The organism is Pseudonocardia sp. Ae331_Ps2, assembly GCF_001932405.1.
GTDB lineage: Bacteria > Actinomycetota > Actinomycetes > Mycobacteriales > Pseudonocardiaceae > Pseudonocardia.
The window spans coordinates 2,486,243-2,599,656 of the sequence record NZ_MCIM01000001.1 but is presented as its reverse complement, the minus strand read 5'-3'; the positions used below and the strand labels follow the sequence as shown (position 1 = coordinate 2,599,656).

The 113,414-nt window shown below is 73.7% G+C and carries 103 protein-coding genes, 1 tRNA gene and 3 pseudogenes (1 of these 107 cut by a window edge); 45 read left to right on the top strand and 62 right to left on the bottom strand.

The features are described from left to right. Positions 1–462: the 3' portion of an NUDIX domain-containing protein gene (locus Ae331Ps2_RS12440; RefSeq protein ID WP_075308758.1), read on the top strand. It extends 279 nt beyond the left edge of the window; the window shows 462 of its 741 coding nt (coding positions 280–741); its start codon lies off the left edge, out of view; its stop codon occupies positions 460–462. A 269-nt stretch (positions 463–731) separates the two neighbouring features. On the opposite strand, the gene purM is transcribed toward Ae331Ps2_RS12440, so the two are convergent. The 6 genes from purM to purS all read right to left on the bottom strand — a co-directional run bounded on the left by purM (position 732) and on the right by purS (position 7,294). After that, the gene (purM, locus tag Ae331Ps2_RS12435) at positions 732–1,829 is read right to left on the bottom strand and encodes a phosphoribosylformylglycinamidine cyclo-ligase (protein ID WP_020626716.1); all 1,098 of its coding nucleotides are present in this window, start codon (positions 1,827–1,829) and stop codon (positions 732–734) included. A gap of 43 nt (positions 1,830–1,872) precedes the next feature. After that, a complete protein-coding gene (purF, locus tag Ae331Ps2_RS12430; protein WP_075308760.1) occupies positions 1,873–3,459 on the bottom strand; it encodes an amidophosphoribosyltransferase in 1,587 nt (528 codons plus the stop codon). Positions 3,460–3,578: 119 nt separating this feature from the next. Beyond that, complete coding sequence (locus tag Ae331Ps2_RS12425; protein ID WP_075308762.1) at positions 3,579–3,917, bottom strand: sterol carrier family protein; 339 nt, start codon at positions 3,915–3,917, stop codon at positions 3,579–3,581. After that, on the bottom strand, positions 3,917–6,223 hold the full coding sequence (purL, locus tag Ae331Ps2_RS12420; RefSeq protein WP_075308764.1) for a phosphoribosylformylglycinamidine synthase subunit PurL: 2,307 nt from the start codon (positions 6,221–6,223) through the stop codon (positions 3,917–3,919). Before purL ends, Ae331Ps2_RS12425 begins: the two co-directional genes overlap by 1 nt. Positions 6,224–6,389: 166 nt before the next feature. After that, positions 6,390–7,064 carry a phosphoribosylformylglycinamidine synthase subunit PurQ gene (gene purQ, locus Ae331Ps2_RS12415; RefSeq protein ID WP_075308766.1) on the bottom strand — a complete coding sequence of 225 codons (675 nt, stop codon included), beginning with the start codon at positions 7,062–7,064 and terminating at the stop codon, positions 6,390–6,392. Then, positions 7,061–7,294 (bottom strand): phosphoribosylformylglycinamidine synthase subunit PurS, encoded by a 234-nt coding sequence (gene purS, locus Ae331Ps2_RS12410; protein ID WP_043278022.1) that lies wholly within the window; start codon positions 7,292–7,294, stop codon positions 7,061–7,063. The genes purQ and purS overlap by 4 nt, the downstream gene beginning before the upstream one ends. Before the next feature lie 60 nt (positions 7,295–7,354). On the opposite strand from purS, the gene Ae331Ps2_RS12405 reads away from it, so the two are divergent. From Ae331Ps2_RS12405 to Ae331Ps2_RS12395, 3 genes are read left to right on the top strand one after another with little or no spacing between them, the layout of a single operon-like run. Further along, complete coding sequence (locus Ae331Ps2_RS12405) at positions 7,355–8,359, top strand: NAD-dependent epimerase/dehydratase family protein (protein ID WP_075308768.1); 1,005 nt, start codon at positions 7,355–7,357, stop codon at positions 8,357–8,359. A gap of 45 nt (positions 8,360–8,404) precedes the next feature. Then, entirely contained in the window at positions 8,405–9,037 is a 633-nt protein-coding gene (locus tag Ae331Ps2_RS12400) for an MBL fold metallo-hydrolase (RefSeq protein ID WP_075308773.1), read from the top strand. Continuing rightward, a complete protein-coding gene (locus Ae331Ps2_RS12395; RefSeq protein WP_020623699.1) occupies positions 9,037–9,408 on the top strand; it encodes a VOC family protein in 372 nt (123 codons plus the stop codon). The genes Ae331Ps2_RS12400 and Ae331Ps2_RS12395 overlap by 1 nt, the downstream gene beginning before the upstream one ends. 77 nt (positions 9,409–9,485) lie before the next feature. Here Ae331Ps2_RS12395 and Ae331Ps2_RS12390 read toward each other — a convergent pair whose 3' ends face one another. The 6 genes from Ae331Ps2_RS12390 to Ae331Ps2_RS12365 form a co-directional block, all read right to left on the bottom strand. Beyond that, on the bottom strand, positions 9,486–10,244 hold the full coding sequence (locus Ae331Ps2_RS12390; RefSeq protein WP_233147396.1) for a DUF2334 domain-containing protein: 759 nt from the start codon (positions 10,242–10,244) through the stop codon (positions 9,486–9,488). 75 nt (positions 10,245–10,319) lie between these two features. Beyond that, positions 10,320–11,042 (bottom strand): GolD/DthD family dehydrogenase, encoded by a 723-nt coding sequence (locus Ae331Ps2_RS12385; protein ID WP_075308775.1) that lies wholly within the window; start codon positions 11,040–11,042, stop codon positions 10,320–10,322. Then, entirely contained in the window at positions 11,042–11,548 is a 507-nt protein-coding gene (locus Ae331Ps2_RS12380) for a ribose-5-phosphate isomerase (protein WP_060713574.1), read from the bottom strand. Before Ae331Ps2_RS12380 ends, Ae331Ps2_RS12385 begins: the two co-directional genes overlap by 1 nt. Further along, positions 11,545–13,272: a dihydroxyacetone kinase family protein gene (locus tag Ae331Ps2_RS12375; protein ID WP_075308777.1), complete on the bottom strand. Its 1,728-nt coding sequence runs from the start codon at positions 13,270–13,272 to the stop codon at positions 11,545–11,547. The genes Ae331Ps2_RS12380 and Ae331Ps2_RS12375 overlap by 4 nt, the downstream gene beginning before the upstream one ends. Then, positions 13,269–14,588 carry an RbtT/DalT/CsbX family MFS transporter gene (locus Ae331Ps2_RS12370; protein WP_075308779.1) on the bottom strand — a complete coding sequence of 440 codons (1,320 nt, stop codon included), beginning with the start codon at positions 14,586–14,588 and terminating at the stop codon, positions 13,269–13,271. Before Ae331Ps2_RS12370 ends, Ae331Ps2_RS12375 begins: the two co-directional genes overlap by 4 nt. 8 nt (positions 14,589–14,596) lie before the next feature. Continuing rightward, on the bottom strand, positions 14,597–15,688 hold the full coding sequence (locus tag Ae331Ps2_RS12365) for an alcohol dehydrogenase catalytic domain-containing protein (RefSeq protein ID WP_075329727.1): 1,092 nt from the start codon (positions 15,686–15,688) through the stop codon (positions 14,597–14,599). A gap of 149 nt (positions 15,689–15,837) precedes the next feature. Between Ae331Ps2_RS12365 and Ae331Ps2_RS12360 the strand changes: the two genes are divergently transcribed. Beyond that, entirely contained in the window at positions 15,838–16,788 is a 951-nt protein-coding gene (locus Ae331Ps2_RS12360; protein WP_075308783.1) for a sugar-binding transcriptional regulator, read from the top strand. 80 nt (positions 16,789–16,868) lie between these two features. Here the strand turns inward: Ae331Ps2_RS12360 and Ae331Ps2_RS12355 are convergent, their stop codons facing one another. The 3 genes from Ae331Ps2_RS12355 to Ae331Ps2_RS12345 all read right to left on the bottom strand — a co-directional run bounded on the left by Ae331Ps2_RS12355 (position 16,869) and on the right by Ae331Ps2_RS12345 (position 19,793). After that, positions 16,869–17,726 carry a phosphoribosylaminoimidazolesuccinocarboxamide synthase gene (locus tag Ae331Ps2_RS12355; protein WP_075308785.1) on the bottom strand — a complete coding sequence of 286 codons (858 nt, stop codon included), beginning with the start codon at positions 17,724–17,726 and terminating at the stop codon, positions 16,869–16,871. Further along, a complete protein-coding gene (gene purB, locus Ae331Ps2_RS12350) occupies positions 17,723–19,141 on the bottom strand; it encodes an adenylosuccinate lyase (protein WP_198932113.1) in 1,419 nt (472 codons plus the stop codon). Before purB ends, Ae331Ps2_RS12355 begins: the two co-directional genes overlap by 4 nt. A 67-nt stretch (positions 19,142–19,208) precedes the next feature. Continuing rightward, complete coding sequence (locus tag Ae331Ps2_RS12345; protein ID WP_020623689.1) at positions 19,209–19,793, bottom strand: TetR/AcrR family transcriptional regulator; 585 nt, start codon at positions 19,791–19,793, stop codon at positions 19,209–19,211. 116 nt (positions 19,794–19,909) lie between these two features. On the opposite strand from Ae331Ps2_RS12345, the gene Ae331Ps2_RS12340 reads away from it, so the two are divergent. The 3 genes from Ae331Ps2_RS12340 to Ae331Ps2_RS12330 all read left to right on the top strand — a co-directional run bounded on the left by Ae331Ps2_RS12340 (position 19,910) and on the right by Ae331Ps2_RS12330 (position 24,545). Continuing rightward, positions 19,910–21,070, top strand: a complete 1,161-nt coding sequence (locus Ae331Ps2_RS12340) for a low specificity L-threonine aldolase (RefSeq protein WP_051050150.1) — start codon at positions 19,910–19,912, stop codon at positions 21,068–21,070. A 335-nt stretch (positions 21,071–21,405) separates the two neighbouring features. Continuing rightward, a complete protein-coding gene (locus Ae331Ps2_RS33965; RefSeq protein ID WP_175581809.1) occupies positions 21,406–22,398 on the top strand; it encodes an ATP-binding cassette domain-containing protein in 993 nt (330 codons plus the stop codon). Further along, on the top strand, positions 22,395–24,545 hold the full coding sequence (locus Ae331Ps2_RS12330; protein ID WP_075308787.1) for a YhgE/Pip domain-containing protein: 2,151 nt from the start codon (positions 22,395–22,397) through the stop codon (positions 24,543–24,545). The genes Ae331Ps2_RS33965 and Ae331Ps2_RS12330 overlap by 4 nt, the downstream gene beginning before the upstream one ends. A gap of 7 nt (positions 24,546–24,552) precedes the next feature. Here Ae331Ps2_RS12330 and Ae331Ps2_RS12325 read toward each other — a convergent pair whose 3' ends face one another. The 7 genes from Ae331Ps2_RS12325 to acs all read right to left on the bottom strand — a co-directional run bounded on the left by Ae331Ps2_RS12325 (position 24,553) and on the right by acs (position 31,637). Further along, a complete protein-coding gene (locus tag Ae331Ps2_RS12325; protein ID WP_198932252.1) occupies positions 24,553–25,671 on the bottom strand; it encodes a pyridoxal phosphate-dependent aminotransferase in 1,119 nt (372 codons plus the stop codon). A gap of 164 nt (positions 25,672–25,835) precedes the next feature. Then, positions 25,836–26,045 carry a hypothetical protein gene (locus Ae331Ps2_RS31190; RefSeq protein WP_075550151.1) on the bottom strand — a complete coding sequence of 70 codons (210 nt, stop codon included), beginning with the start codon at positions 26,043–26,045 and terminating at the stop codon, positions 25,836–25,838. Between the two features lie 199 nt (positions 26,046–26,244). Beyond that, entirely contained in the window at positions 26,245–27,513 is a 1,269-nt protein-coding gene (gene purD, locus Ae331Ps2_RS12320; RefSeq protein ID WP_020627151.1) for a phosphoribosylamine--glycine ligase, read from the bottom strand. A gap of 50 nt (positions 27,514–27,563) precedes the next feature. After that, positions 27,564–28,514 carry an alpha/beta fold hydrolase gene (locus tag Ae331Ps2_RS12315; protein ID WP_075308789.1) on the bottom strand — a complete coding sequence of 317 codons (951 nt, stop codon included), beginning with the start codon at positions 28,512–28,514 and terminating at the stop codon, positions 27,564–27,566. A gap of 6 nt (positions 28,515–28,520) precedes the next feature. Further along, on the bottom strand, positions 28,521–29,042 hold the full coding sequence (locus tag Ae331Ps2_RS12310; protein WP_020627149.1) for a phage holin family protein: 522 nt from the start codon (positions 29,040–29,042) through the stop codon (positions 28,521–28,523). Positions 29,043–29,174: 132 nt separating this feature from the next. Then, positions 29,175–29,618, bottom strand: a complete 444-nt coding sequence (gene arfB, locus Ae331Ps2_RS12305; protein ID WP_086002413.1) for an alternative ribosome rescue aminoacyl-tRNA hydrolase ArfB — start codon at positions 29,616–29,618, stop codon at positions 29,175–29,177. 42 nt (positions 29,619–29,660) lie between these two features. Further along, on the bottom strand, positions 29,661–31,637 hold the full coding sequence (gene acs, locus Ae331Ps2_RS12300; RefSeq protein WP_075308791.1) for an acetate--CoA ligase: 1,977 nt from the start codon (positions 31,635–31,637) through the stop codon (positions 29,661–29,663). 336 nt (positions 31,638–31,973) lie between these two features. Here acs and Ae331Ps2_RS12295 point away from each other — a divergent pair, with 336 nt between their 5' ends. After that, the gene (locus Ae331Ps2_RS12295; RefSeq protein ID WP_075308793.1) at positions 31,974–32,726 is read left to right on the top strand and encodes an oxidoreductase; all 753 of its coding nucleotides are present in this window, start codon (positions 31,974–31,976) and stop codon (positions 32,724–32,726) included. Between the two features lie 850 nt (positions 32,727–33,576). Here the strand turns inward: Ae331Ps2_RS12295 and Ae331Ps2_RS12290 are convergent. Then, a complete protein-coding gene (locus Ae331Ps2_RS12290) occupies positions 33,577–34,536 on the bottom strand; it encodes an HAD family phosphatase (protein ID WP_233147395.1) in 960 nt (319 codons plus the stop codon). 672 nt (positions 34,537–35,208) lie between these two features. On the opposite strand from Ae331Ps2_RS12290, the gene ssd reads away from it, so the two are divergent. The 8 genes from ssd (at position 35,209) to Ae331Ps2_RS12245 (ending at position 41,446) form a co-directional block, all read left to right on the top strand. Continuing rightward, entirely contained in the window at positions 35,209–36,300 is a 1,092-nt protein-coding gene (gene ssd, locus Ae331Ps2_RS12280) for a septum site-determining protein Ssd (RefSeq protein ID WP_075312481.1), read from the top strand. After that, positions 36,297–37,454, top strand: a complete 1,158-nt coding sequence (locus Ae331Ps2_RS12275; RefSeq protein ID WP_075329725.1) for a TadA family conjugal transfer-associated ATPase — start codon at positions 36,297–36,299, stop codon at positions 37,452–37,454. Before ssd ends, Ae331Ps2_RS12275 begins: the two co-directional genes overlap by 4 nt. 26 nt (positions 37,455–37,480) lie before the next feature. Further along, complete coding sequence (locus Ae331Ps2_RS12270) at positions 37,481–38,269, top strand: type II secretion system F family protein (RefSeq protein WP_075308797.1); 789 nt, start codon at positions 37,481–37,483, stop codon at positions 38,267–38,269. Beyond that, on the top strand, positions 38,266–38,979 hold the full coding sequence (locus Ae331Ps2_RS12265) for a type II secretion system F family protein (RefSeq protein ID WP_075308799.1): 714 nt from the start codon (positions 38,266–38,268) through the stop codon (positions 38,977–38,979). Before Ae331Ps2_RS12270 ends, Ae331Ps2_RS12265 begins: the two co-directional genes overlap by 4 nt. Before the next feature lie 58 nt (positions 38,980–39,037). Further along, positions 39,038–39,238, top strand: coding sequence for a DUF4244 domain-containing protein (locus Ae331Ps2_RS12260; RefSeq protein WP_075308801.1), 201 nt, complete (start codon positions 39,038–39,040; stop codon positions 39,236–39,238). Then, entirely contained in the window at positions 39,216–39,782 is a 567-nt protein-coding gene (locus tag Ae331Ps2_RS12255) for a TadE family type IV pilus minor pilin (RefSeq protein ID WP_249265611.1), read from the top strand. The genes Ae331Ps2_RS12260 and Ae331Ps2_RS12255 overlap by 23 nt, the downstream gene beginning before the upstream one ends. Further along, positions 39,779–40,213: an Rv3654c family TadE-like protein gene (locus tag Ae331Ps2_RS12250; protein WP_075308803.1), complete on the top strand. Its 435-nt coding sequence runs from the start codon at positions 39,779–39,781 to the stop codon at positions 40,211–40,213. The genes Ae331Ps2_RS12255 and Ae331Ps2_RS12250 overlap by 4 nt, the downstream gene beginning before the upstream one ends. A gap of 261 nt (positions 40,214–40,474) precedes the next feature. Continuing rightward, positions 40,475–41,446 carry an IS30 family transposase gene (locus Ae331Ps2_RS12245; protein ID WP_075308805.1) on the top strand — a complete coding sequence of 324 codons (972 nt, stop codon included), beginning with the start codon at positions 40,475–40,477 and terminating at the stop codon, positions 41,444–41,446. 191 nt (positions 41,447–41,637) lie between these two features. Here the strand turns inward: Ae331Ps2_RS12245 and Ae331Ps2_RS12240 are convergent, their stop codons facing one another. After that, positions 41,638–44,205, bottom strand: a complete 2,568-nt coding sequence (locus Ae331Ps2_RS12240; RefSeq protein WP_075308807.1) for a DEAD/DEAH box helicase — start codon at positions 44,203–44,205, stop codon at positions 41,638–41,640. 419 nt (positions 44,206–44,624) lie between these two features. Here Ae331Ps2_RS12240 and Ae331Ps2_RS12235 point away from each other — a divergent pair, with 419 nt between their 5' ends. From Ae331Ps2_RS12235 to topA, 5 genes are all read left to right on the top strand, one after another. Further along, positions 44,625–46,928, top strand: coding sequence for a sodium-translocating pyrophosphatase (locus tag Ae331Ps2_RS12235; protein WP_060713601.1), 2,304 nt, complete (start codon positions 44,625–44,627; stop codon positions 46,926–46,928). Positions 46,929–47,048: 120 nt separating this feature from the next. Beyond that, positions 47,049–47,654, top strand: coding sequence for a hypothetical protein (locus Ae331Ps2_RS12230; protein ID WP_139318852.1), 606 nt, complete (start codon positions 47,049–47,051; stop codon positions 47,652–47,654). A 74-nt stretch (positions 47,655–47,728) separates the two neighbouring features. Continuing rightward, on the top strand, positions 47,729–48,331 hold the full coding sequence (locus Ae331Ps2_RS12225) for a hypothetical protein (protein ID WP_075308811.1): 603 nt from the start codon (positions 47,729–47,731) through the stop codon (positions 48,329–48,331). Positions 48,332–48,406: 75 nt separating this feature from the next. Next, on the top strand, positions 48,407–48,997 hold the full coding sequence (locus tag Ae331Ps2_RS12220; RefSeq protein ID WP_337819625.1) for a hypothetical protein: 591 nt from the start codon (positions 48,407–48,409) through the stop codon (positions 48,995–48,997). 339 nt (positions 48,998–49,336) lie between these two features. Further along, complete coding sequence (gene topA / locus Ae331Ps2_RS12215; protein ID WP_170917024.1) at positions 49,337–52,162, top strand: type I DNA topoisomerase; 2,826 nt, start codon at positions 49,337–49,339, stop codon at positions 52,160–52,162. 61 nt (positions 52,163–52,223) lie between these two features. Here the strand turns inward: topA and Ae331Ps2_RS12210 are convergent, their stop codons facing one another. Then, positions 52,224–52,697, bottom strand: coding sequence for a GatB/YqeY domain-containing protein (locus Ae331Ps2_RS12210; protein WP_075308817.1), 474 nt, complete (start codon positions 52,695–52,697; stop codon positions 52,224–52,226). A 38-nt stretch (positions 52,698–52,735) separates the two neighbouring features. Here Ae331Ps2_RS12210 and Ae331Ps2_RS12205 point away from each other — a divergent pair, with 38 nt between their 5' ends. Then, the gene (locus tag Ae331Ps2_RS12205) at positions 52,736–53,686 is read left to right on the top strand and encodes a metallophosphoesterase (protein ID WP_020627794.1); all 951 of its coding nucleotides are present in this window, start codon (positions 52,736–52,738) and stop codon (positions 53,684–53,686) included. Positions 53,687–53,723: 37 nt separating this feature from the next. Then, positions 53,724–53,800 (top strand) — tRNA-Pro (locus tag Ae331Ps2_RS12200). A 50-nt stretch (positions 53,801–53,850) separates the two neighbouring features. On the opposite strand, the gene Ae331Ps2_RS30420 is transcribed toward Ae331Ps2_RS12200, so the two are convergent. Further along, positions 53,851–54,135, bottom strand: a complete 285-nt coding sequence (locus Ae331Ps2_RS30420) for a TetR/AcrR family transcriptional regulator C-terminal domain-containing protein (protein WP_139318853.1) — start codon at positions 54,133–54,135, stop codon at positions 53,851–53,853. Here Ae331Ps2_RS30420 and Ae331Ps2_RS12195 point away from each other — a divergent pair. The 5 genes from Ae331Ps2_RS12195 (at position 54,134) to Ae331Ps2_RS12175 (ending at position 56,899) form a co-directional block, all read left to right on the top strand. Further along, positions 54,134–54,388, top strand: coding sequence for a glyoxalase/bleomycin resistance/extradiol dioxygenase family protein (locus Ae331Ps2_RS12195; protein WP_083695499.1), 255 nt, complete (start codon positions 54,134–54,136; stop codon positions 54,386–54,388). The two genes, Ae331Ps2_RS30420 and Ae331Ps2_RS12195, sit on opposite strands and share 2 nt — an antisense overlap. Before the next feature lie 109 nt (positions 54,389–54,497). Next, a complete protein-coding gene (locus tag Ae331Ps2_RS12190; protein WP_020627797.1) occupies positions 54,498–54,830 on the top strand; it encodes a hypothetical protein in 333 nt (110 codons plus the stop codon). Positions 54,831–55,170: 340 nt separating this feature from the next. Beyond that, positions 55,171–55,374 (top strand): cold-shock protein, encoded by a 204-nt coding sequence (locus Ae331Ps2_RS12185; protein WP_020627798.1) that lies wholly within the window; start codon positions 55,171–55,173, stop codon positions 55,372–55,374. A gap of 106 nt (positions 55,375–55,480) precedes the next feature. Then, positions 55,481–56,311 carry a phosphotransferase gene (locus Ae331Ps2_RS12180; protein ID WP_075308821.1) on the top strand — a complete coding sequence of 277 codons (831 nt, stop codon included), beginning with the start codon at positions 55,481–55,483 and terminating at the stop codon, positions 56,309–56,311. A gap of 9 nt (positions 56,312–56,320) precedes the next feature. After that, the gene (locus Ae331Ps2_RS12175; RefSeq protein ID WP_075308824.1) at positions 56,321–56,899 is read left to right on the top strand and encodes a GNAT family N-acetyltransferase; all 579 of its coding nucleotides are present in this window, start codon (positions 56,321–56,323) and stop codon (positions 56,897–56,899) included. On the opposite strand, the gene lnt is transcribed toward Ae331Ps2_RS12175, so the two are convergent. From lnt to Ae331Ps2_RS31960, 7 genes are all read right to left on the bottom strand, one after another. After that, complete coding sequence (gene lnt / locus Ae331Ps2_RS12170) at positions 56,874–58,370, bottom strand: apolipoprotein N-acyltransferase (RefSeq protein ID WP_139318854.1); 1,497 nt, start codon at positions 58,368–58,370, stop codon at positions 56,874–56,876. The two genes, Ae331Ps2_RS12175 and lnt, sit on opposite strands and share 26 nt — an antisense overlap. 4 nt (positions 58,371–58,374) lie before the next feature. Then, positions 58,375–59,766, bottom strand: a complete 1,392-nt coding sequence (gene mptB / locus Ae331Ps2_RS12165; RefSeq protein ID WP_075308826.1) for a polyprenol phosphomannose-dependent alpha 1,6 mannosyltransferase MptB — start codon at positions 59,764–59,766, stop codon at positions 58,375–58,377. A gap of 88 nt (positions 59,767–59,854) precedes the next feature. After that, complete coding sequence (locus Ae331Ps2_RS12160; protein WP_233147709.1) at positions 59,855–61,849, bottom strand: hypothetical protein; 1,995 nt, start codon at positions 61,847–61,849, stop codon at positions 59,855–59,857. Positions 61,850–61,933: 84 nt separating this feature from the next. Then, positions 61,934–63,175, bottom strand: a complete 1,242-nt coding sequence (locus tag Ae331Ps2_RS12155; protein ID WP_043276708.1) for an acetyl-CoA carboxylase biotin carboxylase subunit family protein — start codon at positions 63,173–63,175, stop codon at positions 61,934–61,936. Between the two features lie 100 nt (positions 63,176–63,275). Continuing rightward, on the bottom strand, positions 63,276–64,214 hold the full coding sequence (gene whiA / locus Ae331Ps2_RS12150) for a DNA-binding protein WhiA (RefSeq protein ID WP_170917023.1): 939 nt from the start codon (positions 64,212–64,214) through the stop codon (positions 63,276–63,278). Between the two features lie 442 nt (positions 64,215–64,656). After that, entirely contained in the window at positions 64,657–65,370 is a 714-nt protein-coding gene (locus Ae331Ps2_RS12145) for a TetR/AcrR family transcriptional regulator (RefSeq protein WP_170917022.1), read from the bottom strand. Between the two features lie 85 nt (positions 65,371–65,455). Next, positions 65,456–65,596, bottom strand: a complete 141-nt coding sequence (locus tag Ae331Ps2_RS31960; protein WP_020623941.1) for a hypothetical protein — start codon at positions 65,594–65,596, stop codon at positions 65,456–65,458. 207 nt (positions 65,597–65,803) lie between these two features. Here Ae331Ps2_RS31960 and Ae331Ps2_RS12140 point away from each other — a divergent pair, with 207 nt between their 5' ends. From Ae331Ps2_RS12140 to Ae331Ps2_RS33960, 3 genes are all read left to right on the top strand, one after another. Continuing rightward, positions 65,804–66,619 carry an ergot alkaloid biosynthesis protein gene (locus tag Ae331Ps2_RS12140; protein WP_075308832.1) on the top strand — a complete coding sequence of 272 codons (816 nt, stop codon included), beginning with the start codon at positions 65,804–65,806 and terminating at the stop codon, positions 66,617–66,619. Positions 66,620–66,700: 81 nt separating this feature from the next. Beyond that, positions 66,701–67,639, top strand: a complete 939-nt coding sequence (locus Ae331Ps2_RS12135; protein WP_075312489.1) for an NADPH:quinone oxidoreductase family protein — start codon at positions 66,701–66,703, stop codon at positions 67,637–67,639. A gap of 114 nt (positions 67,640–67,753) precedes the next feature. Further along, complete coding sequence (locus Ae331Ps2_RS33960) at positions 67,754–68,689, top strand: excalibur calcium-binding domain-containing protein (RefSeq protein ID WP_175581810.1); 936 nt, start codon at positions 67,754–67,756, stop codon at positions 68,687–68,689. Between the two features lie 57 nt (positions 68,690–68,746). On the opposite strand, the gene Ae331Ps2_RS12125 is transcribed toward Ae331Ps2_RS33960, so the two are convergent. Then, positions 68,747–69,247 carry a class I SAM-dependent methyltransferase gene (locus Ae331Ps2_RS12125; RefSeq protein ID WP_075308834.1) on the bottom strand — a complete coding sequence of 167 codons (501 nt, stop codon included), beginning with the start codon at positions 69,245–69,247 and terminating at the stop codon, positions 68,747–68,749. Between the two features lie 48 nt (positions 69,248–69,295). On the opposite strand from Ae331Ps2_RS12125, the gene Ae331Ps2_RS12120 reads away from it, so the two are divergent. Then, on the top strand, positions 69,296–69,727 hold the full coding sequence (locus Ae331Ps2_RS12120) for a DUF1707 domain-containing protein (RefSeq protein WP_020623577.1): 432 nt from the start codon (positions 69,296–69,298) through the stop codon (positions 69,725–69,727). A gap of 18 nt (positions 69,728–69,745) precedes the next feature. Here Ae331Ps2_RS12120 and Ae331Ps2_RS12115 read toward each other — a convergent pair whose 3' ends face one another. Then, positions 69,746–70,912, bottom strand: a complete 1,167-nt coding sequence (locus Ae331Ps2_RS12115) for an LLM class flavin-dependent oxidoreductase (RefSeq protein WP_020623578.1) — start codon at positions 70,910–70,912, stop codon at positions 69,746–69,748. A 159-nt stretch (positions 70,913–71,071) separates the two neighbouring features. Here Ae331Ps2_RS12115 and Ae331Ps2_RS12110 point away from each other — a divergent pair, with 159 nt between their 5' ends. Continuing rightward, complete coding sequence (locus tag Ae331Ps2_RS12110; protein WP_020623579.1) at positions 71,072–71,662, top strand: TetR/AcrR family transcriptional regulator; 591 nt, start codon at positions 71,072–71,074, stop codon at positions 71,660–71,662. Between the two features lie 13 nt (positions 71,663–71,675). On the opposite strand, the gene Ae331Ps2_RS12105 is transcribed toward Ae331Ps2_RS12110, so the two are convergent. Beyond that, positions 71,676–72,086, bottom strand: a complete 411-nt coding sequence (locus tag Ae331Ps2_RS12105; protein ID WP_020623580.1) for a hypothetical protein — start codon at positions 72,084–72,086, stop codon at positions 71,676–71,678. A gap of 75 nt (positions 72,087–72,161) precedes the next feature. Between Ae331Ps2_RS12105 and Ae331Ps2_RS12100 the strand changes: the two genes are divergently transcribed. Then, on the top strand, positions 72,162–74,003 hold the full coding sequence (locus Ae331Ps2_RS12100) for an alpha/beta fold hydrolase (protein WP_249265240.1): 1,842 nt from the start codon (positions 72,162–72,164) through the stop codon (positions 74,001–74,003). Between the two features lie 369 nt (positions 74,004–74,372). Further along, a complete protein-coding gene (locus Ae331Ps2_RS12095) occupies positions 74,373–75,395 on the top strand; it encodes a Fic family protein (RefSeq protein ID WP_249265612.1) in 1,023 nt (340 codons plus the stop codon). On the opposite strand, the gene arsC is transcribed toward Ae331Ps2_RS12095, so the two are convergent. Further along, positions 75,386–75,742 (bottom strand): arsenate reductase (glutaredoxin), encoded by a 357-nt coding sequence (gene arsC / locus Ae331Ps2_RS12090; protein WP_020623583.1) that lies wholly within the window; start codon positions 75,740–75,742, stop codon positions 75,386–75,388. The two genes, Ae331Ps2_RS12095 and arsC, sit on opposite strands and share 10 nt — an antisense overlap. Positions 75,743–75,810: 68 nt before the next feature. After that, positions 75,811–77,268: a catalase gene (locus Ae331Ps2_RS12085; protein WP_075308838.1), complete on the bottom strand. Its 1,458-nt coding sequence runs from the start codon at positions 77,266–77,268 to the stop codon at positions 75,811–75,813. Between the two features lie 192 nt (positions 77,269–77,460). Between Ae331Ps2_RS12085 and Ae331Ps2_RS12080 the strand changes: the two genes are divergently transcribed. Together Ae331Ps2_RS12080 and Ae331Ps2_RS12075 are read left to right on the top strand one after the other, a co-directional pair. After that, on the top strand, positions 77,461–78,654 hold the full coding sequence (locus tag Ae331Ps2_RS12080) for an MFS transporter (RefSeq protein ID WP_020623585.1): 1,194 nt from the start codon (positions 77,461–77,463) through the stop codon (positions 78,652–78,654). A 293-nt stretch (positions 78,655–78,947) separates the two neighbouring features. Then, positions 78,948–79,892, top strand: coding sequence for an endonuclease/exonuclease/phosphatase family protein (locus Ae331Ps2_RS12075; protein WP_075308840.1), 945 nt, complete (start codon positions 78,948–78,950; stop codon positions 79,890–79,892). A gap of 68 nt (positions 79,893–79,960) precedes the next feature. On the opposite strand, the gene Ae331Ps2_RS12070 is transcribed toward Ae331Ps2_RS12075, so the two are convergent. The 3 genes from Ae331Ps2_RS12070 to Ae331Ps2_RS12060 all read right to left on the bottom strand — a co-directional run bounded on the left by Ae331Ps2_RS12070 (position 79,961) and on the right by Ae331Ps2_RS12060 (position 83,028). Next, the gene (locus tag Ae331Ps2_RS12070) at positions 79,961–81,034 is read right to left on the bottom strand and encodes an aspartate-semialdehyde dehydrogenase (protein ID WP_075312495.1); all 1,074 of its coding nucleotides are present in this window, start codon (positions 81,032–81,034) and stop codon (positions 79,961–79,963) included. Positions 81,035–81,039: 5 nt separating this feature from the next. Next, a complete protein-coding gene (locus Ae331Ps2_RS12065; protein WP_075312497.1) occupies positions 81,040–82,305 on the bottom strand; it encodes an aspartate kinase in 1,266 nt (421 codons plus the stop codon). Between the two features lie 201 nt (positions 82,306–82,506). Continuing rightward, positions 82,507–83,028, bottom strand: coding sequence for a CGNR zinc finger domain-containing protein (locus Ae331Ps2_RS12060; RefSeq protein WP_075308842.1), 522 nt, complete (start codon positions 83,026–83,028; stop codon positions 82,507–82,509). A gap of 26 nt (positions 83,029–83,054) precedes the next feature. On the opposite strand from Ae331Ps2_RS12060, the gene Ae331Ps2_RS31950 reads away from it, so the two are divergent. Continuing rightward, positions 83,055–83,222 carry a hypothetical protein gene (locus Ae331Ps2_RS31950; protein WP_158071558.1) on the top strand — a complete coding sequence of 56 codons (168 nt, stop codon included), beginning with the start codon at positions 83,055–83,057 and terminating at the stop codon, positions 83,220–83,222. Positions 83,223–83,241: 19 nt separating this feature from the next. Here Ae331Ps2_RS31950 and Ae331Ps2_RS12055 read toward each other — a convergent pair whose 3' ends face one another. From Ae331Ps2_RS12055 to Ae331Ps2_RS12000, 12 genes are all read right to left on the bottom strand, one after another. Next, positions 83,242–84,345, bottom strand: a complete 1,104-nt coding sequence (locus Ae331Ps2_RS12055) for a ring-opening amidohydrolase (protein WP_075308844.1) — start codon at positions 84,343–84,345, stop codon at positions 83,242–83,244. Between the two features lie 25 nt (positions 84,346–84,370). After that, the gene (locus Ae331Ps2_RS12050; RefSeq protein WP_075308846.1) at positions 84,371–85,306 is read right to left on the bottom strand and encodes a carbamate kinase; all 936 of its coding nucleotides are present in this window, start codon (positions 85,304–85,306) and stop codon (positions 84,371–84,373) included. A gap of 94 nt (positions 85,307–85,400) precedes the next feature. Continuing rightward, positions 85,401–86,075 (bottom strand): SDR family oxidoreductase, encoded by a 675-nt coding sequence (locus Ae331Ps2_RS12045; RefSeq protein WP_075308848.1) that lies wholly within the window; start codon positions 86,073–86,075, stop codon positions 85,401–85,403. A 7-nt stretch (positions 86,076–86,082) separates the two neighbouring features. Next, entirely contained in the window at positions 86,083–88,059 is a 1,977-nt protein-coding gene (locus Ae331Ps2_RS12040) for a hydantoinase B/oxoprolinase family protein (RefSeq protein ID WP_083695491.1), read from the bottom strand. Then, positions 88,056–90,167 (bottom strand): hydantoinase/oxoprolinase family protein, encoded by a 2,112-nt coding sequence (locus Ae331Ps2_RS12035; RefSeq protein ID WP_075308850.1) that lies wholly within the window; start codon positions 90,165–90,167, stop codon positions 88,056–88,058. Before Ae331Ps2_RS12035 ends, Ae331Ps2_RS12040 begins: the two co-directional genes overlap by 4 nt. 77 nt (positions 90,168–90,244) lie before the next feature. After that, entirely contained in the window at positions 90,245–91,660 is a 1,416-nt protein-coding gene (locus Ae331Ps2_RS12030) for an amidase (protein WP_083695489.1), read from the bottom strand. Further along, positions 91,657–92,361 (bottom strand): carbon monoxide dehydrogenase subunit G, encoded by a 705-nt coding sequence (locus Ae331Ps2_RS12025; RefSeq protein ID WP_075308852.1) that lies wholly within the window; start codon positions 92,359–92,361, stop codon positions 91,657–91,659. Before Ae331Ps2_RS12025 ends, Ae331Ps2_RS12030 begins: the two co-directional genes overlap by 4 nt. Beyond that, the gene (gene cutA, locus Ae331Ps2_RS12020) at positions 92,358–94,745 is read right to left on the bottom strand and encodes an aerobic carbon-monoxide dehydrogenase large subunit (RefSeq protein WP_075308854.1); all 2,388 of its coding nucleotides are present in this window, start codon (positions 94,743–94,745) and stop codon (positions 92,358–92,360) included. The genes Ae331Ps2_RS12025 and cutA overlap by 4 nt, the downstream gene beginning before the upstream one ends. Next, complete coding sequence (locus Ae331Ps2_RS12015; RefSeq protein ID WP_020623355.1) at positions 94,742–95,227, bottom strand: (2Fe-2S)-binding protein; 486 nt, start codon at positions 95,225–95,227, stop codon at positions 94,742–94,744. Before Ae331Ps2_RS12015 ends, cutA begins: the two co-directional genes overlap by 4 nt. After that, entirely contained in the window at positions 95,224–96,054 is an 831-nt protein-coding gene (locus Ae331Ps2_RS12010) for a xanthine dehydrogenase family protein subunit M (RefSeq protein WP_020623356.1), read from the bottom strand. The genes Ae331Ps2_RS12015 and Ae331Ps2_RS12010 overlap by 4 nt, the downstream gene beginning before the upstream one ends. Then, the gene (locus Ae331Ps2_RS12005; protein ID WP_083696258.1) at positions 96,051–97,466 is read right to left on the bottom strand and encodes a uracil-xanthine permease family protein; all 1,416 of its coding nucleotides are present in this window, start codon (positions 97,464–97,466) and stop codon (positions 96,051–96,053) included. The genes Ae331Ps2_RS12010 and Ae331Ps2_RS12005 overlap by 4 nt, the downstream gene beginning before the upstream one ends. 172 nt (positions 97,467–97,638) lie before the next feature. Then, positions 97,639–98,922, bottom strand: coding sequence for a CdaR family transcriptional regulator (locus tag Ae331Ps2_RS12000; RefSeq protein WP_075308856.1), 1,284 nt, complete (start codon positions 98,920–98,922; stop codon positions 97,639–97,641). Positions 98,923–98,998: 76 nt separating this feature from the next. On the opposite strand from Ae331Ps2_RS12000, the gene Ae331Ps2_RS11995 reads away from it, so the two are divergent. The 3 genes from Ae331Ps2_RS11995 to Ae331Ps2_RS11985 are packed head-to-tail and all read left to right on the top strand — an operon-like array spanning position 98,999 to position 102,527. Continuing rightward, positions 98,999–99,685, top strand: coding sequence for a DUF2877 domain-containing protein (locus tag Ae331Ps2_RS11995; RefSeq protein ID WP_075308858.1), 687 nt, complete (start codon positions 98,999–99,001; stop codon positions 99,683–99,685). Next, the gene (locus Ae331Ps2_RS11990; protein WP_075308860.1) at positions 99,682–101,106 is read left to right on the top strand and encodes an FdrA family protein; all 1,425 of its coding nucleotides are present in this window, start codon (positions 99,682–99,684) and stop codon (positions 101,104–101,106) included. Before Ae331Ps2_RS11995 ends, Ae331Ps2_RS11990 begins: the two co-directional genes overlap by 4 nt. Beyond that, positions 101,103–102,527 (top strand): DUF1116 domain-containing protein, encoded by a 1,425-nt coding sequence (locus tag Ae331Ps2_RS11985; protein WP_075308862.1) that lies wholly within the window; start codon positions 101,103–101,105, stop codon positions 102,525–102,527. The genes Ae331Ps2_RS11990 and Ae331Ps2_RS11985 overlap by 4 nt, the downstream gene beginning before the upstream one ends. Here Ae331Ps2_RS11985 and Ae331Ps2_RS11980 read toward each other — a convergent pair. Beyond that, the gene (locus tag Ae331Ps2_RS11980) at positions 102,505–102,810 is read right to left on the bottom strand and encodes a hypothetical protein (protein ID WP_075308864.1); all 306 of its coding nucleotides are present in this window, start codon (positions 102,808–102,810) and stop codon (positions 102,505–102,507) included. The two genes, Ae331Ps2_RS11985 and Ae331Ps2_RS11980, sit on opposite strands and share 23 nt — an antisense overlap. Positions 102,811–103,105: 295 nt before the next feature. Here Ae331Ps2_RS11980 and leuA point away from each other — a divergent pair, with 295 nt between their 5' ends. Then, complete coding sequence (leuA, locus tag Ae331Ps2_RS11975; protein ID WP_075308866.1) at positions 103,106–104,902, top strand: 2-isopropylmalate synthase; 1,797 nt, start codon at positions 103,106–103,108, stop codon at positions 104,900–104,902. Between the two features lie 83 nt (positions 104,903–104,985). Here the strand turns inward: leuA and Ae331Ps2_RS11970 are convergent, their stop codons facing one another. The 4 genes and pseudogenes from Ae331Ps2_RS11970 to Ae331Ps2_RS11955 all read right to left on the bottom strand — a co-directional run. Then, complete coding sequence (locus Ae331Ps2_RS11970; protein WP_075308868.1) at positions 104,986–106,089, bottom strand: ABC transporter ATP-binding protein; 1,104 nt, start codon at positions 106,087–106,089, stop codon at positions 104,986–104,988. Then, entirely contained in the window at positions 106,086–107,096 is a 1,011-nt protein-coding gene (locus tag Ae331Ps2_RS11965) for an ABC transporter ATP-binding protein (RefSeq protein ID WP_283160288.1), read from the bottom strand. Before Ae331Ps2_RS11965 ends, Ae331Ps2_RS11970 begins: the two co-directional genes overlap by 4 nt. Next, positions 107,078–108,019 carry an ABC transporter permease gene (locus Ae331Ps2_RS11960; RefSeq protein WP_075308872.1) on the bottom strand — a complete coding sequence of 314 codons (942 nt, stop codon included), beginning with the start codon at positions 108,017–108,019 and terminating at the stop codon, positions 107,078–107,080. The genes Ae331Ps2_RS11965 and Ae331Ps2_RS11960 overlap by 19 nt, the downstream gene beginning before the upstream one ends. Continuing rightward, positions 108,016–108,558 (bottom strand): annotated as a pseudogene (locus Ae331Ps2_RS11955) (ABC transporter permease); the annotation flags it as partial. The pseudogene Ae331Ps2_RS11955 and the gene Ae331Ps2_RS11960, both read right to left, overlap by 4 nt. Before the next feature lie 135 nt (positions 108,559–108,693). Here Ae331Ps2_RS11955 and Ae331Ps2_RS11950 point away from each other — a divergent pair. Further along, the gene (locus Ae331Ps2_RS11950) at positions 108,694–109,518 is read left to right on the top strand and encodes a transposase family protein (RefSeq protein WP_075313133.1); all 825 of its coding nucleotides are present in this window, start codon (positions 108,694–108,696) and stop codon (positions 109,516–109,518) included. Positions 109,519–109,546: 28 nt separating this feature from the next. Here Ae331Ps2_RS11950 and Ae331Ps2_RS11945 read toward each other — a convergent pair. From Ae331Ps2_RS11945 to Ae331Ps2_RS11935, 3 genes and pseudogenes are all read right to left on the bottom strand, one after another. Continuing rightward, a pseudogene (locus tag Ae331Ps2_RS11945) lies at positions 109,547–110,002 on the bottom strand (ABC transporter permease); the annotation flags it as partial. 76 nt (positions 110,003–110,078) lie between these two features. Further along, the gene (locus Ae331Ps2_RS11940) at positions 110,079–111,716 is read right to left on the bottom strand and encodes an ABC transporter substrate-binding protein (protein ID WP_075308874.1); all 1,638 of its coding nucleotides are present in this window, start codon (positions 111,714–111,716) and stop codon (positions 110,079–110,081) included. A 129-nt stretch (positions 111,717–111,845) separates the two neighbouring features. After that, a complete protein-coding gene (locus tag Ae331Ps2_RS11935; protein ID WP_075308876.1) occupies positions 111,846–112,766 on the bottom strand; it encodes a helix-turn-helix transcriptional regulator in 921 nt (306 codons plus the stop codon). Positions 112,767–113,011: 245 nt separating this feature from the next. Between Ae331Ps2_RS11935 and Ae331Ps2_RS11930 the strand changes: the two genes are divergently transcribed. Further along, positions 113,012–113,215, top strand: coding sequence for a hypothetical protein (locus Ae331Ps2_RS11930; protein WP_139318855.1), 204 nt, complete (start codon positions 113,012–113,014; stop codon positions 113,213–113,215). Between the two features lie 43 nt (positions 113,216–113,258). Here Ae331Ps2_RS11930 and Ae331Ps2_RS34240 read toward each other — a convergent pair. Further along, positions 113,259–113,402, bottom strand: a pseudogene (locus tag Ae331Ps2_RS34240) (pentapeptide repeat-containing protein); the annotation flags it as partial. Between the last annotated feature and the right edge of the window lie 12 nt (positions 113,403–113,414).

The window sequence follows — 113,414 nt, the reverse complement described above, 5'->3', positions numbered from 1 at the left end:
TCCGTCGGCTACCTCGCGCTCCTTCCGGACATGCCGGAGCCGACGCCGGGCGGCGGGGCCACCGCATCCGCGTGGTGTGCCGTCGACGACGTGCCGCAGCTGGCGTTCGACCACCAGCGCATCCTCGCCGACGGTGTGGAGCGGGCGAAGTCGAAGCTCGAGTACACGACGCTCGCCGTGTCGTTCTGTCCGGACGAGTTCACGGTGACCGACCTGCGCCGGGTCTACGAGGCCGTCTGGGAGACCTCCCTCGACCCGCGCAACTTCCAGCGCAAGGTGACCTCCACCGACGGCTTCCTCGTGCCGACGACGACGCTGGTCACCGGTGGCCGCGGGCGTCCGCCCCGGTTGTTCCGCCGGGGTCCGGCGACCGCACTGCACCCCCCGATGCTGCGCGAGTCGCACCGCGCCGGGAACCGACCGACCGCGCAGAACGCGGCGTCGCCGCCGGGACCGGCGTAGCGCACGGTCGAGGAGACCCGGACCGGGTCGCCGCCCGGCTGAGCCACGCCCGACCGAGCGCCGGCGACACCCCCTGCGCCGAATTCGCTTACCGGGTAAGCGACTCCCACGCGGAGACCGTCCCCGGCCGGCGGCCGGGACGACGCCGCGACGCTGACGGTACGAGGAGCGCGCCGGATGGCGGAGGGACGCGCCGCGGAGCCGGGCACCGAACCGGAACCGAGCGCACCGGACTGCCGGCCCCGGCGGAACCGGGCGGCACGGGCCGCTCAGAAGCGGGGGTGCTCCCCGCGCAGCTGCACCCGGGCGCCGAGCTCGCCGGAACCGGCACCGTCGACGTCGCCGATCCGGCCGACCTCGCCCAGGATCCAGGCGGGCACGTGCCGCGCGGTGAGGACGGCCAGGGCGCGGTCGACGTCCTCGGGCGGGAGCACCGCGACCATCCCGACGCCCATGTTGAACGTCTTCTCCATCTCCGCACGCTCGACGCGGCCGCGGGACTGGATCAGCTTGAAGATCGGCGCCGGCGTCCAGGAGCCGCGTTCCACGGTGGCGGCGAGACCGTCGGGCAGCACCCGCTCCAGGTTGCGGGCCAGCCCGCCGCCGGTGATGTGGGAGAACGTCCGCACGCCGGTCTCGGCGGTGATCGCCAGGCAGTCCTTGGCGTAGATCCGGGTCGGAACGAGCAGCTCCTCGCCGAGGGAGTGGTCGAACTCCTCCAGCTCACCGGCCAGCGGCAGCCGGGCGATGTCGAGCAGCACGTGACGGGCCAGAGAGTATCCGTTGGAGTGCAGCCCGGAGGAGCCGAGCGCGACCAGCACGTCGCCGGGGCGGACCCGCTCGGGTCGCAGCATCTTCTCGGCGTCGACGACACCGACACCGGTCGCGGAGAGGTCGTAGGCGCCCTCCTCCATCAGGCCGGGGTGCTCGGCGGTCTCGCCGCCGAGCAGCGCGCAGCCCGCGGTCTGGCAGCCCTCCGCGATGCCGCGCACGAGTGTCGCCACCTTGTCGGGGACGATCTTGCCGATGGCGATGTAGTCCTGCAGGAACAGCGGCTCGGCCCCGCAGACCACCAGGTCGTCGACGACCATCGCGACGAGGTCCTGACCGATGGTGTCGTGCTTGTCCATCGCCTGCGCGATCGCGACCTTGGTGCCGACGCCGTCGGTCGAGGCGGCCAGCACCGGCTCGGAGTACTTGCCGAACTTCGCCGCGAACAGGCCCGCGAACCCGCCGATGCCGCCGCGCACCTCGGGCCGGGTCGCCTTCTCGGCGAACGGACGAAAACGTTCGACCGCCTGCTCCCCCGCATCGATGTCCACCCCCGCGGAGGCGTAGCTGGCGGGGCCGGGCTCGGTCGAGGGCATGCGTGGTCTCTCCAGGTCGGGGCGGGGTCGTGATCGGGTGCCGCTACGGGCGGGTCAGCGCTTCCCCGGCACCGTATCCGACGGACAACGGCCCCGGATCGCCAGAGGCCGCACCGGACGCCGTCGGCTCCGGGACGTCCTCCAGCAGGTGCTTGCCGAGCTGGGCCTCCTCCGGCAGCGGGATCGGGTACTCCCCGTCGAAGCAGGCGCAGCACAGCCGCGAGCGTGGCTGCTCGGAGGCGGCGACCATCTGGTCGACCGAGACGTAGCCGAGGCTGTCCGAGCCGATCGAGCGTCGGACGCCCTCGGTGTCGGCGCCGTTGGCGATGAGCTCGGCCCGGCTGGCGAAGTCGATGCCGTAGAAGCAGGGCCAGCGCACCGGCGGCGAGGCGATCCGCACGTGCACCTCGAGCGCGCCGGCCTCGCGCAGCATCCGCACCAGCGCGCGCTGGGTGTTGCCGCGGACGATCGAGTCGTCGACGACGACCAGGCGCTTGCCGCGGATGACGTTGCGCAGCGGGTTCAGCTTCAGCCGGATGCCGAGCTGGCGGATGGTCTGGCTGGGCTGGATGAAGGTCCTCCCGACGTAGGCGTTCTTCACCAGGCCCTGGCCGTAGGGGATGCCGGAGCCCTGGGCGTAGCCGATCGCGGCCGGGGTGCCGGACTCCGGGACCGGGATGACCAGGTCGGCCTCGACCGGGTGCTCCTCGGCGAGCCGGCGGCCGATCTCGACCCGGGTGTCGTAGACCGAGCGGCCGGCGATGGTGGTGTCCGGGCGCGCCAGGTAGACGTACTCGAACACGCAGCCCTTCGGCTCCGGGGCGGCGAAGCGCTGGCTGCGGATGCCGTCGGAGTCGATCGCGATGAGCTCGCCCGGCTCGACCTCGCGGACGAAGGAGGCACCGACGATGTCCAGCGCCGCCGTCTCCGACGCGACGACCCAGCCCCGCTCCAGGCGGCCCAGCACCAGCGGGCGGACGCCGTGGGAGTCACGGGCGGCGTAGAGGGTGTTCTCGTCGGCGAAGGTCAGCGAGAACGCGCCGCGCAGCCGCGGCAGCAGCCGCATCGCGGCCTCGTAGACGCCGAGGTCCGCCGCGCCCGCGGCGAGCAGCTCGGTGAGCAGGTCGGAGTCGGTGGTCGCGCGCAGCCCGGACCGCTTGCGGTTCTCCAGCTTCGCGACGGCGTCGCGCAGCTCGGCGGTGTTGACGAGGTTGCCGTTGTGGCCCAGCGCGAGGCCCGAGCCCGCGGCGGTGGTCCGGAACGTCGGCTGGGCGTTCTCCCAGGTCGTCGCGCCGGTCGTCGAATAGCGGCAGTGCCCGACGGCGAGGTGCCCGCGCAGCGAGGACAGCGTCTGCTCGTCGAACACCTGGCTGACCAGGCCGAGGTCCTTGAACACCACGGTGCGACGGCCGTCGGACACGGCGATGCCGGCGGCCTCCTGGCCGCGGTGCTGCAGCGCGTAGAGGCCGTAGTAGGTCATCTTCGCGACGTCCTCGCCGGGGGCCCAGACGCCGAACACACCGCACTCCTCGCGGGGTCCTGACTCGTCGGGCTCGGGGGCGGGGGGGGCGACAGGGGTGAGGGAGAGGGTTCGTTCAGGGCTGACGTGCTCGTTCCGGACGGAACTCAACGCGGCGCTCCTCGGCTGGCGGCGTACCGGGACCAGGGCACGACTGTACGCCCCGAGATCACCCATCCCCAGGTACGGGGACAGGGGTCACGTCGGCGTCGCACACCGCTCCCGTCCGGTCACGGCGTGCGCAGCGGCAGGAACGAGGCGATCTCCCCCGCCCGCGACCCCGACGCGGACACCCGCCCGGTGGCGACGGCGTCGTCCCAGCTCAGGCGGCCGATGGCGAGCGCGATCCAGGTCCGCGGATCGGCCTCGACGACGTTCGGCGGGGTGCCGCGGGTGTGCCGCGGCCCCTCGACGCACTGCACCGCACCGAACGGCGGGACCCGCACCTCGACGCTGCGGCCGGGGGCACGCCGGGCCAGCTCGTCCAGTGACTCCCTGACCGCGGCCTTGCGCACCGCCCGCTCCGGCTCGACGTCCCGGTCGACCCAGTCCGCGAGGAGGTCGGACATCAGACCGAGACGGCGCCGAACCGCGCGGGGAGGGTGCCCTCCCAGGCGGTGCGCAGCTCGTCGAGCGGCACCGCGCCGACGGCGTCGCCCAGGTCGAGGACGTCGCCGCCGGTCTCGCCGAGCCGCAGCGCAGGAACACCGGCCTCGGCGGCGCGGACGAGGAACGCGTCGGCCCCGGCGGCGGGAACGGTGACCAGCACCCGTCCGGCGGACTCGGCGAACAGCGCGGTGAAGGAGTCCTCGTGCACCCCGGCCAGGTCGACGCGGGCGCCCCGGCCCCCGGCGAGTGCGGCCTCGACCAGACCCTGGGCCAGGCCGCCGTCGGACAGGTCGTGGCTTCCGGTCAGGGCCCGGTCCGCGGCCGCGGCCGCCAGGAGCTGCGCGAGGCGCCGTTCGTGCTCCAGGTCCACGGCGGGCGGCCGTCCGCCGAGGTGCCCGTGCACCTCGTGCGCCCACTCCGACCCGCCGAACTCGGCGGTGGTGGTGCCGAGCAGGACGACCGTGTCGCCGTCGGCACCGGCGAACCCGGACCGGACCGCGGTGGTGACGTCGTCGATCACGCCGAGCACGCCGACGACCGGGGTCGGCAGGATCGCCGTCGTCCCGGTCTGGTTGTAGAAGCTCACGTTGCCGCCGGTGACCGGGGTGCCCAGCACCGCGCAGCCGTCGGCGAGGCCGCGCACGGCCTGCTCGAACTGCCACATGACGTGCGGGTCCTCCGGCGAGCCGAAGTTCAGGCAGTCGGTGACGGCGAGCGGGACGGCGCCGGAGGTCGCGACGTTGCGGTAGGCCTCGGCCAGCGCGAGCTGCGCGCCGACGTACGGGTCGAGCGCGACGAAGCGGGAGTTGCAGTCGGTCGCGACGGCGATGCCGCGGCCGGTGGACTCGTCGACCTGCACGACCCCGGAGTCGGCGCCGTGCGCGGCGACGGTGTTGCCGCGCACGTAGCGGTCGTACTGGTCGGTGACCCAGGCCCGCGACGCGAGGTTCGGCGCGGCGGCCATCCGCAGGATCTCCGCGCGCAGCTCGGACGGGGTCTCCGGGCGGGGCAGCGCCTCCGGCGAGTCCGCGTTCAGCGCGTCCTGCTTCGCGTCGTCCCGGGCGACCGGGCGGGTGTAGACCGGGCCCTCGTGGGCGACGGTGCGCGGCGGCACGTCGACGACGGTCTCCCCCTGGGAGGTGATCACCAGGCGGTCGCCGTCGGTGACCTCGCCGATCACGGTGGCGATGGTGTCCCACTTGCGGCAGACGGCGAGGAAGGCCTCGACGTTCTCCGGGGTCACGACCGCGCACATCCGCTCCTGGGACTCCGAGGAGAGGATCTCGGCGGCGGTCATGCCGGTGGCACGCAGCGGAACGGCGTCGAGGTCGACGTGCATGCCGCCGTCGCCGGCGGAGGCGAGCTCGGAGGTCGCACACGACAGCCCGGCACCACCGAGGTCCTGGATGCCGACGACCAGCCCGGCCGCGAACAGCTCCAGGCAGCACTCGATGAGGACCTTCTCGGTGAACGGGTCGCCGACCTGGACGCTCGGGAGCTTCTTGCGCCCGGTGCCGCCGCTCTCGGCGTCGAAGGTCTCCGACGCCAGCACCGAGACACCGCCGATGCCGTCCAACCCGGTCGTCGCCCCGAACAGAATGATCTTGTTGCCGGTGCCGGAGGCGAACGCGAGGTGCAGGTCCTCGGTCTTCAACGCGCCCACGCACAGCGCGTTGACCAGCGGGTTCCCCGCGTAGGACGGGTCGAAGACGACCTCGCCCGCGACGTTCGGCAGACCGAGGCAGTTCCCGTAGCCGCCGACCCCGGCGACGATGCCGGGCAGCACCCGGCCGGTGTCGTCGGCGTCGAGCGGGCCGAAGCGCAGCGGGTCGCCGACGGCGATCGGGCGCGCGCCCATCGCCATGATGTCGCGGACGATGCCGCCGACACCGGTCGCCGCGCCCTGGTAGGGCTCGACGTAGGACGGGTGGTTGTGCGACTCGACCTTGAAGGTGACCGCCCAGCCGTCGCCGACGGACACGACACCCGCGTTCTCGCCGATCCCGGCGAGCATCGTCGAGCGCATCTGTTCGGTGGTGGTCTCACCGAAGTAGCGCAGGTGGACCTTGGAGGACTTGTAGGAGCAGTGCTCGCTCCACATCACCGAGTACATCGCGAGCTCGGCGTCGGTGGGCCGGCGGCCGAGGATCTCCCGGATGCGGGCGTACTCGTCGTCCTTGAGCCCCAGCTCCCGGAAGGGCTGCGGCTGCTCCGGAGTGGCCTCGGCGTGCTTGACGGAATCGACCGGCACCTGGGACTGCGTCACGGGGCCAGGGTAGACGGACCGCCCCGGTCCACGTCCCGGCACGGTGCCGGGGCCCACAGGCGGGGTTCCCCACAGCGGGCCCCGGGAGGGGTCGGAGACGGAGACGGCCGGTGGTCCGCGGGGACCACCGGCCGGGCCGTGCGTCGACGGTGGGTCGGGCGCCGGGTCAGGCGGTGGCCCGGGCCAGCACCGAGGTGAACAGGCCGAGGCCGTCGGCGGACGGGCCGGTCAGCCCGCTGGTCGCGTGCTCCGGGTGCGGCATGAGGCCGACGACGTTGCCCGCCGGGTTGGTGATGCCGGCGATGTCACGCGTCGAGCCGTTGGGGGCGGGCTCGCTGTAGCGGAACACCACGCGGCCCTCGCCCTCCAGCTCGTCGAGGGTCGCGGCGTCGGCGACGTAGCGCCCCTCCTGCGACTTCAGCGGGATCGTCAGCCGGTCCCCCGCGGTGTAGTCGCCGGTCCACGCGGTCTGCGCGTTCTCCACGGTCAGCTCGAGATCCCGGCACAGGAAGTGCAGCCCGGCGTTCGCGACGAGCGCGCCCGGGAGCAGGTGTGCCTCGCAGAGGATCTGGAAGCCGTTGCAGATGCCGAGCACCGGCAGACCGCGCCCGGCGCCCGCCACGACCTCGGTCATGATCGGCGCCAGGCTCGCGATCGCCCCGGCGCGCAGGTAGTCGCCGTAGGAGAACCCACCCGGCACGACGACGGCGTCCACACCCTGCAGGTCGTGGTCGCCGTGCCACAGCGGGACGGCCTCGGCGCCGGCGCGGCGGACCGCGCGGGCGGCGTCGGCGTCGTCGAGGGTCCCCGGGAAGGTGATCACACCGACGCGGGTGCTCACAGCCGGGTCACCGTCCAGTCCTCGATCACCGGGTTCGCCAGCAGCGAACCGGCGAGCCGGTGCAGGGTCTCGTCGTCGACGCCGTCGGAGACCTCCAGCTCGAAGTGCTTGCCCTGCCGCACCCCGCTCACCCCGGACACACCGATCCGAGCGAGCGCCCGGGTCACGGCCTGACCCTGCACGTCGAGGATCTCGGGCTTGGGCATCACGTCCACCACCACTCTGGCCACGGGGTCAGCCTACGGTGAACAGGGGCGACGGCTCGACGTGCGTGCCCTCACCATCGGCCCATGCGGATCCTCGTCCTGGGTGGCACGGTGTTCCTCTCCCGCGCGGTCGCCGCGGCGGCGCTCGCCGCGGGGCACGCGGTGACCTGCGTGTCCCGTGGTGTCTCCGGGGCGCCACCGGACGGCGCGGAGGCGGTGATCGCCGACCGGTCCCGGCCCGGGGCGCTGGCCGCGGCGCTGCACGGGCGCACGTTCGACGCCGTCGTGGACGTCGCGACGATGTCGGCGCCGTGGGTCCGCGACGCCCTCGACGCGCTGCACGGCCGGTTCGGGCACTGGACCTTCGTCTCCTCGGTCAACGCCTACGCCGACCTGTCGCTGCGCGGCGGGACCGTGGCGCAGCCGACCCTGGCACCGCTGCACGGCCGGCCCGACGAGGAGCTCGCGAAGCGGGACCCGGACGTCTACGGCGCCGCGAAGGTCGCGAGCGAGCAGGCCGTGCGGGAACGGGCCGGCGACCGGGCGCACGTGGTGCGCGGCGGCCTGATGTGCGGGCACGGCGACCTGTCCGACCGCTACGGCTACTGGGCGGACCGGTTCGCCCGTGGGGGCCGGGTGGTCGTCCCGGACGTGCCCGCCCAGCCGATGCAGCTCGTCGACGTCGACGACCTCGCGGCCTGGATCGTGGCCTGCGCGGCCGACGGCACCACCGGCACCCACGACGGCGCCGGCCCGCGGTCCACCCTGGACCGGGTGCTCGCCGAGACCGCCGCCGCCGTGGGCGCCGACGACCTGGAGCTCGTCCGGATCCCGGAACCGACGCTGGCGGAGCAGGGCGTGGGGATCTGGGCCGGCCCGCGGTCGTTGCCGCTCCGGCTGCCGGAAGAGCTCTGGGGCATGGTCGACCGGGACGTCACCACGACGCTCGCCGCGGGCCTGACCCCCCGCCCGCTCGCCGACACCGCCCGCGCCGCGCTGGCGTGGGACCGTGGGCTCGGCGCCGGTCGGGAGCGCCGGGCCGGGCTCACCGACGCCGAGGAACGGGCCGTGCTGCGAGCGCTCGGCTGAGCGGAGCGACGTGCCACCCACCCCCCGACCGGGCATGCTGGTCCCATGCACCTGACGCACTACGGCCACGCCTGCGTCCTGGTCGACACCGGGTCGGCCAGGCTCCTGTTCGACCCGGGCACGTTCTCCACCGGCTTCGAGGCCCTCGACGGCCTGGACGCGATCCTGGTCACCCACCAGCACTTCGACCACGTCGACGCCGACGCGCTGCGCACACTGCTGCGCGCCAACCCCGACGCCGCCCTGGTCACCGACGGCCAGACCGCCGAGCAGCTGGACGGCATCGACGCCCGCACCGCCGCCCCCGGCGACGTGCTGGCCCTCGGTGGCGCCGAGGTGACCGTCGTCGGGTCCGGGGACCATGCGCAGATCCACCCGGACATCCCGCTGGTGGCGAACAACGGCTACCTCGTCGACGGCGCGCTCCTGCACCCCGGCGACGCCTACGTCCCGCCGGGCGTCGAGGAGCTGGCGACGCTGCTGCTCCCGACCGGCGCGCCGTGGTTGAAGGTGTCCGAGGCCGTCGACTACCTGCGGGCGGTCGCGCCGCGCACGGTCGTCCCGATCCACGAGGGCACCCTCGCGAACCCGGCGCTGCACTACCGGTTCTTCGACAACCTGGGTCCCGACGCCACCACGCTCCTGGTCCCCGACCGGGAGAAGGCGATCACCGTCTGATGGCGCTGCAGTGGGAGCAGGTCGTCGTCGACGCCCGGGACCCGATCCGGCTCGGCCGCTGGTGGGCCGAGGCCCTGGACTGGACGGTGGCGAACGCCTCGGCGGCGGAGTTCGAGATCCAGCCGGCCGCGGGTGTCACCCCCGGGCTGATCTTCGTGCCGGTCGCGGAGGGCAAACGGACCAAGAACCGGCTGCACATCGATCTGCGACCGGACGGCGTGCGCGACTCCGAGGTCGCCCGGTTGCTCATGCTGGGCGCGACCCGGGTCGACGTCGGCCAACACCGCGTCCCGGCCGACGAGGTGTCCTGGACGGTGCTCGCCGACCCCGAGGGCAACGAGTTCTGCGTGCTCGGCGAGCGGCGGACCTGACACCTGTCCACAGGTGGCACCGGTTGTCCACAGGGGAACACACACTGTGGACAACCGGGCCGATCGCCGGGGAGCTCCTAGGCTGCCGGGGCCGCGGCGCGGAACAGCGTGCGGTGCACGGCGCCGACGGCGCCCGCTCCGCGCGCCGCGTCGACGGCGGCCAGCGCGGCCTCGACGCGGTGCTCGCGGCGCAGGTCCTTGGCCCGCAGCGCGAGCCGGACGAGCCCTCCGCGCTCGGCGGTACGCACGGCCTGCTGCTCCAGCGCCCGTCCGCGACGGCGTTCCCCCGCACGGCGCTCGCCCCGCCAGGGCTCGGACGAGCGGAAGGTGAGCACCCGCGAGCGCAGCACCGGACCGCCGGTCGCGCGGACGGTCGTCTCGTCGGCGCACAGGCCGAAGCCGAGGTCGGCGAGCGCGTCGAGGGTGCCCTCGGAGGCCATCCAGCCGGGCGGGGCGAAGCCGTCGGTGGACAGCCCGGTCGCGAGCAGGATGCGCCGGGCACCGGTCAGCCGCAGGCCCGCCTCGTGCCGGGGCAGCGCGCCGAACTCGGTGCGCCGCCCGATCCGCGGGACGGTGCCGTTCTGCCAGGCCCCCACCGGGTCGCTCGTGTGGTCGAAGCCGTGCAGGAGCAGGTCGTCCCCGGCTCGGACGCGGCCGGCGATCCAGCGGACCAGGTCGTCGCCGCGGCGCAGCGGTCCTTCAGGACCCTTGGGCTGCACGAGATGGGTCAGCGGCACGCCGCGCCGGTCCAGCTCCGCGGCGAACGCGGCGGCGCGGGCGCGGTCGGCGTCGTCGGAGTCGGTCAGGCCGGACAGCGAGACCAGCAGCGTGCTCATGGCCCCATCCGACCCGACCGAGATGAACCCCGGGTGGAGCCGCCGGATCGCGCGGACGACGATCGGCGGGCGTTCTCAGCGGGCCGTGAACCCGCCGTCGACCCGCAGCTCGGCCCCGTTGACCATGGCGGCCTCGGCCGAGGCCAGGTAGACGACGGCCGCGGCGACCTCCGACGGCTCGGCGAAGCGGCGCGCCGGGATCTCGGCGCGGTGCGCGTCCCCGGCCGGGTTGTCCCACGCCGCGCGGCCCAGGTCGGTGAGCACGACCGTCGGCGAGACGGCGTTCACCGTCACCCCGTGCGGCCCCCACTCGACGGCGAGGGTGCGGGTGAGCCCGTTGATCCCAGCCTTGGACGCGCAGTAGGCCGCGTGCTGCTCCAGCCCGCTGCTCGCCGCCTGCGAGGCGAGGTTCACGATCCGCCCGTACCCCTGCCCGACCATGACCCGGCCCGCGGCGCGGGCCATCAGCCAGGACCCGGTGAGGTTCACGTCCAGGGTGCGGCGCCAGTCGTCGATCCCCAGCTCCAGGGCGGGGGCGAGGCGCGCGATCCCGGCCGAGTTGACCAGCACGTCGACCCGGCCGTGCCGGGCGACGACCTCGTCGACGCAGGCCGCCGCGGCGTCGGGGTCCGCGACGTCGACGACGTGGGTCGACGCGCGGACGTCCGGGACTCCGTCGGTGCGCAGGTCCGCGGCGGCGACCACCGCGCCCTGCCCGGCGAGCGCCCGGACCACCTCGGCGCCGATCCCCGACGCGGCCCCGGTGACGAGCGCGACCGACCCGGTGAGGTCGAACATCAGCAGTCCGTCCCGACGGTCTCCGCCTCGGCGAGGCGCTCGCCGTCGCGCCGGTCGTAGGAGTCGAGCGCGGCGACCTTCTCCGCCGACGCGCTCGCCGGGTCGAACCGGTGGTCGAGCCAGCCGTCGACGAGCGTGCGCGCGAGCTCGATGCCGACCACGCGCTGGCCCATGCAGAGGACCTGCGCGTTGTTGGACTTCACCGAGCGCTCCACGGAGAACGGGTCGTGCGCGGTGACCGCACGAACCCCCGGCACCTTGTTCGCCGAGATCGCCACGCCCAGCCCGGTCCCGCAGATGAGCAGGCCACGGTCGGACTCCCCGTCCGCGATCCGGCGGGCCGCGGCGACGCCGATGTGCGGGTAGGCGGTGTGCCCGTCCGCGCCGACGCCGATGTCGACCACCTCGGCGACGCGGTCGTCGGCCTCCAGGTCGGCCTTCAGCTTCTCCTTGTAGTCGTAGCCGGCGTCGTCGGCGCCCACCACGATGCGCAGCTTCTCGCTCACGTCTGCTCCTCCTGCGACGTCAGGACGTCGGCGACGGCCGTGACGATCAGGCCGAGGCTGGTCGCCCCGGCGTCGGGTGTGCCCACGCTCTTCTCGGCCAGCGGGCGGGCCCGTCCGATCCGTGGCCTCAGGTCGGCGGTCTCGGCGGCGGCGCCGGTCGCGGTCGCGGCGGCGGCCGTCCACGCGCCGGCCAGGTCCTCGCCGGCACCGACCCGGCGCTCCAGCTCGTCGACGAAGGGCAGCAGCGCGTCGAGCAGGGTCTTGTCCCCCGCCTGCGCCCCGCCCAGCTGCTGGATCGTCGTCGCGAACTCCCGGGTCCCGGCGACGACGGTCGCGGCCGGGTAGCCGTCGGCGGTGTCGCCGAGGTGCCGCCCGAACGCCTCGAGCGCGGCGCCCCACAACACCCCCGAGGTGCCGCCGGCGCGCTCGGCCCAGGCCTGTCCCGCCTGCTGGAGCGCCCAGCCGCCGCCGACGTCGTCGCCGAGCTCGCCGACCCGGGCGGTGGCGGCGGTGATGCCCTTGAGCATGCCGCGGCCGTGGTCGCCGTCGCCCGCGACGGCGTCGATGCGGCCGAGTTCGTGCTCGTGGGAGCGGATCGTCGACTCCACCGCCGCCAGTGCGGTGCGCACGGTGCCGGCGAGCCCGCGGGCCGCCCCGCTCGCGGCGGGTGCGGTGACGACGGCGTCGGCCTCGGCGAGCTCGTCGGCGGTCGGCTCGCGCAGCGCCGCCACCGGGGCCGCGGACTTGCGGTAGGCGGGGGTGTAGGCGTCCGCCCGCCAGAGCGGCTCCAGCTCGTCGTCGAGCCACATCAGGGTGAGCGAGCAGCCGCCCATGTCGAGGCTGGTCACGAGCTCGCCGACCTCCGGGTCGACGATCGCGTACCCGGCGTCGCGCAGCCGCGGCGCGACGTGGCGCCACAGCAGGAACAGCTCCTCGTACTTGGTGGTGCCCAGCCCGTTGAGGATCGCCCCGACCCGGCCGGGCGCTCCCGCGGGCGCGTGCTTCAGCACGTCGTCGACCAGCAGCTCCGCCAGCTCGCGGGCGGGCAGCATCGGGACGTCGCGGATGCCGGGCTCACCGTGGATGCCCAGGCCGAGACCGAGGTGACCGTCCGGGACGGTAAACAGCGGCTCGTCCTCGCCGGGCATCGTGCAGCCCGAGAACGCGACGCCGAGCGTGCGGGTCGCGGCGTTCGCCCGGTTCCCGATGCGCTCGACCTCGTCGAGGTCGGCACCGCGTGCGGCGGCCGCGCCCATCGCCTTGAACACGGTGAAGTCGCCCGCGATCCCGCGGCGGCGCGACGGTTCGTCGGCGGAGGCGACGTCGTCGGTGACCACGACGACGCGGGTGTCGATCCCCTCGGCGCGCAGCCGGTCGGCGGCGATCCCGAAGTTGATCGTGTCACCGGCGTAGTTGCCGAAGCTGAAGACCACGCCGCGGCCCTGGTCGGCGGCCTTCGCGACCGAGTAGGCCTGGGCCGCCGACGGCGAGGTGAAGATGTTGCCGACGACGGCGCCGTGTGCCATCCCCGGCCCGACCGTCCCGCAGAACGCCGGGTAGTGGCCGGAGCCGCCCCCGATGACGACGGCGACCTGCGGGCCGCCGTCGCCACGGTGGGCGACCACACCGCCGTGCACCCCTCGGACACGGTCGGCGTAGAGGTCGAGGAAGCCGGCCAACTGGTCGTCGGCGAACGTGGCGGGGTCGTCGTGGATCCTGGTCACGAGGTCTCCTTCACGGGGGTCGCGACGGCGGCGCGGGGCTCGGGTGCGTCCTGCGGCACGTTCAGGAACGAGACCATCACGAAGGCCGCGGCGTAGAGGGCGACGAAGGCCCACACGACGCCGACGTTGCCGGTGCCGAGCGCCAGCATCAGGGCGACGACACCCGAACCGAGGAAGGCCGCACCACCGGCGGCGGTGGTGTACATGGCCATCGCGGCGCCCTGGTGGTCGGGTGCGAGCGCGGGCATGATCGCGCCCATCGGGACGAACCCGGCGAGCAGGCAGCCGAAGACGCAGCCCGCGGCGACCGAGACCCAGAATCCCCAGGTCGACCCGGCCGGGACCAGCTGCGGCACGTACCACCAGAGCAGCAGGCCGACCGCGGAGCCGAACACGCCGAACCACTGCACGGTGCGACGCCAGCCCCACCGGTCGCCGACGGCCCCGAACACCGCGTTGACCAGGATGTTCGTCGCGTAGACGAACACGGTCATGGTCAGCCAGCGGCTCTGACCCCAGCCGAGGTCCACCGCGATGACCGTCGGCAGGATGATGAACATGCCGTACTGCGGCGCGGTGTTGATCAGCCGCACCAGGAAACCCATGAGGATCTTCGGGTTGGCCGCGGTCAGCCGCAGCCCGGCGGTCAGCACCTGGCCGGTGGTCTCCCCCGCCGGCGCCAGCCGCTGCGTGGCGTGCGGCTCGTGCACCCCGAAGCGGGCGATCAGGTACCCGGCGACCACGAGCGCGGTCGAGCCGACCATCGCGGCGGTCTCGCCGCCGGTGCTCCCGCCGAAGGCCGGGATCATGCCGAGTGCGAAGAGCGAGCCCAGCGTGGGCAGGCCGCCGGTGAACATGACGTAGAACCAGCCGACGGCGACGCCGTTGCGCGAGTAGGGCGTGACGACGTTGATCCACACCAGGAAGGCGAACGCGAACAGCGGGTAGCCGAAGCCGCGCAGGAAGTAGGTGGCGGCGACCAGCGGGAGGCTGCCGATCTGCAGGCTCAGCAGGAACAGCACCTCGAACACGACCCAGACGGCGACACCGAGGGTCATGACGCGGCGCGGCCCCCACAGGTCGGCGAGCGCTCCGGAGAGGTAGCTGGCGACGAGCACAGCCAGGCTGTAGCCGGTGATGATCGTCGCGACGGTGGCCTCGGGCGAGCCGAGCACCGCCTCGATGTGCGGGGAGATGAAGTTGGACTCGGTCCCGTTGCCGGTCATGAAGACCAGCACGCCGAGGAAGCCCCAGCGCAGGCTGTGCGGGATGCCGATGCGGTCGAGGAAGGTCTCGTGCGGTGTCGTCGTCGACATGGCGGCCCTCACGCGTTCGGGAGGATCGAGACCTTCACCGACGCACCGGAGGTGTCGCCGACCAGGTCGAGGGCCTTCTGGAACTCCGCGAGCGGCACCTGGTGGGTGCAGATGTCGGCGATCGGGAGCTTGCCGTCCTCCAGCATCTTGATCGCGGCGGGCCAGCAGTGCGGGCCGAGGTGGGCGCCGCGGACGTCGAGCTCCTTGTCGTCGGAGATGATCGACCAGTCCACGGTGACCTCGGAGCCGAACACCGAGTACTCGACGTAGGTGCCGAGCTTGCGCAGCAGGTTCAGCCCCTGCGCGACGGCCGGGACGGCGCCCGAGCCCTCCAGGTAGACGTCGGCGCCGTAGCCGTCGGTGAGCTCCTTGACCCGGGCGACCGCGTCCTCGCGGGAGATATTGATCGTGAGATCGGCACCGGTACGGCGACCGAGCTCCAGCTTCTCGTCGTCGAGGTCGAGGGCGATCAGCAGGCGCGGGTTCTTCGCGCGGGCGCCGGCGATCAGGCCGAGGCCGATCGGACCGCACCCGGCGACGACCACCACGTCGTCGAAGGAGATCGTGGCGCGCTCGACGGCGTGCAGCGCGCAGGACAGCGGCTCGGCGAACGCGGCGTGCTGGGGCTCCAGGTCCGGCGAGACCCGGTGCACCCTGGCGCGGGTCGGGACCAGCATGTACTGGGCCATGGCGCCGTCGAAGTTGCGGAAGCCGAACATGTCGTGCGGGCCGCACATCCAGTACTGGCCGCGCAGGCAGTAGCGGCACTGCTCGCAGGGGACGATCTGCTCGCAGGCGACGCGGTCGCCGACGGACACGCCGTGCAGGGCGAGGCCCTCGTCGTCGCCGGCGACGATCCGGCCGACGAACTCGTGGCCCGGGGTCACGCCGGTCTGGGCCCAGGCGGGGCGGTTCTCGTCGCCCCAGAACTTCGCGGCGCCGTGGTAGCACTTCAGGTCGCTCGCGCACACGCCGACGGCCTCGACCTGCATGAGCAGCTCACCGGCCCCGGGCTTCGGGACGTCCACCTCCTCGATGCGGTAGTCCTCGGGGCCGTGCACGACGACCGCCTGCATCCGGGTGGGGATGTTCTCTGCCACGGCGAAACCTCCGTTGGTGCCATGCGGGCTACTGCATGCGTCTGGCCGTGAGCATGCGTTCTCTCGTGAACATCCGTCAATACATCGGTTCCGACTTGAACAAACGTGCAGTAGGGTTCGATCGGAGCGACCCACGGAGGGGGACGGTGATGGCGCCGCACGACTTCTCCCGGCGCGACCTGGGGCTGATGCACCGGGCCGCACGGCTCTACTACGTCGAGGAGCTCAACCAGGCCGCGATCGCCGACCGGCTCACGGTGTCGCGCCCGACCGTGTCCCGGCTGCTCGCCGAGGCCCGCCGGGTCGGGATCGTGCAGATCACCGTGCACGATCCGGAGACGCTGCGGACCGGCGGCGACGACGCGGCCCGGCTCGCCGCCGCGCTCGGGCTGGACCGGGTGTGGCTGGCCCCGCGGACCGCGACCGACCTCGGCGCGTCGCTCGCCGAGCCGGTCGGCGACGCGCTGCGCGAGGCCGGACTGCGCGCGGGCGAGGTCCTGCTCGTCTCCTCGGGGCGCACCGTGTGGGAGCTCAGCCACACCGCGCTGCCCGCGCTGGCCGGTTGCGAGATCGTGCCGACCGGCGGCGGGGTCGCCGAGCCCGAGGCGTGGCACCAGACCAACGAGATCGTCCGGTCGGTCGCCGAACGCGGACACGGGCGCCCGCACTTCCTGTTCACCCAGGCCATGCCGTCGCCGGCGATGAGCCGCACGCTCGCCGAGGACCCGGAGTTCCGGCGGGTCACCGGGTTCTGGACGCGCGCCCAGGCCGCCCTGGTCGGCGTCGGTGCCCCGCCCGCGGGCCGCGCGTCGATCTCGACCTCGGTCCCGCTCGACGACGAGGGCCTGCAGGACGGGGTCGGCGACGTCTGCCTGAACTTCTACCGCGCCGACGGACGCCCGATCGCCTTCCCGGGCAGCGACCGGATGGTGCGGATCTCCCCGGACCAGCTGCGCCGGGTGCCGCGGACGATCGCCGTCGCCGTCGGGGAGGAGAAGGTGCCGAGCATCGTCGGCGGGGCCAGGGCGGGCCTGTTCAACCGCTTGGTCACCGACGCCCCGACGGCCCGCGCCCTGCTCGACGCCCTGCCCCCGGCCTGACCGGCACCTCGGCGCCGCCACCACGGCGGCCGGCGGCCTCCCCGGTGCCCCGCGCGTGGGTCGCCACGTCCGTCGCGGGGTCAGGCGGTGGGTGAGGTCCAGGGGGTACCGGTGATCCGGTGGTAGACCTCGGCGTAGCGGTCGTGGACGACCTTCACGACGTCGTCGGGGACCTCGGGGCCGGGAGCGGTGCGGTCCCAGTCCAGACCGGCGGACCAGTCGCGGACGTACTGCTTGTCGAAGGAGAACTGCACGCGACCGGGCTCGTAGGAGTCGGCGGGCCAGAACCGCGACGAGTCCGGGGTGAGCACCTCGTCGCCCAGCACGATCTCGCCGGAGGCGTCCCGGCCGAACTCCAGCTTGGTGTCGGCGACGAGGATCCCGCCCTGCGCGGCGGACTCGGCGCCGCGGCGGTAGACCTCCAGGGTCAGGTCCCGCAGCCGGGCCGCGGTGTCGGCGCCGAGCAGGGCCACGACGTCGTCGAAGGTCATGAACTCGTCGTGCTCGCCGACCGGCGCCTTGGTGGTCGGGGTGAAGATCGGCTCGGGCAGCTTCGAGCCCTCGACCAGGCCGGCGGGCAGCGTGACGCCGGAGACGGCCCCGGTGCGCTGGTACTCCTTGAGCCCGAGGCCGGTGAGGTAGCCGCGGGCGATGCACTCGACCGGCAGCATCTCCAGCGGACGGCAGCGGACGGCGCGCCCGGCGAACTCGGCGGGGATGTCGTCGGTGCCGATGACGTGGTTGGGCACGAGGTCGCCGGTGCGCTCGAACCAGTACAACGACAGCGCGGTGAGGATCGCGCCCTTGTCCGGGACCGGCGTCGGGAGCACCACGTCGTAGATCGACAGCCGGTCCGAGGCGACGAGCAGCAGCTGGGCCGGGTCGCGCGACTCGTCGAGGTAGAGCTCGCGGACCTTGCCGGAGTGGACGAGCCTCACAGGATCCCTCCGGGGGTGTAGGCGGCGGCCTCGGGGTGCTTCGCGGTGATCGCGGCGATCTTCTCCGTGACGGTGGTGACCTGCGCGGACGCGGCACCGGTGAAGCGCAGCGGGTCCTCCAGCAGCCGGTCCAGCGTGCCGACGGGCAGGCCGAGCCGGTCGTCGCCGGCGAGGCGCTGGAGCAGGTCGTTGTCGGCCTGGCCCTGCTCGCGCATCGCCAGCGCGACGGCGACCGCGTGCTCCTTGATGACCTCGTGCGCGGTCTCCCGGCCGACCCCGGCCCGCACGGCCGCCATGAGCACCGCCGTGGTGGTGAGGAACGGCAGGTAGCGGTCGAGCTCACGGGCGATCACGGCCGGGTAGGCGCCGAACTCGTCGAGCACGGTCAGGGTGGTCTCGTAGAGGCCGTCGAGGGCGAAGAACGCGTCCGGCAGCGCGACGCGGCGCACCACCGAGCAGGAGACGTCGCCCTCGTTCCACTGGGACCCGGCGAGGTCGGCGGTCATGACCGACAGGCCGCGCAGGATCACCATGAGGCCGTTGATGCGCTCGGCGGAACGGGCGTTCATCTTGTGCGGCATGGCGCTCGAGCCGACCTGGCCGGGGGCGAAGCCCTCGGTGGCGAGCTCGGCGCCCGCCATCAGCCGGATCGTCGTGGCCAGCGACGACGGCGCCGCCGCCAGCTGCACCAGCGCGGTGACGACGTCGTGGTCGAGCGAGCGCGGGTAGACCTGCCCGACGCTCGTGAACGCCTCGGCGAACCCGAGGTGCGTGGCGACGCGCCGCTCCAGCTCGTCGAGCTTGGCCGCGTCGCCGTCGAGGAGGTCGAGCATGTCCTGGCTGGTGCCCATCGGGCCCTTGATCCCGCGCAGCGGGTAGCGCGAGCGCAGGTCCTCCAGCCGGGCGTGCGCGACGAGCAGCTCGTCGGCCGCAGAGGCGAACCGCTTGCCCAGGGTGGTGGTCTGCGCGGCGACGTTGTGGCTGCGCCCGGCCATGACCAGCTCGGCGTACTCCGACGCGCGACGCCCGAGCCGCGCCAGGACCGCGACGGTCCGGTCGGCGACGAGCTCCAGCGACAGCCGGATCTGCAGCTGCTCGACGTTCTCGGTGAGGTCGCGGCTGGTCATGCCCTTGTGCACGTGCTCGTGGCCGGCGAGGGCGTTGAACTCCTCGATGCGGGCCTTCACGTCGTGCCGGGTGACGCGCTCACGGGCGGCGATCGAATCCAGGTCGACCTGCTCGACGACGGCCTCGTAGTCGTCGATCACCGACGCCGGCACCTCGATGCCCAGGTCGCGCTGGGCGCGCAGCACCGCGATCCACAGCCGTCGCTCCAGCTGGATCTTGTACTCCGGAGACCAGAGGCGGACCAGCTCGGGGCTCGCGTAGCGCGCGGCCAGCACGTTGGGAATCACGTGGCGCGATGGTAATGGCTGCTCACGGCCCCGCCACGGCCGGGAGCACAGGCTCACACCCGGGGGCTCACGTCCGGGGCAGCGCGTCCAACGCCTCGCGCAGCGCGACCCGGCCGACCGCACGCGGGTCGGGGTCGGCCTCGATCAGCGCGGTGAGGACGACACCGTCGACGAGCGCGGTCAGCCTGCGGACCTCCCCCGGCCCCGGGCGACGGCCGGTCGCGCGGGTGAGGGCCTCGTCGAGCAGGGCGTCGAACTCGACGCGCTGGGCCCGCAGCAGCCCGGCCAGGAACGGGCGCCTGCCGGAACCGATCAGCCGCTCGAACCGGCACAGGACGGCGTCGAGGCCGTCGGTGCGCGAGCGCGGCCCGAGGAGCAGGTCGAGCACGATCTCGGCCGGGTCGTCGCGCCGGGCGAGGCAGTCGTGGGCGTCCGCGAGCTCGGTGCGGGCCAGCCGGTCGAGCGCGGCGGACACCAGGTCCTCCAGCGAGGAGAAGTAGTACGTGGTGGCGGCCAGCGGCACCCCGGCGCGCTCGGCGACGGCGCGGTGGCGGATCGCGTCGAACCCGCTCTCGGCCAGCAGGTCCGCTGCCGCCGCCACCAGCAGGGCGCGGCGCCGTTCACCCTTCTCGGTCTGTTTCGGGGCCGCCATCGCCACATAGTGCCAAGACCGGCCCCATCCGGACGAGTGAGATACCGGACTCGACGCCCAGGTGGGACAGGGGACCGTGACCGTTTCGTGACCCTGCCGTTCTCACCGTGACCGGTATGGAACACACTGTGGGTGTGCGCCCGTCACCCAGAAGCCGCTGGTCGTCGCGTGGTGGCACGCGCGGCGCGGCGGCCGCCCCGGCCCCCGGTGAGCCCGTCGACCTGCGGTCGGACACCGTCACGCTGCCGACCGAGGCGATGCGCCGGGCGATGGCCGAGGCCGAGGTCGGCGACGACGTGCTCGACGGCGACCCCACCATGCGCGAGCTGGAGGAACGGGTCGCCGGCCTGCTCGGCGCCGCCGACGCGCTGTGGACCCCCACCGGGTCGATGGCCAACCTGATCGCGCTGATGAGCAGGCTCGGCCGGGGCGAGGCGTTCCTCGCCCCGCAGGGCGCCCACGTGCTCGACTTCGAGCTGGGCACGGCCGCCTGGCTGGCCGGCGGGATGCCGCGGCCGCTGCCGCACGACGCGGGCCCCGGCAAGGTCACCGCCGCGGCGGTGCGCCGGGCCGCCGTCGACGACGGCTCCTACGCCGCGCTGCGCCCGGTGCTGCTGTGCCTGGAGAACACGCACAACTCCGCGGGCGGCACCGTGATCGCTCCGGAGGAGCACGCCGCCGTCGCCGCGGCGGCACGGGCCGCCCGGCTGTCGGTGCACCTCGACGGCGCCCGGTTGTGGAACGCCGCGGTCGCGCTCGGGGTCCCGCCGGGCGCGCTGACCGTCGGCGCCGACACGGTCGCGGTGTGCCTGTCCAAGGGGCTGGGCGCGCCGGTCGGGTCGGTCGTCGCGGGGTCGACGGAGTTCGTCGAGCACGCCCGGCGGCTGCGCAAGATGCTCGGCGGCGGCGTCCGGCAGGGTGGGGTGCTGGCCGCGGCCGGACTCGTCGCGCTGGAGGAGATCGACCGGCTCGCCGAGGACCACGACCTCGCGACGCGGCTCGCCGCCGGGCTGCGCGAGCGCGGCTGGCGGGTCCGCGAGCCGCAGACCAACATCGTGCTGGTGGACGTGGCCGACGTGCGCGGCACGATCGCCACGTTCGCCGAGGCCGGGGTCCGCGCAGGTGCCATCGCGGGCAAGCTGCGGCTGATGACCCACCGCGACGTCGGCGACAAGCACATCAAGGCGGCACTGGACCGGATCGGTGAGGTCGGCCCGGCCAGCACCGGCTCCCCCGGCGGCCCCGGGATGCTGCCCCGCACCGCCCTCGGCAGCTGAGGCCACCGCCCCGCTGCACCGTCCGGTCCGGTCGGGCCCGTCCCACGGCATCGGCGACGGAGCGCGTCGGACGCCCGCCGTCGCCGCCGTCACAGTGTCGCGCGGAGTCAACTCACTGTCGTCCGAAGTCAAGTCGCCCCGCACGATCGGGTCCACACTGGGCGACGGCCGGACGCCGGAGCAGGCGTCGGCCTAGGCTTCCGCCGCCGTCGCGCCCGTGCGTACGCACCGCTGCGCGCCGGTGGCCCCGACCCCCGACCGGTGCCGGTGAGCTGCGCGGACCCGCGATCGCCGGGGGTCGCGCGGCCCGTGGCGCCCAGGACAGCAGGACCGTCATGACCAGCTCCGCCCCCTCATCCGCCCCCTCCTCCGCATCCGATCCGGAGGCGGCCCTCGTCGCCGAGGGCGTCGCCGTCGACGGCGCCCACGGGGTGCTGCTCGCGCCGACCTCGCTGCGCGCCGTCCCCGGCTCGGTCCTGCTGGTCGCGGGCACCCCCGGGTCCGGGCACACCGCGCTCGCGCTGGCGCTCGCCGGGCGGATGCGGCCCGACCAGGGCACCGTCACCCTCGACGGCGACGACGACCCCCGCCGGCTGCGCCGGGCCGTCGCCGTCGTCGATACGCCCGGGGTCAGCGAGCCGGAGCCGGTGCTGCCGCTGCGGACCGTCGTCGGCGAGGAGCTGGCGATGGCCGGGCGCGGCACCACCCCGCGGGCGGTGACCGAGTGGCTGGGTGCGCGGGGCGCCGAGAGCTGGGTGCGCTCGCGGTTCGAGGACGTGCCCGCACCCGTGCGGATCGGGCTGATGACCGCACTCGCCGCGTCCCGGCCCGGGGTGCGGGTGCTCGTCCTCACCGCGCCGGACCGGCACGGCGGCACCCCGGTGACCTGGTGGCAGGTGGCCTCCGAGCACGCCCGTGCCGGGTTCACCGTGGTCGTGACCTGCACCGAGGGGTCGGCGGCGCTGCTGGGGGTGCCGGCGGTCCGGCTCGGCGGCGGCGACGCCGGCGCGTTCCCGGAGCCGCCCGGGCGGCACAGCAGGCCCGAGGACCCGACGGGGCCGCTGACCGTCGTCGCGCCGCAGGGGGCCGACGACCTGCCGCAGGGCTGGACCCGGTGGCTGCTGCGCCGCCCGTCCGGGGCCGCGCCGGCCCCCGAACCGGGCACAGCCACCGGCACCGGCACCGAGGACGCCGGCACGGCGATCCTGCCCGGCGCGGAGCCCGCCCCGGAGCCACCCGACGCCACCGAACCCCCCGGGTCCACGGCCGACAGCGGGACCAGCGGGAACGAGACCAGCGGGAACGACACCACGGAGAGGACCTCATGAGCGCGGTCAGGATGGCGATCAGCGAGCTGAGGCGGATCACCGCCGGGCGGCTGCCGGTCCTGGCCGTGCTCGCCCTGCTGCTGATCCCGATGCTCTACGCGGGCTTCTACCTCTACGCCAACGGCGACCCCTACTCCCGCCTGGACCAGGTGCCCGCCGCGCTGGTCGTCGAGGACACGGGTGGCACCGACGCCGACGGGAAGGCGCAGAACGTCGGCCAGGACGTCGCGACGGAGCTGACCGAGTCCGGCTCGTTCGACTTCCACCGGGTCTCCGCCGCCGAGGCCGACCGCGGTGTGCGCGACAACATCTACACCTTCGCCCTGACGATCCCGCACGACTTCACCGCGGCCCTGCAGTCCTCCAGTGAGTTCACACCGCGCCAGGGGATCCTCGTGCTCACCACGAACGACGCCAACAACTACCTGGCCCGCACGATCGCCGACACCCTCACCACCCGGGTCCGCGACTCGGTCGCCAAGGAGGTCGGGACGCAGGCCGCGGACCGGTTCCTCACCGGCTTCTCCACCATCCACACCAAGACCCAGGAGGCCGCGGACGGCGCCGGGAAGCTCGCCGACGGCGCGGCGACCGCCCACGACGGGGCGGGCCAGCTGGCCTCCGGGGCGGGCGAGCTCGCGTCCGGGCAGCGCCGGCTCCTCGACGGCGCGACGCAGCTCTCCGGCGGCGCCGACCGGCTCGCGACCGGGGCGGGGACCCTCGCCTCCGGTGCCGGGACCGCGGCGACCGGGGCGGACCGGCTGTCCTCGGGCGCGGGTGAGCTCGCGACCGGGCTCGGCACCCTCCGCAGCGCCACCGCGGACCTGCCCGCGCAGTCGCGCAGGCTCGCCGACGGCGCCCGCCAGGTCGCCGACGGCAACGCGCAGCTGGCCGCGGCCGGGGACCGGGTCGCGCAGGAGAGCGCCCGCCTCGCCGACCAGCTCGACGCCGCGGACGGCACCATCGCCGCGTCGCTGCGCGAACGCGGTTTCACCGACGAGCAGGTCCAGCAGGCCCTCGCCGCGCTGGCGACGGCCAAGCAGCCGCTCGTCGACGGCAACGCCCGCGTCCAGCAGGTGTCCGGGCAGCTCGACCGGCTCGGGTCCGGCGCCGGGCAGGTCGCCGACGGCGCCGAGCAGCTGGCCGCGTCCGCGCCGCAGCTCAGCCAGGGCATCGCGAGCGCCGCCGACGGGGCCGGGTCCCTGCGCGACGGCGCGAGCGAGCTGTCCGGCGGCGTGCGGAAGCTCGCCGACGGCGCCACACAACTGTCCACCGGCGCCACCGCGCTGCGGACCGGGGCGGACCAGCTCGTCGCCGGGGAGCGCACCGCCGTCGACGGCACCGACCGGCTCGCCGACGGGGCGCGCCGGCTCGACGCCGGCACCGGCGAGCTCGCCGACGGGGCGACGCAGCTGCACGACGGCCTGGCCTCGGGGCTGGGGGACATCCCGAACCCGGCGCCGGGGGTCCGGGAGGCCACCGCCGCGAACATCGGCGACCCGGTCGCCACCCGCGACGTCGCCTACTCCCAGGCCGACACCTACGGCGCCGGACTGGCCCCGTTCTTCATGGCGCTGGCCACCTGGATCGGCGGCTACGTGCTGTTCCTGCTGGTCCAGCCCCTGTCCCGACGGGCGATCGCGGCCGGGCAGAGCCCGCTGCGGATCGCGCTGGGCGGCTGGATCCCGGCCGGCCTGCTGGGGATCGTGCAGGTCACCGGCATGTACGCGGTGGTGTCGCTGCTGCTGGGGATCACACCGGTGCACCCGGTCGCGACGCTGGCCCTGCTGTGGCTGACCTCGATGACGTTCACCGCGATCGTGCACGCCCTCAACGCGCTGCTCGGCGCGGTCGGGCAGTTCCTCGGGCTGGTCCTGATGGTGCTGCAGCTCGTCTCGGCGGGCGGCACGTTCCCGTGGCAGACCATCCCCGCGCCGCTGTACCCGGTGCACCACGTGATGCCGATGGGCTACGCCGTCGACGCACTGCGGCACCTCATGTACGGCGGCGAGCTGGCCGGTGTCGTGGGCACGGCGGTGCCGGTGCTGCTGGCCTGGTTCGTCGGCGCGCTCGCACTGGCGACGTTCGCGGCGTACCGCAAGCGGGTGTGGACGGCGACGGCGGTGAAGCCCGAGCTGGTGCTCTGAGAACCGTTCAGACCCAGGCCCGCAGCCGCTCCAGCGCCTCGGTGATGGCCTCCGGCGTCCCGGCGCCGGAGAAGCGGACGTAGCCACCGCCGTCGACCGGGTCGAAGTCCTGCCCCGGTGCGACGGCGATGCCGGTCTCGTCGAGCAGCCGGTAGGTCAGGCCCATCGAGTCCTCGCCGTCGCGCAGCAGGTGCGCGATGTCGGCGTAGACGTAGAACGCGCCGTCGGCGGGGGCGAGCCGGGTGATCCCGAGTGCGCGCAGTCCGTCGAGGAGGAGGTCACGGTTGCGGCCGTAGCGCACGACGTGGGCGTCGGCCTCGGCGTAGCTCGCCTCGTCGAACGCGGCGAGCGCGGCGTGCTGGGGCAGCGCCGGAGGGCAGACGGTGAAGTTGCCGGCGAGGCCCTCGACGGTGCGCCGCAGCCGCGGTGGGCAGACCAGCCAGCCGAGCCGCCAGCCGGTCATCGAGAAGTACTTCGAGAACGAGTTGACCAGCACGGCCTCGCGGGAGGTCTCCCAGGCGCAGCTCGTCGCGGGGCTGCCCGGGAAGGTGATGCCGTGGTAGATCTCGTCGCTGACGAGCTGGATGCCGCGGTCCTCGCAGTAGGACGCGAGCGCGGCGAGCTCGGTGGGGTCGAGGACGGTGCCGGTGGGGTTCGCCGGGCTGGCCACGATCAGGCCCTTCACCGGCTCGTCGAGCGCCTCGAGCATCTCGACCGTGGGCTGGAACCGGGTGGCCGGACCGCACGGCAGCTCGACGACCTCGCAGCCCAGCGCGGCGAGGATGTTGCGGTAGCAGGGGTAGCCGGGACGGGCCATGGCCACGCGGTCGCCCGCGTCGAACGCGGCGAGGAAGGCCAGCAGGAACCCGCCGGAGGACCCCGTGGTGAGGACGACGTCACCCGGGTCGACGTCCAGGTCCCGGGTCCGCCGGTAGTGCCCGGCGACGGCCTCGCGCAGCTCGGCGATGCCAGGGGCGACGGTGTAGCCGAGCACCTGGGACCCCAGGGCGGCGACGGCGGCCGCGCGGACCGGTTCCGGCGCCGGGGTCGAGGGCTGCCCGGCCGAGAGATTGATCAGGTCGCCGTGGGTGCGGGCCCGCTCGGCGGCGGCGGCCCAGACGTCCATGACATGGAACGGGGCGACGGCGGCGCGGGCGGCGACGGTCAGGCGGGTCACGCCGCCGAGCCTAGGCGGCGGCCCCCTGGGGACCGGACCGCGCGCCCGGGCGGGAGCCCCTCCCGGGCGCGCTGTCAGTCACGAACCGGGGCGGGCACGGGGCCCGCCCGGTGTCACTCGGCCTCGAAGCCCAGGGCGTCGACGACCGCGCCGACCTGCGCGTCGGTGGCGGCGACGGTCTCGTCGAGGTACTCGGCGACCGGGGTCAGCTCGGCCGCCTGCGCGGTACCGGTGAACGCCAGGGCGGCGAGCGGCGCGGCGACGACGCCACCCACGAGGGCGAGGGCGCGACGACGACGGGCCTGCTGGGGAGCGTGGGCCATGATGATCCTCCTGAGGTTCAGGGGCACCGGCTGTGCCCCTGTGCCACAGGACGATTCCCCGCCGCACCGGTGGAGATCAAACCCTGGTGTCCGTTTTAACCGGCTCTTCATGATCATCGAACAACCGGCCTTCGAACGCCCAGGTGGGCCCATTCGGACTAATCTCGCTAGGCCATACGGGCGTTACGCGGCGGTAACATCAACCCTGCGCAACCGGAACGCTGACCTCGCCCCGCTCGGCCTTGAGACCGATGTCGGTGCGGTGGTGCGAGCCCGCGAGGCGGACCGGCGCCAGCCGCGCGTAGGCCTCGGCCCGGGCAGCGGCGAGGTCGGAGCCGGTGCCCACGACCGACAGCACGCGCCCGCCGGAGGAGACGACCGCGCCGTCGTCGCGGCGACGGGTGCCGGCGTGCAGCACGCCGTCGCCCTCGGCGCCGGTGATGACGTCACCGAGCCGCGGGGTGGCCGGGTACCCCTCCGCGGCGACGACGACGGTCACCGCAGCCCCCTCGGCCCACTCGATCGCGGGCTGCTCGGCGAGGGTGCCGGTCGCGGTGGCGAACAGCAGCTGCGACAGCGGGGTGCGCAGCAGCGCCAGCACGGCCTGGGTCTCCGGGTCCCCGAAGCGGCAGTTGAACTCGATGACCGCGGGGCCCTCCGAGGTCAGCGCGAGACCGGCGTAGAGCAGCCCGGTGAACGGGGTCCCGCGGCGCACCATCTCCTCGGCGACCGGCGCGACGACCCGGGCGACGAGCTCCTCGGCGAGGTCCTCGCCCGCCCAGGGCAGCGGGCAGTAGGCGCCCATGCCGCCGGTGTTGGGGCCGGAGTCGTCGTCGCCGACGCGCTTGAAGTCCTGCGCGGGCAGCAGCGGCACGACGGTGGCACCGTCGACGAGGCAGAACAGCGACGCCTCGGGCCCGTCGAGGAACGACTCCAGCAGCGCCGGGTGGCCGGCGTCGAGCAGCCCGAGGGCGTGCGCGCGGGCCACCTCGATGTCGTCGGACACGACGACGCCCTTGCCCGCGGCCAATCCGTCGTCCTTGACGACGTAGGGCGGGGTGAACACCGACAGCGCGGTGTCGAGGTGCGCCGGGTTGTCGACGACGACCGACGAGGCCGTCGGCACCCCCGCCGCGCTCATCACGGCCTTCGCGAACGCCTTGGACCCCTCGATCCGGGCCGCCTCGGCGCTCGGGCCGAAGCAGGGGATCCCGGCCTCCCGGACCGCGTCGGCCGCCCCGTTGACCAGCGGACCCTCCGGCCCGATGACCACGAGGTCGGCCTTCCAGGTCCGCGCCAGCTCGACGACGGCACCGTTGTCGGTGACGTCGAGTCCGAGCTGCTCGGACACCGCGGCCGTTCCCGCGTTGCCGGGGGCGACGGCGAGCGCCGTCACCTCCGGGTCCTGCGCCAGAGCCACGGCGATGGCGTGCTCACGCGCACCGCTTCCCACGATCAGGATCCGCACGGTGGCCGAGCGTATCCGTGCACGTCGGACGACGGGGAACCGGTCTCGGATCAACCGTCGCAGCGCTGCAGGTGGGCACCGATCAGGGCGGTGACGTGTGTGGGGTGCTCCTGCTGCGGGAAGTGCCCGGTGGCCGGGAGCGTGTGGTGGGTCAGCCCGGCACCGGCGAACCGCTCGTCGCCGCGCATGGTGGTGTCGAGCACGCACGTGTCGTCGGCCCCGTGCACCTGCAGCACCGGCACCCCCACCGGCCGGGAGACCTCACGGGCGAACCGGTGGCCGTCGGGGCGCAGCTGGGAGCGCATCGACCAGCGGTAGTACTCGAGGCTGCAGTGGGCCACGGTGGAGATCCGCATCGCCTCGGCGTTGCGGGCGACGACGTCGGCGAAGTCGGTGGTCGCGGCCCACTCCGGCCCCGCCCAGGCCCGCATGATCCGGCCGACCCGGGCGCCGCCGTCGGCGCGCAGCGAGCGCTCCGGCAGCCGCGGCAGCTGGAACCCCGCCATGTAGCGGCTGGCCGCCCCCTGCCCGAGGGGATCGCGCAGCAGCGCGTCCCGCATCACGATCGGGTGCGGCGCCCCGAGCCCGGTGAGCGAGACGACCAGGCGCGGGTGCAGCGTGGCGACCGTCCAGCCGATCGTGGCACCCCAGTCGTGCCCGACGACGTGGGCGCGCGACTCCCCGAGCGCCCGGATCAGCCCGGCGCAGTCCCCGGCGAGGGTCCACAGGTCGTAGCCGCGGGGTGGCTTGTCGGTGTCGCCGTAGCCGCGGAGGTCGGGCGCGACGGCCCGGTAGCCGGCGTCGCCGAGGGCGAGGAGCTGGTGGCGCCAGGTCCACCAGAATTCCGGGAAGCCGTGCAGCAGCACGACGAGCGGGCCGGTCGGTGGGCCGTACTCCGCGAGGTGCATGCGGATGCCGTTGGCCGACACCGCACGGTGCGTCCACGGACCGGGGATCCGGACGACCGAGGGGTCGGGCGGGGTGCCGGCCGTCGCGGACACGCCGGATCAGCCCGCGGCTGCGTGCCGCCCGGAGGTGCCGTCGGCGATCTCGCGGACGTTGTCGCGGTCACCGCGCTGGCCGCGCTGGGCGAGCACCTGCGCGGAGTCCTTGAGCGAGTCGATGGTGCGCTCCGGCTTGCGGATCTTGCGGACCCGCAGGTAGCCGAGGAAGCCGAACAGGCCGGCGACGAGCAGCATGAACAGGAACGTGATCCCGAAGCCCGCGGCGCGGTTGAGCCAGATCGAGAGGAACTCGGCGAGGGTGAAGAACAGGTAGAACAGGCTGAACAGCCCGATCACCGCGGCGATCACGAAGAAGACGCTGCCCTGCACGCCCTTCTTCACCTCGGCCGTGACCTCGGCCTTGGCGAGCTCCACCTCCGACCGGACCAAGGTCGAGAGATGGGTGGTGACGTCCTTCGCGAGGGCGCCGAGGGACGCGTCGCGCGGCCCCGGCTCGTTCGTCAGCGGGATCGAGGGCAGGACCGGCGGAACCTCCGCGTTGCCCGACTGGCTGTTGCTGGCCACCGTCTTCCCTCCTGCTGGTGCACTCGCCTGCCCGGGGCGCTGGGGTCCCCCGGACGGCCGTCGTTCGGTGAGCCGCCATCGTGCCACGGGGTCAGCCGGGCTGCTCGGCTGCGCCACGCCGGGGACGGGGCCTCACTCGTCCGGGCGGCCGCGCAGCTTCTTGATCTGTCCGCGCCGGTTCTTGGCGTCGAGCCTGCGGCGCTGCGACCCGCGCGTCGGGCGGGTGGGGCGACGGGTGCGCGGGCCAGCCGCGGTCGCCTCGCCGAGCAGGGTCGCGAGCCGCCCACGGGCGGCCTCGCGGTTGCGGAGCTGGCTGCGGTGCTCGGACGCGACGACGGTCAGCACGCCGTCGACGAGCCGGTTCGCCAGCCGCGACAGGGCCCGGTCGCGCAGGTCCTCGGGGACGCTCGGCGAGCCCGCGAGGTCGAAGGACAGTTCCACCCGGGAGTCGGTGGTGTTGACGCCCTGCCCCCCGGGCCCCGAGGCGCGGGAGAACCGCCAGCTCAGCTCGCGAGCGGGCACGACGAAGCCGCGCCGCACCTCGATCGGGTCGTCCACCACCCCAGTGTCGCCCATCGGGCCCGGGCCCCGCGGCACGCGCGGGGCCCGGGGACGCGGTCAGTCCTCCTTGGACTCGCTCATGCCGGACGAGATCAGGTCCATCACCGACGAGTCGGCGAGGGTCGAGACGTCGCCGACGTCCCGGTTCTCGGCAACGTCGCGCAGCAGGCGGCGCATGATCTTGCCGGAGCGGGTCTTCGGCAGCTCCTCCACGACCAGGATCTGGCGCGGCTTGGCGATCGGACCGATCTCCTTGGAGACGTGGTCGCGGAGCGCCTTGATGGCCTGCTCGCCCTTCGCCTCGTCCTTCGACGCGCTCCCGCGCAGGATCACGAACGCGACGATCCCCTGGCCGGTGGTCTCGTCGGAGGCGCCCACGACCGCGGCCTCGGCGACGGTCGGGTGGCTGACCAGCGCCGACTCCACCTCGGTGGTCGAGATGCGGTGCCCGGAGATGTTCATGACGTCGTCGACGCGGCCGAGCAGCCAGATGGCACCGTCGTCGTCGTACTTGGCGCCGTCGCCGGCGAAGTAGTAGCCCTGCTCGGCGAAGCGGGACCAGTAGGTCTCCTTGTAGCGCTCGGTGTCGCCCCAGATGCCGCGCAGCATCGACGGCCACGGCTTGTCGAGGACCAGGTAGCCGCCCTCGCCGTTGCCCACGGGGGTGCCGGTGTCGTCGACGACGGTGGCCGAGATGCCCGGCAGCGCGCGCATGGCCGAGCCCGGCTTGGTCGCGGTGACGCCCGGCAGCGGGGCGATCATCTGCGAGCCGGTCTCGGTCTGCCACCAGGTGTCGACGATCGGGCAGCGCTCCTTGCCGATCTTCTCCCGGAACCACATCCAGGCCTCGGGGTTGATCGGCTCGCCGACCGTGCCGAGCACCCTGAGCGAGGACAGGTCGTACTTCGCGGGGATGTCCTCGCCCCACTTCATGAACGTGCGGATCAGCGTCGGGGCGGTGTAGTAGATCGAGACCTTGTACTTGTCGACGATCTCCCAGTGCCGGCCCTCGTGCGGGGTGTTCGGCGTGCCCTCGTAGATCACCTGCGTGGCACCGTTCGCGAGCGGCCCGTAGACGATGTAGGTGTGCCCGGTGACCCAGCCGATGTCGGCGGTGCACCAGTAGACGCTCTCGCCCGGCTTGTGGTCGAACACCACGTTGTGGGTGTACGCGGACTGCGTGAGGTAGCCACCGGAGGTGTGCAGGATGCCCTTCGGCTTCCCGGTGGTGCCCGAGGTGTAGAGGATGAACAGCGGGTGCTCGGAGTCGAAGGACTCCGGGGTGTGCTGGTCGGACGCACCGTCGACGACGTCGTGCCACCACACGTCGCGGCCGTCGGTCCACGGCACGTCGGTCTCGGTCCGCTTGACGACGAGGACCTTCTCGATCGAGGTGCCCGCGACGGCCTCGTCGGTGTTCTCCTTCATCGGGGCCGGCTTGCCACGGCGGTACTGACCGTCGCTGGTGATCAGCACCTTGGCCTCGGCGTCCTCGATGCGCGCCTTGAGCGCGCCCGGGGAGAACCCGCCGAACACGACGCTGTGCAGCGCGCCCAGGCGGGCGCAGGCCAGCATCGAGAACACGGCCTCGGGGATCATCGGCAGCTGGATGGCGACGCGGTCGCCCTTGCCGACGCCCAGCTCGGTCAGCGCGTTCGCGGTCTTGGAGACCTCGCGCTGCAGGTCGGCGTAGGTGATCGTGCGGGAGTCGCCGGGCTCGCCCTCCCAGTGGATGGCGACGCGGTCGCCGTTGCCGGCCTCGACGTGCCGGTCGGCGCAGTTGTAGGCGACGTTCAGCTCGCCGCCGACGAACCACTTCGCGAACGGGGGCTGCCAGTCCAGGACGGTGTCCCACTTCTTCGTCCAGTGCAGACGGTCGGCCTGCTCGGCCCAGAACCCCTCGCGGTCGTCATCGGCACGGTCGTACCAGTCGGCGGTGGCGTTCGCCTGCGACGCGAACTCCTCCGACGGCGGGAACGACCTGCTCTCGCTGGAGAGCGCGCTGAGCGCGGAACTCTTCTCGGACTCGGCCATGTCCTGGTGTCCTCCTCGACGCGGCGGGTCACTTCGGGCCGACGTGGCGGCCTCGGGCGCACTCGGTGTGCGCGCACGTGTGCGGTCCGACGCTAGTGAACCGTCCTCGCCCGTGCACCGTCTGTCGGGACAGGTACCAGCCGGACACCAACGCCGCACCTGACCGTCCGCGCAGGTGGGGGGCCGTTCCCGGGCGCGGCAGGGTGTTCGCGGGCCCTCCGACGGCGGGCGGGCGGATGTCCGGCGGTCGACGGATCACCACGACCGGTCGCCGAGCGGTCCACACCGCAGGGGTACTTACCCGGCGGTAGCCCACCGGTTGGGACGATGACGTCCATGGCCCGCCCCGCAGCAGCCGATCCGCTCGCCCCGCTCGCCGCACTCCCCGGCGTCGCCGAGGCGGTCGCCCGCGCCCGCGACGCGGCCACCGAGGTGCACAACCAGCCGGTCAACCGGCGCGGCTGGCCCGCGACGGCCGCCGAGGCCGCCCTGCGCGCCGCCCGCTCCTCCGCCGCGGTCGACGGGGCCCCGCTGCGGCCGGTCACCGCCGACCACGTCTCCGACCCGGTCCTCGCAGGAGCCGTCCGGATCGCCGACGAGCGCTCCAAGCTCCTCGACACCTGGCGCCGGGCCCCGCTGCAGGGGCTCGCCCGGCTGCACGTGCTGGCCGCGGGGGACCTCGTGCCCGCCGAGGAGCACGAGCAGGTGCTGGGCAGGCCGCGCCCGGCGACGTCGGCGCGACTCACGGCACTGGCCGACCTGATCGGCGGGGGCACCTCGGTGCCGGCTCCGGTGCTGGTCGCCGTCGTGCACGGCGAGCTGCTGACCCTGGCGCCGTTCGGCACCGCCGACGGGGTCGTGGCCCGGGCGGCGGCCCGGCTGACCGCGATGTCGACCGGGCTGGACCCGCGCGGTCTGTCGGTGCCCGAGGTGGGGTTCCTGCGCCGCACCGCGGAGTACCGGGAGGCCGCGGCGGCGTTCGCCTCCGGGACGCCCGACGGGCTGGCCCGCTGGATCGTCCACACCTGCGCGGAGTGGGAGGCGGGCGGCCGGGAGGGCCTGTCGATCGCCGCCGCGCAGTCCGGCTGAGCGCATGAAGGAGCCGGGTGGTGCCCCGAGGGGCGCCACCCGGCCCGACGTGGGAACCGGCGTCCTGGCGTGCACTACGTGCCGTGTTGCGCGGCCTCGGCGCCCGGCGTCCCGGTTCGCAGGCCCACGACGACATGCCTCCCGCGGCGTGCTCGGCGTGGACGTGGTCCGGTCCCCACGTACGGAGCCCGGTCAGGGGAGACGCCTCTTCTCCTCCGAGACGCCCCTGGCCCGGCCGGGGTCCGTGGCTCCTTCGTAGACCCGGAACATGATGTGGGCAACCCCCTCACCGATGTGCACCGGTTCAGCAGCACAGGGTGACCGGCGACGACCGCCGGGTGGGTGCACGACGACGCACGGACGGCGGTCGCGGTCGGGGTTGTGGGCACGGCCCTGCTCCGCGACCTGCACACCTGACTGGGTTCGCACTCCCGCACCTCCCGCACCGCGGCACTCCGCCCAGGACCGCCCGCGTCGGCGTGACCGGCCGCGTTACACGGCGTCGGAGTTGTTGCGCGGCGTCGGCCACGCCGGGCCGCTCCGGTCGCACCGTCCGCCCGCCACGCCTGCCCGTCCGCCCACACCTGCCGGTCGACCCGGTCGCCAGCCCGCCCGGTGCGCCGTGGGGCCGTGCGACGCCGTCGATGAGTACATGAGCGTTGGTGGCCGCTGTCTGGGCAGCACTCATGCACTGATCGACAGTGGGTCGGCGCTGGGCGGCGCTGCGCGGTCCGGCTCTGCATCGCGGTTGGGCGCGACATGGTCCTGCGTCGCACGGCGCGGCACGGTCCTGTGTGGCTCAGCCCGGCGCGGCACGGTCCCGCACGGTGTCCCCAGGCCGGCCGTCGCCTCAGCGGCCGCCGCGGGCGGACCGGGTGACGGCTGCACCCGCCAGCAGCGCCGCGAGCACCCCGCCGACCGCGGCGGCGCCGAGCAGCGCCGGGTCCCGCCACGGCCCCGCCGCACCGACCCCGCCGGCGTCCGGACCCTCCGCGTCGGTGGCCGGACCGGCGGGAGCACCGACCCGGGCCCCGGCCGCGAACCGGTCCGACAGCCGGTCGCGCAACCGGAACAACCGGTCCCGCCGGGACGCCGCGCGGACGAACGCGAGCACCGGCCACCCCCGCTCCCGGGCGATCGCCCGCAGCTCGCGGTCGGGGTTCACGACGGACGGCTGGCCGACCGCCTCCAGCAGCGGCAGGTCGGTGATCGAGTCGGTGTAGGCGGCGCAGTGCGCGAGGTCGAACCCCAGCTCCTCGGCGATCTCCTGGGCCGCGACGGCCTTGCCCTCGCCGTAGCAGTAGAACTCGATCTCCCCGGCGTAGCGGTCGTCCACGACGTGCATCCGCGTCGCCCGGAACCGTTCGATCCCGACCAGCTCGGCGATCGGCTCGACGACCTCGAGCCCCGACGCCGACAGCAGCACGATCTCCGCCCCCTGCCCGCGGTGGTGCTCGATCAGCCGGAGCGCCTCCGGGTAGACGAGCGGACCGATGATCTCCTGCAGCGTCTCGGCGACGATCGTGCGGACCCGCGCCACCTCCCAGCCCTCGCAGATCAGCACCATCCGACGGCGCAGGGTGTCCATCGTGGACGCGTCCGCCCCGGCGAGCACGAGCAGCAGCTGGGCCCACGCCCCGCGCAGGACGGTCGCGCGGTCGATCAGACCGGCACGGGCGAACGGCCGCGCGAACGCCAGCGCACTCGACCCGGCGATGATCGTGTTGTCGAGGTCGAGGAACACCGCCTGGGGGACGGTGGCACCGGCGGTCCGGTCCGGTGCGGCGGGGGCTCTGGAGGTCTCGGGCACGACGTCCAGCGTGCCCGAAACGCGGAGCGCACGTCCCCGGCCCTCCACTCCGTCCACATCCCCGGCCGGCGACCCCACGGTGGGCCCCACCGTCCCTGCACCGCTCCGCCCGGCTGCGAGCAGACCGATGCCCAGCAGCGGAGAGTGATCGGCCGCATGCGACCGGTCGCCCGGACGCGCCCACCGGTCAGTGGCGCACTTCACGCCGTCGGGAGCCGGGAGTGACGTCGTCACCGGTACCGGTCGGCGCAGGCCACGGCCGGAGTATGGGCGCGACCGGCATGTTCCGGCTACAGTTGACCGAGCTCGGACCTGGTCCGAGCGGGTTCAGCTCGACCCCCCGGGGCTGAACCGCCCGACGGCCCCCGCCAATCCCCCCTGGCGGGGGTCGTCCTACGTCCGGGCCGGGACGGACACGGTCGTGTCCCCCGCCGCCGCCTCCGCGCCCTTCCTCGTGGCTCCGTGCCGCTCCTGCGTCGCCCGCCCGCGCGAGGGCCCGCCCCTCTGCTCCATCCTCCCGCGCGGGACCGACGGAACCGGGGAGTTGTCCACAGGCCGAGCCGTTTCCACGAAGTTGTCCACAGGCCCACGATCGAGGCCGGCGGAGCCCTCCCGAGGCCGCACGCTCGATACCGGGGCTCGCACCGGCGGGCCGGTGTGGAGGACGACGCGATGGACCGGCGCTGCCTGATCGTGGCCGACGATCCCGAGCTGCTCGACGCGCTGCTACGGCTCGCGGCAGCAGCCGACATGGATGCCCAACGCGCGGTCGACGCGGCCGACGCCCGCCGGGCCTGGGCCCGTGCACCGGTCGTCCTGCTCGACCGGTCCGGGGCCCGGCGCTGCGGCGAGGCCGGTTTCCCGCGCCGCGACGGCGTCGTGATCACCGTCCCCGGCGAGCCCGCCGCGGAGGACTGGCGGCTCGCCGTCGCCGTCGGCGCGGACAGGGTCGTGCAGCTCCCCCAGGGCGAGGCGGGCCTGGCCGGGATCCTCGCCGACGCCCGGGAACGCGCAGCGGGCGACGGTCGGGCGGGCCGGGTGCTGGCCGTGGTCGGCGGCTGCGGCGGGGCGGGTGCCTCGGTGCTCGCGACCGCGGTCGCGCTGACCTCCGCGCGAGCCGAGGAGTCCGCGCTGCTGGTCGACTGCGACCCGCTCGGCGGCGGCCTCGACCTGATGGTCGGGCTGGAGCAGGAGGCCGGGCTGCGCTGGCCGGAGCTGTCGGTCGGCGACGGCCGGGTGCGCGCCGCGTCGCTGCACGCCGCGCTCCCACGGGCCGGGTCCGGGCGCACCGCGTTGTCGGTGCTGTCCTGCGCGCGCTCCCCGCACGGACCCGAACCGGCCGCGGTCACCGCGGTCCTCGACGCCGGGCGCCGCGCAGGCGGCACCGTCGTGTGCGACCTGCCTCGCTACCCCACCGACGCCGCGCTCACCGCTCTCGGCAGAGCCGACCTGACCGTCCTGGTGGTGCCCGCCGGGCTGCGGTCCTGTGCCGCGGCCGCCCGGGTCGCCGACGTGCTCGCCGAGCATGCCCGGGCCGTGGAGCTCGTCGTGCGCGGGCCCTCCCCCGGCGGGATCACGCCCGACGAGGTCGTCACCTCTCTCGGGCTGCCGCTGCTCACGACCATGCGTCCCGAGCGGGACCTCGCCGGCGCTCTCGAACGGGGCCGCACGCCCGGCTCCGGGCGGGGCCCGCTGACCACCGCGGCCCGGGCCGTGCACGAGCGCCTCTCCGGTGCGGCCGGCATCCGGCGGGCGGCCTCGTGAACCCGCTGGTCGACCGGGTGCGGGCCCGGCTGGCCGACGCGGGCGGCGAGACCGGGCCGGCCGCCGTCGCCGCTGCGGTGCGGGCCGAGTCCGGTGGGGTCGCGTCCGATCTGGACGTCCTCGCCGCGCTCCGCACCCTGCGCCAGGAGTTCACCGGAGCGGGCCCGCTCGACGCGCTGCTGCGCGACCCGATGACCACCGACGTGCTGGTCACCGCGCCCGACGCCGTCTGGGTCGACCGCGGCGACGGACTGCGCCGCACCGGCATCACCTTCACCGACGAGGCCGCGGTCCGGCGACTCGCCCAGCGCCTGGCGCTCGCCGCGGGCCGCCGCCTCGACGACGCGAGCCCCTGCGTCGACGGCAGGCTCCCCGACGACGGGGTCCGGCTGCACGCCGTCCTCCCACCGGTGGCGGCGGCCGGGACCGCGATCTCGCTGCGGGTGCTGCGTCCCGCCGGGCACGACCTGGCCGCGCTCCGGCGGACCGGCACCCTCGACGCGACCGGCGAGGCACTGCTGCGCGCGATCGTCGGCGCCCGGCTGGCCGTGCTCGTGGCCAGCGGGACGGGTAGCGGCAAGACCACGCTGCTCAATGCGCTGCTGGGCGCGGTCGACCCGGGCGAGCGCCTGATCACCGTCGAGGACGCCGAGGAGCTCTCCCCACGCCACCCGCACGTCGTGCGGCTGGTCGCCCGGCCGCCGAACATCGAGGGCTCGGGCGGGGTTCCGCTGCGCGAACTGGTGCGTCAGGCGTTGCGGATGCGGCCGGACCGGCTGGTCGTAGGCGAGGTCCGCGGCGCCGAGGTGTGCGACCTGCTGGCGGCGATGAACACCGGTCACGACGGCGGCGGCTGCACCGTGCACGCGAACTCGGTCCGCGAGATCCCGGCCCGGATACGCGCACTGGCCGGGCTCGGCGGGATGTCCCCCGCCGCGCTCGACGGTCAGCTGACGGCCGCCGTCCAGGTCGTGCTGCACATGCGACGCCGCCCCGGCGCCGGCCGGACGCTCGACGAGATCGGTGTGCTGGGCCGCTCCGACGACGGCACCCCACACGTCACCGCCGCCTGGAGCCGCGGCTCCGGGGTCGGGCCGGGCCGCGACGAGCTCGCGACGCTGTTGCGCGAGCGCGGGGTCGGTGTGCCGTGCTGAGCGCACTTCCCGGGACGCCGCAGGGCGTGACGGTTCCCGTCCTGCTCGCGCTGGCGGTGCTGACACTGCCCGCGGCGCCGGGGCGGTCCCGGTGGCGGGCCCTGACCGGCACCGGAACCGCCCTCCCGACGGCCCGGCTGCTCGCTCCGCCGTTGCCGCTGCTCGCCGCCCCGCTGGGGTGGCTGCTCCTGGGCCCCGCCGGCGCGGTGTGCGCAGCGGGGGTGGCGTGGGGAGTGCGGCGCCGGATCGCCACACGTCGGGCCGCGGACCGGGCCGGGTCGACGGCTGCGGAACTCGCCGACGCACTCGCCCGGATCACCGACGAGCTGCGCACCGGCGCGCACCCCGCGGCCGCGCTGGCCGGGCACGTGCACGACGGGCCGCTCGCCCGCGCGCTGCTCGAGCCGGCCGCGGTCGCCGCGCGGATCGGTGAGCCGGTCCCCGAGGCCCTGCGTCGGACGGCGCGGGGCCCCGCCCGGCGCGACGTCGAGCGGGTCGCCTCGGCCTGGGAGCTCGCCGACACCCACGGTGCCCCGCTCGCCGACCTGCTCACCGGCCTGCTCGACGACATCCGCTGGCGGATCGCGCACGGAGCCCGGGTGCGAGCCCAGCTCGCCGGGCCTCGGGCGACGGCGTCGGTGCTGACCGCGTTGCCGTTGGCCGGAATCGGTCTCGGGCAGTTGATGGGCATCGCGCCGCTGACCGTGCTGCGCACCGGGCTGCACGGGCCCGCTCTGCTGCTGACCGGGGTCGGCCTCACGGTCGCGGGGGCGGCGTGGGCCGACCGGATCCTGCGTGCGGCGGTGCCGACGTGACCGCGGCCGCGCTCGGGCTCGCCGCGCTCGCCCTGGTCGTCGGCGGCGGGCGTCCCGGACCGGGGCGGCTGCGCGGGCTGCGTTCCGTCACCGGAGCGACGACGGCCGCGGCGCCGACCCGCACCGCGGTCCTCGCGGTGCTCGTTCCCTCCGGGGCCGCGCTCGGCGGAGCCCTCGGCGGGATGGGCGGCGCGGTCGTCGGCGCCGCGCTGGGCGGCGGGTTGCTGTGGCTCGCCCGGCGGGCAGCCCGCGGGCCGGCCGCGTCGGTGGACTCCGCGGATCTGGCCGCCGCCTGGGACCTCCTGGCGACCTGCCTCGCCGCCGGTCTCGCCGTGGCGGACGCCGTCGGAGCCGCGGCCCGGCGGCTCGACGGCCCGGCCGGTGAGGCGTTGCGCAGGGTCGCGGGCCTGCTGGCGCTGGGCGCCGACCCCGACGACGCCTGGGCCGCCGCCGGCCCGGTCCCCGAACTCGCCGGGTTCGCCCGCGCGGCGGGCCGGTCGGCCCGCACCGGTGCCGCCCTCGGACGCTCCGCCGCGGCGGAAGCCGCTCGGCTGCGCGCCGGTCTCGCGGATCTCGCCGAGGAGCGGGCGCAGCGCGCCGCGGTCCGCATCACCGCCCCGCTGGGGCTCTGCTTCCTGCCCGCCTTCCTGGTCCTCGGCATCGTGCCGGTCGTGATCGGGCTGGCCGGGGAGGCGTTCGCACGGTGGTGACCACCGCCGCGCGGCGACCGGGTCCGCACTCCGCGGGCCCCCGACGAAGGAGACACCGATGACCCCCACCCGTTCCCTGCTGCACCGCCGGCTGTGCGCACTCGCCTCGGACGACGACGGCATGTCCACCGTCGAGTACGCCGTCGGCACCGTCGCCGCCGCGGCCTTCGCCGCGCTCCTCTACGCGATCGTCAGCGGCGGAGACGTCCTCGCCGCCCTCACCGGGATCGTGCAACGTGCACTGTCCACGACGCTCTGACAACGGCCGCGACATCCCGAGCCGACCCGATCGGCCCGACCGACCCGACCGGGCGGACCGGGCGGACCGGGCGGACCGCGGACACGGTGGCCGCCGTGTCCGCGGCCGCGCCACCCGTCGTGGTGCCGCGGTCGGCCCCACTAGCGGCGCGCCGTCCTGGCTGGCGGACGACCGTGGCGCGGTCACCGTCGAGGCGGCGCTGGCGCTCGGCACCCTGGTCGCGGTCACCGCGGCGGCGGTCGGAGCCGTCGCCGCGGTGGCGGCCGGGGTCCGCTGCACCGACGCCGCTCTCGAACTGGCCCGCCAGGCCGCGCGCGGTGACACCGAGCGGGGTCGGGCCGCGGCCGCGCAGCTCGCACCGGCCGGGGCCGAGCCCGAGCTCCGCGTCGACGGCGATCTCGTCGTCGTGACGGTGCGGGTCCGGCCGGTCGGGCTGCTCCCGGTCACGATCAGCGGTGCCGCGACCGCCGCGGTCGAACCCGGCGTCACGGCAGGCGCGGTCCGTTCCGGGTCGGCGCCGGCGCAGCCCGGTGGCGCGCCATGAGCAGGCACGCCCCGGTACGTCGCGGAGGCGACGCGGGCGTCGCCTCGGTCTGGGCCGCGACGGCCGCAGCGGTGCTGCTCCTGGTCGGCACCGTCGGTGTCGACCTGGCTGCCGCGGCCCGCGCCCGGCACGTCGCCTCCGCCGCCGCAGACCTGTCCGCGCTCGCGGCCGCGGGACAGTCGGTGGACGGCACCGCTGCCGCCTGCGCCCGTGCCTCCGACCTCGCCGTCCGCAACGGCGCCGAGCTGCTGACCTGCCGCCTCGACGGCTGGGACGCCCTGGTCGAGACCCAGGTCGCCTGGTCGGGGCTGCTCCCGCTCCGGGGTCCCGCACGGGCGAGGGCACGCGCGGGTCCGGCTCCCGTCGACGCGGGCACGCCCCCGGCGAGCGGGCCCGTGGACGGTTCGGTTCCTGCGGTGGAGCCGTCGTGAACACGCCCGGACGTGATCACGATCTCGGTGAGCGGTCCGCGCCTCCAGATGAACGGACGGCGAACCCCGGAGCACGCCGTCATCACGATTGCTTACGACGAACGTCCCAACGCAACGGCATCTCGTCGTGGGGGCGTGACCGATCACCGACGTTGCGCGGCCCACATCTGGTCACTGTCGCGACACTCGGGCCGGTGAGTTCTGCCGGTCGTAGCACTTGATCTTGGCGAGTTGGGCGGGACAGGATGTTCCGTGCGTGAAATGTTGATGTTGTCGGATCGGGAGGAGATCTCGAGGGGTCTGGCGGAAGGCTTGTCCTACAAGCAGATCGCCTCGGTGGTGGGTCGTGATCCGTCGGTGATCTCTCGTGAGGTCCGTCGCCACGGCGGACGCCACGAGTACCGGGCCGCGGCAGCGCAGGAACGGGCCCAGGCGGCGCGGGCGCGCCCGAAGCAGCTCGCGGTGGACCGCTATCCGCGGTTGCGCGGGATCGTGCACGCTCTGCTGCGTCGTGGCTGGTCACCGGCCTCGATCGCGGGCCGGTTGCCGACCGAGTATCCCGACGATCAGGCTTGCCGGGTGTCTCACGAGGCGATCTACCAGTGGATCTATGCCACCCCGGTGTCCACCCTGGCCCGCGAGCTGCTCGCACTGCGCTCCGGGCGCACCACTCGACGTGGCGGACGGAAGCCACCACCGGCTCCGCGGATCAAGGACCCCGTCTACATCGACGAGCGCCCCGTCAACGCCGAGGGGCGTGTGGTGCCCGGGCACTGGGAGGGTGACCTGATCATCGGCAAGGACGGCAAGACCGCCGTCGGGACCCTGGTCGAGCGCACCTCCCGGTTCCTCGTGCTCGTTCCGCTGCACGGGCGCGACTCGCTGACCGTCGGCCGTGGGGTCATCGCCGCCACCAGTGGCCTGCCCGCCCACATGCGGGCCTCGCTGACCTGGGACTGCGGGGCGGAGATGGCCGGCCACGCCGCCGTCACCAAGGGGTCGATGCCGGTGTACTTCGCCCACCCGCACTCGCCGTGGGAACGCGGCAGCAACGAGAACCTCAACCGCATCGTGCGCGAGTACTTCCCGAAAGGCACGGAAATCACCTCGGACCCGAAGTATCTGGCGATGGTGGCTTGCGATATCAACGACCGACCCCGTAAGATCCACAACTGGAAGAAGCCCTCCGAGATATTCGCCGAACTCGTTGAGCTAGATGCTTCGACCGCCTGAATTCGCCGCCTACTAGGAGTCGCGAGGACGGGCAGGGTCCGGTCCGCCCCCGCCACGAAGACCACGCTCCCCAGACAGCGACGACGTCGGAGCGCCCCTGGCGCCCCCGTCCGATGTCGTCGCACGTGGTTGCCACCGGTCCGCCCCCGCCCCCGACGGGCGGGCCGGTGGTACCCCGTCCGGTCCCGCGGTCACCGCGAGCCGGTCGGGGTCCCGCCTTCCAGCGCGGCCAGAACCAGATCCAGCACCTGCACCGCCCCGCTCTTGTCCAGCGGGTTGTTCCCGTTGCCGCACTTCGGGGACTGCACGCACGAGGGGCATCCGGTGCGGCACTCGCAGTCCCGGACGGCGGCGCGGGTCGCCGCCAGCCATCGCCCCAGCACCTCGTGGCCGCGTTCGGCCAGCCCTGCGCCGCCGGGGTGCCCGTCGTGCACGAACACCGTCGGGAGCCCGGTGTCGGGGTGCAGCGCGGTGGACAGGCCACCGATGTCCCAGCGGTCACAGATCGCGAACAGCGGGAGCAGTCCGATCGCGGCGTGCTCGGCGGCGTGCAGGGCACCGGGGAGACGGGCCTCGTCGATGCCGGCGTCGGCGAGCGCGTCGGGGTCGATCGTGTACCAGACCGACCGGGTGTCCAGACTCTGCGGCGGCAGGTCCAGCGGCGTCTGGTCGAGCACCGTCCCGTCCGGGGTCCGTCGGCGGTACGCGACGACCTGGCTGGTCACCGTGGTCGCGCCGAAGCAGACCTGCACCGGCCCGCACCGGCGGTGCTCCAGTACCTCGAGCACGGCGACGTCGGAGACCGACTGGGCCTCGGTGCGCCAGTCCGGGGCCTCGGCGTGGACGAGCGCGACGCCGTCGTCGAGATCCAGCTCGTCGACGACGAAGCTGTCGCCACGGTGCAGGTACACCGCACCGGAGTGGATCGTGCCCGGGGCCGAGCCGCCGTCGACGGTGCCGAGCATCCGCCCGGTGGCCGCCTCGACCACGGCGACCTGTCCGAGTCCGGAGCCGCGGATGTCGACGTGCGCGGCGGGTGCGTCGCCGGTGTCGGGCCAGAACCAGCCGTGCGGTCGGCGGCGCAGCACGCCCTCCTCGACCAGGGCGTCGAGGACCTCCACCGCGGGCGCTCCTCCGAACATCTCCTCGACGTCGACCGTGGTCAGCGGCATCTCCGCGGCCGCGCATGCCAGCTGCGGAGCGAGCACGTACGGGTTGACCGGATTGAGCACGCAGCTCTCCACCGGCGCACCGACCAGCGAGCTCGGATGGTGGACGAGGTAGGTGTCGAGCGGGTCGTCGCGGGCGACGAGCACGACGAGTGCCTCGTCGGCGGCGCGCCCGGCACGCCCGGCCTGCTGCCAGAACGACGCGCGGGTTCCGGGGAAGCCGGCCTGCACCACCGCGTCGAGCCCGGAGATGTCGACGCCGAGCTCGAGGGCGTTGGTGGTCGCGACCCCGATCAGCCTGCCCGACATCAGGTCGGCCTCCAGCGCGCGGCGCTCCTCCGGCAGGTAGCCGCCGCGGTAGGCGGCGACCCGCGCGGCCAGCTCGGGAGCGATCTCGGCGACCTGGCGCTGCGCACCGAGCGCGGTGAGCTCGGCGGCCCGCCGGGACCGGACGAAGGCCAGGGTCCGCGCGTCCTCCAGGACGAGGTCGGCGAGCATCCGGGAGACCTCGGCCCCGGCGGAGCGGCGGACCGGCGCCCCGTTCTCCCCGGTGATCTCGGCGAGCAGCGGCGGCTCCCAGAACGCGACGGTGCGACCGGCATGCGGGGACCCGTCCTCGGTGACGGCGACGACGTCGCGGCCGGTCAGCCGGGACGCGAACTCCTCCGGGCGGGCCACCGTCGCCGAGGCGAGCACGATCGTGGGGCGTGCGCCGTAGCGGGCGGCGAGACGCAACAGCCGTCGCAGCAGCAGTGCCACGTGCGAGCCGAACACCCCGCGGTAGGTGTGGCACTCGTCGACCACGACGTAGCGCAGCCGGCGGAGGAAGGTCGTCCAGCGTCCGTGCCGGGGAAGGAGCGACCGGTGCAGCATGTCCGGGTTGGAGAAGACCCACCGGCAGTGCCTGCGGACCCAGTCGCGCTGGTCCATGGGGGTGTCACCGTCGAAGGCGGCGGGCCGGACACCGTCCGGGGCGAGCCCGTCGAGGGACCGCAGCTGGTCGGCTGCGAGTGCCTTGGTCGGGGCGAGGTACAGCGCCGTGGCCCGCGGGTCCTCGGCCAGCCCGGCGAGCACCGGGAGCTGGTAGACCAGCGACTTCCCCGACGCCGTCCCCGTCGCGACGACGACATCGGCGCCGGAGTGCACCAGCTCCGCCCCGTGTGCCTGGTGCGACCACGGGCGGGTCACGCCGCGGGCCGCCCAGGCCGTGCGCAGCGGTTCGGGTGTCCAGCCCGGCCAGTCGACCTGGCGGCCGGGCCGTGCCGGAATCCGCACGACGTGCCGCAACGGATCGTCGACGGCGCCGGCCGGATCGTCGCCATCGACACCATGGAAGCCGGGAGGATCGGCAGGGCCAGGAGGACGGCTGGGACCGGCAGGGCCGCGGGAGCCGGCAGAGCCGACGGGGTCGGTCGGCCCCCCGGAGCCGCGCGCTCCGTCCGGACCGTCGAACCCGTCCTGAGCGGCGAACGCCCCGGCGCCCGGTCCCGGCCTCGGCGGGACCGTCTCCGCCGGGCCGGACGTCCACGTGGCGTCGGCACGGGCCGGGTCGAGGCCCGAGCCCGCCAGCACGCGGCGGAGCAGCTCCATCCCGCGCTGCGACCCGTCCGGGCCCTGCGTGCTGTCCGCCGTCGCTCCCACGACCGACCACGATGGCACAGATGTTCGAACGATCAGCGGTCGCTCCCGGTGTCCGCCCCCGGCCGACGGGCGCGGCACGGGCGGACGACAGAAGTGGTTGCGTCGCAGGTGATCTGCAGGTTCCCGGATTGCGTCGCGACATCGTGTGGGATTGATCACTTTTGCCAGTTCGTTACGTCTTGTGATCCCAATCGCACTGAGGGATGTCCCACACTCATAGACTGCACCAGCCCGGTCACCGGTGGACGCCGCCCGGGCCCAGTCGACGCCGACGAGGCCGTCGCCGCCCGGCCGGGTCGCGCCACAGTGACCCCGACCCGGCCGCCGGGGACCTCGCCGGCCGGATCCTTTCCACCGGGAGGACACGGATGTCCCAGCCCACCTACCTCGCCCAGGGCCTCGAGCTCGGCGCGGGGGACCTCACCATCGTCGGTGTGGTCGCGGTGGTCGCCCTCGTCGCCCTGGTCGTCGGCGGTCTACTGCTGCGGGAGGTGCTCTCCTACGGCGAGGGCACCCCGAACATGCAGGAGATCGGCCGCGCGGTCCAGGAGGGCGCCACGGCGTACCTCAACCGCCAGTTCCGCACGCTCGCGATCTTCGCCGCGATCGTGTTCGTCCTGCTCTTCGCGCTCCCCGCCGAGGACCTCGGTGAACGCATCGGACGATCGATCTTCTTCGTCGTCGGCGCGGTCTTCTCCGCGATCATCGGCTACCTGGGCATGTGGCTCGCCACCCGCGCGAACATCCGCGTCGCCGCGGCCTCCCGCGAGCCGGGCGGCCGTGAGAAGGCGACCCGCATCGCGTTCCGCACCGGCGGCGTCGTCGGCATGTTCACCGTCGGCCTCGGCCTGTTCGGGGCCGCGATCGTCGTGCTCGTCTATGCCGGCCAGGCGCCCCGCGTCCTGGAGGGCTTCGGCTTCGGCGCGGCACTGCTCGCGATGTTCATGCGGGTCGGCGGCGGCATCTTCACCAAGGCCGCCGACGTCGGCGCCGACCTGGTCGGCAAGGTCGAGCAGGGCATCCCCGAGGACGACCCCCGCAACGCGGCCACCATCGCCGACAACGTGGGCGACAACGTCGGTGACTGCGCCGGCATGGCCGCCGACCTGTTCGAGTCCTACGCGGTGACGCTGGTCGCCGCACTGATCCTCGGCACCGCGGCGTTCGGCCTGCAGGGCCTGCTGTTCCCGCTGATCGTCCCGGCGATCGGCGTGATCACCGCGATCCTGGGCGTCTACCTGACCAAGGCCCGCGCCGGGGAGAACACCCTGCGGGCGATCAACCGCAGCTTCTACCTCTCGGCACTGTTCGCCGGCGTGCTGTCGATCATCGCCGCCTACGTCTACCTCCCGAGCACCTTCGGCGAGCTGCTGAACCCGACCGACACCAGCGTCGTCGGGCTCGCGGGCGACCCGCGCCTGATCGCCTCGGTCGCCGTGGTCATCGGGATCGTGCTGGCCGCGGTCATCCTCAAGCTGACCGGCTACTACACCGGTACCGAGGACCGCCCGGTCAAGGACGTCGGCGAGTCGTCGCTGACCGGTGCGGCCACCGTGATCCTGTCCGGCATCTCGATCGGCTTCGAGTCCGCCGTCTACACCGCGCTCGTCATCTCCGCGGCCGTCTACGGGGCGTTCCTGCTGTCCGGCTCGATCGTCGTGTCGCTGTTCGCGGTCGCACTGGCCGGTACCGGCCTGCTGACCACGGTCGGCGTCATCGTCGCGATGGACACCTTCGGCCCGGTCTCGGACAACGCGCAGGGCATCGCGGAGATGTCCGGCGACGTCGAGGGCGACGGCGTCGACATCCTCACCGAGCTCGACGCGGTCGGGAACACCACCAAGGCGATCACCAAGGGCATCGCGATCGCCACCGCAGTGCTCGCGGCGACGGCGCTGTTCGGCTCCTACCGCGACGCGATCAGCCAGGCCCTGGCCGGGGTGAACATCGCCGCGCAGGACGCCGGGACCGCGTTCGCCTACGAGGTGTTCAGCCCGAACACCCTGGTCGGCGTGATCATCGGCGCCTCGGTGGTCTTCATGTTCTCCGGCCTCGCGGTCAACGCGGTGACCCGCGCCGCGGGCGCCGTCGTCTACGAGGTGCGCCGCCAGTTCCGCGAGCACCCCGGGATCATGGACCGCACCGAGCGCCCGGAGTACGGCCGCGTCGTCGACATCTGCACCCGGGACTCGCTGCGCGAGCTGGCCACCCCCGGCCTGCTCGCCATCTTCGCCCCGATCGCGGTCGGGTTCGGTCTCGGCGTCGGCCCGCTGGCCGGCTACCTGGCAGGTGCCATCGCGACCGGCGTCCTGATGGCGATCTTCCTGGCCAACTCGGGCGGCGCCTGGGACAACGCCAAGAAGCTCGTCGAGGACGGCAACCACGGCGGCAAGGGCTCCGACGCCCACGAGGCGACGATCATCGGCGACACCGTCGGCGACCCGTTCAAGGACACCGCGGGCCCCGCGATCAACCCGCTGATCAAGGTCATGAACCTGGTCTCGGTGCTGATCGCCCCCGCGGTCGTGGTGCTGTCCACCCCGGACGCCAACCCGGTGATCCGCGTCCTCATCGCGATCGTCGCGGTGGTGATCATCGCGGCCGCGGTGGTGGTCTCGAAGCGCCGCACCTCGGCGATCACCGACACCCCGGCCGAGAGCTCGGTCGGTTAGCCGACACCTCGCAGGACCACGGCGGCCGCTCGTCCCATCGGGACGGGCGGCCGTCTTTCGTCTCGGGACGATTCGGATACTCTCCGCCGGACCGCAGTGATCACCCCCGACGGAGGAGCGATGCGGACATCGCGAGGTCTCGCCGCGCTCCTCGTCGCCCCGACCGTCGTGCTGGCGGGCTGCGGCCCCTCCGGGCCGACCGTCGAACAGTGGACCGACTCGATGTGCGCGGCCGTGCTGCCCTTCGTCCGCACCGCCGTGGACGCGCCCGCGGAGACCCCGGATCCGGCGCAGCGGCTGCGGGCCCTCTCGGACTACCTGACCCGCACCACCCAGGCCGCCGACGGCGCGCTGGGCGACCTGGACCGGCTCGGCCCGGCCCCCGTCGACGACGGCGAGGCCCTCGCCGCGCGGCTCCAGGGCGGACTCGGCGAGATCCGCTCGGCGTTCTCCGGGGCGCGCTCGCGGGTCGACGCCATCGACCCGGCCGACCCGGCCGCGGTGCAGCGTGACCTGCCTGCCGCGCTGGAGCCGCTCGCCCGCCTCGCCGGGACCACCGGGCCGCTCGACGAGGTCACCGGCAACCCGGCGATCGCCTCGGCGTTCCGGGCCTCGACGGCCTGCACGGACCTCACCCGAACGGCGGAGCAGGCCCGCCCGACACCGCCGCCCGGCGGCCCCGCCGATGCCCCGAACGGGTCAACCGGGGAGGGCGGAGGCAGCTGACCCGCGGCGGCGTCCTACCGTCGACCACTGTCCGTGTCCCGGGCCCCCACGGGCCCCGACCCTGGAGCCCGACGATGGCCACCCCCCGCCCGGCGCGCACCGCCCGGGTCCTGCTCCCCACCCTGCTCGCCGCGCTCCTGGCCGGCGGCTGCGCGTCGAGCGTGGCCGGCACCCCCGCGGCGGACCCGGCCCCCCGACCGACCGCGGGCGTCGGCGCCGACCCGGTCGCCTGGGGCGACAAGGTCTGTGGCGCGACCCTGGCCTACTACCAGCCGCTCAACACCCCGCCGAACTACGACGGCGCCGACCTCGCCGGGATCAAGACGCGCCTGTCGGAGTACCTCGGCAAGGTGGCGGCCGGCATCGACACCGGCAAGAAGCAGCTGGCTGCGGCCGGGCAGTCCCCGGTGAGCGGCGGCGACGCGTGGGCCGCCGCGGTCCGCGACATGCTCGACCGGTCCGGCACGACGATCGCCCAGGCCAAGAAGGACGTCGACGCGATCGACCCGAACGACGTCCAGGGCTTCAAGGGCAAGCTCGACGGCGCCCAGCAGAAGCTGCGGACGATCTCCGGCGCCCAGGGGCTGGACAAGATCGGGCCCACCCCGCGTCTGGACAAGGCGTTCGCGACCGCACCGAAGTGCGTCGCACTCAAGAAGATCAACGGCCCCGCCTGACCCGCTGCGTCACCCGTACGGCGCTCCCCGCTGGGCAAGGTCGAACATGCGTTCTATGCTTCGCGGGTGCCGCAGATGTCGCTGTTCTCCGCGGAGGCCCGGCCGGCCGGGCTGACCGACCTGGCCGGGCTGCTCTGCGGGCCCGGGCGGATCGAGCGGTTCGGCGCCGGGGACACGGCCCGGTTCGACGTCCCACTGCCGATCGAGGGGCGCGAGACCGCGCTGGCCGCGCTGGCGGCGGCCCGCGGCGTCACCCTCGCCCCCGGGGCGTCCGGGATGCGCAGCGCGTTCCGGCGCGACCTGGTTCCCCTGGCCCGCGCCTGGTGCACGCCGGAGGGTCGCAAGCAGATCCCGCCGGACTTCCAGCTCGACGGCGCCGCGCTCCGGCTGTGGGCGCTCGCCGCGGGCACCCCCGACCTGCGGGGCGGGTACCTGCTGCTGCTCGATCCACAGGCGTCGTGGACACACGGCCCGCTGATCGCCGCCGCCACCCGGGCCGGCCTGCCCCCGGCACGGCTCGCCCCGGGGGAACACGGCGCGCCCGGCCCGGCGTTACGCCTGCACGGAGCGCGTCGACTGGCCCGACTGGTGGAACTGGTCGGCCCCGCGCCGCGGATGACGAATCCGGCCGACTGGCCCCGGTACCGCGGCCGACCGGCCGCCTGACCTGCCGAACTACGGCTGGGTCTACGCTGGCGACTCGCCCGCTCCCAGTGGCACGAGCCACGACACGGAGCGACGACGGTGTGAGATCGTGCGATCGTCGACCCCGAAGAAGACGCTCAGCGCAACCGTCCCGGCACGCTCCGGGACCGCACGATGCACCTGTACGGGGTCGGATAACGGCGACGACGTCGCAGGGACCGCGACGCAGCCGAGGAGATGAGGTAGGACCACGTGGCAGCAGCGACAACGGGAACGACGGGTTCGGCACGCACGTCGGGGGGCAGCACGCGCAAGCCGACCTCGACGGCGAACGCATCCGGCCGCCCGACGCGCCGCCTGGTGATCGTCGAGTCCCCCAGCAAGGCGAAGAAGATCCAGCCCTACCTGGGCAACGACTACATCGTCGAGTCCTCCGTCGGGCACATCCGTGACCTGCCGCGCGGTGCGGCGGACGTGCCCGCCAAGTACAAGGGCGAGTCCTGGGCGCGGCTCGGCGTCGACGTCGACAACCAGTTCAGCCCGCTCTACATCGTCACACCGGAGAAGCGCAGCACCGTCTCGGAGCTGCGCGAGGCGCTGAAGACCGTCGACGAGCTCCTGCTCGCGACGGACCCCGACCGCGAGGGCGAGGCCATCGCCTGGCACCTGCTCGAGACCCTCCAGCCCAAGGTCCCGGTCCGGCGGATGGTCTTCCACGAGATCACCGAGTCGGCGATCCGGGCGGCCGCGGAGAACACCCGCGAGCTCGACCAGCACCTCGTCGACGCGCAGGAGACCCGCCGCATCCTGGACCGTCTCTACGGCTACGAGGTCTCCCCCGTGCTGTGGAAGAAGGTCATGCCGAAGCTGTCGGCGGGCCGCGTCCAGTCGGTCGCGACCCGGCTGATCGTGCAGCGCGAGCGTGACCGCATCGCGTTCCGCTCCGCGGAGTACTGGGACATCGCCGCGACCCTCGACGCCGGGGAGAAGGCCACCCCGCGCTCGTTCGGCGCACGGCTGGTGCAGGTCGACGACAAGCGCGTCGCCACCGGCCGCGACTTCGACTCGCTCGGGCAGCTGAAGAAGGGCTCCGCCGAGGTCGTCACCCTGAACGAGGCGCAGGCACGCCGCCTCGCCGACGGGTTGCAGGACCGTCCGATGGAGGTCGCCTCCGTCGAGTCCAAGCCCTACACGCGCAAGCCGTACCCGCCGTTCATGACCTCGACGCTGCAGCAGGAGGCGGGCCGCAAGCTGCGGTTCTCCTCCGAGCGCACGATGCGCAGCGCGCAGCGCCTGTACGAGAACGGCTACATCACCTACATGCGTACGGACTCGACGACGCTGTCGGCGACGGCCATCGAGGCCGCCCGCTCGCAGGCCCGTGAGCTCTACGGCGACGCCTACGTCGCGGACTCGCCGCGCCAGTACACGCGCAAGGTGAAGAACGCCCAGGAGGCCCACGAGGCCATCCGCCCTGCCGGCGAGACCTTCCGGACCCCCGGTGCGATCGCCCGCGAGGTCGACGGTGACGACTTCCGTCTCTACGAGATGATCTGGCAGCGGACCATCGCCTCGCAGATGAACGACGCCCGCGGGACCACCGTGAGCATCCGGATCGCGGGCACCGCGGGGACCGGCGAGAAGGTCGTGTTCGCGTCCTCCGGCCGCACGATCACCTTCCCCGGCTTCCTCAAGGCCTACGTCGAGACCATGGACGACGAGTCCACCGGCCAGGCCGACGACGCCGAGTCCCGGCTCCCGGAGCTGACCGAGGGGCAGGCGCTGACCGCCACCGAGCTGGTGCCCGACGGGCACTCGACCAGCCCGCCGTCGCGCTTCACCGAGCCCGCGCTGGTCAAGGCGATGGAGGAGATGGGGATCGGGCGGCCGTCGACGTACGCGTCGACGATCAAGACCATCCTCGACCGCGGCTACGTCTGGAAGAAGGGCTCCGCGCTCGTCCCGTCGTGGGTGGCGTTCGCCGTCGTCGGGCTGATGGAGCAGCACTTCGGCCAGCTCGTCGACTACGACTTCACCGCCGCCATGGAGGACGACCTCGACTCCATCGCCTCCGGGGACGACTCCCGCGTGCACTGGCTGTCCGGCTTCTACTTCGGCGACGAGGGCGCGGACACCGGGTCGGAGATCGCGAAGGCGGGCGGGCTGAAGAAGCTCGTCGGCGCGAACCTGGAGGAGATCGACGCCCGCACGGTGAACTCGATCCCGATGTTCACCGACGCCGAGGGCCGCGACGTCGTCGTCCGGGTCGGGCGCTACGGCCCGTACCTGGAGCGGATCGTCGACGGCGAGTCCCAGCGGGCCAACCTGCCCGACGACCTGGCCCCCGACGAGCTGACCGAGGAGATCGCCGAGAAGCTGTTCTCGGTGCCGCAGGAGGGCCGCAAGCTGGGCACCGACCCGGTCACCGGCCACGAGATCGTGGCGAAGGAGGGCCGCTTCGGCCCCTACGTCACCGAGCTCCTGCCCGAGCCGGAGGTGCCCGAGGGCGCCAAGAAGAAGCCGGCCAAGCCCAAGCCGCGCACCGGCTCGCTGTTCAAGTCGATGTCGGTCGACACCGTCACCCTCGAGGACGCGCTGCGGCTGCTGTCGCTGCCCCGGATCGTCGGCACGGACCCGGACTCCGGTGACGAGATCACCGCGCAGAACGGCCGCTACGGCCCGTACCTGAAGAAGGGCACGGACTCGCGGTCGCTGTCGAACGAGGAGCAGCTCTTCACGGTCACCCTGGAGGAGGCCCTGGGGATCTACTCCCAGCCCAAGCAGCGGGGCCGTGCCGCCGCGGCACCGCCGCTGCGCGAGCTGGGTGAGGACGCCTCGACCGGCAAGAAGATGGTGATCAAGGACGGCCGGTTCGGCCCCTACGTCACCGACGGCGAGACGAACGCCAGCCTGCGCAAGGGCGACTCGGTCGAGGAGATCACCGACGAGCGGGCGTCCGAGCTGCTCGCCGAGCGGCGGGCGAAGGCCCCCGCGAAGAAGACCACGACCCGCAAGCCGGCCGCGTCGAAGAGCACTGCGTCGAAGAGCACCACGGCCAAGAGCCCTGCGGCAAAGACCGGCACCCGCACGGCCGCGGCGAAGAAGACCACGACGCGCAGCACGGCGGCGAAGAGCACCACGACGAAGTCGACCGGGACGCGCACCCGCAAGACCCCCACGACCTGAGTCGAGGACGGGCCCCGCACCGGAGCGATCCGGTGCGGGGCCCGTCGTCGACGGGGGCGGGTCAGCCCGCGGCGAGGGCCTTCTTCACCGCGGCGGCGACACGGCCGCCCTCGGCGCGGCCCGCCGCGGCGGCGTTCGCCTTCTTCATGACCTGTCCCATCTGCCGCATGCCGGGCCGCTCCCCGGTCTCGGCCTCCACCTCGGCGACGGCGGCGGTCGCCAGGGCGGCCACCTCGTCGTCGTCGAGGTGGGTCGGCAGGTACCGGGCGAGGACCTCGCCCTCGGCGCGCTCACGGTCCGCGGACTCGGGGCGGCCGCCGTCGGCGAAGGCCTGGGCGGACTCGGCACGCCGCTTGGTCTCCTTGGTGATGACCGCGCGGACCTCGTCGTCGGAGAGCTCCCGGGCGGTGTCACCGGCCACCTCGGCGTTGCCGATCGAGGTCAGGACGGATCGCAGGGTCGTCCGGACCAGCTCGTCCCTGGCCTTCATCGCGGTGGTCAGGTCGGCCCGCAGCTGCTCCTTGAGGGTGCTCACGGGTCGCCACGATAGTCCCGCGACGTACGCTGGATCGCGTGAGTATCGCTGGGACCCTCGCACGCACCGCCGCCGGAGCCGCCCTGCTCGGGGCCTCGGGAATCGGGTACGCGGCGGGGATCGAGCGACGGCACTGGACGCTGCGCCGGGTCGAGCTGCCCGTCCTCGACGAGGGTGCGCGGCCGCTGCGGATCCTGCACCTGTCGGACTTCCACCTCATGCCGGGCCAGCGCAGCAAGATGCGGTGGATCGCCGCGCTCGACGAGCTCGACCCGCACCTGGTGATCGACACCGGGGACAACCTGGCGCACCCCGACGCCGTCCCGGGCGTGCTGACCGCACTGGGGAGGCTGTTGGAGCGGCCGGGCGCGTTCGTGTTCGGCAGCAACGACTACTACGGCCCCACCCGGAAGAACCCGGCCCGCTACCTGCGTCGCGGGGACACCAGGCGGGTGCACGGGGCGGACCTGCCCTGGACCGACCTGCGCGCCGCGTTCCGCGAGCACGGCTGGGTCGACGCCACCCACGCCCGGCACCTGCTCGAGGTCGACGGCCGGTCGGTCCGGATCGCGGGCGTCGACGACCCGCACCTGAACCTGGACCGCTACCCGCGCATCGCCGGCCACGACGCCGACGCCGACCTGCGCATCGGGCTGACCCACTCCCCCGAGCCGCGGGTGCTCGACGGCTTCGCCGCCGACGGCTACGACCTCGTCCTCGCCGGCCACACCCACGGCGGCCAGCTGCGGCTGCCCGGCTACGGCGCACTCGTCACCAACTGCGGGATCGACCGGGGCCGTGCCCGCGGGGCGAGCCGCTGGGGCAGCCGGATGCGGCTGCACGTGTCGGCCGGGCTGGGCACCTCGCCGTACGCGCCGGTGCGCTTCGCGTGCCCGCCGGAGGCCTCGCTGCTGACCCTCGTACCGCGGACGACCGGCCCCGATGCGCGGACGGGAACCCCCGCGCAGGCCACGGAGGGCATCGGGTAGAGTTCTCCACGGCTCACGGGGAGACCCGAGTGTCCATCGGGGTGTGGCGCAGCTTGGTAGCGCGCTTCGTTCGGGACGAAGAGGTCGCAGGTTCAAATCCTGTCACCCCGACCACATGAAGGCCCAGATCCAGCGGATCTGGGCCTTCGTCGTGTTCCGGTGGACTACTCCCCGACGAGCCCCGCGAGCCCGTCCAGGGTCCGCGCGAGGCCGAACTCCCACGCGCGATCCGGATCCCAGGCGCTCCCGTGGGCCGCGCCCACCGCGCTGCCGACCCGGACCGCCAGCGGGTAGACCTCCGGGTCCAGCACGCGGTCCAGCAGCGGCGCGTTGACCGCCCACCACTGCTCGTCGGTCAGCGACGATGCCAGGGCCGCCTCGCGGGCCTCCTGCTCGGCGAGAGCGGCGGCGGACGGGTTCGCCTCGCTCACCCGCGACGACGTGGGCATGAACGTGATCTTCCTGCGACGCGGCCTGGAGACGCTCCCGGACGACCAGCGCGGCCTCCACGCGGCCGGGCAGATCCTCGCGTTCACCGTCGACGACCTGGAGGGCGAGCTGACACGCCTCGTCGAGGAGGGGGTCGCCATCACCATGCCGCTGACCACCGAGGAGTGGGGCGAGCGAGCCTTCCAGGTCCGCGACCCCAACGGCGTCGTCGTCCAGCTCGTCGACTGGAACGGGGCGACCGCTCCCCGGTAGCGGACCGCCACCGGCTGCTCGACGGCCCGTGGTCGGAACCACCGGGGCACGGGCGACCCGCCGGGGTGGTGGGGTGCGACGACAGGGCGTGATGCGGGATCCTGGAGGAATGAGTGAGAACCCGGTAGCGCTCGAACTGGACGACGCGGGACTGGCCGGTGGCCTCCCCCGCCCGGCACACCAGCTCGACGGGATCCAGGACGTACCGTTCCGCCCGGTCCAGTTCCGCGACAACGACCTCCCGACCGCACTGGAACGTGCCGCGCAGTGGCTGCGCGAGACCCAGACCTGGCTGGGCGAGCCGGTGGACGTGATCGCCATCCACCTCGACTACAACGAGGCCTCGGAGGCCGCGTACTACGAGCTCAAGCTGCTCTGCAACGAGGAGGACCTCGCCGGCGCACCCATCGCGGTGCGGCAGCGGGCCGCCACCGACGCCTGATCCCCCGACGACGGGTCGTCGCCCCGGCCCCCGGGGCGACGACCGTCAGTGACGAGGGTCACGATCGGCACCATGATCAGCAGGTCACGGACCCGGGATCGTCGCCTCCGGGCCCGCCGGGAGGAACGGGTGTTTGGCCCACACGGCGTGCTGCAGTAGCGTTCCTCTCGGTCACCGTAGTTCTGAGTTTCGTGTTTCGCAGGCGTCCGCAGAATGATGATGCGGGCGGATCCGCTGTCTTTGGTGTAGCTGAAGCTGGCTGCCGTCTGGGAATTCCTCTGACCCGGGCAGCCGCACGACGTGGTTGTTCCGTCCGAAAGCTGCATGACAAGGAGTCACCATGACCAACGGAACCGTGAAGTGGTTCAACGCCGAGAAGGGCTTCGGCTTCATCGCTCCCGAGGACGGCGGCGCTGACGTGTTCGTCCACTACTCGGCGATCGAGGGCAGCGGCTTCAAGGAGCTGCAGGAGAACCAGGCCGTGTCCTACGAGGTCACGCAGGGCGCCAAGGGCCCGCAGGCCTCCTCGGTGTCCCCTCGCTGAGACACCCCGCCCGGCAGTAGCGCCGGGCAGTAGTTCCTCCGTCCGATGGCGGCATCCCCACTGGGGGTGCCGCCATCGGCGTGTTCCGGGCGGCTAGCGTCGTGCCGTGCCGCTGTCCGCCCGTCAGGCCTCGTTGCTCGGATCCTGGCTGCCCGGGCACGAGGTCGTGGCCGACCTCGGCTGGGGCCTGGTCGGGACCACGGTGCTGCGGGTTCGCCACGACGGCGTCGACCTCGTCGTGAAGGCCGGCGACGACGCCGACGCCCACATCGCCCGGGAGATCCGCGCCCACCGCGAGTGGCTGGCCCCGCTCGTCGCCCGCGGTCGTGCGCCGGAGCTCCACCGGGCCGATGCCGACGCGAAGCTGCTGGTCACCCGCTACCTGCCCGGGGCCCTGGTGCAGGACACACCCGCCGAGCACGAGCCGTCGACCTACCGCGGGGCCGGGGAGCTGCTGGCACTGCTGCACGACCGCGTAGCCGTCGACGACGACGGCTACGGCGCCCAGTTGCGCGACACCGTCCTGACCAGGCTCGGGCGTCCGCACCGCATCGCACCCGGGATCCTCGCGCGGCTGCGGGCGGAGGTGAGCGGCTGGCCGGTCCCGGCGGCCCGGCTCGTTCCCACCCACGGTGACTGGCATCCGCGCAACTGGTTGGTGCACGACGGGGCGGTCTCGATGATCGACCTGGGCCGGGCGGCACTGCGCCCACCGCTCACCGACCTCGTCCGCCTGGCGTCCCGCCAGTTCCGGTGGGACCCGGCGCTGGAGGCTGCCCACCACGAAGGCTACGGCGGCGACCCGCGCGAGCCCGGCCCGTGGCGCCGCGAATGGGTCGCCGAGGCCGTCGGCACCGCGACCTGGGCCCTGCAGGTCGGCGACGAGCCGTTCGAGGCCCATGGACACCGGATGCTCGCCGAGGCGTTCCCGGACTAGCGTGGCGCGGTGCCCCTCGTCGTCGCTCCGGCCACCTCCTTCGACGACCTCGCGACCCTGCTGGGCCCGAAGCGCTCCCCCGACGCGTCGGTCTGCTGGTGCCTCTCGCACCGGCTGCCCGCGGCGCGGAACCGTGCCCTGACCGGCCGGGCCCGGGGCGAGTACGTCCGGGAGCTGACGACCCGCGTGGTCGCGCCCGGCGTCGTCGCCCACGACGACGGCGAACCGGTCGGCTGGGCCGCCGTGGCCCCGCGCGCGGAGCTGCCGTTCGCCCGCTCCCGCACCATCCCGCGCGTCGACGACCTCCCGGTCTGGTCGGTGTGGTGCTTCCGGGTCCGTGCCGGCCACCGGGGCCGCGGCATCGCGCACGCCCTGCTCGCCGGCGCCGTCGGGTACGCCCGCGACCAGGGCGCACCGGCCGTCGAGGGCTACCCGGTGGACAACCGGGGAGCCCGGGTCGACCTGACGATGGCCTATGTCGGCACCCGCGCGTTGTTCGAGGCGGGCGGGTTCACGGTCGCCGCGGAGACCACCGGGGTGTCCGGCGGGTTCCCGCGGGTGGTCATGCGCCGGTCGACGTCCGGCTGAGCTCCCGGCGGCGCAGCAGGTACCCGGCCGCGGCGGCGAGCAGCCCGGCGAGCGCCAGACCGTGCTCGAACCAGGCACCCCAGCGGGTCGCGAACGTCAGCTCGGTGCGCAGCGGCACCTGCTCGACCAGGGTGTCGGCGGTGTAGAGCCCGGTCCTGGCGACGACGGAGCCGTCCGGCCGGATCACCGCGCTCGCCCCGGACAGCGCCGCGACGACCGCGGCCAGGCCGTGCTCGACGGCCCGCAGCCGCGACATAGCGAGGTGCTGCCAGGTCATCTCGCCCCGCCCGTACCAGGCGTTGTTGGTCGGGATCACCAGCAGCGAACCACCGTCGGCGACGCCGTCGCGCAGCACGTGGTCGTAGGCGGTCTCGTAGCAGATCGCCGTCGCCACCCGGGTGCCCGCGACGGGCAGGACCCCGGGCGCCGTACCCGGGGTGAAGTCGGCCAGCGCGACGAACGGGGTCAGGTACTGCGTGACCGCCCGCAGCGGGATGCGCTCGCCGAACGGCACGAGCTCCTGCTTCGCGTAGCGCTCCCCCGCTCCCGTCCCCGGGTTCCAGACGACCACCGCGTTCTCGGTGTCGGTCGCACCCGCCTCGTAGTTGGCGCCGATCAGGAACGGCACGCCGAGCGCGTCGACGGCCCGGTCGACCGCCGGGTCGACGCCGTCGGTCGACAGCGAGCTCTCGGGCCACACGACGAGGTCCGGCCGCGCGACCGCGCCGGACCGGACCCGGTCGGCCAGCACGGAGGTCTCGGCGAGGCTGTTCGCGCGCAGGGTCCGACCGGCCGAGAAGAGACCGAGCCCGATGTCGGGCGCGTTGCCCTGCACGACCGCGACGGTGCGGGTGCCGTCCTGGGCGTCGACGGGCGGGGTCGGCACCGCGAGCAGCACGAGCACGATCACAACGACCGGGACGAGGCCGACGACCCGGCGCGGGCGCTGCAGGAACGCCGCCACGCAGAATCCGGCCGCGACCACCGCGACCGACACCAGTGGGGCCCCACCGATCGCGGCCAGCGGCAGGAACGGTCCCTCGACCTGCCCGAACGCGACCCGGCCCCAGGGGAAACCGTTCAGCGGGAACCTGCTCTGCAGCCACTCCTGCGCGGCGAACGCGAGCGCACCCCACACCGGTGCGGCGGGCAGCCGGGCGGCGAGGGCGACGAGCGCGCCGCCGAGCGCCGGGAACCCCGCCATCACCAGCGACAGCCCGACCCACGGGAACGGCCCGTAGTCGCGGCCCAGGAAGTCCTGGATCCACATCAGGTGCGCCAGGTAGAACGCGAACCCGAACACCGCACCCAGCCACGCGGCACGGCGTACCCGGACCCCGGACAGGGCCCACCAGAGCAGCGCGAACGCCACGATCGCGGTCCACCACACGGTGCGCGGCGGGAACGCCAGGTGCAGCAGCACCCCGCCGACGACGACCGCCGCGATCCGCGGCGCGAGTGCCTTCACCACGGGGTCAGCATGATCCGGTCGCGGCGCGGGCCCGCGCGCGGGTCCGGACGAGCACCGCCACCACCACGCCGACGACGAGCAGCGCGCCCGCGTAGGCGGCCGCGAGCTGCCCCGGCCGACTGGAGAAGTCCCCCGCGAGCGGCGGCACCAGCACCGCGGACACCGCCACGACTCCGGTCAGCACCGCCCGCGGCCGCGGGCGGTGCGGCACGCAGGCCAGCGGGGTCAGGGCCCACAGCAGGTACCACGGGTGCAGCACCGGCCCGAGCACGACGACGGCGCCGAGCACCAGGCCGAGCGCCGTCGTCGCGGTGGTCCGGCCGCGGGCCTGCGCCACGAGCACCCCGGCCGCGAGCACCGCGGCGAGCACCGTCCCGACGGTCCGCGCCACCGTCAGCGCCGCGGCCGGGTCCGCGCCGAGCACGCCCGCGAGCGCCGCGGCCCAGTTGGTCGGCGCCATCCAGCTGAACAGCTGCCCGGGTGCGGAGACCGCGGCGAGCCAGCTCCCCGCGCCGACCTCGACGGACGACACCACGAGCGCGACCGCCACGGAGACCCCCGCGACCAGTGCGACCGCGGCCCACCGGTGGGCGCGGCCGGACGCGGACCGGGTCGCGGCGACCGCCAGGACCACGAGCCCGGCCGCCGCGGGGACCTTCACCAGCGCCCCCAGCGCGACGAGCGCGGTGCCGGCGACGAGCGACGTCCGCGGCCCGCGCAGCCCGACGGCGAGCCCCAGGAGCAGCAGCGCGAGCATCGGCCCGTCGTTGTGCATCCCGCCGACGACGTGCCAGAGGACCAGCGGGTTCGCGACGCCCCACGCCAGTGCCGTCCCGGGCGGGACCCCGTGCACGCGGGCCAGGCGCACCACGGCCCACGCGATCCCCGCCACCGCGACGACGGCGAGCATCCGGTACGCCGCCACCCCGGCGACCGCCCCGTCCCCGGCGACGGCGGCGACCGCCTTCTGCCACAGGTCGGTCACCGGCCCGTAGGGCGACGGCGTCTCCCGCCAGTAGCCGTCGACCCGCGCGAGGACCGGCGACCCGGCGGGCAGCCCGGCCGCCGGGCCGGTCCGGTGCGGGTCGGCCCCGCCGAGCGCAACCATCCCCTGGGCGAGGTAGCTGTACACGTCGCGGGAGAACAGCGGCGGCGCGACGAGCAGCGGCGCGGCCCAGGCGAGCAGCGCACGCACCGCGTGGGCGGGGGCCACCGGTGCGCGCACCAGCAGCAGCCACGCCACGACGACCAGACCCATCCCGGCCACCGCGGCGCCGAGCGCGAGCGCCGCCTCGGGCCGGAGCACCACCGCCCAGGCACCGCCGGTCAGCAGCACCGCTCCGGCCGCGCCGAGCACCGTCGGCACCCCGGCGACGGCGCCGGGCGCAGGCGGCACCGCACCGACGACGCCAGGCGCAGGCGGAGCCCCTCCGGCGGCACCGGGCGCAGGCGGGTCCTGGCGGCGTTCCTCCCCCACGGCCCGGTCAGACGGTCGGGGCCGCCGGGCCGTCGGAGGCCTGGAGCGCGCCGGCGGGGAGCCGGTCGACACCCCAGCTGCGTTCGATGTAGCCGACGATCGTGTCGATGACCTCGGCGGGCACCCGGCCGGGCTCGCCGAGCTCCAGCGGGTCGCCGTGGAAGATGTAGAGCCGCGATGCGAACTGGTCGAACGGCAGCGACGCCTCGCCGAAGCGTTCCCCGTTGCCCGCGGTCGAGACGACCACGCCGTCGCCCCAGTCCTGTCCGCTGTCGTTGTTCGGGTTGTAGAAGTACACCCGCATCACGTCGCTGGGGTCCGGCGCGACCCGCAGGATCGCGATGGCGTGCCAGCCGACGTAGCGGGCGGCGCTGTCGGTCACCGCGATCCCGGCGGGCTGCGGGTGGATCAGCGGCTGCCCTCCGTTGTAGGCGGGGTGGTAGCCGGCGTGGAACTGGCGCAGGAAGGCGTCGAGGTCGATGAGGTTGCCGGTTTCGACGTCGACGTTGATGTGGAAGCCGCGGGCCGCCCACCAGCCGTGGAACTCCGGGTTGACCCAGCGGTGCGGGTCCCCGGGCCGGTCCGCGCAGCGACGGCCCATCTCGGCGTAGATCCGGTCCAGGTGCGGGACGACGACCAGCGACACCGGGTCGAGGTCGATCGGCAGCTTCTCCGCGACCCCGGCCCCGATCTCCTGCGACGAGATCCGCTGTCCCTCGAAGTGCATGACGATCTCGTCGTCGCGGGCCGCCCAGACGACCATCTGGAGCAGGTAGTCCGGGTCGTTGTAGGCCCACATCGACAGGGCGCGCGCGGACTGGCAGGTGGGGTTGTCACCCTGCCCGACGCCGAGCGGCTGGCCCAGCATCGACAGCACGCCGGCCAGCAGCCGTACCTCGGGCTCGGGCTGCTCGCCGAACGCGGCGACCAGGCGTTCCCGGGCGGCCGGGCCGATCTCGAGCGCGATCTGGCGCCACAGCCCGGGCACGACCGGCGGCTCGTAGAGGATCCCGCGGTCGAGCAGCAACGCCAGACCGTAGATGCACTGCGCGGTGTGCGGGGTGACGGCCTCCTCGATCAGCCGGTGGACCAGGTCGCGGAAGCGCAGCAGGCAGTTCTTGCCGGTGTCGGACAGGCCGAGCGCCTCGGCGAGCAGGTAGTCGCTCTCGTGCCGCAGGAACTGCAGCAGCTCCGCGTGGTACGGCGACACGAGCCCGGTGTCGTGCATGGCCCGGGCGAACCCGGCCGCCTCGTACTGCAGGCCGCCGGTGTCCATCGCCTCCAGACGCGAGCGGAAGACGTCGATGCCCGGGTCCTCGCGACTCGCCTCGGTGGTCCCGAACAGCGCGGTGATGAGCCGATCGAGGCCCTGCCCGGAGGACAGGTCGACGCTGGGGTCGCCGCGCCACACCGACAGCCGGGTGATCAGCGACGTCACCTGGTCGACCTGGATCGGACGTTGGCGCAGGATCCGCCAGATCTCGGCGACCAGCTTGTCGAGGATGCTGTCGTAGCCGATGCCCTCGGCGATGTGGCGGAACAGGTCGCGGATCATCTGGGCCGTCCGGCCCTCGTGGACCCGCTCCGCCTCGGTCGGCGGGGTGAACAGCAGCTCCAGGTTCATCGCCAGCACCTGGGACAGGAACTGGCGGGCCTCGTCGGCCGAGATCGCGGGGTGGTCGTACTCCCCCAGGGCGACCGCGAGCATCCGCAGCTCGCTGGTCGCCTCCATCACCACCGTGTCGGCGACGCCGCTGTGCAGCCCCGCCCCGACGAACGCCGGGACGAGGATGTCGGGCTGGGCCCAGTCGGTGCCGGCGAACACGCCGGCCTCCTCCAGCTGCCGGGCACGGGCCTGCACGGCGGCGGGGCCACCCTCCTGCAGCAGCACGCGACGGAGCTGCTCCAGAACCCTGCGGATCTTCGTCGTCTTGCCGAAGTCCGTGGTCCGGGCAAGGTCGCGGGTGGCGTCGTCGAGCGAGACCAGGCGCCTGTCCAGCACGGAGGTCCCACTCGCGACGTCGACGGTCGGTTTCACACGGCTTCCCTCGTTCGGGCTCCACGGCCGTGGGCGGGGTACCCGCCCTCAGACGTAGAAGTCGAGTTCTTCCTGCTTCTTCAACAGATCCCGCATCCGGTAGGGGTCGTCCCCGAAGAAGTACAGCAGACCCCAGTGTGTGCCGAACGCGGTCCTCTTCGTCACCGTCTCCTCGACCGGCGACGTGAGGTCGTGCGACTCGTAGTAGTCGTCGTCCTCGGTCTCCTCGGGGATCTGCAGGCTGCTGACGACGCGGCGGCGCGGGTAGACCCCGAAGCAGCCGGCCACGCCGGAGGCACCCTCGACCTCCTTCGGGAAGAAGGCGTCGATCTCCTCCTCGGTGGTCTTCGGGTCGAACGCCAGCACGAGGCCCTGGTAGGCGTTGAAGCCGTAGGAGCGCTCGAGCAGCTCGAAGACCTTGAAGCCCGGCGGCCGGTACGCGACCTCGCCGAAGTACATCTCGCCGTCGGAGGTGACGAAGTACTCCGGGTGGACGAAGCCGAACTCGATGTCGAAGGTCTTGATCAGCTTCTCGATCTGGGCGGTGATCGCGGGCCGGTACTTCTCCAGCTCCGGGGTCGCCGGCACGAACACCGAGTAGCCGAGGGTGACGTACTCGGAGATGTTGAGGAACTTGATCTTCCCCTTGTGCACCCACGCCTCGACGGCGAACTCCCACCCGTCGAGGTGGGACTCCATCAGGAGCGGGAACTCCTCGTCCGGGATGTTGTCGATGTCCTCGTAGGTGCGCACCACGCGGTGCCCGAGGCACCCCGCCTTGTCGAACGCCTTGATGTGGATCGGGTCGTTCGGGTCGCCGTCGAGCTTCAGCAGGGTCTGGTTGACGCGCTTGAGGAAGCGGACGATGTCGTCACGGTCGTGGGCCTCCTCGAAGATGCCCACCCGGATCCCGCCGAGCTGCGCGCGCCGCTTCATCAACGCCTTGTCCCGGAGCAGCATCGCCTGCCCGAACAGCCGCGGGTTGTCGAGCAGCACCGAATTGATCGCGCCGGCCCATTCCACGGTTTCCTCGAACAGCGGGATGGCGACGTCGACGCCCATCTCCTGCAAGGTCTCCGCGATCTCCATCGAACGGTCGTTCAGCCGCTCGAAATTCCACGGGACGTACGGGATCTCGTGCTCCTTGCAATACTCCTCCGCCCAGTCCGGGGCCACGACGACGTATCGGCGGTCGAAGCGGTCGATCGCCTCCACCGCGTTGAGACTCCACCCGAGAAGAGCGACGTATCCCTTTTCTGGATTCTTGGCGACTGAGTCGGACCGAGGCATGGAAAAGCAACCTCCCGATTTCGACGAATTTAGGCGGCGAATGCTTGAGTCCACACCGTACCCCGAGCACGCCGCAACGGCGGATCGTGGCGGGCGGGGCTCAGTCCTCGTCGGATCCGTCGACGCCGGACAGCCGGACCAACCTGCGCAGCCGCCCGGCGACGGTGTCCTTGGTCAGCGGCGGGTCGGCGAGACGACCGAGCTCCGCCAGGGACAGCGACGGGTACTCCAGGCGCAGCAGCGCGGTCTCCCGCAGATGGGGGGCGACGTCGTCACCGAGCACGCGCAGCGCCACCCGGACCCGCTCGGTCGTCGCGGCGGCCGCCGTCGCGGCCCGACGGGCGTTCACCGTCTGCAGCGACCCGTCCGTGCCGGTCGTACCCCGCGGGGTGACCGGGACCCGGCTCAGCACCTCGGCCACACCCGGCGCCCCGACGCTGCGCAGCAGGGCCTCGGCACTCTCCGGGTCCCGCACGACGACCCGGTGCTCGCTCACCGTCTCCTGCGGCGCGGCCAGCACCCCCAGGCCACGCGCCGCGCCGACCAGCGCGAGCACGACGGCCGGGCCCGGGCAGCTGACGACCAGCCGGACCCGCCCGGCCGGCCTCGCGACGCGGCCCCGCGCGATCAGCGCCCCACGCCAGACCCCGGCGGCCACGGCGGGCCCCGCCGCGACGACGGCCGGTGGCAGCCCGAGCACCGGCCGTCCGGTCCGGTCGACCAGCCCCGTCGCCCGGGCCAGATCGGTCCCGGGCGCCGTGACCCGCACCTGGTAGCGCAGGGTCCCCCCGCCGCCGGTCACGACCTCGGCCCGCAGGCCGCCCCGGCCGTGCAGCGCCCCGAGCTCGGAGCGCATCCGCAGTGCGGGCGCCGGGGAGTCGAACTCGGCGCGGATCGTCGTCGTGCCGTCGCGGACGCCGACCTCCCCCGCCAGGCGCAGCTGGGTGACGAGCCCGGCATGGCGGACACCGGGGCGCTCCTCGCGGACCGCGCCCAGCTCACGCTGCAGCTCGGCGGTCACGCGCTCCAGGTCGAACACGATCGTCTCCTGCGGAGGGGAAGTGGCAGGGCGGGGAACACATCCCCCGAGGCGAACCCCGCCCTGCCGGGTAGGGCGGGGCGCCGGAGCGCCCCACCGTGGCGGGATCAGTCCTCGGACGTGTCGGCGTGCATCGGGCAGCGTGGATCGATGCAGGGCCTGCTCTCGCTCCCCGCCCGGAACGCCGCGTTCGCGAGAACCGAGCACAAACAGCCCCGGGCCTTCGCCCGCGGCCCACCGGGCGCCAGATCGTCGACCGGTACCGGACCCGGCCGACCCCCGCCGTTCGCCCCCTCGGACATGGCTCCACCTCCGCACGACTGCGCGCCCGGAGTTCCCCGCCGGCGGGGCCCGTGCACAGATACATCCGGTGGCCGCCACGAGGGTCCGAGACCTGCCGGGGCGACCGGCTCGCGACGGTACTCTATACGCGGAGTAACGCCTATTTCGGCTCGGCTCTCGTTGGGTGTAAAGATTCGGGCCCCAGAGTGAGCCCCCGCCGTCGGGCCATCCCCTCGATCTGCACCCAGATCAGGTCCGTCAGGTGGTCGGTGACGACGGCGCGATCCAGCGTGTCCCCGGTCGCCCGGCCGCGCAGCCACCACTCCGCGGTCGCCTGCACCGCGCCGACCACCGACTGCGACCACACCTGGACCAGGCCGGACTCGTCGACGTCGAGCATCTCGGCATAGGCCCCGAGCAGGCCGGTCAGTGCGGAGGCGATGAACTCCCGGCCGGCGTCGACGACCTCGCCCCGCTGGCCGGGCAGTCGGCGACGGAACAGCAGGTCGACACCCGGTGAGTCGTCGAAGAAGCCCATGGCCGCGTCGACCGAGTCGTGGATCCGCGTCCGGACCGCGCTCTCCCGGTACAGGGCGGGCATGAGCCGTCCCATCAGGCGGTCGGTCGCCCGCTCGGCCATCGCGTCGAGCAGCGCGGCCCGGTCACCGAAGTGCCGGTAGATCACCGGCTTGGTCACCCCGGCCTCGTGCGCCACCTGGTCCAGGCCGAAGTCCTCCCCGTCACGGCCCAGCACGACCAGCGCCGCGTCGACCACCTGTTCGCGACGGCGCGCGCGGTGTGCGTCCCAGCGCGTACTGCGACCGTCGGACCGGAGGTCGTCCTCGGACCCGGGCTCCGTGCGGTCGGACGACACGCCCACCATGCTCCTCCCTCGACGCGCCCGGCGGGAGTAGGGCCGGACCCGCGCGACAGTGGATCACGAAGACCACCCGGCCGGCTCAGCGCGGCGCGGTCATCCCCCGGGTGACGATTTCGGCGAGGGCGGTCGCGCCCGTGTCGTCGATCGGACCGCCGTGCACCGCCACGCGCCAGACGGGCACGCTGCCGTGGACGCGGCCCTGGACCGGATCCTGGCTCACGACATGGCGGGCTTCGCCGCGCCCTGGGCACCCGACGGCACGATGACCTTCCCGTTCGCGGCGCCCGGCTCCCCGCGCGGAGTACACGCTGCGCTAGGTTGCGGTCGTGACCGTCGGCCCGGAAGGCATCACCGGACACCTCGACCGCTGGAGCCCGCTGGAGGTCCAGCAGGTGTTCGGCCGCACCGGACTGGCGGAGGCCGCCCGATGACCGTCCTGGTCACCGGGGCCACCGGCACCACCGGGCGCCGCGTCGCCGACCTGCTGGAGGCCGCCGGGGCCGACGTCCGCCGGGCCGCCCGGTCCACGTCCCCTCGGTTCGACTGGCTGGACCCGGCGACCCACGACTCCGCGTTCGAGGGTGCCGAGAGCCTGTACCTGCTCCCGCCGCTCGCCACTCCCGACCCGGCCCCCGTTCTCGCCCCCGTCCTGGAGCGGGCGGTCCGGCGCGGTCTGCGCCGGGTGGTGCTGCTGAGCGCGGCCGCCGTCGAGCGCGGCACGCCCGGGTTGGGCGCGGTGCAGGACCTCGTCCTGGACACGGTCCCGGAGCCGTCGGTGCTGCGTCCGTCGTGGTTCACCCAGAACCTGCTCGGTGACCACCTCACCGCACGCGGGCTGCGCGCCGGTGAGCTGGTCACCGCCACCGGGAACGGCCGGATCCCGTTCGTCGACGCCGGGGACATCGCCGCCGTCGCCTCCGCGCTGCTGCTCGCCCCGGCACCACCCGAACCGGACGTGGTGGTCACCGGGCCCGCGGCCCTGTCCTACGACGACGTGTGCGCGGTCTGGACCGAGGTCACCGGACGGCCGGCCCGGCACCGGCCGGTGACCGTGTCCGAGATGACCGCCCGGCTCGTCGCCGACGGGATGCCCGCCGACTACGCCGCCGTGCTCGCCGGGCTCGACGGGCTCATCGCCACCGGGTCCCAGGCCCGCACGAGCGACGCGGTGCGCCGGATCACCGGGCGCGACCCGCGCAGCGTGCGGGACGTCCTGCGGGAGGCCTACCCGGCGCGGTCATGACCACGGCCACACCGACGATCATCGCCGGGCACCGCGTGCGAGGCTCACCCACGGACGCAGTGGACGACGCGAGGAGGCGTGGTGCGACGGGTGGTCTGCCGGGAGTTCGCCGATCCGGAGCGGTTCGAGCTGGTGGAGGAACCGACCCCCGAGCCGGGTCCGGGCGAGGTGCTCGTCGCCGTCGAGGCCGCCGCGGTCAGCTTCGTCGACGGGCTGATCGCCCGCGGCGACTACCAGCTGCGGCCGCCGTTGCCGTTCACACCCGGCAGCGCGATCGCCGGGACGACCCCGGACGGCAGGCGGGTCGCCGCCCTGCTCACGGGCTTCGGCGGGTTCGCCAGCCACGCCGTCGTCCCGGAGGGCCTCCTGGTCCCGGTACCCGACGAGGTCGACGCGGGCGTCGCGGCCAGCTCGCTGGAGAGCCACGGGACGATCGCCTTCGCCTTCCGGGACCGGGTCACCGTCCGGCCGGGTGAGTGGGTCGTCGTGCTCGGGGCGAGCGGCGGGATCGGGCAGGCCGCGGTGGACCACGCCCGCGCCGCGGGGGCCCGGGTGCTCGCCGTCGCGTCCACCCCGGACAAGCGTGCGGCCGCGCTCGAGGCCGGGGCGGAGGTCGCCGTCGGCTACGACTCGCTCAAGGACACGATCCGCGGGCACACCGGCGGAGGTGCGGACGTCGTGATCGACCCGGTCGGCGGCGACGCCGCGGAGGCCGCGCTGCGGGCGCTCGCCGCCGGCGGCCGGTTCTGCGTGCTGGGTTTCACCTCCGGCACGATCCCGAAGCTGCCCGCCAACCTCGTGCTGCTGCGGAACCGGACCGTCGTCGGCGTGGACTGGGGCGACTGGTCGCGCACCGACCCGGCCGCCTCGCGGGACCTGGCGGAGGACGTGCTGCGCCGGATCGGCTCCGGGGAGCTGCACCCGGCCCGCCCGCGGACCCTGTCGCTGGACGACGCGGCGACCGCGACCCGCGCCTACGCCGAGCGCTCCGCGGTCGGGAAGCTGGTGCTCACGCCCTGACCGCAGGCGCCGTCATCAACCCTGATGACGGGCGGTAATGGCCACGTCACACCTCTCGATAGGTCGTTCGTCGGAGCGGGCAGCTCCGGTAGGACCACCGTGAGAGGACCTCCCATGACCGCCACCCAGTCCTGGCCCGCCGTGGAGCCGGCGACGCAGCCGATCCCCGTCGTGCGACGGGGGAACACCCCGGCGACCGCCGGTTTCTGGCTGGGGATCGTGGGGCTGGTGGCCGGGTGGGTCCCGTTCCTGGGTCTGCTCGTGACGGTGCCGGCATGGGCGCTCTCGCAGGCCGGTCGGCGCCGGTTCCGCACCGGCGCGACCACGACGGCGGGGCGCAGCGGCGCCGGGCTCGCCCTGGGCGTGGCGGGCAGCGTGCTCTGTCTGCTGACGACCACCATCGGCGTCATCGGTGCCGCGAACGCACCGCAGCCGGCGCTGCCGGCGGCGGCACCGGCCGCCCCCGTCCCCGCAGCCGCCCCCGCCCCGGTCGCGGTGCCGGACGTCGTCGGCATGACCGATGCCCGGGCCCGCGAGGTCCTGGCGCAGGCCGGCTTCACCCACGTCGTGCTCGGCCCGCCCTCCCCGGCGGCCGCCGGGGTCGCCGCGGGCACGGTCACCGCGCAGGACCCGGTGGGATCGACGACGTACGACCGCGCCGCCGCGGTCACGCTGACCGAGGCCGCGGCACCGGCCGTGCCGGTGGCCCCCGCCGCGGCGGCGACCGACGCGCCGGTGGCAACCGACGTCGACCGTCCGTACGTGCCCGCGCCGGCACGGCCGCTCGTCGCGACCCCGCCCGCCCCGCACACGGCCGTCGCCGCACCGCGCCCCGCCCCGCAGGCGCCGCGCCCGGCCGCACCGGCCCCGCGCCCGGCCGCCCCGGCGGCACCGGCACCCGCTGCGCCGGCCCCCTCGTCCGGCGGTGGGTCGGCCTACTACGCCAACTGCACCGCGGCCCGCAACGCCGGTGCGGCCCCTCTGTACCGCGGTGCCCCGGGCTACCGCTCGGCGCTGGACCGGGACGACGACGGCATCGCCTGCGAGTGAGGCTGGGTCCACGACACGGTGCCCGGCGGTGACGAGGTCCCGCCGGGCACCCGTCTGTCAGCCCGGCCGCGCCGAGACGCCCGCCCCGCCCGCACCCGACACGACGGACACCTCCCAGCCGTGCCGCTCCAGCCCAGCGGTGACCGCGGCCGGTGGGGCGCCCTCGTAGAGCACGTGCAGCACCCCGCCCGGTGCGAGCACCCCACGCAGCACCGCCAGCTCGGGGCCGGGGTCGCGGGTCCAGAACAGGTTGACGTTCAGCGTGAACGCGACGTCCACGGAATCGGCCGCGAGCCGCAGCCCGGCCAGATCGGACCGCACGACGGTGAGGACGCCGTCGTCGACGAACGCCGCGCAGCGCTCGGCGGTCCGCGCGACGGCGACGGCCGAGCGGTCCACCGCGACCATCGCGCCACCCGCGCCCGGGTCGAGCGCGGGGCAGACCAACGACGCCACCGCGCCCGGTCCGCAGCCCACCTCCAGCACCCGGGTGCCGGGCCGCGCGACGACGACGGCGGCCGCGAACCGCGCCCGAGCCGGGACCACCCTCGCCGCCACAGCGGTCATGCTGGCACGGACCGGCCGCGGACGGGCATCATCGAGGAGGTGGACGAGGTGGTGGGCCCCGAGCAGATCCGTATCTCCGACGCCGAACGCCAGGCCGTCGCCGACCGGCTGCGTGCCGCCCACGCCGAGGGCTACCTCGACCTCGCCGAGTACGACGAGCGCCTGACCGAGGTCTGGCGGATGCGCACCCGGGGCGACCTGGGCCGGGTGACCCGGGACCTGCCCGCCGAGCGGAACCCCGGCCGTCGCGACGGCCTGGTGTTCGCCGCGAGCCCCGGCGGCATCGCCATGAAGGTCCTGTCGATCATCTGGCTGTGCATCACCGCCGCGGCCGCGGCCGGGACCACGGTGCTGGCGCTGCTCACCGACCTCAGCCCCCTGTGGTTCCTGATCTTCTCGGCGCCGACCGGGGCGGTGCTGCTGACCCTGTGGGTGGCCGGTGCGGGCCGTGCCCGGCGCAGCGGTGCCTGACCGCCGCGCCGGGACGGCTCAGCCGCCCGACCGCTCCTGCTCGTAGCGCTTGGTCATGGTGTCGACGGCGTCGAGCTGGCTCTGTGCGTGCTTCTCCCGCGTGGAGCTGGCCCGGTCCTTCGCGGCCAGGGTGCCCGCGGCCTGCCCCTGGAACTCGGGCATGACGTGCTGGGCGATCAGCTCGTAGGAGCGCTTCGTCGCGGTCGGGTCGGCCCACTCGTGGCCGAGCAGCAGGAACGCGCCGAACCCTCCCGACTGGTCGACGAGCTTGCGCACCTGGGCCTTCGCGTCCTCGACGGTGCCGATCGCGCCGATCCCGGCGTCGTTGATGAAGTCGATCATCTCCTTGACGTCACCGCCCGCCACCGCCATCTGCGGGAACGCCGCGACCTTCTGGAAGTACCGGAACCAGTGCTCGATGCCGTACTCGACCTCGCGGTAGGCCTGCTCCCGGGTCTCGGCGACGTGCATCAGCCCGACCAGCCGCCACTTGCTGCGGTCCGGTGTCGGCTGCCCGTGGTGGGCAGCGCGCTCCTCGACGACACCCCAGTGGTGGGCGAGCGCGTCGAAGCCGTCCTGGGTGAGGGTGGCGCCGATCGACAGCAGCCCGACCCCGTGCTGCCCGGCCATCCGCGGCCCGGTCGGCGAGGCCACCGCGGCGACCGTGATGTCGAAGCACGGGTCGGAGTAGGGCGCCAGCTGCAGCTGGGCGTCGACGAGGGTGTGGGTGCGGGTCCGGGCGGTGACGGTCTCCCCGCGCAGCAGCCGCATGATGATGTCGAGGTTCACCTCGAGCAGCTCGCGCGTGTCGGTGGGGTTCAGGCCGATCATGGCCGAGTCGGTCGGCAGCGAGCCGGGGCCGCAGCCGAGCATCGCCCGCCCGCGGGTGAGGTGGTCGAGCAGCACCATGCGGTCGGCCACCCACAACGGGTTGTGGTAGGCGATCGAGGTGACGCCGGTGCCCAGCCGGATGTGCCGGGTCCGCTCCGCGGCGGCCGCGATGAAGATCTCGGGCGACGCGATGATCTCCGAGCCCGCGGAGTGGTGCTCCCCGATCCAGGCCTCGTCGTAGCCGAGCCGGTCGAGGTGCTCCACCAGCTCGAGATCGCGCTGCAACGCGAGTGTGGGGTTCTGCCCGGGCTGGTGGAACGGGGCCAGGAAGGTGCCGAATCGCAGTCTGCTCACGGTGACTCCTCGTCGCTCCGGCGCCCACTCCGTCGAGGACACCGTCACGACAGTCCTTACCTGCCGTGACGGGCGTCACGCAAGCGTTGCACGAGGGTGGCAGACCGGGTGAACGGCCGGTGTACGGACGTCCGTGACGACCCGATAGGTTCCGCGATCATGGGACACCGCGAGGAGCTTCTGGACGGGGCCGCGCAGTGCCTCTACGAGAAGGGGTTCGGCCGCACGACCGCACGGGACGTGGTGGCCGCGTCCGGGACGAACCTGGCCTCCATCGGGTACCACTTCGGCTCCAAGGACGCCCTGCTCACCGAGGCCCTGCTGCGGGCGACGACGGCCTGGGGCGAGGAGCTCGACCGGGCGCTCGCCGAGCCCGCCGGCGGGCCCACCGACCCGCAGCGACGGGTCGAGGAGACCTGGAGCCGGGTGGTCGGCCTGTTCTCCACCCAGCGAAGGCTGTGGGCCACCCACGTCGAGGCGCTCGCCCACGCCGAGCGGCTGCCCGAGCTGCGCGCGAAGCTCGCCGAGGCCCAGCGGGAGATCCGCGAGGGCCTGGCCCTCACCTTCCACACGCTGCCCGACGACCCGGCCGCCGCGGACCGCCGCGTGCACGTGCTCGGCTCCGTCTACCAGGCGCTGCTCACCGGGCTCATGGTCCAGTGGATGGTCGACCCCGACACCGCGCCGTCCGGTGTGGACATCGCCGAGGGGCTGCGCGCCATCGCGGACCGGGCCGACGCCTTCGCCTGATCCCCCCGGCGGGTCAGTGCCAGGGCTCGACCCGGCCGATGATCGTCCCGCCACGGACCGCACCGGGCTCGGCCACCCGCACGGTGAACGTCCCCAGCGCGAGGAAGCGCAGGGTGACGGTGCCCCCGGCGCTGACGTCGACGGCGCGGCCCTGCTCCGGGACCAGCACCCGGCGCGCGACGTCGCTGCCGACGGTGAGCACCACCGTCGTACCCCGTCTCACCCGCACGGTCGGGACCGCGGTCACCGGCCGTGCCTCCCAGTGGTCGAAGCGGACCGGGGTCAGGCCGTGGGAGTCGGCGGACGCGGTGACGGTCGGCCCGGCCGCGACGGTGCCCGTCGTCGGTCCGACGGCACCGCAGCCCGCGGCGGCCAGGGGGAGCACGAGCATCCCGGCGAGCAGCAGCCGGGCCGGTCTCCGCATGCCTCCATGCTGCCGGATGCGCGGCCGCAGACCCCGCCCGGTGCACCCGTTCGTGGCATTCGGCACGATCGGGTCGTGAGCCAGCACCCGATCGCCCCCGTTCCCCCGACGCTCTTCGACGACGAGCGCGAGCAGCGCTGGCGGTCCCGGTTCACCGCGGTCCGCATGTCGCGCCCCGGCTGGGCCCGCGACGCGCCGGCACGCTCGGTCTACGTCTCCAACGCGACCGGCACCTTCGAGATCCACGCGTGGGACCGCGACTCCGGGGAGCACCGCCAGGTCACCGACCGGCGCAACGGCACCACCTCGGCCGTGCTGCCGCCGGACGGCGGACAGATCTGGTGGTTCGCCGACACCGACGGCGACGAGTTCGGCCACTGGGTCGCCCAGCCGTGGGCCTCCGGCCCCGGCACCGACACCGTGCCCGCCGTCCCCGGTGTCGGCGACGGCTACCCAGCGGGCCTGGAGATCGGCCGCCGCGTCACCGCGGTCGGGGTGTCCACCGACGACGGCACCGTCCTGTCGGTGCACGAGCGCGGCTCCGGCACCGACGCGCGCGAGATCTACCGGCACACCGAGGACGCCGGCGTCGGCGCGCTGTCGGAGGACGAGACGCTGCTCGCCATCTCCCACTCCGAGCACGGCGACTCCCGCCACCCGTCGCTGCGGGTGCTCGACGTCGCCACCGGTGACACCGTCGCCGAACTGCACGACGGGCCCGGCCGCGGCCTCGCCGCGCTGGAGTTCTCCCCCGTCGCCGGGGACCAGCGGCTGCTCGTCGGCCACGAACGCCGCGGCCGCGACGAGCTGCTGGTCTGGGACCCGACCACCGGCGAGGTCACCGAGCTCGCGATCGACCTGCCCGGCGAGCTCGTCGGCGGCTTCGTCCCGGACGCCTCGGCACTGCTCGTCGCGCACACCCACGCCGCCAGGACCCGGCTGTTCCGCTACGCCCTGGACTCCGGCGAGCTGACCGCGCTTCCGACCGCGCCCGGCTGCGTCGGGTCCGCCGAGGTCCGCGACGACGGCACCGTGGAGTACTCCGCGTCGTCGGCGGCCACCCCGTCGCAGATCCGGGCGCTGCGCCCGGACGGCACCGACGACGTCCTGGTCGCCCCGCCCGGGGAGCGCCCGCCCGGCTCGGTCGCCGTGCGCGACGTGTGGACCGAGGGCCCCGGCGGCGCCGTGCACAGCCTCGTCGCCGAGGCGCCGCGCACCGACGACGGCCCGGCGCCCGCGGTGTTCGTGCTGCACGGCGGCCCGCACGCCGCCGACGAGGACCGTTTCGACGCCGGTCGGGCCACCTGGGTCGAGGCCGGGTTCACCGTCGTCGAGGTCAACTACCGCGGCTCCACCGGCTACGGCTCGGCGTGGCGCGACGCGATCGAGGGCCGCCCCGGGCTGACCGAGCTGGCCGACGTCGCCGCGGTGCAGGACGCGCTGGTCGCCGACGGCACCGTCGACCCGGCCCGCTGCGTCGTCGACGGCTGGTCCTGGGGCGGATACCTGTCGCTGCTCGCGGCGGGCACGCAGCCGCAGCGGTGGGCCGCGGCCGTCGCCGGGGTGCCGGTGGCCGACTACGCCGCCGCCTACGCCGACGAGATGGAGCAGCTGCGCGCGTTCGACCGGGCGTTGTTCGGCGGCTCCCCCGACGAGCTGCCCGACCTCTACCGGGAGGCCTCGCCGCTGACCTACGTCGACGAGGTCCGGGTGCCGGTCCTGGTGCTGGCCGGGGAGAACGACCCGCGCTGCCCGATCCGTCAGATCGACAACTACCTGGACGCGCTGGCCGCGCGCGGGGACGTGCCCTACGAGGTCAGCCGGTTCGACGCCGGACACGGCTCGTTGGTGGTGTCCGACCAGCTGGACCTGATCGCGACCGAGGTCGCCTTCGTGCGGCGAGCGCTGGCGAGCTGATCCGGGCTTTCCTTCACCCGCCCGCCGTTGTGGTTAACTTTGACCCCTCAAAGTTCACTACTGGGCTGTGCCGGACAACTTTACGAGGTACGTGACCGAATGGCAGAGCTCGTCGGAAGGTTCTGGGAACCCAGTTGGGATGCGACCACCCGGGAAGCCCGACGCGGGGGACGCTACACCGCGTACGTCCCTGATCCCCTCGACGGGCGACCGCTCTCCCTCGGAGGCGTGCTCGGCCACAGAGCCGCGGCGGTGGAGTCCGCGGTACGAGGACTGGCAACCGGCCCCGGCGGCAGGGGACTGGAGAGTCTCGCCCGCTTCCTCCTACGGTCCGAGGCCATCGCGTCGTCCCGTATCGAGGGGATGCACGTGTCCGCGCAACGGGTGGCCATCGCCGAGTTGGCGGAGTCGGAACGGGTAGGTCAGGGCAAGGTCAGCGCGAGCGCTCGGTTCGTGGCGAACAACATCGCCGTCCTGCGAGCCGCCGCGACCGATCTGACCGAAGGCGCCGCGGTGACGGTCGACGCCGTCAACGGTCTGCACCGGGCGCTGCTGCCCGAGGACCACCACGGTCTGCGCACCGTGCAGAACTGGATCGGCGGCGGGGGGTGGAATCCGCTCGGGGCCGACTTCGTGCCGCCTCCCCCGGAACAGGTACATCCTCTGATGGAGGATCTGGTCGCTTTCGCGACGGGCGGCGTCCACGCCCCGCTGGTGCAGGCCGCGCTGGTGCATGCGCAGTTCGAGACGATCCACCCGTACACCGACGGCAACGGACGCGTCGGCCGCGCGCTGATCCACACCGTCCTCACGCGCCGCGGCCTCACCCCCACCGCCATCCTCCCGATCAGCCTGGTGTTGCTCACCCACTCGGACGCCTATGTCAACGGGTTGACCGCGTACCGGTACACGGGTCCGGCGGACTCGGCCGAAGCCTGGGAGGGCACCGCAGCGTGGTTGTCCACATTCGTCGAAGCGGCGGCGACTGCCGTCGACCAGGTCGAGCGTTTCAGCGCAGACCTCGTGAAGCTGCGGGACGACTGGTCCGCGCGTCTCTCCGCCCTGCGAACCACGCGTGGGATACGTGACGTCCCACGAGCGGGGTCCGCCGCCGCACGACTCCTGGATCTCCTGCCAGAGGCCCCGCTCGTGACCGCTGCGACGCTCTGCCGTCTGCTCGGCGTCTCCGCTCCGGCCGCGCACAAAGCGCTCGACGAGTTGACAGATGCCGGCATCCTCACCCGCAGGGCACTGGATCGTGGGACACGGGGCTACTTCGCGCAGGACGTGTTCGACCTGCTCACCTTCGCCGAGCGACGGCTCGCCAGCACCCGTTGGGACACCCGCCGGTCGGCTCCTGACCGCCCTGTCCCCGCGGCACCTCAGCGCTGACGCCGCCCGCCGAGCAGGCCCAGCACGTTCTCCGGCGGCCTGCCCACGACGGCCCGGTCGCCGTCGATCACCACGGGCCGCTCGATCAGCTTCGGCTCGGCGGCCAGCGCGTCGAGCAGGGTGTCCCGGTCGGCCCCGGCGAGGCCCTGCTCGCGGAACGCGGGCTCACCGGTGCGGGTGATCGCGAGCGGGTCCTCGGTGCCCAGCGCGGCCAGCGCCCGTTCGAGCTCGGCGCGGCTCGGCGGGTCGTCGAGGTAGCGGCGCACCGTCGGCTCCGCACCGTGCTCGGTCAGCAACGCGAGGGCGGCGCGGCTCTTCGAGCAGCGCGGGTTGTGCCAGATCTCCACGGCCCGAGCCTAGGACGCACGACGGCCCCGGGGGTGTCCCCGGGGCCGTCGGTCGGTGCGCGGAGCGGTCAGCCGCCGTTGCGGACGGCCTGCTCGATCCGGTCGCCGATGTTCTTGTCGACGTTGCGCCAGTACTCGAAGGCACGCTGCAGGACCGGCTCGGACACGCCGTCGAGCAGGTGCCCGGCGACGTTGCCGACGAACCGTTCGCGGGCGGCGTCGTCGAAGACCTCGCGGACCATGATCCCCGCCTGGCCCCAGTCGTCGTCGGACTCGCGCAGCGTGTACGCGCTGCGGACCATGTCGCCGTCGGCGTACCAGAGAGCCTCCGAGACCCGCTTCGGGTCGGCCGCCGGACCGCCGTAGGAGTTCGGCGCGTAGATCGGGTCACGGGTGTTCGTGATCCGCATCGCGCCGTCCTTCTGGTAGTTGTTCACCTCGCTGCGCGGCGCGTTGACCGGGATCTGCTTGTAGTTGACCCCGAGCCGGGCGCGGTGGGCGTCGGCGTAGGAGAACCCGCGGGCGAGCAGCATCTTGTCCGGCGACAGCCCGGCGCCCGGCACCAGGTTGTTCGGCTCGAACGCGGCCTGCTCGATCTCGGCGTGGTAGTCCTCGACGTTCTGGTCCAGCGTCAGCTTCCCGACCTTGATCAGCGGGTAGTCGCTGTGCGGCCACACCTTGGTCAGGTCGAACGGGTTGTACCGGTAGGTCTTCGCGTCGGCGAACGGCATGACCTGCACGTACAACGTCCACGACGGGTGGTTGCCCGCCTCGATCTCGTTGTAGAGGTCGGCCTGGTGGTAGTCGGGGTCCGAGCCCGCGAGGGTGTCGGCCTCGTCCTGGGTCAGGCACTCCACGCCCTGGTCGGACTTGAAGTGGTACTTCACCCAGACCATCTCGCCGGCGTCGTTGATCCAGCTGTAGGTGTGGCTGGAGTAGCCGTTCATCTGCCGCCAGGACTTCGGGATGCCCCGGTCGCCCATCAGCCAGGTGACCTGGTGCGCCGACTCCGGCGACAGCGTCCAGAAGTCCCACTGCATGTCGTGGTCGCGCAGGTTGTTCGCCACGCGCCGCTTCTGGCTGCGGATGAAGTGCTGGAACTTCATCGGGTCGCGGACGAAGAAGACCGGCGTGTTGTTGCCGACCATGTCCCAGTTGCCCTCGGTGGTCCACAGCTTGAGCGAGAACCCGCGCGGGTCACGCCAGGTGTCAGGGCTGCCACGCTCACCCGCGACGGTGGAGAACCGGATGATCCCCCGGGACTCGACGCCGGGCTGCAGGAACGCGGCCTTGGTGTACTGCGAGACGTCCTCGGTGGTCTCGAACTTCGCGAAGGCTCCGCCGCCCTTGGCGTGGGGCTGACGCTCCGGGATGCGCTCCCGGTTGAAGTTCGCCATCTGCTCGATGAGGTAGTGGTCGTTGAGCAGGAGCGGGCCGTCGGGGCCGATGGTCAGCGAGTGCTCGTCGCTGGCGACCGGGCTGCCGGAGTCCGTGGTGGTGGGCTTGGGCTGGTGCGACGTGGTCACGGCCGAGCCTCCTCGTACGCGTGGTGGGTGGGGCGGGCGGGTGATGGCCCGCCGGTGCGACCGAGACGCTCCCGCGGCTGCGCGGCCGCGTCGCGGTCGGCGGTGTTCGGTACCCACTGACTTCCCGTGCGGCCCAGGTCGAAACCCCGAACCGGTTCGCGACGACGCCGGGGCGCGGGTCAGGATGGGGTCGTGCCCGACACCGCCGCCACCGCACCGCGTACCGGCCTCGGCGCGTTCGCCGACGTGCTGCGCCTGCCCGGGGTCGGCGCGATCACCGCGATCGGCATGGCCGCCCGCATCCCCGCGACGGCCGTCGGCGTCACCCTGACCCTGCACACCGTCACCACCCTGGGCCACGGCTTCGGTGCCGCCGGCCTCGTCGCCGCCGCGGTCCCGACCGGGATGGCGATCGGCGCCCCACTGCTCGGGACGGTGGTCGACCGCTACGGGCTGCGCCCGGTCCTGGCCCTCACGATGACCGCGGGCCTGCTGTTCTGGTCGGTCGCGCCGCTGCTCGGCTACGCCGGTCTGCTCGGCGCGGCCTTCGTCGCCGGCGTCCTGACCCTCCCGGTGTTCTCCCTGGTCCGGCAGGTCATCGCGGCCGCCGTCCCGCCGGGACGGCGACGCCCCGCGTTCGCGCTGGACTCGATGACCGTCGAGATCTCCTACATGGCCGGGCCCGCCGTCGGGTCGCTGCTGACGGTGTGGCTGGGCTCGGCGACGACGATGCGCGTGATCGGCGCCGGGTTCGTCCTGGCCGGGATCGCGCTGTGGCGGCTCGACCCTCCGGTCCGCGCCGACGGCGACGAGGCCGCCCGCTCCGGCCCCCGCCCACCGCTGCGCAGCTGGCTGACCCGGCCGCTGGTCGGCGCGCTGCTGACGGTGACCGCCGCGGTGATCGCGATCATGGGCACCGAGTTCGCGTTCATCGCCGCCCTCACCTCCGCCGGGCAGGCGTGGGCGATCGCGCTGGTCAACGTGGTGTGGTGCCTGGCGTCGCTGGTGGGCGGGTTCCTCTACGGCAGTGCCCGCCGCAGCCTGCCCCTGCCGCTGCTGCTCGCCGCCCTCGGTCTGGCGACGTTCCCGGCGGCGCTGGCCTGGTCGTGGTGGAGCCTGCTGTTCCTGCTGATTCCGGCGGGCCTGGCGACCGCGTCGACGCTCGCGGCGGGCAGTGCCGCGATCGGCGATCTCGCCCCGGACCGGGTGCGCGGCCTGGTCACCGGGCTGCAGGGCTCCGCGACGACGCTCGGGATCGCGATCGCGACCCCGCTCGCGGGGCTGCTGGTCGACACCGCGTCCCCCGGCGCGGCGATGCTGGTGTGCGGGTCGGTCGCGGTCGTCGCCGCCGCGGTGGCGGCGCCGCTGCTGCGGGCCCGGGCCTGACCGGCCGGGGCCGCACGGCCGTCGGCGTCACCGAGATGCACCTCAGCGGGAATCGTGGATCTTCCAGGCCCGCTGGGCTGCATCTCGGTGATCCCGCTGCCGTCGGATGGTCGACGAGCGGTCGCGCAAGTCGGACACTGAGAGCGTCCACAGACGATCAGCGCAGCGCACCGCCCGGGCGCGGCGGACGGGTGTGCCACTCGGGCAGACTGGACCGAGTGAGCGCACCGCCCCACCCCGACTCCGAGACCCAGCCCATCCCGAGTGGGCGGCCCCGTCGCCGGGGAGGTCGGGTGCGCTGGGGGTTCGCGCTGCTCCTCGGCGCCGCGGCCGCGCTCGCGACGCTGCCCGACCTCGTCGGCCTCGACGCCCACTCGCCGTTCGCGCAGGTCATCGCGTTCCGGCCGCTGATGGTCGCCGCGCTCGGCGTGCTGGTCGTGGTCGGCCTGTTGATCACCCTGGCCGCCCGCCGGTTCTGGCCGGTGCCGGTCGTCCTCGCGCTGGTGGCGCTGGTCGGCGCCGCGATGGTGCTCCCCCGCACCGTGGCGAGCCCCGCCCCCGCCGGCGGGACCCCGCTGAAGGTGCTGGCGCTCAACGTCTACGAGGGCAACGCCGACGCACGGTCCCTCGCCGCGCTCGTCGCCGAGCAGAACCCCGACGTCGTCTCGATCCCGGAGGCGGGCGGGCGCTACGAGAGCGAGATCGCCCCGCTGCTGGAGCCGCTGGGCTACCGGACCGCGTCGAGCGTCGACCGTTGGGACCGCGACGTCACCGGCAACACCGTCGCCTGGTCGGACCGGCTCGGCGACGTCCGCACCCGGGTCGGCAAGGACGTCCGCTTCGACTACATCGAGATCACCGGCGGCGGCCTGGGGGACCTGCGCTTCGTCGCGTTCCACTCCGTCGCCCCGGTGCCGCGCTCGGTCGGGCAGTGGCGCTCGGACCTGGAGACCGTCGCCAAGTGGTGCTCCGGGACGAGCCCGGCGATCGTGGCCGGGGACTTCAACGCCAGCCTCGACCACTCGGTGTTCCGCGACGCCATCAGGGGCTGTGGCGACGCCGGGTCGCAGACCGGCAACGGGCTGGCCGGGACCTGGCCGACCTGGGCACCGGCGTGGCTGGGGCCGCAGATCGACCACATCGTCTACACCGGCGGTATCAGCGCGGAGTCCTTCTCGACGCACCTGGTGCCGGGCACCGACCACCGCGCGATCGTCTCGACGCTGCGCCTGCCGTAGACCCTCCACGACCGACGGCCGCCGCCCCGGATGTCCGGGACGGCGGCCGTCGTCGTGGAAGGGAGGTATCAGCCGGCCGCAGCGACCGTCTCCGCCACCTCGTAGGTGTTCAGCGCGGCGCCCTTGCGCAGGTTGTCCCCGCACACGAACAGCTCCAGGGTGTTCGGGAAGTCCAGCGACTGCCGGATCCGGCCCACCACGGTCGGGTCCCCGCCGACGGCGTCGGCCGGGGTCGGCCACTCACCGGCGGCCGGGTCGTCCTTCACCACGATGGTCGGCTGCGCGCCGAGCACCTTGCGGGCCGCGTCCACCGAGACCTCCGAGGAGAAGGTCGCGTGGATCGCCAGCGCGTGCGTGGTGACGACCGGGACGCGCACGCAGGTCGCGGAGACCTTGAGCTCCGGGATCCCGAGGATCTTGCGGGACTCGTTGCGGACCTTCAGCTCCTCCGACGACCAGCCGTCCTCCTTGAGCGAGCCCGCCCACGGCACGACGTTGAGCGCCAGCGGGGCGGGGAACGGCGAGCCGTCCCCGACCGGGATCCCGGCCTCGGTGAGCACCGCGGCGACGTCGCCGGAGACCTTGCCGGCGTCCTTGCCCGCCAGCGCGGAGATCTCGGCCTGCAGCTGGTCGATGCCGGGCTGACCGGCGCCCGACGCCGCCTGGTACGACGACACCACCAGCGCCTCGAGACCGAACTCGCGGTGCAGCGCACCCATCGCCGCCATCATCGACAGCGTCGTGCAGTTCGGGTTGGCGATGATGCCCTTGGGGCGCTCGGTCACCTTCTCCGGGTTGACCTCGGGCACCACGAGCGGGACCTCGGGGTCCATCCGGAACGCACCGGAGTTGTCGACGGCGATCGCGCCGCGGGAGGCGGCGATCGGCGCCCACTCGGCGGAGACCTCGTCCGGCACGTCGAACATCGCGATGTCGACGCCGTCGAAGACCTCGGGCGCGAGCTCCAGGACGGTGATGTCCTGGCCGCGGACCGTCAGCACCTTGCCGGCGCTGCGCGCGGACGCGATCAGCCGGATCTCGCCCCACGGCACCGACTCGCGCGCGTCGATGATCTCGATCATGGTGGTGCCGACGGCACCGGTCGCGCCGACGAGCGCCAGAACGGGCTTGTCCATGGCCATCCCGCTCACCGGCCCGTTCCGGCGGCGACCACCGCGTCGTCCTCGGCGCCGAGCTCGAACGCCACGTGCAGCGCCTGCACCGCGTCGTCGAGCTGGTCGGAGCGGCAGATCACCGAGATCCGGATCTCCGAGGTGTTCATGGTCTCGATGTTGATCCCGGCGTCGGACAGCGCCTCGCAGAACTTGGCGGTGACGCCGGGGTGGTTGCGCATGCCGGCGCCGACCAGGGAGACCTTGCCGATGTCGTTGTCGTAGATCAGCTCGGCGAACCCGATCTCGGCCTTCGCGCGCTCCAGCGCCGCGACGGCGGTGTCACCGTCGGTGCGGGGCAGCGAGAAGGTGATGTCGGTCTTCTTGTCCGAGACGTTGGAGATGTTCTGCAGCACCATGTCGATGTTGATCTCCGCGGCGGCGACCGTGCGGAAGATCTTCGCCGCCATCCCGGGGGTGTCCGGCACGCCGGTGACGGTGATCTTGCCCTCGGACCGGTCGTGGGCGACGCCGGTGATGATCGGATTCTCCAACGGGATCTCCTCGATCGAGCCGGAGACCAGAGTGCCCGGCTTGTCGTTGTAGGAACTGCGCACCCGCAGCGGGACGCCGTAGCGGCGGGCGTACTCGACGGCGCGCAGGTGCAGCACCTTCGCGCCGGACGCGGCCAGCTCGAGCATCTCCTCGTAGGTGACCGTCTCGAGCAGGCTGGCCTTGGAGACGATCCGCGGGTCGGCGGTGTAGACGCCGTCGACGTCGGAGTAGATCTCGCAGACGTCGGCGTTCAGCGCGGCGGCCAGCGCGACGGCGGTGGTGTCCGACCCGCCGCGGCCCAGCGTGGTGATGTCGCGGGAGTCCGCGCTCATGCCCTGGAAGCCGGCGACGAGCACGATGTACCCCTCGTCGAGGGCCTCGCGCAGGCGCCACGGGTTCACCTCGGTGATGCGGGCGTCACCGTGCTTGGACGTGGTGAGCATCCCCGCCTGCGAGCCGGTGAACGACCGGGCCTCGGCGCCGAGGGAGTGGATCGCCATCGCGACGAGCGCGTTCGAGATGCGCTCCCCCGCGGTGAGCAGCATGTCCATCTCCCGCAGCGGCGGCTTCGGGGAGATCTGCTCGGCGAGATCGGTCAGCTCGTCGGTGGTGTCACCCATGGCGGACACGACGACGACGACATCGTGGCCCTCCTTGCGGGTGCGGACGATGCGCTCGGCGACCTTCTTGATGCGCTCCGCGTTCTCGACCGACGAACCGCCGTACTTCTGCACGACGAGGGCCACGCCGACCTCCAATCCTGACTCCGCGTGGGAGCCGTCGGGTGCACACTTCGACCGCCGTGATGCGCAGGTGACGCATCGGCGGCGCTGGTCGGAACGGAACAGTACCGGCGAGCACCGCCCGTTTTCAGGATCTGGACGGTCACCGATGACCCAGACCACACGGGCTCGCCCACGGACCGGCGCTCGGGTATGAGCCGCCCCTCACCCGACCGTCGTACGACGGCGGTGCCGACGGACCGCGTCGGTGTTGCCGCAGCGTGCGCTGCAGTAGCGCTGCCTGCCGTTGCGGGAGACGTCGGCGTAGACGCGGGTGCAGCCCTGCGCGGCGCACCGGCCGAGCCGGTCCATCCCCCGGGTCGCCAGGTGGGTGGCGGTGCCGGTCGCGAGCAGGGCACGCAGCACACCGGCCAGGCCCAGGCCGTCGTCGCGGTGGTGCAGGTGCCAGTGCCCGTCGTGGTCGGTGAGCCGCGGTGGCCCGGTCGACTCGGCGAGCAGGGCGTTGAGCAGCCGTGCCCGCTCCGCGCCGGGTCCGGCGTCGACGACCTCCTCCCACCGGCGCAGGAAGTCCCGCACCGCGGGCAGGTCGGACCCGACCGGCTCCCAGTCACGGGACACCCCGGCGGCGAGGCAACGCTCCACCAGCTCCTCGGTCGAGGACGGCGGCACGTTCACCAGGTCGGCCGCGAGCAGGACCGGATCCTGACCGTAAGGGTTGATATGCACTGAACCATTACAGCAGCGTGGTCGTCGTGAGCACACCCCTGGACCACGAATGGCGCACCGCGTCCCGGCACCGCACCTCCGACGGCGTGGTGAGCTACCAACGCTGCCGGTGCGGGGCCTGGCGCATCCGGCTCGCCGCGCCCGGCACCGCCACCGTGGCGGCCAGTGCCGGGCGGGACCGCGCGCTCCGGTGAGCAGCGGTCCGGGGCGCGCTCACCCCAGGTCGACGATGGCGGCGACCGGCCCGCCTCCCTCGGGGCCCTGGTGGGCCGCGGACACGGACACGAACACCGCGGGGTCGCCGGTGACGGCGGCGGTGACCCCGCCGACGCAGGCCTTGATCTGGCGGTGCCAGTGCACGTCGGAGTCGTCGAGCATGGCGTTGCGCCGGCCGCGGACGGTGCCGTCCTGCGACGCCTCGCACTTGAGGAACACGTTGACCAGGCGACCGTCCAGGTCCGAGGTGTGCGGCCGCTCCGGCAGGTCCAGGCCCGCGTCGCGGATCGCCTTCCAGATGCCGTCGGCGTCAAGGGCGTCGGTCATCACCGAGTGCCCGATCCGGTAGCGGCCGCCGACCCCGGTCGCGTTCCCGACCACGACGACCTGGGCCCGGTCCAGCTCGACGCCCGACGAGCAGGACGCCACCGCCGAGTAGAGCCCGCGGTCGTGCATGACGTCGGCGTCGGACGGCATCTCGATCTCGCCGAGCGCCACGGCGACGCCGAGCGCGGTGCAGCCGTTGGACAGATCCATCGACTCGTGGGTGTGCTCGGTCCACACGGTCTTCCCGCGGGACTTGGCGTCACGGATGGTGTGGATGGTCAGCAGCGGGGTCTTGGTCTGGACGTAGTGCACGTCGGCGGGGTCGGTGATGCCGGCCTTCTTCATCGCGGCCTGCACCGCGTCGGCCACCTTGGTGATCATCGGCGTGCGGCCGATGTCCTCCGGTGCCAGCTGCTCGCTCATCGCGAAGCCGACGGTCAGACGGGGCTCGTCGGAGGGCACGACGTCCTCCGGCGGGACGGTCGCGAAGATCGTCGCGTGCGGGCTGATCACGCCGTCGGTGCCGCCGGACCAGACGATCGGGACCTCCCGGACCTGCTCGGCCGGGGCGCCCTTCTCGACCAGCACCTCGCGGAAGGCACGGTCGGCGATGATGCGGGTGTAGTCGTTGACCCCGCCGTTCCCCTCGGTCTTGCCGATGATCGCGACGACCCGGTCGGCGTGCAGGACCCCGTCGTCGATCAGCGACGCGAGCTCGCTCGCGTCGGCCACGGAGTGGATCGGGACCTTGCGCACCTCGATGGCGTCGGGCATGACGGACTCTCCTTCTCCAGCGGTCTCAGGACGGGACGACGACGGTTCCGGCGTCGCCGGTGACGGCCTCGGTGATGTGGGCGAGGTCGGTGATGACGGCGCGGGTGCCGCCGTTCTCGACGAAGCGGCAGGCCGCGTCGACCTTGGGGCCCATCGAGCCGCCGGCGAAGTGACCGTCGGCGGCGTGGGCACGCAGCTTCTCGACACCGATCGTGCCGAGCGGCTCGGCGGCCGGGGTCCCGAAGTGCAGCACCGCGTGCGGTACGTCGGTGCCGATGACGAGCACGTCCGCGCCGACCGTGCGGGCGAACAGCGCGGCACCGAGGTCCTTGTCGATGACGGCCTCGACGCCGGCCAGCTCGCCGCCGGGCAGCCGCACGACCGGGATCCCGCCGCCGCCGTTGCCGACGACGACGAACCCGGCGTCGACCAGGGCCCGGATCGCCGGGCCGTCGACGATCTCGAGCGGCTCGGGCGAGGCGACCATCCGGCGCCATCCCCGCTCGCCACGGTCCTGCCAGGTCTGGCCGTGTGCGACCAGCACGGCGGCCTCGTCGGCAGGGAGGTGGCGCCCGACCGGCTTCGACGGCCGGAGCAGGCCCGGGTCGTCGGCCGCGACCCGGGTGCGGGTCACCACGGCGGCGGTGCGCCGGTCGACCCCGGCCGCCGCCAGCGCCGCGTCGAGCGCCGTGGTGAGGACGAAGCCGAGCGTCCCCTGGGTCTGCGCGCCGCACCAGTCCAGCCCGACCGGTGGGACGACGGCGGCCGCCAGCTCGTTCTTGACCAGCAGGTTCCCGACCTGCGGGCCGTTGCCGTGGGTGATGACGATGTCGTGGTCGCGGGCCAGCAGCCCGGCCACCGCCCCGGCGGCGACGCGCGCCGCGGCGATCTGGTCCTCCGGCCGCGCGCTGCCGTCGGCGGCGGTCATCGCGTTGCCGCCCAGTGCCAGCAGGACCCTCACGACGACGCCCCCGGGAGCGGGGTGGCCGCCGTGCCGCTCGCCGTGGCACCGGCGGCGGAGACCGGGCCTGCTCGCCGGCAGGGGTCACCGACGATCATGGGTGCTCCTTCCCGAGGAGATGGGCGAGCGGGCGGGTGCCCACGGGCAGGCCGTACCGGTCGTAGTAGGCGAACATCGCGTCGAGAACCGGGCCGAGGCCGGACGGCCCGGGGACCCGCTCGGCGGTCGTGCCCGCCTCCGCCGCCAGCTCGGCGACGGTCGCGGTGCGCGTCGCGAGCTCGTAGGTGGCGCCCTCGTGGCCGGGTTCGGTCAGGACGGTCGCGGCGGCCGCCCCGACCTCGTCGAGGTCGGCGAACCCGAAGACGGCGTGCACGTCGTAGGGCACCCGGACCGGCCCGGTCAGGTCCAGGTTCTGCAGGTAGGCGCCGGGCTGCAGGATCGTCCAGCGCAGCCCGGACCGGCGGACGACGTCCTCGGCCCTGGCCTTGCCCAGGTGGTGCGGCATGTCCGGGGCGTACGGCGCGGCCACCGAGTGGTAGCCGACCCGGGTGACGCCCGCGGTGCGGAGCCCGTCGAGCCAGCCCGCGACCAGCGCGGGCTCGTCCGGGTGCAGGTTCGGGGCGATCAGGTAGGCGGCGTCGGCGCCGGCCGCGGCCCCGGCGACGTCGTCCGCGCGCCCCAGCGGGACGGCGGTGGCGCCCCGCGCCCGCAGCGCGGCCGCCACCGCCCGCCCGGTCTTGCCGTGGCCCCCGCAGATCACGACCCGCACGGCGACCTCAGAGCCGGTCGACGTCGGCGTACGCGGCCCCGCCGGCCAGCGTCGCGTAGCCGGGGCCGCGGTCGAAGAACGCGTCGTCGTCGCGGGACCACGCGGCGCGATCCGCGCGCTCGGCCGTGGTGGCGCCCGCGTCGAAGCCGAGGGTGCCGTCGTCGAGGTCCCCGGTCAGGACGACGCCGTAGTCGGCCAGCGCCGCCGCGGCGGACACCTTGCGCCACAGCACGTCCCGCACGACGGCCGCCGGGTCGCGGCGCAGCGGGTCGCCCCAGCCGCCGCCCCCGGTGGTGCGGATCCGGATCACCTCACCGGCCCGGACCGGCTCGGCGTCGGCCAGCGCGTCGACCACCCGCTCGCGCGGCCCGCCCGGGTCGATCACGACCTCGAAGGGCCGCCCCGCCTTCCCGCCGCGGACCCCCCAGCAGGCCAGGATCGACCGGTCCGCGATCGACATGAAGTGCGCGTCCTTGAGCATCCGGACGTGCTTCTCGTAGCCGAGGCCACCACGGAACTCCCCGGCGCCGCCGGAGTCGGTGGCCAGCGACAGCGACTCGACCCGGAACGGGAAGCGGGCCTCGGTGAACTCGGTAGGCAGGTTCCGCGAGTCGGGGACGACGTGGATGGTGTCCTCGCCGTCGGCGTAGTAGCGGCCGCCGGAGCCACCGCCCAGCACCTCGCGCATGAGGTACGGGCGGCCCTCGAGGTCCTCGCCGTAGACGCCGGTGTAGCGGATCGTCTCCTGGTCGGCGGGCATCCGGCCGTCGACGGCCTTGGCGACGACACCGGCGAGCACCCCGAGCAGCCGCAGGATGACGAAGGTGCGCGCGTTGGTCGGCGCGGGGAACACCGGGGTCAGCAGCGTCCCGGGCGGCGGGAACCGCATCTCGATGAGCGGGACGACCCCCTCGTTGACGTCGAGCTCGGCCATCCGCTCCGGGGAGTCGGCGAGGTTGCGCAGGATCGGCGCGAGCCACTTCTTGAGGAAGACGCCGTCGGAGTAGTCGCCGCAGTGGTTGATCGGCCCCTTGGCCTGCGGGGAGGTGCCGGCGAAGTCGAGGATCAGCCGCTCGCCGTCGGGGTCGTCGGGGCCGGTGCGGGTGAGCGTGATCCGCTGGGCGTGCAGGCGGGGCTCGTCGACGCCGTCGTGCTCGGCGTAGTCCTCCCAGGTCCAGGTCCCCACCGGGATCCGGCCGAGGATCTCGCGGCGGTAGGTCTCGGTGGTGCGGGAGATGATCGCGTCGAAGCAGGACTCGACGGTGTCGGTGCCGTAGCGGTCGAAGAGCTCGCCGAGGCGACGGGCACCCATCAGGCAGGCCGAGCACTCGGCGTCGAGGTCGGCGGCGAGCGAGTCGGGCATCCGGGAGTTGCGCGTCATGATCGCCAGGGCGGCCCGGTTCGGGACGCCCGCGGCCCACAGCCGGATCGGCGGGACCATCAGTCCCTCCTCGAACACACTCGTGGCGTTCGAGGGCATCGAGCCGGGGACCGCCCCGCCGATGTCGTCGTGGTGGCCGAAGGCCTGCACGAACGCGACCACCCGCCGGTCCTCCGCGGGACCCGCGAACACCGGGACGGTGACGCACAGGTCGGGCAGGTGACCGATGCCGCCCTCGGAGCGGTAGACGTCGTTGTGGAAGAAGACGTCGCCCTCGCGCATCTGGTCCAGCGGGAACTCCCGGGCGATCGGGTGCACGAGCGCGGAGTAGGAGCGGCCGGTGAGCTTGCGCAGCCTCCGGTCGTGGATGCCGGCCCGGAAGTCGTGCGCGTCGCGGATCATCGGGCTGCGGCTGGTGCGGGCGATAGCCGTCTCGACCTCGGACTCCACACTGGTCAGCGAGCCCTGCACGATCTCGACGAGGACCGGGTCGGCGCTCGCACCGGCGTCCTCGGTCAGTGGGCCGAAGGGAAACGCCGTGGGGGCGCGACGCGAGCCGGTGTCGGCCGGGCGGTCGGTCGTCGCTGGGGTCGCTGGGGTCACTGGGCGGCCCTCCGGGTCACGATGATGTTCAGGCGGCTGTCGACGCGGGCGGTGAAGCCCGGGTGCAGCGGGACGGTGGAGCCGAACTCCTCGACGACGGCCGGGCCGTCGACGACCGCGCCGGGGACGAGGTCGGTCCGCCGGTACACCGGGGTGTCGAGGTAGCCCTGCGCGGCGTCGAAGCAGACCGGGCGCCGGCCCGCCGCGGCGACGACCGGGTCGGCGACGAGGTCGTGGGTGGCGATCTCCGGGCGGCGGATCGGGCCGATGCCCGAGACGCGGATGTTGACCCACTCGACCTGCTGGCCGGGGTCGCCCGCGAAGTCGTAGCCGTAGAGGGCCCGGTGCGCGGCGTGGAAGGCGTCGGCGACCGCGGCCAGGGTGTCCGGGGTGACGGGTCCGTCCGGCACCGGGACGCGCACCTCGAAGGCCTGCCCGAAGTAGCGCAGGTCGGCGGTGCGGACGAAGGCGTGCTGCGCGGCCCGGAACCCCTCCCGGCCCAGCGCGGCCGCGGCCTGCGCGGTGAGGTCGTCGACGACGCGGGAGACCTCGGCCGGGTCGAGCCCGTCGGCCAGCGCGACGTGGGTCTGCACGTAGTCGTTCTTCACGTCCACGGTGAGCAGGCCGAACGCGGACACGTTGCCGGGGTTCGGCGGGACCAGGACGGTCGGGACGCCGAGCACGTCGACGAGCCGGCACAGCAGCAGGGACCCGGACCCGCCGAAGGTGGTGAGGGCGAAGTCGCGCACGTCGAGGCCGCGCTTGACGGTGACCTGGCGCAACGCGTTGGCCTGGTTCCAGGCGGAGATCTCCAGGACGCCGGTGGCACAGGCCTCCGGGGTCAGGTCGAGCTCCTTGGCCAGGCGCTCGATGCCGGCGCGGGCGGCGTCGACATCGAGCGGGATCTCCCCGCCGAGCAGGTGCGGGGGGATGCGGCCGAGGACGACGTGCGCGTCGGTGACGGTCACCTCGGTGCCGCCCCTGCCGTAGCAGAGCGGACCGGGGGCGGCGCCGGCCGAGTGCGGGCCGACCTTGAGGGTGCCCTCCGGCGAGATCCAGGCGATCGAGCCACCGCCGGCGCCGACGGTCACGACGTCGATCATCGGGATCTTGGACGGGAACCGCCCGACCGTGCCCTCGGTGGTGAGCGTCGGCTCGCCCCCGATGACGACGCTGACGTCGGTGGAGGTGCCGCCGCCGTCGGAGGTGAGGACCTTGTCGTAGCCGGCCTCCTGCGCGATCAGCGCGGCACCGAGCGCCCCGGCGGCAGGTCCGGACAGGACGGTCGTGATCGGCTGGTGGACGACCTCGTCGGCGGACAGGACGCCGCCGTTGGACTTCATGACGTAGAACGGGATCGCGCGGCCGTCGTACTCGGTGAGCCGCTCGGTGATGTTGGCGACGTAGGCCGACAGCCGCGGCTTCACCGCGGCGTCGACGAGGACCGTCGTGGCCCGCTCGAACTCGCGGTACTCGCGCAGGACCTCGCTGGACAGCGACACGACGGCGGCCGGGTGCTCCTCGGCGAGGACCTCCCGCATCCGCTGCTCGTGGGTGGGGTCGGCGTAGGCGTGCAGGAAGCAGACGCCCAGGGTGTCGACGCCGTGGTCGCGGAACCAGCGGGCGGTCGCGCGGGCCCCGGCCTCGTCGAACGGGCGGACCTCGGCGCCGGTGAAGTCGAGCCGGCCCTCCACTCCGCGGACCAGGTCCCGGGGCACGATCCGGTTCGGCTTGACCCAGAAGTAGGAGTTGCCGTAGCCGTCCGGCACTGACTGGCGGGCGATCTCCAGCATGGCCTCGTAGCCGGCGGTGGTCACGAAACCGAGCCGGCCGACCTTCCCCTCGAGCAGGAGGTTGGTGGCGACGGTCGTGCCGTGGCTGACGGCCTCGATCTCGGCGGCTGTTCTGATGCTCGTTCCGCCTGCGCTCCTCTGGCCCGCACCCAGCAGCTCCAGGACCTTGTCGATGCCGGCGAGGAAGCCGTCGGCCGGGTTGGCCGGGGTGGAGGGCGTCTTGGTCGTGACGAGCTCGCCCGACCGTTCGTCGAAGGCGACGACGTCGGTGAACGTGCCACCGGTGTCGATGCCGATCCGGATGCGCCGGCTCATCGGGGTCCTTCCTGCCTGGGGTCGGTGATGTCGATTGAACTCACCGACCGAGCGGTGGGACATCGCGACTTCTGCCGTCAAAGCACCGTTCGAGTGGCACTCTTCGCCAGTGCCTCGACCGCGGCCGCGACCTCCAGGAGGTACCGGTCGGCGCCGTGGCGGGCCACGATCTGGACCCCCACCGGGAGCCCGTCGGGAGTGGTCCCGAACGGCACCGAGACGGCGGGGCAGCCGGTCACGGTGATCAGGTAGGCCGAACGCATCCAGTCCAGGTAGGAGTCCATCGGCATCCCGTCGACGGTGTCCGGGAACTCCCGGTCGGCTGGGAACGGCGGGACCTGCGACACCGGCAGCACCAGCACGTCGTGGTCGGCGAAGTACTCCCGCATCCGGTGCGCCAGCGTGGTGCGCCGCTGGAACGCGACGGCGACGTCCGCGCCGGTCAGCGACTCCCCCGCCCGGATGTTCGCGGCCAGCGAGGACTTGAACTCGGTGGGGTGCACGGCCAGCTGCAGACCGAACCGGGCCTGGAAGTGCCACGCACGCAGGGTGCGGAAGCACTCGTCGGCGCCGGTGAGGTCCGGGATCGAGCCGGTCACCGCCGCGCCGGCCCCGGCCAGTGCCACCCCGGCCGCCTCGACGACCGCCCGGACGCTCCGGTCGACGGCGAAAGCCCCGTCCAGGTCTGCGGACAACCCCACCCGCAGCCCGGCAAGCGACGCCGGGACGACCGGTGCCCCGAAGGCCGCGCCGGGGTCGCCGAGCGCATGCGGCGCCCGCGGGTCCGGCCCGGCCAGCACCGACAGCAGCAGCGCCAGGTCGTCGACGGTGCGGGCCATCGGCCCACCGGTCGAGGTGGGCTCCCACATGTTCGCCGACGGCCACTCCGGCACCCGCCCCCAGGACGGCCGCAGTCCGACGACCCCGCAGAACGACGCCGGGTTGCGCAGCGAGCCGCCCATGTCCGAGCCCTCGGCCAAGGGCACCATCCCGGTCGCCAGCGCGCACGCCGCCCCGCCCGAGGACCCGCCGGCGGACCGGGTCGGGTCGTGCGGGTTGAGCGTGGTGCCGAACACCCGGTTGAAGGTGTGCGAGCCGGCCGCGAACTCGGGGACGTTGGTCTTGCCGATCGTCACCGCACCGGCCGCCCGCACCCGCTCCACCAGCAGATCGTCGGTGTCCGGGACGTGCTCGGCGAACAGCGGGGAGCCGTAGGTGGTCCGCCAGCCGGCGACGGCGTGGGTGTCCTTGAACGCGAACGGCAGCCCGTGCAGCGGACCGGGCTCCGTCCCGGCGGCCAGTGCGCGGTCGGCGGCCTCGGCCCCGGCCCGGGCGCGCTCCTCGTCGAGGGAGACGATCGCGTTGAGCCGCGGGTTGCGCAGCGCGATCCGCTCCAGGTGCAGGTCGAGCAGCTCGCGGGCGGAGATCTCCTTGGCCCTGACCGCGGCGGCCTGCTCGCGGGCCGGGGTCGCGACCGTGATGTCGGCGCTCACCGGCGACGCCCGATCACGGCGCCGACCAGCACGCCCAGCAGCGCGACGGCCGCGCCGATCCCGATGCCGCGGGTGAGCTCACCGCTGCCCGGGCCCCCGGCGGCGGGCGCGGACGTGAACACCTGCGCGCCCGTCAGCGGCTCGGCGTAGGCCGGGGCGCCGACGAGCGGTGCCGGCTCCGCCACCGCTACGGCCGGCACGGGGACAGCGGGCACAGGGGTCCCGCGCGCAGGGGGCACGGGGGGCACTGCGCCCACACCACCTGCGCCGATCGCCGCGCCGACGGCGTCGAAGAACCGGTCCGCCATCCGGGTGGACACGCTGGCGAGCATCCGCTGGCCGACGCCGCCGACCATGCCGCCGACCGTCGCGTCGGCGGTGTAGCCGATCCGGGTGCCGCCCGCGCCGAGGTCGTCGAAGGTGACGTCGACGACGGCGTCGACCGTGCCCGGCCCGCCCGCCCCGTTCAGGGTCATGACCAGCGACTCGTGCGGTTCCAGCTTCGACAGCGCGCAGCTGCCGGTGTAGGTGCCCCTGATCGCGGCGACCCCGGCGGTCACCGTCATCGCGTAGGCGTTCTCGCCGGTCGGCTCCAGCCGTTCGCAGCCGGGGATGGTCGCGACCAGCACCCGGGGGTCGAGCAGCGCCTCCCAGACCCGCTCGACCGGGTGCTCGACGACGTTGCTGCCACTGATCTTCACGAGCGGTGCTCCTCACGCAGGCTGAACAGGTCCGACGGCGAGATCGGCATCGCGGTGACCGGGAAGCCCTCGGCGTCGGAGACCGCGGCGGCGATCACCGCCGAGACCGGGATGACACCGGCCTCGCCCGCCCCCTTGATGCCGAGGGGGTTGAGCGGCGAGGGCGTCTCCAGGTGGTCGATCTCGATCCCGTCGGGGACCTCGGACACGTACGGCATCAGGAAGTCCATGAAGGACGCGTTGAGCAGCTGGCCGGACTCGTCGTAGGCCATCCGCTCGTACAGCGCGCCGCCGACGCCCTGGGCGACGCCGCCGTGGATCTGTCCCTCGACGACCATCGGGTTGATCAGGTGGCCGCAGTCGTGGACGACGGCGTAACGCAGGATCCGGATCTCGGCGGTGTCCGGGTCGGTCTCGACGATCGCGGCGTGCATCCCGGAGGCGTAGGTCGCGCGCGGCGTGCTGTGGAAGTCGGTGCCCTCCAGACCCGGTTGCTCCCCGTCGGGGACCGGCAACGCAGTGTGGTCAGCGGTGTCCCCGACCGAGAACTGGGTGGCGGCCTTCGAGGCCTCGTCGAAGGCGTAGCGCAGCGGGTTGGACAGCACCGACAGCGTGCCCAACGGGATCGACCGCTCGGTGCCCCGCACCCCCACCACGCCGTCGACGATCTCCAGGTCCGCGACGTCGGCCTCGAGCGCGTCGGCGGCCAGCCGCAGGGCCTTCTCCTTCGTCCGCCGGGCGGCCTTGAGGACCGCCGAGCCGGACATGACCGCGGCCCGGGAGGCGAACGTGCCGACCGCGTAGGGCATCCGCCGGGTGTCGCCGGTGACGACCTCGACGTCGGAGAACCGCACCCCCAGCTCGTCGGCGACGATCTGGGCGAACGCGGTCTCGTGGCTCTGGCCCTGGGTGGTGAGCCCGGTCGCGACCGTGACCCGGCCGGTCGTCGCGACGTGCACGTGCGCGCCCTCGTAGGGGCCGACGCCGGTGCCCTCGACGTAGCAGGCCAGCCCGATCCCGACGGTCCGGCCCTGCTCGGCGCACGCGCGGCGGAAGGCCGCGAACCCGTCCCAGTCGATCAGCGTGCGCAGCTTCTCCAGCAGGGCCGGGTAGTCGCCCGAGTCGTACTCCAGCGGCCTGCCGTCCTGGAAGATCAGGCCGTGGTCGTAGGGGAACTCGTGCGGCTGGATGAAGTTCACCGCGCGGACCTCGGCGCGGTCGCGGCCCAGGTAGCCCGCGATCGCGTCCATCGTGCGCTCCATGGCGAAGCAGCCCTGGGGGCGCCCGGCGCCGCGGTACGGCGTCACGATCACGGTGTTGGTGTAGAGCGAGGAGAAGGCGACCCGGTAGGCGCCCGGCTTGTACGGGCCGAGCAGCTGGGTCGAGGTGATGATCGGGACGATCAGGCCGTACGGGGTGTAGGCGCCGTGGTCGTGCCAGAACTCGACGTCGAGGCCGAGCAGCCTGCCGTCGTCGTCGAAGCCGACCTCGACGTGCTGGACCTGGCCGCGCTCGTGCGCGGAGGAGACGAAGTGCTCGCGCCGGTCCTCCACGAACTTCACCGGCCGGCCCAGGGCGCGGGCGGCCATCGGGACCAGCAGCTCCTCCGGCCACGGGTGGACGATCTTGACGCCGAAGCCGCCGCCGACGTCCGGGGTGATCACGTCGACCCGCCCGATGTCGAGGCCCAGCCGTGCCGCGACGGCGGCGCGGACCCCGGTGGAGCTCTGGGTGGAGGTCCACAGGACGAGCCGGCCGAGGGCGGGGTCCCAGCGGGCGACGGTGCCGCGGCCCTCCAGCGGCATGCACGCGCTGCGCTCGATCTCCAGGTCCAGTTCCAGGCGGTGCGGCGCCGCGGCGATGGCGGCCGGGGCGTCGCCGACGGCCTGCTCCATCCGGGCGCCGACGTTGCCGGGCACGTCGTCGTGCACGAGCCGCTCGGCCGTGCGGGCCGCCGCGATCCCGACGACGGCGGGCAGCACCTCGTAGTCGACGACGATCCGGTCGACGGCGTCCTCGGCGAGGTAGCGGTCCTCGGCGACGACGAACGCGACCGCCTCCCCGACGTGGTTGACCTCGTCGCCGGCCAGCGCGAACTGGGTGCGGCCGTGGGTCAGCGCGGGGTGCGGGATGAGCACGGGCAGCGGCTCCGCCATCGGGCCGGTCAGGTCGTCGTGGGTGTAGACCGCGTGCACGCCCGGCACGTCGAGGACGCCGGACACGTCGATGTCGCGGATGCGGGCGTGCGCGTGCGGGGAGCGCAGCACCGCGGCGTGCAGCACGCCGGGTCCGGGGTCGACGTCGTCGAGGTAGCGGCCGCCGCCGCGCAGGAAGCGCTGGTCCTCGACCCGCTGGACGCGCTGGCCCATGAGCTTGGTGGTCACCGGGCGGCCCCGATCTCGGCGGCCCGCTCGACCGCCGTGACGATGTTCTGGTAGCCGGTGCAGCGGCAGAGGTTCCCGCCGATCATGTCGCGGGCCCGCTCGCGGGTGGGGCAGGGGTCGCGGCGCAGCCCGGCGGTGATCGTCGTCAGGAAGCCGGGGGTGCAGAAGCCGCACTGCAGACCGTGGCACTCGGCGAAGGCCTGCTGCACCGGGGACAACGACCCGTCCGGCTCGGTCAGCCCCTCGACGGTGGTGATCGCGCAGGACTGCGCGGCGACGGCGAGCATCAGACAGGCCCGCGCCGGCTCGCCGTCGAGCAGGATCGTGCAGGCCCCGCAGACCCCGTGCTCGCAGCCGACGTGGGTTCCGGTCAGGCCGAGGTCGTGGCGCAGCGCGTCGGACAGCAGCCGCCGTGCCGGGACCCGCAGGTCGTGGACGACGTCGTTCACCGTCAGCCGGATGTCGTGGAGCGTCTCGCTCATCGCCCGCCTCCCTGCGCGGTCGCGTTCCGGGTCGCCGCGGCCACCACCCGGTCGGTCAGGACCCGGACCAGCTGTCGCCGGTAGGCCGCCGTGGCGTGGATGTCGGTGGCCGGGTCCAGGTGTTCGAGGGCGGCGTCGGCCCGGTCGGCCGGGGCGACGCCGGTCAGGTCGACGACCACGGGGACGTCGCTCACCGACAGGTAGCCGACCCGGACCCGGTCGCCGTCGACGACCGCCCCCGCGCCGACCAGGGCGTAGTCGCCGTGCCGGCGGGCGACCTCGTCGAAGGCGACGCCCGCGCCCGCCGGCAGGGCGGGAAAGAACGCCGAGACGGCGATCTCGTCCGGGCCGACCGCCGACTCCAGCGGGCCGACGAACAGCTCACGCGCTCCGATCGTGCGGCGCCCGGCGGGCCCCTCGACGTCGAGCGCCCCCTCCAGCAGCCGCAGCACCACCGGCATCTCGGCGGCGGCGTCGGCGTGCACGAGGGACCCGACGGTCGTGCCGCGGTTGCGGATCGTGGGGTGCGCGACGTGGGCCAGCGCGGCCGGCACCAGCGGCTGGACCCTGGCGAGCAGCGGTGACTCCAGGACCGCGGTGTGCCGGGCCAGCGCGCCGACCCGGACACCCCCTTCGACCTCGGTGATCGTGTCCAGGCCGGGTACGCCGTTGATGTCGACGACCAGGGACGGTGCGGCCAGCCGCATGGACAGCAGCGGCACGAGACTCTGTCCACCGGCCAGCACCTTCGAGTCCGGCGCCGCGAGCGCGGCGACGGCCCCGGCCAGGTCCGTCGGGCGGACGTAGTCGAAGGGTGCGGGCTTCACGGGCTGTCCTTCGCCTCCCCGTCGTCGACCCTGGTCACCATCGTCCCGGCGGGCGTCCCGGACGCGCCGGACGGGCCGGACGTCCCGGACCGGCGGTCGCGCAGCGCGACGGCGTGGAAGTAGACGATCACCAGGATGGTGCCGAGCGCGATGCCGCCCAGCTCGAACCCGTTGCCCAGGTCCAGCGCGACGCCGCCGATGCCGGCGACCATGCCCGCCGCGAGGCCGACGAGGTTGCGGGGTTCGCCGAAGTCGACCCCGTTCTCCACCCAGATCTTGGCGCCGACCAGCGCGATCATCCCGTAGAGCACGAGCGTGATCCCGCCGAGCACACCGCCGGGGATCGCCCCGACCAGCACGCCGAACTTGGGGCACAGGCCGAGCAGGATCGCCACGGCGGCCGCGACGTAGTAGGCCGCGGTGGAGTACACCCTGGTCGCACCCATGACGCCGATGTTCTCGGCGTAGGTCGTCGTCGGGGACCCGCCGAACAGGCTGGCCAGCGCGGTGGCGGCGCCGTCGGCGCCCAGCGCCCGGCCCAGGTAGGGGTCGAGGTCGTCGCCGGTCATCTCGGCGACCGCCTTGACGTGCCCCAGGTTCTCGGCGACCAGCGCGATGACGCCGGGGAGCACCAGCAGCACGAACATCAGCGAGAAGCTGGGCGCGTGCACGGCCGGGACGCCGTCGTCCAGGGTCCCGCTGGGCAGTCCGAACCAGGCGGCGTCGGCCAGGCCCTCGAAGGAGACGCGCGAGTGCGGCTCCGGGGTGCAGTCCGCACCGCCGCAGGAGGTGATCGGGCCGCTCAGGAGGTCGAGCAGCCAGGAGAGCACGAACCCGAAGACGAGCGCGAGGAACACCGCGATCCGTCCCCAGAAGCCGCGGAACAGGACGGCGGCGCAGACCAGGAACGTCGCGGTGAGCAGCGCGGTCCACTGGTCCACCGGCCAGTACACCGACGCGACGACCGGGGCCAGGTTGAACCCGATCAGCATGACGACCGCACCGGTCACCGCGGGCGGTAGCACCCGGTGCACGAGCCGGGCGCCCGCGAGGTGCACGAACACACCGATCGCGAGCAGCACCAGGCCGGAGACCATGATCGCCCCGGTCACGGCGGCGGAGTCGCCGACGGCCGCCCGGATCGCCGCGACCCCGCCGACGAAGGCGGCGCTGGTGCCGAGGTAGCTGGGCACCATGTTCTTGCAGACGACCAGGAACAGGACGGTGCACAGGCCCGAGAACAGGATCGCGAGGTTGGGGTCCAGCCCCATCACCACGGGGAACACGAAGGTCGCCCCGAACATCGCGACGACGTGCTGCATCCCCAGCCCGACCGTCTTCCCCCAGGGGAGCCGCTGGCGGGGTGCGACCGCCTCCCCCGGCCCCGGATCGACCACTTCCCACCTGAACATCGACATGGCGATCCCTTCACACGGCACCGGAGACCCGACTCAAGCTAATGAGACCCAGGTCGCACCTCGACGGCTACTACTGCCGATTGACCGGTGGATCCACTGGCACGAATTGATGACGCCAGCACGATGCCTGCATGCGTCGGGCCGTGCGGTTTCCGCTGGATGTCGTTCACGTTCCGCCCGGTCGGCCGACGATGCGCAGCGCCTGCAGCGCGACGGCGACGTCGAGCCGCAGGTTCGGGTCCGTCGACAGCGGGCCGAGGAGCCGTTCCAGCTTGGCGACGCGGTAGCGCATCGTGTTGTAGTGGAAGAACTGCACCCGGGCCGCCTCGGCCACGGTGAAGTTCGTGTCGAGCAGGACCTGCAGGGTCTCGCGCAGCTCGGCGGCCTCGGTGGTGGGCTCGGCGAGCGGGCCCAGCGCGTCGCGGACGAAGGAGTCCAGCTCCGCCGGGTCCGGGACGAGCGCGAGCAGCCGGTGCAGGCCGAGCTGGTCGAAGAACGTCGTGCTGCCGCCGCCGGAGATCCGGCGGCCCACCTCGACCGCCCGCCGTGCCTGGGCGTAGGCGCCGGGCAGGGCGTCGATGTCGGGCACCGGGCGGCTGACCCCCGCCGAGAACTGCCGTCGCCCGCCGCCCTTGTCCCCGGCGACCGCGGTGACGGCCCGCCGCACGATGTCGCGGCCGGGGGGTGGACCGGGGTCCGCGTCGACCGGCAGCAGGGTCACGACCTCGGAGGAGAAGTCGACGGTGGGGATGCCCTCCCCCAGCCCGGAGCAGACCTGGCGCCACCCCGCCGAGAACCGCTTCTGCCAGGCGCGCCACTGCTCGGCCGGGACCCGCGCGTCGATCGGGTCGAGCTCGGCGGTCAGCACGACCATCGGGCGGCGCAGGTCCCAGCCGAGGGTGTCCGCGTGCTCGGCGACGTAGGCGGGGTCGGCGGTGCGGCGCAGCAGCAGGTCCCGCAGGAAGTCGCCCTGGTACTTGGTCTCGACGGCGGTGGCCGCCTCCTCGCGGGTGATCAGCAGCGCGGCCACCGCGGCGGCGCGCTCCAGCGCCTGCACGTCGTCCGGGGCGAGCCGGGCGGTCAGGCGCACGCAGACCAGCCGGGCGAGGTTCTGCCCACCGGCCGCGACCCGCAGGGTGCGGGCCTCCCCGCCCGCGACCGGGACGCCGTCGATCCCCATCCGCTCGACGCGCAGCCGGCCCGTCGGGTCGACGAGGTCGTGCTCGGTCAGCATCCGGAGCTGGTCCTCCGACAGCGCCGACGCCCGCTCCCGCCCGTCGGTGGAGGTGACCGCGACGCCCACGTCGAGCACCCGCCCGACCTCGGCCGCGATCCCCGCGAGGTCCCCGCCCTCCAGCGCGATCCGGGTCAGCCCGGTGTGCAGCGCATCGAGCCGGGCCAGCGCCTCGCGGGCCGGGAACTCCGGGTCCCCGGTCTCCTCCGTCAGCAACTGTTGCCGCCCCTTCGGTCCGAAGGTGGCACAAGTTAACATCGGCGGACGCTGCTGCCCAGGCTAGTTTCGGTCCGTGATCGGAGTCAGCGCACCCGTCCGGGTCCGCGACCTGCTGCGGCGGGCCGCGGACGGACCGGTCCGGGTCGTGCACCGCGGCTCCGACGCCGTCTACCTCGCCGTCCACGACGACGGTCGCGAGACCTGCGTCGGCGTCCTCGGCGCGGAGGCGGTGCCGGTGCCCTGCGGACTGCGGTCCCGGCTCCCCTCGCTCGCCGTCGGCACCGCCGCCGTGCACGGCGGGGTCCTGCACCTCGACGACGAGCCGGTCGTCGTCCGGCGGCTGGTCGACACCCGGGTGCCCGCGCGGTCCCCGCTGCCCCGCACCGGGCTCCGGCCGGCCCCCGGCCTGCCGGCCGAGGTGACCCCGGCCGCCGGCGCCGGGCTCGTCGGACGCGGCGAGGGGCTCACCCCGCTCGGCGACGACGTCCTGTGCGGCTGGCTCGCCCTGCACCGGGCCGCCGGCGTCGCCACCCCCGAGGTGGACGCCGCCGTCCTGGCCCACCTGCACCGCACCACGCTGCTGTCCGCCGAGCTCCTGCGGTGTGCCCTGCGCGGCGAGGTCGTGCCGCAGTTCGGCACGGCGGCCGAGCCCGCGGCCCGCGCCGCGCTCACCGTCGTCGGGCACACCTCCGGGGCCGCGATGGTCCACGGCGCCGCGCTCGCCCTGTCCGCCCTGCACACCGAAGGAGTCGCCGCATGACGACGACGCACGTCGAGGTCCGGCCCGGCGCCTACGCCGACTCGGTCACGCTGCTCCGGGTCAGCCGCACCGCCCAGCAGCTCGACGGGGTGGTCGCCGCGCAGGTCGCCATGGCCACCCCGCTCAACGTCGACGTCCTGACCGGCATGGGGTTCTCCGTCCCCGCCGGGACCGGCGCGAACGACCTGGTCGTCGCCCTGCACCTGACCGGTGACGACGCGCTGTCCGCCGCCGTGGCGGGTGTCGACCAAGCGCTCGCCGAGGCGGGCAGACCGGCACCGGACGGCGGGGCCGGTGCGGTCGCGCCGCCGCGCACCACCGCCACGGCGCTGGACAGGGCACCGGGCTCGGTCGTGCTCGTGTCGGTGCCCGGGCCGCACGCCACCGTCGAGGCGATGGACGCCCTCGACGCCGGCAGCGACGTCATGATCTTCAGCGACAACGTGCCGGTGGAGCAGGAGGTGGCGCTCAAGCAGGCCGCCGCGCAGCGGTCCCTGCTGGTCATGGGCCCGGACTGCGGGACGGCCGTGCTGGACGGGCTCGGCCTGGGATTCGCCAACGTCGTCGAGCCCGGTCCGGTGGGGCTCGTCGCCGCGTCCGGGACCGGGTGCCAGCAGGTGATGGCGCTGCTCGACCACGCCGGGGTCGGTGTGCGCGCCGCGCTCGGCGTCGGCGGGCGGGACCTGTCCGCTCCGGTCGGCGGCCTCGCCACCCGGGAGGCCCTGCGCCGCCTCGACGCGGACCCGGCCGTCGAGCTGATCGTGCTGGTGTCCAAGCCCCCCGCCCCCGAGGTCGCCGAACGGATCGACCGGCTGGTCGCGACGATCACGACGCCGGTCGAGTACGCGCTGCTCGGGCCGGGCAGGCCCGACCTGACCGCGGCGACCGAGGCCGCCCTGGTCCGGCTGGGCCGACCCGTCCCGGACTGGCCGGTGCACGGCACCGCGCGGCCGGCGCCCGGCGGGCACCGGCTGCGCGGCCTGTTCGTCGGCGGCACGCTCGCCACCGAGTCCGCGCAGATCGCGGGCGAGGACGCTGCCCGGGCCGGCCACACCTTCGTCGACTTCGGCGACGACGAGTGGACCCGTGGCCGCGCCCACCCGATGATCGACCCGACGTTGCGCCTGGAGCACCTCGCGGCCGCGCTGGCCGACCCGGAGACCGCCGTCGTCCTGCTCGACCTGGTGCTGGGGCACGGCGCCGAGCCGGACCCGGCCTCCGTGCTGGCCCCCGCGATCGCCGGGTCCCGGGTGCCGGCCGTCGTCTCGGTCGTCGGGACCGGCGCCGACCCGCAGGACCTGGCCGCGCAGATCGACGCGCTGGTCGCGGCCGGCGCGGAGGTCCACCTCTCGCACGCCGGCGCCACGCGCCGGGCACTCGCACTCCTTCCCGCCGACACGACGACCGGAGCCGCCCGATGACCACCCCCTCGCTGGTGAGCACCGGCACCGACCTGCTCGCCGACGCCGCCGCCGACCAGGCCGTCCCGGTCACCCGGGTCGACTGGCGCCCGCCGATGGACGGCACCGCGGCCGATCTGGCGACCGTCGCCACCGACCCGCTGCGCCGGGCGGCGAACGAGCGCGCCCTCGCCGCGATGCTCGACGTCACCGCGACGCTCGTCGACGTCGCCCCGGCCTCGGAGGTCCTCGGCCTCACCCCGGGAGAGTTCCTGCACGCCGGGCCACCGATCACCTGGGAGCGCGCATCAGGCCCGCTCCGCGGCGCCCTGATGGGCGGCGCCGCGCTGGAGGGCCTGGTCACCGACCCGGAGGACGCCGCAGCGCTGTTCGCGTCGGGCTCCTCGGTCTCGCTGGAGCCGTGCCACCACCGCGGGGCGGTCGGCCCGATGGCCGGCGTCGTCACCCCGGGCATGTGGATGTTCGTGCTCGAGGACCCGGCCACCGGCCGCCGTGCCCACTGCTCGCTGAACGAGGGGCTGGGCAAGGTCCTGCGCTACGGCGCCTACGGCCCGGAGGTGATCCGGCGGCTGCGCTGGATGGGCGACGTGCTGGGCCCGCTGCTGCGCGGCGCCGTCCGGGCCCGGCGGGACGCGGGTGAGCCGGTCGACGTGACCGGCGTGCTGACCCAGATGCTGCAGATGGGCGACGAGGCGCACAACCGCAACCGGGCGGGGACCCTGATGCTGCTGCGGGACCTGGGCCCGGACCTCGTCGCGACGGCGGCCGCCGCCGGTGTCCCGAGCGCCGACGTCGCGGAGGCGCTGCGGTTCGTCGGGGGCAACGACCACTTCTTCCTGAACCTCGCCATGCCCGCGTGCAAGCTGGCCCTGGACGCCGCCCGGGACGTCGACGGCTCCACCATGGTGGTGGCGATGGCGCGCAACGGAACCGACTTCGGCATCCAGGTCTCCGGCACCGGCGACGAGTGGTTCACCGGCCCGGCCCAGCTGGCCGACGGCCTGTTCCTGGGCGACTACGGCCCGGCCGACGCCAACCCCGACATCGGCGACTCGGCGATCACCGAGACGGCCGGGATCGGTGGCTTCGCCATGGCGACCGCCCCGGCGATCGTGCGGTTCGTCGGCGGGACCGTGCCGGACGCACTGGCCACCACCCGCCGGATGCGCGAGATCACGCTCGGGGAGAGCCGGCGGTGGACCGTCCCGATCCTGGAGTTCGCCGGTGTCCCCAGCGGCATCGACGTCACCCGAGTCTGCCGGACGGGCATCCTCCCGCAGATCAACACGGGTATGGCCGGACGGGTCGCGGGCGTCGGGCAGGTCGGGGCCGGGCTCGTCACCCCGCCGGCCGAGATCTTCCCGAAGGCGCTCACCCGGCTGGCGGAGCGGACGGTCCTCAGACGCGGCGCAGCAGCCTGACGACGACCGTGGTGATGATCAGCCAGAGGATCGCCGCGACCCCGTAGTTCAGCGTGACGGCCATCTTCGGCTGGGCCGGGGTGAACAGGTCACCGAGGCCGAGGTTCAGCTGGGCCGCCCACGACGAGATGTACTCGGTGAGGAAGTTCGCCGGGTTGGCGTCGAGCAGGGTCAGCACGATGTGCGCGACCAGGATGGCCACGATCACCAGGCCCACGATCCGCACGATCGTCGCGATGATGCCCACGCCCTGCCGCACGGTCGTACCCACGGTTGCCGCCATCACACACCCCTTTGTCTCCGACGGCGTCATGGTCGCACCGCCGTGCCCTCACTGCCCCCACAACGAGGAAGAACGCTCTCGGTTGTGATCACTTCGTTGCGTGCCGTCGTCCGGGTGACACCAACGCCGGTCCGGGACAGCGGGTTGCCGTACAACGGGGGGTCGGGTCTACGGTGGGAGCATGGCGCGCCTGCTCCTTCGCCGCCGCGGCGGGGTCTGAACCGACCGGCCCCTCGTCGCGGGGTTTCGCGTGTCCGCCGGTCGCCACGACCGTCCGACATCAGGAGCAGTTCCCGTGACCACCTCTCCCGACGCCTACGAGGCCCGCGCCCGCAGCAACGTCCGCACCCCCGAGGGCGCGCCGCACGCGACCCAGCCGGCCTGGAACCGCCAGCGCGGCTCGCAGATGCCGGTGCACCGGTACAAGCCGTTCCATCAGCTGGTCGAGCCGGTCTCGCTGCCGGACCGCACGTGGCCGGACAAGGTCATCGACACCGCGCCGCTGTGGTGCGCGGTCGACCTGCGTGACGGCAACCAGGCGCTGATCGACCCGATGAGCCCGCTGCGCAAGCGGCGCATGTTCGACCTGCTGGTACGCATGGGCTACAAGCAGATCGAGGTCGGCTTCCCGGCGGCGAGCCAGACCGACTTCGACTTCGTCCGCGAGATCATCGAGGACGAGGCGATCCCGTCCGACGTGCAGATCCAGGTCCTGACCCAGGCCCGGCCGGAGCTGATCCAGCGAACCTTCGAGGCCTGCGAGGGCGCGCACTCGGCGATCGTCCACCTCTACAACTCGACCTCGATCCTGCAGCGCCGGGTCGTCTTCCGCTCCGACCGCGCGGGCATCACCAAGATCGCCACCGACGGCGCGGAGGAGGTCGCGAAGTTCGCCGAGAAGTACCCGGCGACCGACTGGACCTTCCAGTACTCGCCGGAGTCCTACACCGGCACCGAGCTGGAGTACGCCGTCGAGATCACCAACGCGGTGAGCGCGATCTGGCAGCCGACGCCCGAGCACCCGATGATCGTCAACCTGCCGGCGACGGTCGAGATGGCGACGCCGAACGTCTACGCGGACTCCATCGAGTGGATGCACCGCAACCTGGCCCGTCGCGACGCGCTGATCCTGTCGCTGCACCCGCACAACGACCGCGGTACCGGCATCGCCGCCGCCGAGCTCGGCTACCAGGCCGGCGCCGACCGCATCGAGGGCTGCCTGTTCGGCAACGGCGAGCGCACCGGCAACGTCGACCTGGTCGCGCTGGGCATGAACATGTTCACCCAGGGCGTCGACCCGCAGATCGACTTCTCCGACATCGACGAGATCCGCCGCACCGTCGAGTACTGCAACCAGCTGCCGGTGCACGAGCGCCACCCGTGGGGCGGCGACCTGGTCTACACCGCGTTCTCCGGCTCCCACCAGGACGCGATCAACAAGGGCTTCGCCGCGATGGAGGCCGACGCCGCCGAGGCCGGGCACCCGGTCGCCGACCACACCTGGGAGGTCCCGTACCTGCCCGTGGACCCGAAGGACATCGGCCGCACCTACGAGGCCGTCATCCGGGTCAACAGCCAGTCCGGCAAGGGCGGCATCGCCTACATCATGAAGACCGAGCACCAGCTCGACCTGCCGCGACGGCTGCAGATCGAGTTCAGCCACGTCATCCAGGCCTTCACCGACACCGAGGGCGGCGAGGTCGAGCCCAAGGCGATGCGCGACGCGTTCGACGTCGAGTACCTGGGCCGCGAGACCCCGCTCAAGCTGGTGCGCCACCGCGTCCACAGCGACGGCGAGGGCCGCGACGAGATCGTGGCGACGGTGCGCGTCGAGTCCGACCTGCACGAGATCGCCGGCTCCGGGAACGGGCCGATCGCGGCGTTCGTGGACGCGCTGGCCGGGATCGGGTTCGACGTCCGGGTCCTCGACTACCACGAGCACGCGATGGGCGGCGGTGACGACGCCCGCGCCGCGGCCTACGTCGAGTGCGCCGTCGAGGAGAAGGTGTTCTGGGGCGTCGGGATCGACAGCTCGATCACCAGCGCCAGCCTCAAGGGCGTCGTGAGCGCGATCAACCGCGCCCTGCGCTGACGCCCTCCACCACCGCGCGAAACGGGCCGTCCGCACGAGAGGTCTCGTACGGACGGCCCGGTCACGGGTGACCGGTGGGCCGGTCAGCGGCCGATCGCGTCGCCGAGGGTGATCTGCTGGCCGGGTACCTCCGGGCCGCTGCCCGGGCCGACGGCGGCGTCGGCCTCCTCCGCGGTCACCTCGTGCGGGGTGATGACCCCGTCGCGGATGGCCTCGGCGTGGTGGCAGGCGACCCGGTGCCCGGTGGTGTCGCCGTCGAGCGTCCGGAGCTGCGGGCGCTCGGTGGAGCACCGGTCCTCCTGACGCCACGGGCAGCGGGTGTGGAACCGGCACCCGGCGGGCGGCGCGGCCGGCGACGGCAGGTCCCCGGACAGCAGGATCCGCTCGCGGGTGTCCTCCACCGTCGGGTCCGGCTGGGGCACCGCCGAGAGCAGCGCCCGGGTGTAGGGATGCAGCGGGCCGTCGTAGAGCGCGCGGGCCGGCGCCTCCTCCACGATCGACCCGAGGTACATCACCCCGACCCGGTCGGACACGTGCCGCACGACGGCCAGGTCGTGCGCGATGACCAGGTAGGTCAGACCCAGCTCGCGTTGCAGCGACCGCAGCAGGTTCAGCACCTGGGCCTGCACCGACACGTCCAGCGCGGACACCGGCTCGTCGGCGACGACCAGGTCGGGCTCCACGCAGAGCGCACGGGCGATGCCGATGCGCTGGCGCTGCCCGACGGAGAACTCGTGCGGGTAGCGGCGCAGGGCCGACTCGGGCAGACCGACCGCGCGCATCAGCTCGGCGAGCCGGTCCGGACCGGCCTCGATGCCGTGTGCGGCCAGCCCCTCGCGCAGCAGCGACCCGACCGACTGGCGCGGGTCGAGGCTCGACATCGGGTCCTGGAAGACCATCTGGAACCGCCGGCGCATCCGGCGCAGCGGCTCCCCCTTCAGCGCGGCGACGTCGGTGCCGTCGAAGGAGACCGTCCCCGCGGTCGGCTCGGTGAGCTTGAGGACCGCCCGGCCGAGCGTGGACTTGCCGCAGCCGGACTCACCGACCAGGCCGTAGGTCTCGCCGCGCTCGATCCGCAGCGAGACGCCGTCGACGGCCTTGACGTGCCCGACGGTGCGCTGGACGAGCACCCCCTGGGTGATCGGGAAGTGCACCTGCAGGTCGGAGACCTCCAGCAGCGGGCTCATGCCGTCGCTCCGATCGGCTCGGGGTTGTGGCAGCGCAGCAGCCGGCCCGCCTCGTCGTCGGCCGCCGGGGTGACCGAGGTGCAGGTCTCCAGCGCCCGTGGGCAGCGCGGCGCGAACGCGCACGCGTGGTCCCACGGCAGGTTGTCCGACACCGACCCGGTGATCGCGGGCAGCTCGTCGGCGGGGTCGGAGTCCAGCCGCGGGATCGACCGGATCAGACCGGAGGTGTACGGGTGGCGCGGCCCCCCGAACAGTGCGTGCCGCTCCGCGCGCTCCACGACCCGGCCGCCGTAGAGGACGTTGACCCGGTCGCAGAGCCCCGCGACGACGCCGAGGTCGTGCGTGATCATGATCAGTGCCGTCCCCGTCTCGGCGACCAGCTCGCGCAGCAGCTCCAGGATCTGGGCCTGGATGGTGACGTCGAGGGCGGTGGTCGGCTCGTCGGCGATGAGCAGCTTCGGCCGACAGGCCAGCGCGATCGCGATCAGCGCCCGCTGGCGCATCCCGCCCGACATCTGGTGCGGGTAGGCCGACACGCGTCGTGCCGGGTCGGGGATACCGACCCGCTCCAGGAGCGACACCGCCTCCCGGCGCGCCTCGTCCTTGGACATCCCGCGGTGCCGGACGAGCGCCTCGGTGATCTGGACACCCACCGGGACGACCGGGTTCAGCGACGACAGCGGGTCCTGGAAGACCATCCCGATGTCGCGGCCGCGCCGCTCGCGCAGCGCGGCGTCGGACAGGGTGAGCAGGTCGACGGACTCGTCCCCGGAGGAGAACAGCACCGAGCCGCCCACCCGGGGGGTGCGGCCCGGCAGCAGTCCCATGATCGCCAGGGAGGTCACGGACTTGCCGCAGCCGGACTCGCCGACCAGGCCGACGACCTCGCCGGGGCGGACGTCGAACGACACCCCGTCGACGGCGACGACGTCGGCCTCGCCCTTGCGGACGAAGCGCACGGACAGGTCCTGGACCTGCAACAGCGGGTTCATCGGAGGTGTGGCCATCTCCGGCCTTTCGGGTCGATGGCCTCGCGCAGCGACTCGCCGAGCAGCGTGAACCCGAGCGCGACGACGATGATCGCGATCGCCGGGTAGACCGCCAGCCCGGGCCGGACGTCGAGGTAGGGCTGCGCGGAGGCGAGCATGAGGCCCCACTCAGCGCGGGCCGGGTCGGCGTCGCCGAGGCCGAGGAAGGACAGCGCGGCCGCGTCGAGGATCGCCGTCGCCAGGGTCAGCGTGGCCTGCACGATCACCGGGCCGATCGCGTTGGGCAGCATGTGCCGCAGCACCACCGCCCGTCGCTTCACGCCGAGCGCGGTGGCCGCGAGGACGTGGTCGGAGTCGCGCTGGGCGAGCATCGACCCGCGCAGCAGCCGGGCGAAGATCGGCACGTTCACCAGCGCGACGGCGATGATGACCGTGGTCTGGCTGGGCCGGGCGGCCAGCGCCGCGACGGAGATGGCGAGCAGCAGCGACGGGATCGACAGCAGCACGTCGGTGACCCGCATGAGGACGGTGTCGATCCAGCCGCCGAAGGCCCCGGCGACCACGCCGATGACCAGACCCACCGCGAGCCCGAACACGGTGGCGAGCACGCCGACCAGCAGGGTCTGGCGCGACGCCAGGATCATCCGGGAGAACTCGTCGCGGCCGTTCTGGTCGCTGCCGAGCGGGAAGCCCGGCTGCGGTCCGGGGATCGAGCCGGGACGCAGCTGGTCGAGCAGCTGCGGGAAGGCCTGGGCCGGGTCGTGCGGGGCCAGCAGCGGCGCGAACACCGAGACCAGCACGAACAGCCCGATGATCACCGCACCGACGATCGCGGTGGGGCTGCGACGCAGCCGGCGCAGCGCGTCGGCGGACAGGCTGCGGCCCGCGGTGTCGTCGATCCGGTCCCTGCGCCGTTGCGCCCAGGTGGTCGGTGCGCTCATCGCAGCCTCACCCTCGGGTCGATCACGGCGTAGGACAGGTCGACGAGCAGGTTGACCAGCACGTAGATCAGTGCGCCGAGCAGCACCACGGCCTGCAGCCGCGGGTAGTCGCGGCGCTCGATGCCCTCGGCGATCAGGGTGCCGATGCCGGGCCGGTTGAACACCTTCTCGGTCAGCACCGCGCCGGCGAGGAGCAGGCCGGTCTGCAGGCCGATCGTCGTGGAGACCGGCAGCAGCGCGTTGCGCAGGACGTGCCGGCCGCGGACGGTGCCCGGCGCGAGGCCCTTGGCGTTGGCGGTGCGGACGAAGTCGGACTCCAGCACGTCGAGCACCGAGGCCCGGGTGATCCGCACGATGACGGCGAGCGGGATCGTCGCCAGCGTGACGGCCGGCAGCACGAGGTGCATCAGCGAGTCCCAGCTGGCGTCGAACTCGCGGGTGAGCAGGCCGTCGAGGGTGGGGAAGCCGGTCACCGAGGTGGCGTCGATGCCGGTCGACTGCAGCCCGGACGGCGGGAACAGACCGAGGTCGACGGCCAGGAACTGAGGTGTTCTCAGTAGCGGGGTGGCAGGTCGTGGCGACACGCCGAGGGTGGTGAGATGAGCGGGAACGGGGCAGGACCCCGGTAGATCGGTTCGGTCCAGCACAGATCGACACCGTCACCGAGGTCCTGCATGTCTGATCCTGTCACCTACACCGCTGTCCTCCCGATCGGGGAGCGCACCGTGGCCTATCTGGCGCGGCTCCTGGTCCTTCAACGCCGTCGACGTGGCACCCGGCGGCGGGCGTTGACCCCGTTCGCCCAGGCAGTGCTGGTGATCCGCTGGTTCTGTGATGCTACCCGGGTCCGATGTTTGGCCGGTGACAACGCGATCAGCACTGCAACGGCCTACCGTTACCTGCACGAAGGCATCGACGTCCTCGCCGCGGCCGCACCCGGCCTGCACGGAGCCCTGCTCGCCGCCCGCACAGCCGGGCACACCCACGTGAATCTCGACGGCACCCTGATCGCCACCGACCGGTGCCGCGCGCTCGGCCTCACCCCCGGGGTCGACCTGTGGTGGTCGGGCAAGCACCGCCGCCACGGCGGGAACATCCAGGTCCTCACCGCACCTGATGGATGGCCGCTATGGACCAGCGACGTGCGGCCGGGCCGCGAGCACGACACCCGCTGCGCCCGTACCCACCCCGGGCTGCTCGAGGGCCTGGCCGCGTTCACCGACGACACCCACGCCGCGCTGGGCGACCTCGGCTACGAAGGCGAAGCCGACCGGCTCACCGTGCCCATCAAACTCGCCCCCGGCCGCGGGCAGACGGTCAACCAGCGCACCGTCAACACCCTGCACTCAGCCCTTCGTGCTCTGGCCGAACGCGGAAACGCCCTGCTCAAGACCACCTTCGCCGCGTTGCGGCGAGTCACGCTATGTCCCTGGCGCACCGGCGCGATCACCGCAGCTGCGCTCGTACTACTCCACACCGAGTACGACCGCACGACATGATCAACCCGCTACTGAGAACACCTCACTGCTTGAGCACGTAGCCGAGGAAGAACACCGGCACGGCGACACCGACCAGCGTTCCGACGATGGTCAGGTTGTCCCAGATCCCGCCGCGGTGGCGGGCGGCGAGGTAGCCGAGCGGGATCCCGAGGGCGACGGCGAGCAGCAGCGCCGCCAGGGAGAGCTCGATCGTGCCCGGCAGCGCGCGGCCGAGCTCGGTGATCACCGGGTCTCCGGTGACGAGGGAGGCGCCGAAGTCGCCGGTCAGCGCCCGGCCGAGGTAGTGCAGGTACTGGATCGGGATGGGTTGGTCCAGGCCCAGTGTCTTGTTGAGTGCGGCGATCGACTCCGGGGTCGCCTTGTCTCCGAGCAGCGCACCGGCCGGTCCACCGGGCAGCGAGCGCAGCCAGGCGAACAACAGCACGGACAGGATGAGCAGCGTCGGGACGACCTGGAGCAGGCGGCGCGCGACGAAGCGCAGCATGCGTGGATGTCCTCAGTGGTGGGAGGCGGGACACGCGGCCGGGCGCCGCGGGGTCTCCGCGGCGCCCGGGGCACGGTCAGTTCTTGCTGACGGAGACGAAGCGCTCGTCGGTCAGCGGCGACGGGACGAGGCCCTGCACGTTCGGTCCGACGACGATCGCCGGTCCGGTGGTCAGGATCGGCACGGCCGGCAGGTACTTGGCCATGATGTCCTTGTTGGCCTGCTGGTACGCCGCGGCGTGGCCGGCCGGGTCCGGGATGGCGTCGGCCTTGGCCAGCTCGGCGAACATCGCCGGGTCCTGCGGCCCGAACTCGGCCTTCTCCCGGCCGAAGAACGTGCCGACGAAGTTGCCGGCGTCGTTGTAGTCGCCGGTCCAGCCGAGCAGGTGCAGGTCGTGCTTGCCGGCCTTCTGGACGTCGTCCTTGTAGCCGCCGTTCCACGGCCGCGCGACCGGGTTGACCGTGATGCCGACGGCCTTCAGGTTCGCCGACATCGCCGAGAACAGGTCCGCCGGGTTCGGCATGTAGGGCCGGGTGATCTCGGTCGGGTAGTAGAAGTTCAGCGTCAGGTTCTGCGCGCCGGCCTCCGCGAGCAGCTGCTTGGCCTTCTCCGGGTCGTACGGGTACTCGGTGACGTCGTCGGCGTAGCCCGCGACGGTCGGCGGCACGAACTCCTTCGCGACCGCGGAACCCTCCGGCATCTTCGTGCGGACCAGCGACTCGCGGTCGATCGCGTAGGCGAGCGCCTGACGGACCCGAAGGTCCTTGAGCTTGGGGTTGTTCTTCGTGTTGATGCCCATGTAGAGCAGCGAGAACGGCTGGCGGATCAGCACCTGGTCGCCCTGGTCCTTCAGGGTCTGGTAGTCCGCGGGCGACGGGTAGTCGTAGCCGTCGATGGTGCCGGCGGCCAGCTCCTGCTTGCGGGCGTTCTCGTCCGGGATGATCTTGAAGATGAGCCGGTCGAGCTTGGCCTTCTCACCCCAGTACTGGTCGTTGCGGACCAGGGTGATCGTGTTGTTCGCCTTGTCGAAACTCTCGAACTTGAACGGGCCGGTGCCCGTCGGGTGCTCGTTCGCGTAGGCGGGGTAGGTGAAGGAGTCACCGCTCTGGGTGACGGCGTCGGCGTCGTACTGCTTGAGCGCCGTCGGGCTGGAGATCGAGAACGACGGGAGGGCGAAGGCGGCCGGGAACGCGCCCTTGAACTTGTTCAGCGCCAGGACGGCGGTGTTCGGGCTCTGCGCCGTGCAGGACTTGTAGAGCGGTGCGCCCGAGGCGTCACCCTCGTTCTTGGCGAAGCCCCCGAAGACATCGCCGTAGTAGATCATCTGGCTCTGGGCCGCGGCTCCCTTCATCTGGAACCAGCGGTCGAAGTTCGCGCAGACCGCGGTCGCGTCGAACGGCGTGCCGTCGTGGAACGTGACGCCCTCGCGGAGGGTGAACGTCCAGGTCTTGCCGTCCGGAGTGGACTTCCACTCGGTGGCCAGGCCGGGCGCGAGCTCGGTGGTCCCGGGCTTGTGGGTGATCAGCGTGTCGAACATCTGCCGCGCCGGGCGGAAGCTCTCGCCGTCGTCGTTGAAGATCGGGTCGAAGTTCTTCGGCGCGCCGGCGGCGCCGAAGACGAAGGTCCCTCCTGCGGCGTCGCCGCCCGCTCCGCGCTCCGAGCTCGCGCAGGCGGTCATGCCCACTGCGAGCACGCCCGCCATGACCGCCGTCATCCACCGTCTGCGCATTCCGGTCCCCTCGTCAGCAGAGGCGTCCACCCGATGTGTGCGTGAGGACACCTGATGACGGGGAAACCTATAGCGGTCCGTTACCAACCGGTAGTCCCTTGCGTCACGATAGTGCTACGAACTGGTACGCACGTCCCGTTCGCTCGACGCCTCGACGGCGGCGGCCCGGTGCGCGTCCCGGTGGTTCGCGACCGCGGCCCGCGAGGCGTCCTCGTCGAGCGCGGCGGCCCGGACCTCGTCGAAGACCTCACGGTAGGTGCGCAGGTCGGCGGGCGACTCCAGGAACGACTCCCCCGCGTGCCCCTCGGTGTGGACGACGTCGGGCCCGAGTGCGTCGGGGACGGTCAGGATCGCGAATCGGCCGGCGTGCGCACGCTGCGGCCCGGCGCCGAACGGGAGTACACGCAGCGTCACGTCGGGCAGCTCCGACAGCGTGAGCAGCCGGTCGAGCTGCTCGGCCATCACCGCGGGACCGCCGGTCGCGCGGACGAGCACGGCCTCGTCGACGACCACGTCGAGCACCAGCGGCGGTGTCGCGGTGAGCGCCTCGTGGCGACGACCGCGCAGCCGCACGAGCTGGTCGATCTCCCAGTCCGGGCGACCCGGGAGCCGGGCGCGCAGCGCGGCGTGGGCGTAGGCGGGCGTCTGGAGCAGCCCGTGCAGCACGGTCAGGTCGAACGCGGCGACGGCGGTCGCGTCGGTCTCGGCGGCCGCGTACCGACCCGGCGACGGCAGGAAGTGCGGGTCGGTGCGCAGGCCCTCGGTGAACGGCTCCCACCAGCCACGGGTACGGCTCTCGGTGACCAGCCGTTCAAGCATCTCCGCCTCGACCCCGGCGACCCCGCCGTAGACCTCGACCAGCGCGGCGACGTCGGCCGGGCGCGGCACCCCCTTGCCGTTCTCCAGCCTGCTGATCTTCGACGCCGAGCAGCCCACCCCGGCCGCGGCGTCCTCCAGCTTCAGCCCGGCGTTGACGCGCAGCCGGCGCAGCTCGGCACCCAGCCGTCGTCGTGCGCCGGTCGGCTCCTGCTCCACCCCGCACTCCTCCCCGGTCCTGCCGTGCAATCTACAGCTCCGTGCAATTCCCTGAGTCTGCAATTGCACGGGAGCGCTCCATCGGGCATGCTGACATCACCCGGACGTGACGGCAGCCACACCGACCGTGGCGGACGGGGACCACGGACCGACCGCGACACACGAAGGGAGATGGACATGATCCGCAGGACGCAGGTGCCGCACGCAGGCACGTACCACCGCGCCCGTACCGGGCGGTGGTCGCCGTGATCGCGCTGGTGGCGGTGGCCCTGGCCGGGCTGGCCACGCTGGTCCTCTCGGCGATCGTGATCGGGGTGACCGACCGGCGCCAGAGCGAGGCGTGGCGTCGGATCGCCGAGCAGCGCCGCCGGGAGTGGGAGCGCAGGCAGCGCCAGCTCCACGGCCGGTCGCACCACGTGGACGCGTGGGGCGACGAGGACACCGACTGAGGCTTGCCGAAGGAGCATCAGCCCCGCTGAGGCTCACCGAAGGAGCATCAGCCCCGCTGAGGCTCACCGAAGGAGCATCAGCCCCGCTGAGGCTCACCGAAGGAGCATCAGCCCCGCTGAGGCTCACCGAAGGAGCATCAGCCCCGCTGAGGCTCACCGAAGGAGCATCAGCCCCGCTGAGGCTCACCGAAGGAGCATC

What these genes read in the sequence shown, in the direction of transcription:
- Ae331Ps2_RS12230 (WP_139318852.1), top strand. Translation starts at nt 47,049, where the DNA reads ATGCGGACATCGCGAGGTCTCGCCGCGCTCCTCGTCGCCCCGACCGTC.
- Ae331Ps2_RS12035 (WP_075308850.1), bottom strand. Translation starts at nt 90,167, where the DNA reads ATGAGCCGGCGCATCCGGATCGGCATCGACACCGGTGGCACGTTCACC.
- Ae331Ps2_RS12345 (WP_020623689.1), bottom strand. Translation starts at nt 19,793, where the DNA reads ATGGCGGCCCCGAAACAGACCGAGAAGGGTGAACGGCGCCGCGCCCTG.
- Ae331Ps2_RS12190 (WP_020627797.1), top strand. Translation starts at nt 54,498, where the DNA reads ATGAGTGAGAACCCGGTAGCGCTCGAACTGGACGACGCGGGACTGGCC.
- Ae331Ps2_RS12250 (WP_075308803.1), top strand. Translation starts at nt 39,779, where the DNA reads ATGAGCAGGCACGCCCCGGTACGTCGCGGAGGCGACGCGGGCGTCGCC.
- Ae331Ps2_RS12110 (WP_020623579.1), top strand. Translation starts at nt 71,072, where the DNA reads ATGGGACACCGCGAGGAGCTTCTGGACGGGGCCGCGCAGTGCCTCTAC.
- Ae331Ps2_RS12395 (WP_020623699.1), top strand. Translation starts at nt 9,037, where the DNA reads ATGGCGCTGCAGTGGGAGCAGGTCGTCGTCGACGCCCGGGACCCGATC.
- Ae331Ps2_RS12325 (WP_198932252.1), bottom strand. Translation starts at nt 25,671, where the DNA reads ATGGACGTCTGGGCCGCCGCCGCCGAGCGGGCCCGCACCCACGGCGAC.
- Ae331Ps2_RS12240 (WP_075308807.1), bottom strand. Translation starts at nt 44,205, where the DNA reads ATGGAGCTGCTCCGCCGCGTGCTGGCGGGCTCGGGCCTCGACCCGGCC.
- Ae331Ps2_RS11990 (WP_075308860.1), top strand. Translation starts at nt 99,682, where the DNA reads ATGACGACGACGCACGTCGAGGTCCGGCCCGGCGCCTACGCCGACTCG.
- Ae331Ps2_RS12155 (WP_043276708.1), bottom strand. Translation starts at nt 63,175, where the DNA reads ATGCCTCGGTCCGACTCAGTCGCCAAGAATCCAGAAAAGGGATACGTC.
- Ae331Ps2_RS12235 (WP_060713601.1), top strand. Translation starts at nt 44,625, where the DNA reads ATGTCCCAGCCCACCTACCTCGCCCAGGGCCTCGAGCTCGGCGCGGGG.
- Ae331Ps2_RS12195 (WP_083695499.1), top strand. Translation starts at nt 54,134, where the DNA reads ATGAACGTGATCTTCCTGCGACGCGGCCTGGAGACGCTCCCGGACGAC.
- Ae331Ps2_RS12105 (WP_020623580.1), bottom strand. Translation starts at nt 72,086, where the DNA reads ATGCGGAGACCGGCCCGGCTGCTGCTCGCCGGGATGCTCGTGCTCCCC.
- acs (WP_075308791.1), bottom strand. Translation starts at nt 31,637, where the DNA reads ATGGCCGAGTCCGAGAAGAGTTCCGCGCTCAGCGCGCTCTCCAGCGAG.
- Ae331Ps2_RS33960 (WP_175581810.1), top strand. Translation starts at nt 67,754, where the DNA reads ATGACCGCCACCCAGTCCTGGCCCGCCGTGGAGCCGGCGACGCAGCCG.
- Ae331Ps2_RS12140 (WP_075308832.1), top strand. Translation starts at nt 65,804, where the DNA reads ATGACCGTCCTGGTCACCGGGGCCACCGGCACCACCGGGCGCCGCGTC.
- ssd (WP_075312481.1), top strand. Translation starts at nt 35,209, where the DNA reads ATGGACCGGCGCTGCCTGATCGTGGCCGACGATCCCGAGCTGCTCGAC.
- Ae331Ps2_RS12070 (WP_075312495.1), bottom strand. Translation starts at nt 81,034, where the DNA reads ATGGCCATGGACAAGCCCGTTCTGGCGCTCGTCGGCGCGACCGGTGCC.
- Ae331Ps2_RS11965 (WP_283160288.1), bottom strand. Translation starts at nt 107,096, where the DNA reads ATGGCCACACCTCCGATGAACCCGCTGTTGCAGGTCCAGGACCTGTCC.
- Ae331Ps2_RS12360 (WP_075308783.1), top strand. Translation starts at nt 15,838, where the DNA reads ATGGCGCCGCACGACTTCTCCCGGCGCGACCTGGGGCTGATGCACCGG.
- Ae331Ps2_RS12005 (WP_083696258.1), bottom strand. Translation starts at nt 97,466, where the DNA reads ATGTTCAGGTGGGAAGTGGTCGATCCGGGGCCGGGGGAGGCGGTCGCA.
- Ae331Ps2_RS33965 (WP_175581809.1), top strand. Translation starts at nt 21,406, where the DNA reads ATGACCAGCTCCGCCCCCTCATCCGCCCCCTCCTCCGCATCCGATCCG.
- Ae331Ps2_RS11985 (WP_075308862.1), top strand. Translation starts at nt 101,103, where the DNA reads ATGACCACCCCCTCGCTGGTGAGCACCGGCACCGACCTGCTCGCCGAC.
- Ae331Ps2_RS12015 (WP_020623355.1), bottom strand. Translation starts at nt 95,227, where the DNA reads ATGAGCGAGACGCTCCACGACATCCGGCTGACGGTGAACGACGTCGTC.
- arfB (WP_086002413.1), bottom strand. Translation starts at nt 29,618, where the DNA reads ATGGGCGACACTGGGGTGGTGGACGACCCGATCGAGGTGCGGCGCGGC.
- Ae331Ps2_RS12245 (WP_075308805.1), top strand. Translation starts at nt 40,475, where the DNA reads ATGTTGATGTTGTCGGATCGGGAGGAGATCTCGAGGGGTCTGGCGGAA.
- Ae331Ps2_RS11940 (WP_075308874.1), bottom strand. Translation starts at nt 111,716, where the DNA reads ATGACGGCGGTCATGGCGGGCGTGCTCGCAGTGGGCATGACCGCCTGC.
- Ae331Ps2_RS12370 (WP_075308779.1), bottom strand. Translation starts at nt 14,588, where the DNA reads ATGTCGACGACGACACCGCACGAGACCTTCCTCGACCGCATCGGCATC.
- Ae331Ps2_RS12385 (WP_075308775.1), bottom strand. Translation starts at nt 11,042, where the DNA reads ATGTTCGACCTCACCGGGTCGGTCGCGCTCGTCACCGGGGCCGCGTCG.
- Ae331Ps2_RS12425 (WP_075308762.1), bottom strand. Translation starts at nt 3,917, where the DNA reads ATGTCCGACCTCCTCGCGGACTGGGTCGACCGGGACGTCGAGCCGGAG.
- Ae331Ps2_RS12185 (WP_020627798.1), top strand. Translation starts at nt 55,171, where the DNA reads ATGACCAACGGAACCGTGAAGTGGTTCAACGCCGAGAAGGGCTTCGGC.
- purM (WP_020626716.1), bottom strand. Translation starts at nt 1,829, where the DNA reads ATGCCCTCGACCGAGCCCGGCCCCGCCAGCTACGCCTCCGCGGGGGTG.
- Ae331Ps2_RS12260 (WP_075308801.1), top strand. Translation starts at nt 39,038, where the DNA reads ATGACCCCCACCCGTTCCCTGCTGCACCGCCGGCTGTGCGCACTCGCC.
- Ae331Ps2_RS12225 (WP_075308811.1), top strand. Translation starts at nt 47,729, where the DNA reads ATGGCCACCCCCCGCCCGGCGCGCACCGCCCGGGTCCTGCTCCCCACC.
- Ae331Ps2_RS12295 (WP_075308793.1), top strand. Translation starts at nt 31,974, where the DNA reads ATGGCCCGCCCCGCAGCAGCCGATCCGCTCGCCCCGCTCGCCGCACTC.
- Ae331Ps2_RS11960 (WP_075308872.1), bottom strand. Translation starts at nt 108,019, where the DNA reads ATGAGCGCACCGACCACCTGGGCGCAACGGCGCAGGGACCGGATCGAC.
- Ae331Ps2_RS11970 (WP_075308868.1), bottom strand. Translation starts at nt 106,089, where the DNA reads ATGAGCCCGCTGCTGGAGGTCTCCGACCTGCAGGTGCACTTCCCGATC.
- Ae331Ps2_RS30420 (WP_139318853.1), bottom strand. Translation starts at nt 54,135, where the DNA reads ATGCCCACGTCGTCGCGGGTGAGCGAGGCGAACCCGTCCGCCGCCGCT.
- Ae331Ps2_RS12390 (WP_233147396.1), bottom strand. Translation starts at nt 10,244, where the DNA reads ATGAGCACGCTGCTGGTCTCGCTGTCCGGCCTGACCGACTCCGACGAC.
- Ae331Ps2_RS11950 (WP_075313133.1), top strand. Translation starts at nt 108,694, where the DNA reads ATGTCTGATCCTGTCACCTACACCGCTGTCCTCCCGATCGGGGAGCGC.
- Ae331Ps2_RS12405 (WP_075308768.1), top strand. Translation starts at nt 7,355, where the DNA reads ATGCGGATCCTCGTCCTGGGTGGCACGGTGTTCCTCTCCCGCGCGGTC.
- Ae331Ps2_RS12220 (WP_337819625.1), top strand. Translation starts at nt 48,407, where the DNA reads ATGTCGCTGTTCTCCGCGGAGGCCCGGCCGGCCGGGCTGACCGACCTG.
- Ae331Ps2_RS12055 (WP_075308844.1), bottom strand. Translation starts at nt 84,345, where the DNA reads ATGCCCGACGCCATCGAGGTGCGCAAGGTCCCGATCCACTCCGTGGCC.
- Ae331Ps2_RS12400 (WP_075308773.1), top strand. Translation starts at nt 8,405, where the DNA reads ATGCACCTGACGCACTACGGCCACGCCTGCGTCCTGGTCGACACCGGG.
- Ae331Ps2_RS11980 (WP_075308864.1), bottom strand. Translation starts at nt 102,810, where the DNA reads ATGGCGGCAACCGTGGGTACGACCGTGCGGCAGGGCGTGGGCATCATC.
- Ae331Ps2_RS12330 (WP_075308787.1), top strand. Translation starts at nt 22,395, where the DNA reads ATGAGCGCGGTCAGGATGGCGATCAGCGAGCTGAGGCGGATCACCGCC.
- Ae331Ps2_RS31190 (WP_075550151.1), bottom strand. Translation starts at nt 26,045, where the DNA reads ATGGCCCACGCTCCCCAGCAGGCCCGTCGTCGTCGCGCCCTCGCCCTC.
- Ae331Ps2_RS12340 (WP_051050150.1), top strand. Translation starts at nt 19,910, where the DNA reads ATGGAACACACTGTGGGTGTGCGCCCGTCACCCAGAAGCCGCTGGTCG.